Origin of the sequence: Streptomyces sp. NPDC089915 (genome assembly GCF_040684675.1) — a bacterium.
GTDB lineage: Bacteria > Actinomycetota > Actinomycetes > Streptomycetales > Streptomycetaceae > Streptomyces.
Window position 1 is genome coordinate 1 of record NZ_JBFBGN010000012.1, and the last position, 90603, is coordinate 90603.

Here is a 90603-nt window from a genome sequence, read left to right on the forward strand (position 1 = left end):
CCGGGGCGCTCAGCCGGCGATGCCCGCCCGCTTGTACGTCCGCATCAGCAGCGCCGTCTCCGCCGACGTGACCCCGTCGAGCCCGGCGAACACCCGGGTGGTGAAGGCGTGCAGGTCCGCGATGCCGCGGTGGCTGGAGTAGCCGAGCAGCGCCGCCCCGCCCGTGGTGACCACCAGGTGCCGTACGGCCGGCTCCCGGGCGAGGCGCCGGACCGCCGCGTCCAGCCGGCTGTGCGCCACCCCGAGCCGGAACCGGGCCTCCACCGGATAGCCCAGCACCGCCGGATCCGCGTGCAGCCGCAGGTGCAGGACGTGCGAGGTCATCAGCCGGGCCAGGCGCCGCCGCGCCGTGCTCTCGCCGACCCGCAGCTCCCGGGCCAGCCGGGTCGTCGACATCCGGGCGTCCCGGTGCAGCAGCGCCACCAGGTCGCGGTCCAGCGAGTCCACGGCCAGCGGCTCCGGCAGCGGGACGCCCGCCATCGCCAGCCGCCGCACCTCCGTCGGCTCCTCGTCGTACGGGGCCCAGTCCGCGGCGGTGAGCAGCAGCCGCAGCACCACGCTGGAGTGGATGTCCACCACCCCCTCCATCCGGCCGACCACCGTGTCCACCAGGGCCAGCAGCGCCTCGTGGTCGGGCGCGTGCAGCTCCGCGTACACCTCCAGGGCGCCGGTGGCCACCTCCACCGACCGGGTCTCGGGCCGCCGGGCCAGCGCCAGCGCCGTCTCGTGGACCCGGCCGGGGGCGCAGCGCACCGCCAGCTCGGCGGTGAGCCCCTCGCCCTGGTACTCCGGGACCAGCGCGGCGCTGAACCGGACGTGCCCGCCGGCCGTCATCCGCTCCAGGCGGCGCGCCACCGTCCGCTCGTGCACCCCGATGGCGGCCGCGACCTCGGCGAACCCGGCGCGCGGGTCACGGTGCAGGGCGCGCAGCACCTGGTGGTCCACCTCGTCCAGGAGCGGGAGGGCCTCTGCGGTCACGGCTGCCTCCGGAAGGTCGTGGGACGTGGTCGTGGGACGTGGTTGTGGGACGTGGTCGTGGGACGGGGCGTCGGACGGGTCGTGGGACGCGGGCCGGGCGACCGTACGGCATGCCGGAACCGGACCCCGCGGGCATGTCCGAACCACGCCCGGGGCCGGCCATCGGTGCCCGAATCCACCGCCGGGCCCCGCCTGAATGCCTCGTTCACCCGATTATGGGGGCCACTCTTGCCCGGGGCGCGGCACGCACCGGACATTGTGGTGCGGATTCCGCCGCACCCCCGGCCGACGACGGGGGGCGGCGGACCTCCCGGGCGGACCCACACCCCCTCCGCCCCCTCCGCCCCTCCCTGCCCCGGCCGCCCCCCCCAGGCCGCTCCCCGAACAGGTGGTACGTATGACGCACACGGACGCCGCCCAGGACGCCCCCACCCGCAGACCCGCCGCCGTGCGCGCCACCCCCGCCACCGCCGTGATCGCCTCCGTCGCGCTCGTCGAGCTCTCCAGCGGCATCACCCAGGGCTTCCTCTCCCCGCTGCTGCGCGGCCTCACCGAGACCCTCAAGGTCTCCGCCGCCGACCTCAACTGGATCAGCATCGCCAACCTGCTGGCCAGCGTCGCCTTCACCCCCGTGCTCTCGCGCATGGGCGACCTGTACGGCCACCGGCGCGTGCTCCGCTGGAACCTGGCGATCGTCCTCCTCGGCTCGCTCCTCGTCGGCCTCAGCCGCTCCTTCGGCACCCTCCTGGCCGGCCAGATCCTCCAGGGCGCCTTCGCGGGCTTCTTCCCCCTCCTCGTCGGCATCCTCCGCAACCGGACCCGGGCCGCGGACGACGGCGACGGCGACGGCGGGGGCGAGAGCCGCCGGGGCATCAGCCTCATGGTCGCCGCCCTCGTCGGCGGCATCGCCCTCGGCCTGGTCGCCAGCGGCTTCGTGGCCAAGGCCGTGGACAGCCCCACCGCCGCCCTGTGGGTGCCCGCCGTCGCCACCGGCATCGCCCTGGCCGTCACCTGGCCGCTGCTGCCCGAGTCCGCGCACCGGCCCGGCGGCCGCATCGACTGGGCCGGCGGCGTCCTCCTCTGCCTCGGCCTGGTCGCCCTGATGCTCGGCCTCGGCCTCGGCGGCACCCCCGGCTGGGAGTGGACCTCCGCCCGCACCCTGGCCGTCCTCACCGGCGGCGTCCTCGTCACCGCCCTGTGGGTGGCGGTCGAACTGCGCACCGCCGAGCCGATGATCGACGTCCGGATGTTCCGGCACCGGGGCGTCGTGATCGTCTCCCTGGTGACGCTCACCTTCACCTTCGGCATGATCGGCCTCCAGGTCGCCAACCCCGTGTTCATGGGCACCAGCCCCGCCGAGCACGGCTACGGACTCGGCCTGGACCCCTTCGCCACCGGCCTGGCGATGCTCCCCAACATGCTCGCCCTCGCCCTCGGGGCCCTCCTGGCGCCCGCCGTCGCCGCCGCGATCACCGACCGGCTCACGCTCGTCTCCGGCTCGCTGCTGATGGCCGCCGGCTACCTGATCTCCCTGACCTGCCACGCCCACGAGGCCCCGTTCCTGGCCGGCACGGCCGTCGCGGGCCTCGGCACCGGCTTCCTCCAGCACTCCACGCGCACCCTCGCGGTGGAATCCGTACCGCACGAGCGGACCTCGGTCGGCTCCGGCATCAACGAACTGCTGATCAACGTCGGCGGCTCCATCGGCGCCGCCGCCGTCCTCACCGTCTTCGCCGCCCGCACCCCCGCCGGGCAGGCCCTCCCCGAGCTGAGCGCCTACACCGTCTCCTGGACCCTGTGCACCGCCGTCGCCCTGGCGGGCGCCGCCCTCGGCCTCCTCTACCGCTCCCCGCGCCCCACCGGAAGGGCCGCCGCCCGATGAACGCCGCCACCGCCCTGCGCGAGCACGCCCGCGCCCGCCTCACCGCCCGGCAGGACGAGGTCCTCGGCCTCAGCCACGCCCTGCACGCCGACCCCGAACTCGCCTACGAGGAACACCGCTCCGCCCGCCGGATCGCCGAGCTCCTCGAACGCGCGGGCTTCGCCGTCACCCGCGGGGCGTACGGACTGCCCACCGCGCTCGACGCCACCGCCGGCGGCGGGGAGCTCGTCATCGGGATCTGCGCCGAGTACGACGCCCTCCCCGGCATCGGGCACGCCTGCGGCCACAACGTCAACGGCGCCGCCTCGGTCGCCGCCGCCCTGGCCCTGGCCCCGCTCGCCGGTGAACTCGGCATCACCGTCAAGCTCCTCGGCACCCCGGCCGAGGAGTCCGGCGGCGGCAAGGTGGACATGGTCCGCGCGGGCGCCTTCGACGACGTGGCCGCCGCCATGATGGTCCACGCCGCGCCCTCCGACTCGGTCGGCATGAGCTCGCTCGCCATCAGCAGCTGGAAGGTCGGCTACACCGGCCGCGCCGCCCACGCCGCCGCGATGCCCGAACGCGGGGTCAACGCCGCCGACGCCATGATGATCGCCCAGGTGGCCATCGCCGCGTACCGCCAGCAGATGCGGCCCGGCGCGGTGGTGTCGGGCGTGGTGACCGGCGGCGGCGAGGCCGCGAACGTCATCCCCGCCCGTACGACCGCCGACTACGACTGCCGGGCCGTCACGAGCGCCGAGCTCGCCGAACTCCAGGCCCGCGTACGGGCCTGCTTCGAGGCGGGCGCGCTGGCCACCGGCGCCGAACTCGCCCTGGAGACCGTCGGCAACGACTACGCCGACCTGCGCCAGGACTTCGACATCGGCCGCCGCTACCTGGCCGCCGCCCGCGACCTCGGCCGCCGCGTCCAGGACTGCGACCCGACCCTGAGGGGCGGCTCCACCGACATGGGCAACGTCTCCCACGTCGTGCCCACCATCCACCCGATGATCGGCTACGACTGCGGCGACGCGATCATGCACAACCCGGAGTTCACCCGCTACGGCATCGGCGCCGGCGCCGACCGGGCCGTCCTGGACGGCGGCCTGGCCATGGCCTGGACCGCCATCGACCTGGCCACGGACCCCCTCCACCGCCAGGGCCTGCTGACCCGCCTGGCGGCGAGGACGTAGACGGGGCGGCCAGGCGCCGGGTCCCGCTATCTCCCCCTCGAGGGGCCGGGGGCGGGGCGGGGTTTGCCCACCCGCCTCCCCGACCGGCCGGGGTCGGGGGAGGGCGGGGTCCAAGCAGAGCGTTCTCAGGGAGGGTTGGGGGGTTCCCGCCAGTCTCATCGTCCTTCCGCGTCGGGCCGGCCTGTCAAGGGCGCTCCTTCGTCGCGTCGCTTCGCGATCGCCTGCGGCGACCCTTGACAGACCGTCCCGCCACGGAAAAACGAAGACTGCCGGGAACCCCCCAAAGGAACGGGACGGATGTAAAGCGGGCATGCGGCGGGATCAGCGCCGAGCCGGGGAGGTCGGGACACGGCAGACCGGACATCCGGCCCCCAAGAGCCGCAAGCGGCAGCCAGTGCCGACCCACGCATCAGATCGCTACGCGCTCCTCATTTCTCAGCGTCCGGCGGCCGTCTGGGGCCGCTACCCGCACGAAATGCCAATCAGAGCGGTATCCGGGACGGATGGGCGCGTCAGATCGCTACGCGCTTCGCTGGTCTCGGCGTCCGGCGGCCGTCTGGGGCTGGTCATAGGCGGGGACGATGTTCTCGACGGTGGTGGTGAATTCCCGGCTGGAGGCGCCTCGGATGTAGGCGAGTTCCTTCCAGCGTTCGTAGGTGTCGCCGTCGGAGACGTTCTCGCTGGACGAGAAGGGCATGTACCTGTTCGCCCGTTCGACTGCCTTGCTCGGCGACCTCAAGCGCTACCAGGGAACGCTCGGCGGACTACTGTCCGCCCAGCAGTCCTATGTCAGTGCACGCACCGTGCTTACGCAGCTCGGCATCCCCCGCAGGGTGGCCCAGCCCGACTTCTCCCTCGCGATCGTCATGGAGATGTCCGGCTAGCTGGAGTCCGCTGCTCGCGCCTACGAAACCCTTGCGGTAGACGGTCGACTGGCTCCCTGTGACCGCGCGAGGGCCCGCTTGTGGGTGGGAACCGCGCTGAGCAAGGACGGCTGGCACGACTACGCGACGCGTGTCATGACGGCCGCGACCCGTGACTTCGAGGACCTCGCCGAACCCGACGACTGGTCGGTCGCTCACCAGAAACTCGCCCTCGCCCGTCGGGGCGCGGCGCGGTCCCCGATGCAACGGGTGCAGCTCACCACCGCTCAAGCCCACATCTTGAGCACCGATCCCGCCACCCGTGACGACGGGTTTCGCCTTCTCGACGAAGCCGCACGGATCGCCGCACAGTCCGACCTCGGGCATCAACTCCGTAGCATCGAGGCCATCAGACGGACGTGTGAGGGAGCCTTCAAGCCTCAGCAGCACCAGCGAAGGAGCAGGAAGTGGCAGACGGACGATCGCAGGGGATCACCGAGGATCAGCGGCATGCCGCCCAGCTGATCTGGGACTACCACCAGATGCGTCACGAACCCCGCCCATGCGATGCGGCCATCGCCTTGGGCTGCAACGACCTCGGCGTCAGCACCTACGCTGCCCATCTGTACGAGACCGGGCTGTTCCCCACTCTCGTCTTCACCGGCGGCAACAGCGCTGCCACCATCGGCGTGTTCCCCCGTGGTGAAGCCGTGCACTTCCAGGAACACGCCCTCGCACTCGGTGTGCCCGCCCACGCGATGCTGTTGGAACCGAAGGCCACCAACACCGGGCAGAACGTCTCGTACGCGCGGGAGGTGCTCACTGCTGCCGGGGTCCGACCCAGTTCAGTCCTGCTGATCACCATGCCGTACATGGAGCGACGGGCCTTCGCCACGTGCCGAGCGCAATGGCCCGAGGTCGAAGTGGTCTGCTCCTCGGCCCCGTTGTCCCTCGACGATTACCTCAAGGGCATGGGTGACGGGGAGTCCGTGATCAGCATGATGGTCGGCGATCTCCAGCGGGTGATCGAGTACCCCCGGCAGGGCTTCGCCATTGCCCAGAACGTCCCGGATGACGTGTGTGCCGCGTATGAATCCCTGGTCCGCGAGGGCTTCACCAGTCATCTCATTCAGACGGAACAGCCTCAGCCGGACGCCGGACGCTGAGCTGCGCCGGGCCCTCACGGCGCTGATCGCCTAAGCGGACAGGAACAGACTCACCCTCTCGATGACCTGCGCCTGCCAGATCTGAGTCTGCGGATCGGCGTAGCCAGGATCCTCGTGAACGGCGAAACCGTGCTGGGCGCCGTCCAGCTCCAGCAACTCGGCGGGACCTGCGAAGGCCGGAAGGTACCGACGCGAGGACTCCACCGGCACGAACGTGTCCTTCGTCCCGTGCACGACCAGGACCGGTGCCCGAACCGCCCCCAGATAGACCGCCGGATCCAGGTAGAACACCTCGTTGTGCAGTGCCCGCCCCAGTTCGAAGGGCGACTTCTCACTGAAGCCGACCTCGTCGAGATCCCGTGCGGCAGTACTGGAGATGTAGTCGCCCTCGAAATACGGACGGCTGTCCACGTAACGGTCCCGATAGTCCAGCCGCGGGTTCAAGAGCACGAGCCGCCCCACGTCCTGCGGCCGGTACGCGGCGTGCAGCGCGGCGGCACCACCGGAGAACGACGCCGCGATCACATGAGGTGCCCCGTCCACCCCCCTTTCACGCCGCACCTGATCCACGGCGGCCCGCACGTCATTGGCGACTCCCGCGATGGTGATGTCCTGCGCCCGGCCCCCACTCGCTCCGTGCGCCGGCAGATCGAACCGCAGCGACAGCAAGCCGGCCTCAGCGAGCCCTCCGGCCAGCCGGTTGAAGAAGCCCCCTTCTTCCCTCGTGACACCGGCACCGTGCACGAGCACGACACACCCCGTAGTCGCCACCCCGACCGGCGCCGTCACCGTCCCCGCCAGCTCCGTACCGTCAAGCGACCGGAACCGGACTTCCCACTCAGAGGCCATGCCCCCGATGGTAGGGAGGAGCCGCCGAATCCGGCCGCCGGACGCCGAGACCAGCGAAGCGCGTAGCGATCTGATGCGCCCACCGGCCCCGGATGCCGGTCCAGTTGGCATTTCATGCGGGTAGCGGCCCCAGACGGCCGTCGGACGCCGAGAAATGAGGAGCGCGTAGCGATCTGGTGCGTGGGCTGGCACCGATTGCCGCTTGCGGCTGTTGGGGGCCGGATGTCCGGTCTGCCGTGTCCCGACGACCCCGACTCGGCGCTGATTCGGCCGCATGCCCGCTTTACATCCGTCCCGTTCCTTTGGGGGGTTCCCGGCAGTCTTCGGCATTTCGCGGCGGGTCGGTCTGTCAAGGGTGGCCGAAGGCCATCGCGTAGCGACGCGACGAAGGAGCGCCCTTGACAGGCCGGCCCGACGCGGAAGGACGATGAGACTGGCGGGAAGCCCCCAACCCTCCCTGAGACCGCCCAGGCCAGACCCCGCCCTCCCCCGACCCCGGCCGGTCGGGGAGGCGGGTGGGCAGACACCGCCCCGCCCCCGGCCCCTCGCGGGGGAGATGGCGGGCCCCCGCCTCACCCCGCCGGGGCCGCCTCCACCGCTCGTACCCGCAGCCAGCCCGCCGCCGCCTTCGTCGCCGAGCCCAGGGCGAGGCCCCAGGCGGCGCCGGCCACGCCCCAGGCCGCGTATCCGGCCAGCAGCAGGGCCACCGACAGCAGGGAGAAGACCACCTGCAGCGACAGCGTCGCCTTCGGGTTCAGTACCCGCAGCGTCAGCAGCGCGCAGGTGCCCAGACCCATCACCGCGTACTGGGCGCCCGTCGCCGGGAGGAGGGCCGAGGCCGCCGTCCAGGTGTCGCCGAGGAGGTGCCGGCCCAGCCCGTCCGGCAGGGCGTACAGGACCGCCGCCCACCCGGCGCCGACGGCCGCGAGGGCGGCGCCCATCACCGCCGTCAGCCGGACCACGCCCCGCCTGCCGGACGCCCGGCCCACGATCGGCGGCCCGAAGGCGTTCGCCGAGTTGAACAGCACGTTCAGCGGGCCGAACAGGGTCGTCGCCCCGCGCAGCGCGCCCACCGCCAGCGGGGTCGCGAAGGCGCCCAGCCCGAGCACCGCGAGCTGGCTGGAGCCGTTGCCCACCGCGAACTCGACCACGAACCGCTGCCCGAGGTGCCCCCGGCGCAGGTACGGCCGGACATCGGCGCGGGCGTCGCGCACGTACGGCCGCAGCAGCCACAGGCCCAGCCCCAGCGCGGGCAGCGCGGACAGCCCCCACACCAGGACCAGCCGCCCCGGCGACGCCCCGTGCGGCTGGACGGCCAGCGCCGCGACCACGCACACCAGCCGCAGCGTGTCCGCGGCCAGCGCCCGCTCGGGCGCCCGCAGGGCGGAGAAGCAGTACCGCAGCCCGTCCTGGACGAGGACGAACGGCAGGACGGCCCCCAGCGCGAGGAAGGCCCACCCGGCGTCCCCGGGTACGACCAGGCCCGTCCCCGCCAGTACCAGCCCGGCGGCCCCCGCCGCCCCGGCGGTGAACAGCACCGACGACCGGCACACCGCCCCCAGCCGCCCGTCCGCCTCCTTCTCCAGCACCACGGTCTGGCCGACGTAGGACATGTTCAGCCCGAGGAGCACGCTGAACGTCACGTACACCATCGAGAAGTCGGCGAACCCGGACGCCGAGGACAGCCGGGCCGCCAGGACCAGCACCAGGATGTTGGTGGCGCTGGAGGCGGCCTGGTCCAGGACCGAGGAGACCGCGGCGAGGCCCCGCCGGCTCACCGCCGGCCCGAACGGACCGTGCGCAGGGCGACGGTGTCGCCGCCCTCGCCCGGCAGCGGCAGGCCGGCCGCGTCGGCGTCCTGCGCCTGCGCCGAGCGCGCTGCCCCCGCCCCGGAGGTGTCCCGCTTCGACTTCTGGCCGGGCAGCGGGGAGTGGAGCACCGCGCCCAGCACCGTTCCGCCGGCCCCGCTGATCAGCTCGCGGATCCGGGACAGGTCGCTGCGGTGGACGGCGCGCGGGTCGCAGACCACGAGGACCCCGTCGACGCGGTCGACGAGCGCGAGCGCGTCGGCGTACGAGAGCACCGGCGGCGCGAGCACGACCACGGTGGAGTTCGGGGAGTCGGCCTCGGAGATCAGCCGGGTCGCGCGCGGGGAGGTCAGCGCGCGGGCCACGTTGCGCACCCGGTCGCCCGGGATGAGGTCGAAGGCGCCCGACTCGCCGGCGTCCACCACCAGCTGGCGCCCGTCCGGCCACTCGGACTCCCCGCTCCCGCCGCCGAACTCGCTCCCGAGACCGGACGACAGCTGGCTCCAGCGCGGCCGGCCGCCCGCGTCCGTGGGCAGCTGGCTGGCCAGCACCGGAGTGCGCAGGTCGGCCTCGATGAGCAGGACGTCCTTGCCGGTCTCGGCGAAGGACGCGGCCAGGTTCACGGCCACCGCGGCGGCCGTCTCGCTGCTGCCGCGCGGGGCGACGACCAGCAGCCGGCGCCGGTCGGCGAACCGGGAGTCGTAGGCCAGCCGGAAGGCCACCGAGCGGTACTCCTCGGAGAGCCGCGGGTCGGCCTCGCCGGCGGCGAGCAGCGGGCCGCCGCCCGTCTTGTCCCGGGGCAGGTAGCCGAGTACGGGTGCGCGCAGGGACCGGGCCACGTCGCCCTCGGAGCGCGGCGCCGGGTCGAAGACCAGCCGCACCCAGGCGGCGAGCAGCCCGAGCGCCAGGCCGGTGGCGGCGCCGAGCGCGAGCGACATGGGGATGCCGGGGCCGTCGGGCGCGGAGGGCGGCAGCGCGGGGCTGGTGACCCGGCCCGGGGTCATGTCCAGGGCCTGGAGCTTGGTGATGTTGTTGTTGAGGGTGTTGACCTTGCTCTGGAGGTCGGTCTTGGAGCCCAGGGCCGCGTCGCGGGCCGCGCCCGCCGGCATCGCGTTGATCTGCTTGGCCAGGTCGTCGAGCTGCTTGGCGACCGGGTCGCGCTGGTCCTCGTACCCCTTGACCATCTTGGTGCGGGTGACGTCGAGGGCCTCCTGCCGCTTGAACAGGTAGGCGTCGGCCATCCCGTTCGCGCGCTTGGCGGCCTCCTTGGGGGAGGCGGAGGTGTAGGTGAAGCGGAGCACCATCGTCTGCGGCGGGTTGGTCACCTGGAGGCCGCGGCGCAGCGCGGCGACGTCCTTGTCGGCGACCCCGAGCTTCTTCGCCGCCTGCTCGGCTATGGAACTGGAGAGGGCGACCTGCCGCTCGGAGCCGATGTTGATCGCCTTGTCGGGCGCCAGGCTCGGGTTGAACGGGTCGTCGGTGGGGGCGCGCAGCACCACGTCCGCGACGGACACGTAGGTGTCCGCCGTGGAGATGCCGAGGTAGACGCCGCCCAGCAGGCCGACGGCCAGGCCGGCGCCGAGCAGCCGGCGGTAGCGCAGCAGCTGCTTGAACTGGTCCCTGAGGAGGTCCGGTTCGTCCTCCGTCGGGGCCGCCGCCGGGCGGTTCGTCTCGGTCACGACTGGGGACCCCCAAGTGCTTCGTCGATCAGTGCGTCGATGCGGGCCAGGCCCGCCTCACGGCTCAGGTGGGCCGCCACGTGGACGGGTCCGGCCGCGCCCAGCGCGTCCGCGCCCGCGGGGTCCTCCGCCAGGGCCCGGACGGCTCCCAGCAGGGCCGCGGGGTCTTCCGGCGGTACGAGCACCCCGGCGCCCGAACGCTCCACCTCCTGGGCGGTCCCGCCCAGCGCCGCGACGGAGGCGACGACGGGCCGGCCGGCCTGGAAGTAGGAGGTGAGCTTGGACGGAACGCTCATGTCCATGACGGCCGCGTGCTGCGTCACCGCGAGCACGTCCGCAGCGGCGAGGATATCCGGGAACTCTCCGTCGGCGGCAGGGGGGATGATGTCCAGGTTGGGCACGTCGGCGGCGAGGGTGGCGAGGGCCGCGCGCTGGCTGCCGTCGCCCATCAGGACGAAGCGGACGGCGGGGTCCATCCGGGCCGCGCCGACGAGGACTTCGAGGCCCTGCTTGAGGCCCATGTTCCCGGAGTGCAGCACGACGGTCTGGCCCGGTGCCCAGCCCAGGTGGCGGCGGGTCTCCCCGCGCGGCTTGGTGGGGCCCGGCACGTGCGACCAGTTGGGGACGACGCGGATCCGCTTCGGGTCCACGCCCATGCCGACGACCCGGTCCACGAAGGTCTCGTGGATGACGCCGACGAGGGCGGCCCGCTTGAGGGCGTAGGCCTCCGCCCGTCCGGCCAGCGCGGCCGCCTTGTCCCCGCCGCTGATCCCGCTCTGCGCGGCGGCGGCCCCCATCAGGTCCTGGACCACGGGGACGAACGGGACCCTCCAGCGGGCGGCGAGGCGTGCGGCCAGCACCCCGCCGGCCAGGCTGGGCATCTGGGCCATCACCGCGTGCGGGCGCGGCATCCGCGGCGGGGCCACGGCACCGTGCAGCAGAATCGATCCTTCGAACAGGGCCCGCTTCACGGCGGTCTGGTGCGCCGGCACGGTGTGCGCACGCCGGTGCACGGTGACCCCCGCGCGCCGCTCCGTACGCCGCAGCGCCCCCTTGTACTCGGGTTCGAGGGACCAGGCCGGGTAGTGCGGCATTCCCGCCAGGACGTGGGTGTCATGGCCGGAAGCCGCCCAGTGCTCCGCGATCTGGGTGGCGTACGGACCGATGCCCGCGTGCTCCGGCGCGTAGTTGGTGGAAACCAGCAGCAGCCGCCGGTGGCCGGATGTGGACACTGAACGTCCCCTTCTCCCCTGGATGATGCGCACGTCACCCTATGCGTTCACCGACGGGGTGTGGAACGTGCGCGCTATTGTCTGCTAATCCGCCGCGCCGGGGGGCGCGGCCTTGGGGGGTAACTGATGACGGAGCACCAGATGTCCGACACCGCACCGGTGGCGCGCCGGCCGTACCGGGTCGGCTACGCGCCCGGTGCCTACGACCTGTTCCACATAGGCCACCTCAACATCCTGCGCCACGCCCGCAGCCAGTGCGACTACCTGGTGGCCGGAGTGGTCTCGGACGAGATGGCCGAACTGGCCAAGGGGCGCCGCCCGATGATCCCGCTGGTCGAGCGGCTGGAGATCGTCCGCAGCGTCAAGTACGTTGACGCCGCCTTCGTCGAGACGGTCCCGGACAAGGTGGAGACCTGGAAGCAGGTCCGCTTCGACGTCATCTTCAAGGGCGACGACTGGCGGGGGACCCCCAAGGGCGACCGGCTGGAACGCGACTTCGCCGCCCACGGGGTCGACGTCGTCTACTTCCCCTACACCGTGCACACCTCCAGCACCCAGCTGCGCCGGGCCCTGGACGCGCTCGCCCAGCCGCACACCGTCCCCCTGCACCAGCCGCTGACCGAGCCCCTCACCGCCGAACGGCGCTGAGCTCCCGGAACCACTTCGCGAGGAACGCCAGCAGGAACAGCACGGCGACCGCGCCCAGCCCCGTGTACGCCCAGCGGAACAGCTCCCCGCCGCCCAGCAGCAGGAACACCAGGCAGAACACCCCGTAGTCCACGGGCAGCAGCGCCACCGCGCGCAGGGTCGACGGGGCCGCGGCGGGGCTCCCCGGCGCGGCCTTGGGCTTGAGCTTCTCGGTGAGCAGACCGCCGAAGAAGGTCACCACCGCGGCGAACTGGAAGCCCAGCGGCACCAGCAGCCAGCCGTCCGAGCCCGTGCCGTACGCGTCCGGGAAGCGGAAGAAGGCGATGAGCACGCAGGCGTGCAGCGCGGTCAGCTTGGCGGCGTCCACGACGTGGTCCAGCCATTCGCCCGCCGCGCTCCCGCCCCCGCGCAGCCGGGCCAGCTGGCCGTCGGCGGAGTCGAAGGCGAAGCCGGCCGCGAGCGCGGCCCACACGGCGAGGCCCAGCCCCCACGAGGGCGCGGCCAGGGCGACCGCCGCGACGGCGGCGAAGCTGAACGCCGCGCTGACCAGGGTGACCTGGTTGGGCGTCAGTCCCAGACCGTACGAGACGGCGGCCAGGTACCGGCCGGCGGGCCGGTTCACGAACCGGGAGTACAGCGATACGCCCTTCGCCGACTTCTGCGCCCCGCGCAGCTCCCGCAGCGCCGTCCCCACCCTCGCCATGCGTACTCCCGTTCGTGTGCCCATGTGTTCGATGTTCACGGAAAGGGCACATCATCGCAGGGCCGACGGGGGCAGGGATCCCGTCAGCCCCCTCAGCCCCCTCAGCCCGCCACCCGCAGCAGCAGCACCGACCGGGCCGGCACGGTCACCGTCGCCCCGCCCCGGTACCGGGTCCCGGGCGCGGTCTCCTGCTCCTCCCGCGAGGTGTCCAGGACGAGGTCGTACTCCCCGGCCCACGGCGGACCCGGGAGCACCCACTCCACCGGCCGGTCCCCGGCGTGCAGCAGCGCCAGGAAGCTGTCGTCCGTCACCTGCCGGCCCCGCTCGTCGCGCCCCGGGATGTCCCGCCCCGACAGGTACAGCCCCACCGCCGCCGCCGGCGCGTACCAGTCCCGCTCCGTCATCTCCGCCCCCGCCGGGGTGAACCAGGCCAGGTCACGCAGCCCGTCCGCCCCCTGGGCCCGCCCGGAGAAGAAGGCCCGGCGGCGCAGCACCGGATGGGCCCGGCGCAGCGCGACCAGCCGCCGGGCGAGGGCGAACAGCCCGCTCCACGCCGGGTCGGACAGCAGCGACCAGTCCACCCAGCCCGTCTCGTTGTCCTGGCAGTACGCGTTGTTGTTGCCGCCCTGGGTCCGCCCGAACTCGTCCCCCGCCACCAGCATCGGCACGCCCGTCGACAGCAGCAGCGTGGTCAGCAGGTTGCGCAGCTGCCGCCGGCGCAGCGCGGCGATCCGCGGATCGTCCGTCTCGCCCTCGGCCCCGCCGTTCCACGACCGGTTGTCGTCCGTGCCGTCCCGGTTGGCCTCGCCGTTGGCCTCGTTGTGCTTGCGCTCGTACGAGACCAGGTCGCGCAGGGTGAAGCCGTCGTGCGCCGTCACGAAGTTCACCGAGGCGTACGGCCGCCGCCCGCCCCAGGCGTACAGGTCGCTCGACCCCGACAGCCGGTACCCGAGGTCCCGTACGTCGGGCAGCGCGCCCCGCCAGAAGTCCCGCACCGCGTCCCGGTAGCGGTCGTTCCACTCCGTCCACAGGGGAGGGAACGCCCCCACCTGGTAGCCGCCCGAGCCCACGTCCCACGGCTCCGCGATCAGCTTGACCCGCCGCAGCACCGGGTCCTGGGCGATCACCGCGAGGAACGGGGAGAGCATGTCCACGTCGTGCATCGACCGGGCCAGGGCCGCCGCCAGATCGAAGCGGAACCCGTCCACCCCCATCTCCGTGACCCAGTAGCGCAGCGAGTCGGTGATCAGGCGCAGCACGTGCGGCCGCCCGGCGTGCAGGGTGTTCCCGCAGCCCGTGTAGTCGGCGTAGCGGCGCTGGTCGGACTGGAGCCGGTAGTAGCCCCGGTTGTCGACCCCGCGCAGGGACAGGGTCGGGCCGAGCTCCCCGGCCTCCGCCGTGTGGTTGTAGACCACGTCGAGGATCACCTCGATGCCGGCGGCGTGCAGGGCCTTCACCATCCGTTTGAACTCGCCGACCTGCTGCCCGGCCGTCCCGCTGGCGGAGTACCCGGCGTGCGGGGCGAAGTAGCCGACCGAGTTGTAGCCCCAGTAGTTGCGCAGCCCCCGCCGCAGCAGGTGGTCCTCGTGCGCGAACTGGTGCACCGGCAGCAGCTCCACCGCCGTCACCCCGAGCCCGGTCAGGTGCTCCACCGCCGCCGGGTGCGCCAGCCCCGCGTAGGTGCCGCGCAGCTCCGGGGGAACACCCGGATGGCGCATCGTGAACCCGCGCACGTGCAGCTCGTAGATCACCGAATCGGCCCAGGGCGTCTTCGGCCGGACGTCGTCCGCCCAGTCGTCGTCATCGTGGACGACGACCCCCTTCGGGACGAACGGCGCCGAGTCCCGGTCGTCGCGCACGGTGTCCGCGATGTACTGCTGGGGCCAGTCCCGGACGTGCCCGTACACCTCCGGGGGCAGCGAGAAGTCCCCGTCCACGGCCCGCGCGTACGGGTCCAGCAGCAGCTTCGCCGGGTTGTAGCGGGCCCCCGTCCAGGGGTCCCAGCGGCCGTGCACCCGGAACCCGTACCGCTGCCCGGGGCGTACGCCGGGCACGAACCCGTGCCAGATCTCGTGCGTCAGCTCGGCCAGGGTGCAGCGGGTCTCCGTGCCCAGGGCGTCGAACAGGCACAGCTCCACCGCCTCCGCGCCCGGCGCCCACAGCGCGAAGTTGGTGCCCTCGACCCCGCCCGGGCCCGCGTGGAAGCGGGCCCCCAGCGGATGCGAGGAGCCGGGCCACACCGGCGGCCCCGGGTGCGCGGCCGCCCGTAACACCCGCTGCTGGACCCGCTCCCGTACGGAGTCCATGTCGGGGCCGCCCCGGGGGGCGGCCTCGGTGGTATCGCTGGCGGCGGTATCCACCGCCTCTTGCTCGGCTGCGCTCGACACTGCCCGCCTCCACGGCTCCTCGGTACCGGCGGGGGAGTGCGGCCCGGCGTCCCGGCCGGGGCCCGCCCCCGTCTGGTCCTTCACACTGTTCTGCCCGGACTGCCGTACCCGGAACGTGTCCGGCCCTCACGTTTCCCCCGGAGGGCCCCCGTCGTTGGACGGGGCGTGACACTTCTGACGAGGCGGGCAGGGGCGGGCTTGGCCGCCGTGGCGGTGTGGGCGGGCCTGCTGGGCGGGCTCACCGGCTGCACCGGGGACGGCAGGTCCCCGGTCGAGGTGCAGCTGCCCGGCAAACCCCGCTCGCCCGACGAGGCCATCCGCATCACCCCCGACGACAACGCCAAGGGGGTCCCGGCCGACGGTCCGCTGCGGGTCAACGTCCCCGAGGGCCGGCTGGAGCGGGTCACGGTCACCAAGGTCGAGGACGCCCAGCAGGAGCAGGTCCCCGGGTCGATCGCCGCCGACGGGCTCAGCTGGAGCCCCGACCCGGCGGCCGGGCGGCTCGCGCTCGCCGCGAAGTACACCGTCGACGCGGTCGCCGTCGACGGGCACGACCGGCGCCAGGCCCGCCACACCACCTTCACCACCTACGTCCCCGAGGAGCGGTTCATCGGGTACTTCAAGCCCGAGAACCGCTCCACCGTGGGCACCGGCATGATCGTCTCCTTCGGCTTCAGCCGGGCCGTCAAGAACCGCGCCGACGTCGAGCGGGCCATCACCGTCACCTCCGAACCGGCCGTGCCCGTCGTCGGCCACTGGTTCGGGTCCGAGCGGCTGGACTTCCGGCCGAAGGAGTACTGGAAGCCCGGCACCCAGGTCACCGTGCGGATGAAGCTCCGCGACGTCCAGGGCGCGCCGGGGGCGTACGGCATCCAGGACAAGACCGTGAAGTTCACCGTCGGCCGCTCCCAGGTCTCCACGGTCGACGCGGCGGCGCACACCATGGAGGTGCGGCGCGGCGGCGAGCTGCTGTCCACCATCCCCATCAGCGCGGGGGCGCCGAAGAACACCACCTACAACGGCAAGATGGTGGTGATGGAGATGTTCGACGTCACCCGGATGAACGGCGCCACCGTCGGCTTCACCAGCGAGGACGGCAAGGGCGAGTACGACATCCCCGACGTCCCGCACGCCATCCGGCTCACCGCCTCCGGGACCTTCCTGCACGGGAACTACTGGTCCAGCCCCGACACCTTCGGCACCACCAACACCAGCCACGGCTGCGTGGGCCTGCGCGACGACAAGGGCGGCGGCTCCGACACCCCGGCGGGCTGGTTCTTCGACCGGACCCTGATCGGGGACGTGGTGGAGGTGGTGAACTCCCAGGACAAGACCGTCGCCCCCAACAACGGACTGGGCGGCTGGAACATGTCCTGGGCCGACTGGGTCGCGGGCTCCGCCGTCAGCTGACCCGCGCCGCAATCGAGTGATCGTCACACCGGAATGACGTAGCCGGGGAGTGTCTTCCGTCCGCCACGCCGGGCCCCGCCCGCAGCCTGGCAGGGCCATCAGCGCAGGCGATGGCCCGATCTCCTGGACGGAGCGTCATGTCAGCAAGGAACTGGACCCTCGGGCTGGCCGTGGGAGCCGTACTCGCGGCCACCGCCGGGGCCCCCTCGGCCCTCGCGGCCGGCCCCGGCACCGCCCCGCCGGCGCCCCGCGCCCTGCGGGCCCCGCTGCCCGGCGGCCTCGGTCCGTGCATCCCCGGCGGCACCGGCCCGGGCCAGGGCTGCCCGCCCACCTGGCCCGACCCGAACAACCTGCCCTTCACCGGCCGGGACAACGGCATCAACCTCTTCGTCGGCGGCGACATGCAGGTCCGCCGGGGAGCCGCCGAGGCCGAGGGCAAGGTCGTGGTCCTCGGGGACTTCGACATGAACAAGTCCGCCGGCGGCAACGTCTACAACGTGGGCATCGCCGGCGTCGGCTCCCGGGTCCCCCCGGCCGACGGCTCGGACTTCCTGACCACCGGCGACGACGTCACCGTCGCCGCCGGCCAGCGCCTCCTCGCCGACGGCGGGGTCGTCCGCTACGCGGGCACCCTCACCGGCACGGTCACCGGCACCCCCGTCCACGACGCGAACGCCGCCGCCCCCTACACCGCCCTGCGCGGCCAGCTGACGGCGGCGAGCACCTGCTACGCCTACCCGCAGGGCGCCCCGCGCCCCGCGACCGGCCGGGCCGTGTGGAGCGCGCAGGAGACCGTCTTCACCGGTGACGGCTCCTCCATGCTCCAGGTCTTCAACGTGGACTTCGACCTCGCCGGCACCGGCACCGGCCAGCAGAGCATCCGCTTCGCGGGCATCCCGGCCGGCGCCACCGTCCTGGTCAACCTCACCGGCGCGGCCCGCACCCTGCGCGTCAACAACGTGATGCTTCCGGCCGGGCTGCGCGAGCGGCTGCTGTGGAACTTCCCCGACGCCTCGGCCGTCGGCCTGGAGGGCTCGGCCCAGCTCGGCGGCAGCGTCCTGATCGGCCGGGACGCCTCCGTCGCGACGGTCTCCGTCATCGGGATGAACGGCCGCTTCTTCACCGCCGGCAGCGTCACCCACACCAGCCCCACCGAGACCACCGGCCTGGGCGCCGAGTTCCACGCCTACCCCTTCGACGGGGACCTGCCCGACTGCGCCCCCAACCCGCCGGTCACCGGACGCGTCGCCGTACTGAAGACCGACGAGGAGGGCCGGCCGCTGGCCGGGGCCCGCTTCGAGCTGTGGCGCGAGTCGAACGGCGTCCCGGGCCTCCAGGCCGACGGCGCGACCCCCGACACGAAGGTCGGCGACTGCACCACCCCCGCCGACGGCACCTGCACCCGCGAGGAGGAGCTCGGCACCTACTACTGGCGGGAGACGGCCGCGCCCGGCGGGTACGAGCTGCCGGTCAACCCGGTCTCCCAGCTGGTCCTGACGCGGGAGAACGCCGAGCAGGGCGTGAGCGTCACCGCGCAGAACCGGCGCACCACGCCCCCCGAGCCCAGCGCCCGCGTGGTGCTGCGCAAGGTCGACCTGGAGAGCGGCGACCCGGTGCCGGGCGGCCGCTTCGAGCTGTGGCGCGAGACCAACGGCGTCCCCGACCTCCAGACGGGCGGCCAGGATCCCGACACCCGCCTCGGCGGCGTCTGCGTCACCGACACCCAGGGCACCTGCACGGTGGAACTGCCCGTCGGCGAGCGCTACTACTGGCGTGAGGTGGGCGTCCCCGACGGCTACGAGCGCCCCGCCGACCCCGTGACCGCCTTCGACCTCGACGAGGGCGACGTCGCCCAGGGCGCCGTCGTCACCATCCGCAACCAGCGCAAGGACGTGGAGCACCCCGGCTCCGTCAAGGTGCTGAAGAAGGACGCCAAGACCCGCAAGCCGCTGGGCGGAGCGGTGTTCCAGCTGTGGAAGGAGACCAACAACACCGAGGGCCTGCAGACCGGGGGCCAGTACCCCGACGAGCGCGTCGGTGAGCCCTGCACCACGGGCGGGAACGGGGCCTGCGAGTTCGACGGGCTCGCCCCGGGCTCGTACTACGTCCTGGAGACGGCGGCCCCCGACGGCTACGCCCTGCCCGCCGACCGGGTCACCGGCCCGCTGCGGCTGGACGGCGGCGCCATGGGACGGGAGATCGTCGTCCCGGTCCTCAACAAGCGGGACAAGCACGGCAAGCCGGACCACCACGGCCACGACAAGCCGGGCCACGAGAAGCCGGGTCATGAGAAGCCGGGCCACGAGGAGCACGGCGAGCACGACGGTCCGCACGGACCGGGCCACGACAAGCCGGGCCACGGCGGGCACGACGGCCCCGGCCTCCCGGGCCTCGGCGGCGACTGGACCGCCACCCGCGCCCGGAACTGACGCACCGGCCGGACGGGCCCCGACCTGCCCGTCCGGCCCTGCGGCCGGGCCGTCAGTTGGGACGGAACGGTGACATGAACGTTTCTATTCGTAATCTCCCCGTGTGATTTCCTGTCGGCAAGCGCGCGACTGTCCGTGCGCGGGGGACATGGGGAGATCACGAGTGAACGTGCAGCCGATACGCGGCCGCATCCGCAGCGGCCTGCCGGCCCTGATGCTGGGCGCGGCCCTTCTGCTCACCACGGCGTGCGGCGGTGGCGGCGGCGCCGGGAGCGGCGGCGGTGGCGACAACGGCAAGCCGGCGGGCGGCGGCAACGCCGCGAAGGCGAACACCGAGGCCTCGAAGGCCGCGGTCAGCGTCAAGCCGGACGACGGTGCCAAGGAGGTCGCCACCAGCGGCGTCCTGAAGGTCACCAGCACCGGCGGCAAGCTGACCACGGTCACGGTCGCCGACACCAAGGGCAACGCGGTCGAGGGCAAGCTGACCCCCGACGGCGCCGCCTGGGAGCCGGCCCGCAACCTGGCCGCCGCCACCGAGTACAAGGTGCACGCGGTCGCGAAGGACGAGGCCGGCCGGGAGTCCGCCAAGGACACCACCTTCACCACCCTCACCCCGCAGAACACCTTCGTCGGCCACTACACCCCCGAGGACGGCTCGACCGTCGGCGTGGGCATGCCGGTGTCGATCAACTTCACCCGCGGCATCACCAACACCGAGGCCGTGGAGAAGGCCATCACGGTCACCGCCGAGCCCTCCGTGCCGGTCGAGGGCCACTGGTTCGGCAACGACCGCCTCGACTTCCGCCCGGAGAAGTACTGGGCCGCCGGCACCAAGGTCACCGTGAAGCTCGCCCTCGACGGCGTCGAGGGCCGCCCGGGGGTCTACGGCAAGCAGACCCGTACGGTCACCTTCACCATCGGCCGCTCCCAGGTCTCCACCGTGGACGCGACGGCGAAGACGATGGAGGTCGTCCGCGACGGCCAGGTCATCAAGAACCTCCCGATCACGGCCGGCGCCCCCTCGACGACGACCTACAACGGGCAGATGGTCATCAGCGAGAAGTACAAGGTGACCCGGATGAACGGCGCCACCGTCGGCTTCGGCGGCGAGTACGACATCTCGGACGTCCCGCACGCGATGCGCCTGTCGAACTCCGGCACCTTCGTCCACGGCAACTACTGGGCCCCCTCCAGCACCTTCGGCTCGGAGAACGTCAGCCACGGCTGCGTCGGCCTGGAGGACGAGCGCGGCGCCGGGGACCCGAACACCCCCGCCGCCTGGTTCTTCAACGAGTCCCTCATCGGCGACGTGGTGGTCGTGAAGAACTCCAAGGACAAGCAGATCGCCCCGGACAACGGCCTCAACGGCTGGAACATGGACTGGGCGGAGTGGAAGAAGTAGGCGGATCGCCCCGCTGATCCGGTGGCCCGGTGCTGTGACCCACAGCACCGGGCCACTCCTCGTTAACCGCCGCTAACCTTCCTCGTATGACCATCTCTCTCGAAGTCTCCGAAGGCGTCGGCACCATCCGCCTGGACCGTCCGCCCATGAACGCCCTGGACATCGCCACCCAGGACCGGCTGCGCGAGCTCGCCGTCGAGGCGACCGACCGCGCCGACGTGCGCGCCGTCATCATCTACGGCGGGGAGAAGGTGTTCGCGGCCGGCGCGGACATCAAGGAGATGCAGACCATGGACCACGCGGGCATGATCGCCCGGTCCCGCGCCCTCCAGGACGCCTTCACGGCCGTCGCCCGGATCCCCAAGCCCGTCGTCGCCGCCGTCACCGGCTACGCGCTCGGCGGCGGCTGCGAGCTCGCGCTGTGCGCCGACTACCGGATCGCCGCCGACAACGCCAAGCTGGGCCAGCCCGAGATCCTGCTGGGCCTGATCCCCGGCGCCGGCGGCACCCAGCGGCTGTCCCGGCTGATCGGCCCCTCCAAGGCGAAGGACCTCATCTTCACGGGCCGGATGGTCAAGGCCGACGAGGCCCTCGCCCTCGGCCTCGTGGACCGGGTCGTGCCCGCCGCCGAGGTGTACGAGCAGGCGCACGCCTGGGCGGCCAAGCTCGCCCAGGGGCCGGCGATCGCCCTGCGCGCGGCGAAGGAGTGCGTGGACGCCGGCCTGGAGGCCGACATCGACACCGGCCTGACCATCGAACGCAACTGGTTCGCGGGCCTGTTCGCCACCGAGGACCGCGAGCGCGGTATGCGCAGCTTCGTCGAAGAGGGGCCGGGCAAGGCCAAGTTCGTCTGAGCTCCGCTCTGCGGGTGAATCCCTGCGGGTGGTTTAGCCAGGCCTTAAGGGAGCCTTAAGGCGAAACGGTTGATCAACCCATAGTGATCACTGTTCAGCTGATCGTCACCGCAGGTCAACGTGGCCCGGCGGGTGACCGGTTGCCCGTCGCATATGCCGGTACGCCCTCTCGGAATTCTGGATTCCGGGGGGCGTATTCCCGCGGAACGGCCCGTGCGGACGAGACGGCCGTCCATGATGGGTGCATGGCGGGCCTGGAGGGTATGGATCAGCCGCGGCAGCGCGGCAGCGCTATGGCCGTTCGGCTCACGGCGGCGGTCGAGGAGGAACAGGGCCTCAAGGCGCTGGAGTTGTACGGCAACCCGGCGGAGGTGGAGGTGACCCTGCCGTCCATGCCGGAGTCCGCGAGCACGGCCCGCCGTCTCACCCAGAGCGTGGTGATCCGCTACTGGGGCCTGTCGCCGCAGATCGCCGAGCACGCCGTCCTGCTGGTCTCCGAGCTCGTCGGCAACGCCGTGCGCCACACCGGGGCGCGTTCCTTCGGCTTACGGATGCTGCGCCGCCGCGGCTGGATCCGCGTGGAGGTGCGCGACCCCTCGCGCGGGCTGCCCTGCCTGATGCCGGTGCACGAGCTGGACACCACCGGCCGGGGGCTCTTCCTCGTCGACAAGCTGTCCGACCGCTGGGGCGCCGACCTGCTGCCGCGCGGCAAGATCACCTGGTTCGAGATGCGGGTCGCGGACCGCTGACCTTCCCCTCAAACGCCAGAAACCCCCTGTCGCCGAGGTGGGGCGCTGCGGGGGTTTCATGGGCGCCGAGGACCGGTGGGGTGTGTGGTCCTCGGCGGTTGGGCTTCGCTCGGGTCAATGGGAAGCCGTGGTTCCGACTATGGCAGACGAGGGCCCAAACGCCAAAAGTCCCTACTCGGACATAAGTGTGCATATCCTAAGAGTTTTCATCTAAATCTTAGGTGAGGTGAGCCACTCGCCTCGCAATCCATGAATGACTATCCACCGCTCTGCGTAATTCGTTGATCAGATAGCGGACAGTCGGGCCCTGATCCGCCACTTCCGAACGTCCCAAAATGGGTCAATCATTACCTTCGGGGACGTTCACCACTTAAATGGGCAGGTGCTCTGTTATCCAGACCGCCGTACCGCCCTGCGCGCCACGGTGGCGGTCGCCGCCGGTGCCCTCACCGCGGCCTGCGGCACGGGCGGCGGCCCCTCGGCGCCCCGGCCCGTCCAGGCCGCCCCGGCCAAGCCCGCCCCCGCCAAGCCCGCCCCGGCGGCCGCCCCCGCGCCCCGCCGCTTCCCCGGGCAGCCCGTGGAGATCGCGCACGGCCCCCGCGAGCGCCCCGCGGTCGCGCTCACCTTCCACGGCAACGGGGACCCCGCCACCGGCCGCGCCGTACTCGCCGAGGCCGAGAGGGCGGGCGCGCGGATCACCGTCCTGGCCATCGGCACCTGGCTCGACGACCACCCCGAGATGGCCCGCCGGATCCTCGACGGCGGCCACGAGCTCGGCAACCACACCCAGCGCCACCTCGCGATCGACTCCCTGCCCGAAGAGGAGGCCTACGCCGAGATCACCGGCTGCGCCCAGCGGCTCAAGCGCCTCACCGGCTCGATCGGCACCTGGTTCCGCCCCTCGCAGACCCAGTACGCCAGCCCGCTCGTCCAGAAGCTCGCCCAGCGGGCCGGCTACCCGCACGTCCTCTCGTACGACGTGGACTCCCTCGACTTCACCTCGCCCGGCGCCGCGGCCGTCCTCCGCAACGTCACCGGGACGATCCACGGCGGATCGGTGGTGAGCCTGCACTTCGGCTACGCGGACACGGTCGACGCGATGCCGCCCCTCCTCGAAGAACTCGCGCGCCGCAAGCTGCGCGCGGTGACCACCACGGAGCTGCTGACCCCATGACGACCACCCGCCTTCCCCGGAAGGCCACCGTGCTGCTGGCCGGTCTGGTCCTCGCCGCCCTGGCCGGCTGCGGATCGGCCGACAAGGCGCCCGCCGAGGCGCTCGGCTCCAAGGGGCCGGCCGACCCCGTCAAAGCCGTGCCGGCCGCACCGCCCGGGCTGGCCGGGATGCCCCCGGTGCTCGATCCGACCGACGTGTACGCGGCGGACCGGCCGAACAAGCTCTCCCCGGTGGTCAAGGACTTCCCGTCGCGCGTCTACGTGCCGAACACCAACTCCAACACGGTGTCCGTCATCGACCCGGCCACCTACAAGGTCATCGACACCATCCCCGTCGGCGTCCAGCCCCAGCACGTGGTGCCGTCGTGGGACATGAAGACCCTGTGGGTCAACAACAACCGCGGCCACACCCTCACCCCCATCAACCCGGCCACCGGCGAGGCGGGGGAGCCCGTCGAGGTCCACGACCCCTACAACCTCTACTTCACCCCCAACGGCAAGTACGCCGTCGTGATGGCCTCCATGGACCGCGAGCTGGTCTTCCGCGACCCGCACACCATGAACCGGGTCAAGACCGTCCCCGTGACCTGCTTCGGCGTCAACCACGCCGACTTCTCCCTCGACGGCCGCTACTTCATCGTCAGCTGCGAGTTCTCCGGGGAGCTGCTCAAGGTCGACACGGAGAAGATGGAGGTCATCGGCCAGCAGAAGCTCCCCTTCGAGGGCGCGATGCCGCAGGACGTGAAGGTCTCGCCGGACGGGAAGACCTTCTACGTCGCCGACATGATGGCCCACGGCATGTGGGTGCTCAGCGGCGACAAGTTCGACGTCCCCAAGCTGCTGCCCACCGGCAAGGGCTGCCACGGCCTCTACGTCAGCCGCGACTCCCGCGAGATGTACGTCTCCAACCGCGGCGAGGGCAGCGTCTCGGTCTTCGACTTCAAGAAGAACGCCCTCACCAAGAAGTGGGAGCTGCCCGAGGGCGGCAGCCCCGACATGGGCGGGGTCTCGGCCGACGGCAAGGTGCTGTGGCTGTCCGGGCGCTACAACTCCGAGGTCTACGCCATCGACACCACCACCGGCAAGGAACTGGCGAAGATCCCCGTCGGCAGCGGCCCCCACGGCCTGGCCGTGTACCCGCAGCCCGGCCGTTACTCCCTCGGCCACACCGGCATCTTCCGCTAGGCGGGCCCCGCCCACCGCACCGGAACGCGGCGGTTCCCGGGAGCCCGCACGGCTCCCGGGACCCGTGGGCGGGACCCGCCCCCGGTACGGCTACCCTGAGCCGGTCAACAAGCACCAGGAAGGGGTGGCCCCAGTGGCGGACATCGACAAGGCACGTGAGACGTTCGACCGGTTCGACGCGAACGGCGACGGCGTCATCACGGCCGACGAGTACAGCGCGGCCATGAAGGCCATGGGGGACGCTTTCGTCACCCCCGCGGTCGCCGACGCGATCGTCGCGTCGAAGGACCTCAACGGCGACAAGCTGCTGAGCTTCGACGAGTTCTGGGCCGACCTGAACAAGTAGGGGCCCCGCCGAACGGGCGCCGCGCCCGCCTCCGTCCCGCCCGCCGGGACGGGGGCGCGTCAGGCCCCCGGGCCCGCCATGTCCTCGACCTCGGCGAGGGCCTCCTCCAGCCAGCTCAGCCAGAAGCCCTCCAGGGCGATCCCCCCGTGCAGGACCAGCCGGCGCAGCCGGTCCGGGTCCGCGTCCCGCCCCGGCGGGAAGTCCTTCGCCTCGATGGCCTCGTACTCCGCGAGCTGGGCCCGGTGCAGCTCCAGGTGCCGCCGCAGCTCCGCGCCGAGCCCCTGCGGCCCCACCACCGCCGCCGCCCGGATCCGCAGCAGCAGCGCGTCCCGCATCGGCTTGGGGTCCTGCCGCTCGTCCACCCAGCGCGCCAGCTCCGCGCCGCCGTCGGGCAGCACCTCGTACTGCTTGCGCTGCCCCCGCACGGGCACCTCGCTGGGCAGCGCCCGGATCAGCCCGGCCTCCTCCAGCCGCCCCAGCTCCCGGTAGATCTGCTGGTGCGTCGCCGACCAGAAGTAGCCGATCGACTTGTCGAACCGCCGGGTCAGCTCCAGCCCGGAAGAGGGCCTCTCCAACAGCGCGGTGAGAATGGCATGCGGCAACGACATGCGGCCATCCTAGGTGTGGGCAATCGTCCCGCAGGGCGGGACGGGTGGGCACACCGGGACAACGCCGCCCCGCGGCTCCGACCCCGCCCCGCCCCCGGCACGGCTTCCGCTCAGGCCAGCGCGCCCAGCTCCTCCGGCGTGCGCGGCCCGGGGGCGTCCGCGTCCAGGAGACCGCGGGCCCGCAGGTACGCCCCCACCACCGGCGCCCACGCCACCCGCAGCCCGGCCGACGCCAACAGCTCCGGATCCGACAGCAGCACGGCGGCCGCCCCCACCCGCACCCCGGAGGGCGTGAGCACCGCCGCGTCGTCCGCCCACCGGACCGCCAGGTCCACGTCGTGGGTGGCCATCACCACCGTGGTGCCCGCCGCCCGCAGCCCCGCCAGGACGTCCAGCAGCCGCTCCTGCCCGTCCGGGTCGAGGCCCGCCGTCGGCTCGTCCAGGATCAGCACCCGGGGCGCCATCGCCACCGCCCCCGCGATCGCCGCCCGCTTGCGCTGCCCGTACGACAGCAGGTGCGTCGGGCGGTCGCGCAGCGCCGTGATGTCGAGTGCGGCCAGCGCGGAGTCCACCCGCTCCCGGACCTCCGCCTCCGGGAGCCCCAGGTTCATCGGGCCGAAGGAGACGTCCTGCTCCACCGAGGCGGCGAAGAGCTGGTCGTCGGGGTCCTGCACCACCAGCTGCACGGTGGTCCGCAGCCGGGTCAGCCCCCGCCGGTCGTACGCGACCTCGGTCCCCTCCAGCCTCAGCGCCCCCGATGCGGGCCGCAGGCCCCCGCTCAGCAGCCGCATCAGCGTGGTCTTGCCGCTGCCGTTGCGGCCCAGCAGCACCAGCGCCCGCCCCTCGGCGATGGCGAAGTCCACCCCCGACAGCACGGCCGGCCCGTCCTCGTACGCGTACCCCGCGCCGACCAGCTCCACCAACGGGGTCACAGCCCCAGCTCCTTCAGTACGAGGGTTCCCGCGACCAGGCCGGCCGGCAGGGCGACGGCGGCCGCCAGGAACCGCCGGGACAGCTTCGCCGGCGGGACCAGGACCCGCAGCGCGCCGTCGTAACCGCGCCCCGCGAGCCCCTCCTGGAGCCGGGCGGCGCGGTCGAAGGCCCGGACGAACGAGGTCGCCGCGAGCCCCGCCACCGAGCGCCACGCGGCCGCCCGCCCGGACTGCCCGAGCCGGGCCGCCTGGGCCCGGCGGACCTGCGCCAGGGAGTCCAGCAGCAGGAAGCCGATCCGGTACATGACCAGGGCCACGTCCACCACGGGCGCCGGCACCCCGGCCCTTACCAGCCGGGGCAGCACGTCCGAGACGGGCGTGGTGAAGGCGAACAGCAGCACCCCCAGCGAGGCGGCCGAGGTGCGCAGCAGCAGGTCCAGCGCGTGCCGGGGCCCGTCCGGGGCCGGCGCGAGGAAACCGTCCGGGCCGCCCACCGACACCAGCAGGGGCAGCGCCCCCGTGACGCAGAACCCCAGCGGGACCCGGAAGGCCCGCCACAACTGCCGCCCGGACACCCCGGCGGGCCCCAGCAGCACGGCCAGGGTGGCCGCGGCCACCAGCGGTCCGCCGGGCCACGGCGGCAGGCACACCGCGGTGAGGGTCAGCCCGAACCCCAGGACGGCCTTCTCCAGCGGATGGCGGCCGCGCCAGCGGCTGGAGTGCGCCGCCACGTCGATGGGCAGCACCGGCTACGGCTCCCGCGCGGGCTCGGCGGGTGCCTGCGCCTGCGCGAGGGCCTGCGCCGCACCCTGGCGGCGGCCCTTGCGGACCCCGAAGTAGTACGCGAGGACGCCCGCGCCCAGGGCCGCCTGGAGGGCGAACAGCGCCGACTCGATCTCGCCCGACGGGGGCTCGTACAGCGGGGAGAACCAGGGCTTGTAGTCCGGCTTCAGCTCGGTGATGGCCGACTCCGCCTGGGCGTCGGCGCCCGCGAAGGGCTCCTCCTTGCCCTCGCCGAGCCCCAGCGCGAGCGGGAGCACGGCCAGCGCCGCCACCAGGAGCAGCAGCAGGGTGTTGATCTTGGCGTTCCTGGTCATCGGGCCGTCGCCTCCTCGGTCCGCGGCGTACCGGTCAGCTTGGCGATCCCCAGCCGGACCAGGTCCGACTTGCTCGACTGCATCAGCAGCCGCATCACGAGCACCGTCAGCAGCCCCTCGCTGACGGCGAGCGGGATCTGGGTGAGCGCGAAGATGCCGGCGAACTTCTCCAGGGAGCCGAGGAAGCCGCTGGCCGGGTCGGGGAAGGCCAGCGCCAGCTGGACCGAGGTCACGCAGTAGGTGACCAGGTCGGCGAAGAAGGCCCCGAAGAACACGGTGACCATCAGCGGGGCGCCGGACCGGCGCAGCAGCCGGTAGACCGCGTACCCGGCCCAGGGCCCGGCGATGGCCATCGAGAAGACGTTGGCGCCCAGGGTGGTGAGCCCGCCGTGCGCCAGCAGCAGGGCCTGGAACAGCAGGGTGATGGTGCCGAGCACCGCCATGATGGGCGGCCGGAACAGGATGGCGCCGAGTCCGGTCCCGGTGGGGTGCGAGCAACTGCCCGTGACCGAGGGGATCTTCAGGGCGGACAGGACGAAAGTGAACGCTCCGGACGCCCCCAGGAGCAGCGTGCTCTCCGGGTGGGACTTCACCTCGCGGGTCAGGGCGCGGACCCCGTGGACGACGAACGGGGCGGACGCGGCGCCCCAGGCGGCCGCGTGCAGCGGGGGCAGGAACCCCTCGGCTATGTGCATGAGTCGGGAGACCTCTCCAGCACCTCGTGGATGGACGTAAGCGCCCCGGCCGGTCTCCTGGCTGACGGGTACTGCCGCCCCGGCTCCGCCTTCCCGGGTCCGTACGGTCTCCCGTGCGGTCCCAGTGGCTCCCGCGAGGGGTGGAGCTGGACTTCCCGATCACAGTGGCGAGGGCCGCACCGGTTTCACACCGGTTTCCCGAACACCAAGGCCCGCTGACCCTAGTCGCCCGCACGGACCGGTATCAACCCGGACCGATCCGGCCGATCGGACGGCCGAATTCCGTTTGCCCCCCGGACGGGCCCCGAGCGCTGGCGGGGGCGGCGGCCGGCCCGCAGGGTGGGGGTGTGGCCGACTACGACTACTCCGACCTGTCCGCAGTCTTCGTCAACTGCACCCTCAAACGCTCTCCCGAGACCAGCAACACCGAGGGGCTGATCTCCAAGAGCCGCGCCGTCATGGAGTCGGCCGGGGCCCGCACCGAGCTGATCCGCGCCGTCGACCACGACATCGCGACCGGCGTCTGGCCGGACATGACCGACCACGGCTGGGAGAGCGACCAGTGGCCGGTGCTCTACAGCCGGATCATGGACGCCGACATCCTCGTCCTGTGCGGCCCGATCTGGCTCGGCGACAACAGCTCCGTCATGAAGAAGGTCGTCGAGCGGCTGTACTCCTGCTCCTCGCTGCTGAACGACGCGGGCCAGTACGCCTACTACGGGCGCGTCGGCGGGGCGCTGATCACCGGGAACGAGGACGGCGTCAAACACTGCGCCATGAACCTCCTCTACAGCCTCCAGCACCTGGGCTACGCGATCCCGCCGCAGGCCGACGCGGGCTGGATCGGGGAGGCCGGGCCCGGGCCCTCGTACCTGGACCCGGGCTCCGGCGGCCCCGAGAACGACTTCACCAACCGCAATACGGCGTTCATGTCCTGGAACCTGATGCACCTCGCGGCGCTCCTCAAGCGCGCCGGCGGCTTCCCCGCCCACGGCAACCAGCGGTCCCTGTGGGACGCCGGCTGCCGTTTCGACTTCCCGAACCCGGAACACCGCTGAGGGCGGCCCGGTGTCAGCAGGTGTTCGGGTGGGCGACGTCCACCACGAGCCGCTCGGGCGCGTGCAGGACGGAGGTGCTGTAGACGGGCTGGGTGTCGAAGGCGGCTCCGAAGGTCACGTACCCCTCGTAGTCGCCGGTCAGGGCGAGGCCCTTGAGCTTGCTGAGGCCGATCTGCTGGAGCCGGGGCCCCCGGTAGACGTTGTTGCCCGCGTCGTCGTGGCCGGCGGCGGGGTGCAGGCGGATCTCCAGGAAGTACTTCCCCGGCAGCGGGACGGGCTTGCCCGACCCGTCGTAGACCAGCTGGGAGACGGGAGTGACGGTGAAGGGCGGAACGGAGCCCTGGAGGTCGACGACGATCCGGTCGTACGTGCAGTGACCGCCCCAGCGGGCGTTGACGACGAGCGGGGTCGTGGAGCGGACGGCGGCCGGTGCGGCTGCCGAGGCCGGTGCGGCGAGCGCGAGCCCTGCGGTCAGCAGGGCGCCCGTGGCCAGGGCCACGATCCGGCGGCGGTGCGGGTGGTGACGCATGGCGTCCCCCCGATCCTCTGAGACGGGAACCGACTGTCACCCGGTAGGACACCCGAGGGGCCCCCGCGGTTGCGCGGGGGGCCCGGCCCGGCCTCAGAAGGTCAGCAGGGCGCTCAGCTCGGCGTCCAGGTCGTAGTGCCGGTCCTCCTGCCCGCGCGGGACCAGCTCGGTCATCCGCCGGCACAGCTCGCGCACGTCCTTGGCCCGCGCGGAGACCACGCAGCCGCGCTCGCCGTTGCTGAGGGCCAGCAGGACGCGCGGCTCGGTGCCCGTCCAGCGCGGCCACACCTGTATGTCGCCCTCTCCGGTGGGGCAGGTCTGCCCGTCGATCAGCAGCTCCCGCGAGAAGACCCAGCGGGCGATCCGCGTCCCGCCGCCCCGGAACTCCACGGCGACCTCGTAGGGCCGGTCCGTGCGGTAGACGAAGGCGCCCTCCAGGGGGACCGGCAGCGGCGCGGCCTCCAGCCGCAGCGGCAGGACACGGTGTTCGGTGATGGCCATGGCGGCCGCCTCTCTTCGCGGGCTAGCAGCGCCCCCCGCAGCACGCTAGTGCACCGGCCGCCCGCCGCCGGGGGCCGAAGGTCCCGACCCGGGCGGGCCGTGGGACCCCTCTTCGCCCACGCGCGGAGGGGCCCGGCGCACCCGCGCCGGGCCCCTCGTCACGCTGCGCCGATCAGGTCAGCACTCGATGACGTTGACCGCGAGACCGCCGCGCGCGGTCTCCTTGTACTTGACCTTCATGTCGGCCCCGGTCTCCTTCATGGTCTTGATGACCTTGTCCAGGGAGACCTTGTGGCTGCCGTCGCCGCGCATCGCCATCCGCGCCGCCGTGACGGCCTTGACGGCCGCCATGCCGTTGCGCTCGATGCACGGGATCTGCACCAGGCCGCCGACGGGGTCGCAGGTCAGGCCCAGGTTGTGCTCCATGCCGATCTCGGCCGCGTTCTCCACCTGCTCCGGGGAGCCGCCCAGCACCTCGGCCAGGGCGCCCGCCGCCATCGAGCAGGCGGAGCCGACCTCGCCCTGGCAGCCGACCTCGGCGCCCGAGATGGAGGCGTTCTCCTTGAAGAGCATGCCGATGGCGCCGGCGGCCAGCAGGAAGCGCACCACGCCGTCCTCGTCCGCGCCGGGCACGAAGTTCACGTAGTAGTGCAGGACGGCCGGCAGGACGCCCGCGGCACCGTTGGTGGGCGCGGTGACGACGCGGCCGCCGGCCGCGTTCTCCTCGTTCACGGCCATCGCGTAGATCGTCGTCCACTCGCTGCGGTGCAGCAGCGGGTCGCCCTCGGTGCGCAGCTGGCGCGCCGTGGAGGCGGCCCGGCGCTTGACGCGCAGCCCGCCCGGGAGGATGCCCTCGCGGGACATGCCGCGCGAGACGCAGGACTGCATGACGCGCCAGATCTCCAGGAGGCCCTCGCGGATCTCCTCCTCCGTGCGCCAGGCCTTCTCGTTCTCCATCATCAGGGAGGAGATCGACAGGCCGGTCTCGTTCGCGAGGCGGAGCATCTCGTCGCCGGAGCGGAAGGGGTACTTCAGGACGGTGTCGTCCAGCTTGATCCGGTCCTGGCCGACCGCGTCCTCGTCCACGACGAAGCCGCCGCCGACCGAGTAGTAGGTCTTCTCCAGCAGCGGGGCGCCCGAGGCGTCGTACGCGAAGAGGGTCATGCCGTTCGCGTGGTAGGGCAGCGAGCGGCGGCGGTGCAGGATCAGCTGGTTCGGCTCGTCGAAGTCGATCTCGTGGACGTCCCCTATCTCCGTGCCCAGCAGCCGCAGCTTCCCGGTCTTGCGGATGCGCTCGACCTCGTCGTCCGCGGTCTCCACGTCGACGGTGCGCGGGGAGTGGCCCTCCAGGCCCAGCAGGACCGCCTTGGGCGTGCCGTGGCCGTGGCCGGTGGCGCCGAGGGAGCCGAAGAGCTCCGCCCGGACGGAGGCGGTCTGGGCGAGGACGCCGTCCTTCTTCAGGCGGGACACGAACATGCGCGCCGCGCGCATCGGGCCGACCGTGTGGGAGGAGGAGGGGCCGATACCGATGGAGAAGAGGTCGAAGACGGAGATGGCCACTGGCGGACTCCCTTGTCGGCTCGTGGGGTGGAGAGAGGGCAGGGGTGTGGTGGAGCGGGGTGGTGCGCGGGGGATCTGCGGATTTTGTCCGGCAGACGAGCGTAACGCGTGGAGATGAACGTTTCTGCTCGCGGAAGGGTCCGGTGGACGTGAGTCAGCTCGCGTTCCGGTGCCCGGCGGGGGAGGGGGCCGGGGGAGAAGACAGAAAGGGGCCCGGCCCTGTGCGGAACAAGGCCGGGCCCCTCCTGGCCCGTGACTACAGCGACGGGTAGAGCGGGAACTTCGCGGCGAGCGCGGAGACGCGCGCCTTGAGGTCGTCCGCGTCGAACGCCGGCTTCAGGGCCTGCGCGATGATCTCGGCGACCTCGCGGAAGTCCTCGGCGCCGAAGCCGCGGGTGGCGAGCGCCGGCGTACCGATGCGCAGACCCGAGGTGACCATCGGCGGGCGGGGGTCGTTCGGGATCGCGTTCCGGTTGACCGTGATGCCGATCTCGTGGAGCCGGTCCTCGGCCTGCTGGCCGTCCAGCTCGGAGTTGCGCAGGTCGACCAGGACCAGGTGCACGTCGGTGCCGCCGGAGAGGACGGAGACGCCCACCTCGGTGACGTCCGGCTGGACCAGGCGCTCGGCGATGATCTTCGCGCCCTCCAGGGTGCGCTCCTGGCGCTCCTTGAACTCGGGCGAGGCCGCGACCTTGAAGGAGACCGCCTTGGCCGCGATCACGTGCTCCAGCGGACCGCCCTGCTGGCCCGGGAAGACCGCGGAGTTGATCTTCTTGGCCAGCTCCTGCGTCGACAGGATGACACCGCCGCGCGGACCGCCGAGGGTCTTGTGCGTGGTGGTGGTGACCACGTGGGCGTGCGGCACCGGGTTCGGGTGCAGGCCCGCGGCGACCAGGCCCGCGAAGTGGGCCATGTCGACCATCAGGTACGCGCCGACCTCGTCCGCGATCCGGCGGAAGGCGGCGAAGTCCAGCTGGCGCGGGTAGGCGGACCAGCCGGCGACGATCAGCTGCGGCTTGGACTCCTTGGCGAGGCGCTCGACCTCGGCCATGTCGACCTGGCCGGACTCGTCGACGTGGTACGGGACCACGTTGTAGAGCTTGCCGGAGAAGTTGATCTTCATGCCGTGGGTCAGGTGACCGCCGTGGGCCAGGTTCAGGCCCATGATCGTGTCGCCCGGCTTCAGCAGCGCGAACATCGCGGCGGCGTTGGCCTGCGCACCGGAGTGCGGCTGGACGTTCGCGGCCTCGGCGCCGAAGAGCGCCTTGATGCGGTCGATCGCGATCTGCTCGACCACGTCGACGTGCTCGCAGCCGCCGTAGTAGCGGCGGCCCGGGTAGCCCTCGGCGTACTTGTTGGTCAGGACCGAGCCCTGGGCCTCCATGACGGCGACCGGAGCGAAGTTCTCCGACGCGATCATTTCCAGGGTCGACTGCTGGCGTACGAGCTCGGCGTCGACGGCGGCGGCGACGTCGGGGTCGAGCTCGTGGAGGGGGGTGTTCAGAACGGACATCAGGATCCCCTGGGGTGTCAGTTACCGGCGGTGAGGGCGGTGTACTCGTCGAAGGAGAGCGCGTCCTTGGGCTCCTCCGAGAGCTTCACCTTGAACAGCCAGCCACCCTCGAACGGGGCGGAGTTCACCAGCGCCGGGTCGTCCACGACGTCCTGGTTGAACTCGACGATCTCACCGGAGACGGGGGAGTACAGGTCGCTGACCGACTTGGTCGACTCCAGCTCGCCACAGGTCTCGCCCTCGGTGACGGTGTCGCCGACCTCGGGGAGCTGGGCGTAGACGACGTCACCGAGTGCGTCGGCGGCGAAGGCCGTGATGCCGACCGTCGAGACGCCGTCGACGGCGTCCGACAGCCACTCGTGCTCCTTGGTGTAACGCAGCTGCTGGGGGTTGCTCATGACCTGATTCTCCTGGATGCGGTGCGGTGGATACGAACGGTGGTCTTGCGTGCCGACGGCGGGGCCGGCGGCGCCGGGTCCCGGGGACCCGAGGGTCACTTCTGCCGCTTGTAGAACGGCAGGGCCACGACCTCGTACGGCTCATGCGTACCGCGAATGTCCACGCCGACGCCGGAGGCGCCGGGCGCGGCGTGCTCCGCGTCGACGTACGCCATGGCGATCGGCTTGCCCAGCGTCGGGGACGGGGCGCCGGAGGTGACCTCGCCGATCACCTTGCCGTCGGCGACCACGGAGAAACCGGCGCGCGGGACGCGGCGGCCCTCGGCGATCAGGCCGACCAGCTTGCGCGGGGCCTGCGTGGCGGCGCGCTCGGCGGCGGCCTCCAGGGCGGCGCGGCCGACGAAGTCACCCTCCTTCTCGAACTTCACGACCCGGCCCAGCCCGGCGTCGAAGGGGGTGAGGGAGGTGGTGAGCTCGTGCCCGTACAGCGGCATGCCCGCCTCCAGGCGCAGGGTGTCGCGGCAGGACAGGCCGGCCGGGACCAGGCCGACGCCCTCGCCCGCCTTGGTCAGCGCCTGCCACAGCTCCACGGCGTGCTCGGGGGAGACGAACAGCTCGAAGCCGTCCTCGCCCGTGTAGCCGGTGCGGGCGATCAGCGCGGGCACGCCCGCGACGGTGCCCGGCAGGCCGGCGTAGTACTTCAGGCCGTCCAGGTCGGCGTCGGTCAGCGACGCGAGGATGCCGGGGGACTCGGGGCCCTGGACGGCGATCAGCGCGTACGCGTCACGGTCGTCGCGGACCTCGGTGTCGAAGCCGGCGGCGCGCTCGGTCAGCGCGTCCAGCACCACCTGGGCGTTGGAGGCGTTGGCGACGACCATGTACTCGGTCTCGCCGAGGCGGTAGACGATCAGGTCGTCCAGGATCCCGCCGTCCTCCTGACAGATGTGCGTGTAGCGGGCGCGGCCGACGCCGACGGTGGAGATGTTGCCGACGAGGGCGTAGTCCAGCGCCTTCACGGCCTCCGGGCCGGTGAGGGTGATCTCGCCCATGTGGGAGAGGTCGAAGAGGCCGGCCGTGGTGCGCACGGCGTTGTGCTCGTCGCGCTCGCTGGCGTAGCGCAGCGGCATGTCCCAGCCCGCGAAGTCGGTCATGGTCGCACCGAGCGACCGGTGCAGCGCGTCGAGCGCGGTCAGGCGGGGGGCAGTGCTCATGGGTGTGGCTCCCGGGTCCCAGGGCATGACATGACGAGGACGATCCTCCCCATCTGTCATCGGAACCTGAGAGGTTCGCCGGGAGTTCCCGCGCGGGGAACGCCGACTTGCACCTTGGGTGGAGCTGCGGACAGCTCGCTTTTCAGATCTGCCTCATCCACGCGGTACGGGGCCTGAGAGATTCAAGGGAGGAACTTGCTCCTTCGGCGCCCGGGCACGGCCTCGCGGCCAGCCGGGACTCTCCCGCGCGGATTCAAGCGGCCGGTATGCAGTTGGTGTCCAGATGGCGCACATCATTGCACGGGTCGGGCGGAAGCGGGCAGTGGGGCCCGGAAGAACGTGCGGAACGCCTGCGGCCCCCGGGCCCCCGTGGTTCCGGGTGGCGGACGGGCCGCCCGGAACCGGGCCGCCCGGATTACCGTCTCTTTACATTCAGCGGGCATGGGGCCCTCGCGGCCCGACTCGGGGGGAGACGATCACGTTGCGGAGATTCGGAGTGGTGACCAGTACGGGGACGGTGGACGAGGTCCGGGGGCGGCCCCTCGCGTCCCGGACCGCCCCCGCCGCCGGCACGGTCCGCGACCTGCGCGGACGGGTGGCGCGCGGCCCCCGGCGGCTGAGCTTCCGCGCGGGGGACATCGTGGTGGTGTCCGGTCTGCCGGGCGGCGGCAAGACCACCCTGATCAAGCGGGCCGCGCCGGGCGGGGGCATCGACTCCCAGGACGTCCGCGAGCGCTGGGAGGGCCGGATGCCGCGAGCCCTGCCGTACGGGGCGTACCGCCCGCTGGTCCGGGTGTCCCATTACTGGACCCTCTGGCGCGAGCTGCGCTCCGGCGCCTCTCTGGTCGTCCACGACTGCGGCACCCAGACCTGGGTCCGGGCCCTCCTGGCGGCCTCCGCCCGGCGCCGGGGGCGCCGTCTCCACCTGCTCCTGCTGGACGCCACCCCGCAGGAGGCCCTCGCCGGCCAGACCGCCCGCGGCCGAGGTGTCTCGCCCTACGCCTTCGCCCGCCACCGCACGGCGGTGACCCGCCTGCTCGCGGCGGCCGAGTCGGGCCGCTCCCCGCGCGGCTGCGCCTCGACCACCCTCCTGGACCGCCCGTCCGCCGCGAACCTGGCGGAGATCACCTTCACGCCCTGACGTCTACGGCCCGGGTACGCCGCTGCGCGGGGCGGAGGTCCCCCACCCGCCCTTCGCCCGTCCCCCGGGGCTATCTGTAGCCCCGCCAGGGGGCACCTCCCAGCGGTAGCTGGGGGAGATTGAGGCGCGGGGGTCCGGGGGCGGAGCCCCCGGGGAGACGGCTCCGGGCAGCGGCAGCGGCATCGGCACCGGATAGCCTCGGGGCGGTATTCGCCACGGAAACCCAAACGGAGAGCAGGGGCACATGCACGGCAACGGCTGGCCGGCGAACGAGTTGGAGCAGGTGCTCGGAACGGCCCTGGGACAGCCGGACGCCGGCCCCCGCATCCTGGAGGCCCTCGGCCGCGGCCAGGTCTGGATCCCGCTCCCCCAGGGCGGCGGCCCCGACAGCACCTCCCTCGACCTCCCCACCATGCTGATCGCCGGCCAGGCGTACGTCCCCGTCTACAGCTCCGAGGCCCAGTTCCGCTTCGCCGCCGGCCCCGCCATGGACTTCGCGATCGCCCCCGCCGTGGAGTTCGCCCGCGGCCTGCCCCCGCAGCTCGGCATCGCCGTGAACCCCGAGGGCGCCGTCGGCGTCCCCCTGCCGCCCGCCGCCGTCGCCGAGCTCTGCCGCGCCGGCCGCACCGAGCTCGACGGCCCGGCCAGCGGCGCCCGCGTCCGGCTCTTCGAGCCCGACTGGCAGGACGACCCCGTCGACTTCCTCACCGCCGCCGCCGAGGAGTTCCGCGCCACCGGCGTCGTCTCCGCCGCGCACCGCTGCCTGGCCAGCGTCGAGGGCAAGGGTCCCGAGCTCTACATCGGCGTCCAGCTGGTGGGATGGGACGCCGGATCCCGGGCCGCCCCGCTGGAGGCGCTCGGCCGCGCCCTGGCCCGCGTACCCGCGCCCTGGCCGGTGCAGTTGATCCTGCTGGAGGCCGCCGAGGACCCGGTCACGGACTGGATTCGTGAGCGCGTGCGCCCCTTCTACCTCGCGTAGCGACGCTTAAGCTGTTCGGGACGTGGAGACGACGGGCGGACGAAGACGAAGAGGGGTACCCGGGTGAGTGCGTCAGGCACGGCCGCGGCCGGGCAGGTCGAGCACATGCTGCGCCAGGTGACTCCCGGGCGCTATGAGAACTACGAGTCATTCCTGCACGCCCTCGCCGAGGGCAGGCTGTGGATGCTGCTCTGGCAGGGGCAGCCCGGCTCCCCGGACGCCCAGTACGGCGGCATGGAGGTCGACGGCCTCGGCTACGCGCCCTGCGTGACCTCCCCGCAGGAGCTGGCCGCCAGCGGCTGGAACCGCGGCTACGAGGTGGTGACCGGCCGGGACATCGCCCGCGCCCTCTACCCCGACCGCTGGGGCCTGTGGGTCAACCCGCACGCCCAGGGCGGCGGCCTCGGCATCCCCTGGGCGGACCTGCGCCGGGTCGCGACCGGCCTGGACCGGATGCCGGCGGGACCGCTGCGCCTCTCCGAGCCCGCCCTGGAGCTCCCGCAGTTCTACGGCCTGCTGACCCAGCACGCCCACCGCACGCCCGCCGTCCGCTCGCTGCGCCGCGCCTGGGTGCAGCCGGCGCTGGGGTCGGCGTACCTCGCGGTGGGGCTCGACCTCTACGACGCCTCCGCGCCCGCGCTGGAATCCGTCCGGGAGATGATGCGCCAGTCGGTCGGCGCGGTGCCGGACGGGGTTCCGGTGTGCACGGTCGCGCTGGCGGACGAGCACGACCCGGTGGCCATGTGGCTGCGCGCGCAGACCCGGCCCTTCTACGACCGCGAGGGGCAGGCGGCCGCCTACTGAGCCGCCGTCCGCCGCCGGACGGGGACCTCCGGGCCGAACGCCGACCTCGTTACAGGGACATTTCAGGGTATGCCCGCACCGTGAGACGGGCCGTCCAAGGCGACCTCGGGCCGTCGGGAACCACCGTTCCCGGCGGCCTTCCGCTTGTCCGGATTCAGCCCGTCCTGGGCGACCAATTGGCGTACTCCTCCACCGAGTTGTGCGCCATGTCCGTTTGCGTACCGAACGGACGGTCTTGCTCCGCTGAGCCGAGAGCGGAGTCCGGATAACGGGAACTCAAGCCTCAGATCACGGTTGCGCATCCTTTCATCTGCGGGTCTGGCGGCTGGTCGAGCGCCCGATGAAGACTCCCCACCCAAGAGCCGGTCAGTCCTCCGGGAACCGGTTCGGTACGCGCACTCCGCTTGTCGCTCCGCACAGCACTGCCCGCAGTTCCGCATGGCCGCAGTCCTCGCATTCCCCGCGCGTCACCCGGCACTTCCCGTACCTCCCGCAGTTCTCGCAGTACTCACGCACCTCCCGGCGCATTCCGTCCGCGTTCCACCGTGTCCAGAGCACTCCGAGCGCCACTCCGCACCAACGCCGCCACAGCGGCGGGCATGGGCCGACCACCCGTCGGCCGAGAGGGGTCCCCACCACGATGACGGCACCACTGCACGACACGAACGCGGAAACGCCCGCGCCCGTGTCCGTAGCCGACGTCCCTGCCAAGGCCATCGAAGGCCGCTCGCCCGGACGCATCGCCTGGATGCGGCTCAAGCGCGACAAGGTCGCGCTGACCGGCGGCGTGGTCGTGATCTTCCTGATCCTGGTGGCGATCTTCGCGCCGCTGATCGTGAACCTGCTGGGCCACGACCCCAACGAGTTCCACGAGGACCTGATCGACCCCGACCTGGGCACGCCGCTGGGCTCCTGGGGCGGCATGAGCCCCGACCACCTGCTGGGCGTCGAGCCGACCAACGGCCGCGACGTCTTCAGCCGGATCGTCTACGGCGCCCGGATCTCCCTGATCGTCGCCTTCCTGGCGGCCTTCGTCTCGGTGGTCCTCGGCAGCTTCCTGGGCGCCCTCGCCGGCTTCCTCGGCGGCTGGGTCGACGGGGTCATCAGCCGCCTCATGGACCTGCTGCTGGCCTTCCCGCAGCTGCTGTTCACCATCGCCCTGGTCTCCGTCGTCCCCAACTCCGTCTGGGGCTTCGAGGGTTCGGGTGTGCGGATGGGCGTGCTCATCCTCGTCATCGGCTTCTTCGGCTGGCCCTACATCGGACGCATCGTCCGCGGCCAGACGATCTCCCTGCGGGAGCGCGAGTACGTCGAGGCGGCGCGCAGCCTCGGCGCCGGCCGCGGCTACATCCTCGTCAAGGAGCTGATGCCGAACCTGGTCGCGCCGATCCTCGTCTACACCACGCTGATCATCCCGACCAACATCCTGACGGAAGCGGCCCTCAGCTTCCTGGGCGCCGGCGTCAAGCCCCCCACCTCGTCCTGGGGAAAGATGCTCTCCGACGCCGTCCCCATCTACCAGGACGACCCCATGTACATGGTGGTCCCCGGTATGACGATCTTCATCACCGTCCTGGCGTTCAACCTCTTCGGGGACGGGCTGCGCGACGCGCTCGACCCCAAGGGCAGCTGAACCGCTTCTTCGATTCACCACCTATGGAGGTTGGACAACCGTGATCCGCAGAAAGCAGGCCCTCGCGATCGCCGCCGTGATCGCCGCCCTGTCGATGACCGCCGCGTGCGGTGGCGGCGGGGACAAGAAGGACGACAAGGCGGACTCCGCCGACAGCGGCAAGGGCTACAGCGGCGCCGCCGACGGCGTGATCAACGCCTCCGACGCCAAGGGCGGCGAGCTCAAGCTCTGGTCCCCGCAGGACGTCGACTACCTCGACCCGGCCCGCGCCTACTACGGCTTCGTCTGGGACATGCAGCGCCTGTACGTCCGCAGCCTGCTCGCCTACGACGCGAAGCCCGGCAAGGACGGCACCAAGGCGGTCCCGGACCTCGCCGAGGCCCTCCCGGTCGTGACCAACGACGGCAAGACCTACACCCTGAAGCTCAAGGACGGGGTGAAGTTCGAGGACGGCACGCCGATCACCTCGAAGGACGTCAAGTACGGCATCGAGCGCGTCTTCGCGCAGGACGTGCTGTCCGGCGGCCCGACCTACCTGATCGACGTCCTCGACCAGGGCCAGAAGTACCCCGGCCCGTACAAGGACACCGACCCGGACAAGATGGGCCTGAAGTCCGTCCAGACGCCGGACGACAAGACCATCGTCTTCAACCTGGCGAGCGCCAACGCCGACTTCAGCTACCTGCTGGCGATGCCGACCTCCTCGCCGGTCCCGGTGGGCAAGGACACGGGCGCCACCTACACCAACAAGCCGGTCTCCACCGGTCCTTACAAGGTGGAGAGCTTCACCGCCGGCAAGGGCGCGACCTTCGTCCGCAACGAGAACTGGGACCCGAAGACGGACCCGATCCGCAAGGGTCTGCCGGACAAGGTCTCCTTCACGGTGACCACCAACCCGGACGACATGGACCAGCGCCTGCTCTCCGGCGACATCGACCTCGCCATCGACGGCACCGGTGTCCAGCAGGCCGCCAAGAACAAGATCCTCAAGGACGCGAACCTCAAGAAGAACGCGGACAACCCGTTCACGGGCTACATCCGCTACTTCGCCTTCCCGACCACGGTCGCGCCGTTCGACAACATCGACTGCCGCAAGGCCGTCATCTACGCGGCCGACCCGAAGTCCCTGCAGACCGCCCGCGGCGGCCCGACCAGCGGTGACCTCGGCGCGAACATGCTGCCGCCCGGCGTCCCCGGCTCGGACAAGGCCTACGACCCGTTCGGTCTGACGAAGGGCAAGCCGCAGGAGGCCAAGGCCAAGGAGGCCCTCAAGGCCTGTGGCAAGCCGGACGGCTTCGAGACCACCATCGCCGTGCGCAACAACAAGGCGCCCGAGGTGAAGACGGCCGAGTCCCTCCAGGCCTCGCTCGCCAAGGTCGGCATCAAGGCGACGATCGACCAGTACGACGGCAAGCTCAACTCCTCCGTGATCGGTTCGCCCGAGAACGTGAAGAAGAAGAACTACGGCATCATCGTGATGGGCTGGGGCGCCGACTACAACTCCGGCTCGGGCTTCCTCCAGCCGCTGGTCGACGGATCGTTCATCCTGCCGAACGGCAACAACAACTACACGATGATCAACGACCCGGAGATCAACGGCCTGTTCAAGACGGCCGCCACCAAGACTCCGGAAGAGGCCGCGCCCTTCTACACCCAGATCAACCAGAAGGTCATGGAGAAGGCGCTCTACCTCCCGATCAACTTCGACAAGGCGCTCGTGTACCACAACCCGCGCCTGACGAACGTCTACTTCAACGAGTCCTTCGGCAAGATCGACCTCGCCACCGTGGGCATCAAGCAGTAACACCGGCCGGCCCCCGGCCCGAGTCGTCACGTACCACGTAACACCACAGGCAAGTGCCTTCACCGCACATGCGCTAGTCCGAAGGGCAGGTGAAGGCCGCAGGCGGTGGCCGCCGACCCCCACGAGGGGCGGCGGCCACCCGCGCCGGGCGGCCGACTGCAGTGCTCGTCTACCTCATACGGCGGCTGTTCAACGTCGCCGCCACGCTGCTGGTGGTCTCCGTGGTCACCTTCGGCATCTTCTTCGCGGTCCCGAAGCTGACCGGCAGCGATCCCGCGCTCATGTACGCCGGACGCGAGACCAACGAGACCGCCCTGGCGGGCATCCGCGTGAAGATGGGCTTCGACAAGCCGATCTCCGAGCAGTACCTGCTCTTCGTCAAGGGAATCTTCGCCGGCCGCGACTACGACGGCGGCACGGGCGTCACGCACTGCGCGGCACCGTGCTTCGGCTACTCCTTCAAGACCGAGGCGCCCGTCTGGCAGACCATGATGGACCGCATCCCCGTCACCCTCTCGCTCGCCCTCGGCGCGGCGGTCATCTGGGTGCTCGCGGGCGTGGCCACCGGCGTCGTCTCGGCACTCAAACGCAGGACCGCCATCGACCGGACGGTGATGGTCGGCGCCCTCGCCGGCGTCTCCCTGCCGATCTTCTTCACCGGCATGGTCGCCCCCGCGATCTTCGTCTACAGCCTCGGCTGGCTGGACGTCTCCAACTACAAACCCCTGACCGAGGATCCGCTGGCCTGGCTCAACAGCCTGATCCTGCCCTGGGTCACCCTCGCCTTCCTCTTCGCCGCGACCTACGCCCGCATCACCCGGGCGACGATGCTGGAGGTCCTCGGCGAGGACTACATCCGCACCGCCCGCGCCAAGGGCCTCAAGGAGGGCGTGGTCATCCGCAAGCACGCCCTGCGCTCCACCCTCACGCCGATCGTCACCATGTTCGGCCTGGACCTCGGCGGCCTCCTCGGCGGCGCGGTGCTCACCGAGACCACGTTCAACTTCCAGGGCCTGGGGACGGCGGCCGTGGCCGCCATCAGCCAGGGCGACCTGCCCGTGATCATGGGCGTCACCCTCCTCGCCGCGCTCTTCGTGGTGCTGGCCAATCTGATCGTGGACCTGCTGTACGCCGTCATCGACCCGCGCGTGAGGCTGACGTGACCGAGAACCAGAACAACGGCGCGCCCGCCTTCGTGCCCGAGCAGGGGACCCCGCGCGACGGCGCCCCCTTCCTGTCCGTGCGCGACCTGAAGGTGCACTTCCCCACCGACGACGGGCTCGTGAAGTCCGTCGACGGCCTCTCCTTCGACCTCGAACGCGGCAAGACCCTGGGCATCGTGGGCGAGTCCGGCTCCGGCAAGTCCGTCACCTCGCTGGCCATCATGGGCCTGCACCGCACCGGCAACGCCCGCAGCCGCCCGCACATCTCGGGCGAGGTCGTCCTCGACGGCGAGGAGCTCGTCGGCGCCTCCGCCGACCACGTGCGCCGGCTGCGCGGCCGGAAGATGGCGATGGTCTTCCAGGACCCGCTGTCCGCGATGCACCCGTACTACTCGGTCGGCAAGCAGATCATCGAGGCGTACCGGACCCACCACGACGTCGACAAGAAGACGGCCCGCACCCGCGCCGTCGAGATGCTCGACCGCGTCGGCATCCCCGAGCCCCACCAGCGCGTGGACGCCTACCCGCACGAGTTCTCGGGCGGCATGCGCCAGCGCGCCATGATCGCGATGGCCCTGGTCAACAACCCCGAACTGCTCATCGCGGACGAGCCGACCACCGCCCTGGACGTCACCGTCCAGGCGCAGATCCTCGACCTGATCCGCGACCTGCAGAAGGAGTTCGGCTCCGCGGTCATCATGATCACGCACGACCTCGGCGTGGTCGCCGAGATGGCCGACGAGCTCCTCGTGATGTACGGCGGCCGCTGCGTCGAGCGGGGTTCCGCCGAGAAGGTCTTCTACGAACCCCGGCACCCCTACACCTGGGGGCTGCTCGGCTCCATGCCGCGCATCGACCGCGACCAGACCGACCGGCTGATCCCGGTCAAGGGCTCGCCGCCCAGCCTCATCAACATCCCGAGCGGCTGCGCCTTCAACCCCCGGTGCCCCTACGCCGACGTGCCCAAGGGCGGCATCACCCGCACCCAGCGCCCCGAGCTGACCGAGGACGGCAGCCGGCACTGGTCCGCCTGCCACATGTCGCAGGAGGAGCGGACCCGGATCTGGACCGAAGAGATTGCGCCGAAGCTGTGACCGACATGAAGAAGGCACCCGCCTCCTCCGCCGCCCCCGCGGACACCGCCGAGCCGGAGACCCTCCTGAAGGTGTCCGGCCTGGTCAAGCACTTCCCCATCAACAAGGGGCTGCTGCGCCGCCAGGCCGGGGCCGTCAAGGCCGTCGACGGGATCGACTTCGAGGTCCGGCGCGGTGAGACCCTCGGCGTCGTCGGCGAGTCCGGCTGCGGCAAGTCGACGATGGGCCGCCTCATCACCCGCCTGCTGGAGCCCACCGGCGGCCGCATCGAGTTCGAGGGCCGGGACATCACGCACCTGGGCGTCTCCCAGATGCGCCCGCTGCGCCGCGACGTGCAGATGATCTTCCAGGACCCGTACGGCTCGCTGAACCCCCGCCACACGGTCGGCGCGATCGTCTCGGCCCCCTTCAACCTCCAGGGGGTCACCCCGGAGGGCGGGGTCAAGGCGGAGGTCCAGCGGCTGCTGTCCCTGGTCGGCCTGAACCCGGAGCACTACAACCGCTACCCGCACGAGTTCTCCGGCGGCCAGCGCCAGCGCATCGGCATCGCCCGCGCCCTGGCCCTCAAGCCGAAGCTCGTCGTCGCGGACGAGCCGGTCTCCGCGCTGGACGTGTCGATCCAGGCCCAGGTGGTCAACCTGCTGGACGACCTCCAGCAGGAGCTGGGGCTCACGTACGTGATCATCGCGCACGACCTGTCGGTCATCCGGCACGTCTCGGACCGCATCGCGGTGATGTACCTCGGCAAGATCGTGGAGCTGGCCGACCGCAAGTCGCTGTACGAGTCCCCGATGCACCCGTACACGAACGCCCTGCTCTCCGCCGTCCCCGTCCCGGACCCGCGCCGGCGCGGGGCGAAGAGCGGCCGCATCCTGCTCAAGGGCGACGTCCCCTCCCCGATCTCCCCGCCGGCCGGCTGCCGCTTCCACACCCGCTGCTGGAAGGCGACGGAGATCTGCAAGACCCAGGACCCGCCCCTGATCCCCCTCAAAACGGGCCACCAGGTCGCCTGCCACCACCCGGAGAACGCCGCGGACCAGACCCCGGCCGAATCCAGCCCCGCCGGCGTTTGAGGCGGTCTTTTCCAGCCCCGCCGGCGATTGAGGCGGAAACGGTGAAAGGGCGGGGCGGGGAGAAGGCTCCGCGCAGCGGAACCCCCGACCCCGCCCCACCCGCCACCGGCGCAACCGCTGGCCGCAGGCCCCGCCGCCCCAGGTGACAATGAGACGTGCTCCACGATCTCTTCCCGCCCGGCGTCCAGCACGCCCTGGACCTCGCCGGCATCTTCGTCTTCGCCCTCGCCGGCGCCCTCCTCGCGGTCCGCAAGAACTTCGACGTCTTCGGCATCGCCGTACTCGCCCTGGTCACCGCCCTCGGCGGCGGCCTCTTCCGCGACCTCTGCATCGGCGCCGTCCCGCCCGCCGCCTTCAGCGAGCTCAGCTTCTTCGTGACGCCCCTGCTCGCCGCCGCGCTCGTCTTCTTCCTCCACCCCGAGGTGCAGCGCATCAACCGGGCCATCAACGTCTGTGACGCCGCCGGCCTCGGCCTGTTCTGCGTGTCCGGCACCACCAAGGCCTACGAGTTCGGCCTCGGCCTGACCTCCTCCGCCGCCCTGGGCGTGGCCACCGCCGTCGGCGGCGGCGTCCTGCGCGACGTCCTCGCCAACGAGGTCCCCTCGCTGCTCCGCGACCGCGAGATGTACGCCGTCCCCGCCGTCGTCGGCGCCTCGATGGTCGCCCTGTTCATCAGCTTCGAGGTGCTGAACGCCCTGACGACCGCCCTCGCGATCGTCACCACGTTCGTCCTGCGCATCCTGGCGATGCAGTACCACTGGCGCGCCCCGCTGGCCTGGAACCGCCGCTCCTCGGTGGCCGAAGAACCCTAGGTCCTCCACCCCGAAAACAAAAGCTACCGCTTAGTAGCTTCCGCGTGTACCGTCGAAGACATGTCACACGCAGCGGCCCAGGCATCCATCGGCGACAGCGAATTCGACCGCGACACCACCATCACGCCCCGCGCGGGCGAGCCCGGGGTGTACGACGCGGAGCTCTCCGCCGGCTGGACGATCATCACCGCCGTCAACGGCGGCTACCTGCTGGCCCTGGTCGGCCGGGCCCTGTCGGCGGCCCTGCCGCACCCGGACCCCTTCACCGTCTCCGCCCACTACCTGACCTCCTCCGTGCCCGGCCCCGCCGTGATCCGCACCGAGGTCGTCAGGGTCGGCCGAACCCTCTCCACCGGCCAGGCCTCCCTCTTCCAGTTCGACGAGAACGGCGCCGAGGTCGAGCGCATCCGCGTCCTCGCCTCGTACGGAGAGCTCGCGGCGCTCCCCGACAGCGTCCACACCGTGGCCCGGCCGCCCGTCATGCCGGCCTACGAGGACTGCCTCGGCGCCGAGGCGGGCCCCGCCCCGATCCCGGGCAGCAGCGCCATCGTGGACCGCCTCCGGCTGCGGCTGGACCCGGCGACGGCCGGCTGGGCCGTCGGGGCGCCCTCGGGCAAGGGCGAGATGCGGGCCTGGTTCGAGCTGGCCGACGGCCGCGACGCCGACCCCCTGTCCCTGCTCCTCGCCGTGGACGCCCTGCCCCCGACCGCCTTCGACCTCGGCCTGCTGGGCTGGGCCCCGACGGTCGAACTCACCACCCACATCCGCCACCGCCCGGCCCCGGGCCCCCTCCGCGTGGGCATCGTCACCCGCAACCTGGCGGGCGGCTTCCTGGAGGAGGACGCGGAGGTCTGGGACTCGGCCGACCGCCTCGTCGCCCAGTCCCGCCAGCTGGCCAGGGCCCCGCGCTAGACCGGGCCCGCCGTCCCCGGGGGGAGACGGCGGGCCCGCGCCACACCCCGCGGCCCGGCCTCGGTCCGCTGGAACCGGCCGGGACCCGACCCGGCCGGGACCCGGCGGGGCGGGCGGCTCGTAGAATCAAAAAATCATGGCCTACCTCGACCACGCCGCGACCACACCGATGCTCCCGGAAGCCGCCGCGGCGATGACCGCGCAGTTCGCCGCCACCGGTAACGCCTCCTCCCTGCACGCCGCCGGCCGCCGCGCCCGCCGCACCGTCGAGGAGGCCCGCGAGGCCCTCGCCGAAGCGCTCGGAGCCCGCCCCAGCGAGGTGGTCTTCACCGCCGGCGGCACCGAGGCCGACAACCTCGCCGTCAAGGGCCTCTACTGGGCCCGCAGGGACGCCGACCCGGTCCGCACCCGGATCCTCGCCAGCCCCGTGGAGCACCACGCCGTCCTCGACGCGGTCCACTGGCTCGCCGAGCACGAAGGGGCCGACGTCGAGTACCTCCCCGTCGACCACCACGGCCGCGTCCGCCCCGAGGTCTTCCGGGCGGCCGTCGAGCGCAACCCCGACGACATCGCCCTGGCCACCGTCATGTGGGCCAACAACGAGATCGGCACCGTCATGCCGGTCCACGAGCTCGCCGCCGTCGCCCGGGAGCACGGCGTCCCGCTGCACTCCGACGCCGTCCAGGCGGTCGGACAGCTCGACGTCCGCTTCGGGGACAGCGGCCTCGCCGCCCTGACCCTCAGCGGCCACAAGATCGGCGGCCCCTACGGCATCGGCGCCCTGCTCCTGGGCCGCGACCAGACCCCCGTCCCCGTCCTGCACGGCGGCGGCCAGGAGCGGCACGTCCGCTCCGGGACCCTCGACGTGCCCGCCATCGCCGCCTTCTCCGTGGCCGCCGTACTCGCCGCCGAGCGGCGCGAGCGGTTCGCCGCCGACATCGGCGCCCTGCGCGACGAGCTGATCGCCGCCGTCCTGGCCGCCGTCCCCGACGCCGTCCTCGGAGGCGACCCCGAGGACCGGCTCCCGGCCAACGCCCACTTCAGCTTCCCCGGCTGCGAGGGCGACTCCCTGCTGCTGCTCCTGGACGCCCAGGGCATCGAGTGCTCGACCGGCTCCGCCTGCACCGCGGGCGTCGCCCAGCCCAGCCACGTCCTGCTCGCGACGGGGACCGACCCCCAGCTGGCCCGCGGCACCCTGCGCTTCTCCCTCGGGCACACCTCCACCAAGGAGGACGTCGCGGCGGTGGCGGCGGCCATCGGCCCGGCCGTGGACCGGGCCCGCACGGCCGGCCTGAGCTAGCCGGTCCCCGCCGGAGCGGTCCGGGAGAGCTCCTCCCGGACCGTCCGCAGGTAGCGGTCCCAGTCCCAGTGCGGTCCCGGGTCGGTGTGGTCGGCCCCCGGGACCTCCGAGTGCCCCAGGAAGTGCGTGCGGTCCACCGGTATGTGATACCTCCGGCAGACGTCCGCCGCCAGCCGCGCCGACGCCGCGTACATCGCGTCCGTGAAGTCCTGCGGCCGGTCCACGAACCCCTCGTGCTCGATGCCGACGCTGCGCTCGTTCATCGACCGGTTCCCCGCGTGGAAGGCCACGTCCAGCTCGCGCACCATCTGCTCCACATGCCCGTCCCGGCGGACTATGTAGTGCGCCGACGCCTTGTGGAAGGGGTTCTTGAACGCGTCCACCGACGAGGCGAAGTCCCCCTGTGTGACATGGACGACGATCCGGTCCACCCGGTAGTCGTCCGGCCGGTCCGCCATCCGCCAGTTCGCCGGCGAGGCCGCCGTCCAGCCCACCCCGGGGGAGTCCACCTCCCCCTCCTTGCGCGGCCTGCTCACTCCCGGCAGCAGCCACCAGGCCCGCCGGAGCTCCTCCTGCGCCGCCAGCGCCCCCACCGCGAGCACTCCCAGCCCGCCGAACAGCACCGCACGCCGGGTCCGGCCGCCGCCCTTCTGCCTCTCGGTCATGTGATCCACCCCCCACCGCCGATAACGCGCGGTGACCCGGCGCGGTTCCCCGTACCCTGGAAGGCGCTATGACTGAGAACCTGCCGCGCACCGCCCGCCCCCTCCGCGTCCTCGCCGCCATGTCAGGCGGCGTCGACTCCGCCGTCGCCGCCGCGCGCGCGGTCGAGGCCGGGCACGACGTCACCGGCGTCCACCTGGCGCTCTCCGCGAACCCGCAGTCCTTCCGGACCGGCGCCCGCGGCTGCTGCACCATCGAGGACTCCCGCGACGCCCGCCGCGCCGCCGACGTCATCGGGATCCCCTTCTACTGCTGGGACCTCGCCGAGCGCTTCCGCGAGGACGTCGTCGAGGACTTCGTCGCCGAGTACGAGGCCGGGCGCACCCCGAACCCCTGCCTGCGCTGCAACGAGAAGATCAAGTTCGCGGCGCTGCTCGACAAGGCCCTCGCCCTCGGCTTCGACGCCGTCTGCACGGGCCACTACGCGACCATCGTCGAGAAGGAGGACGGCACCCGCGAGATGCACCGCGCCTCCGACATGGCCAAGGACCAGTCCTACGTCCTCGGCGTCCTCGACGAGAAGCAGCTGGCCCACGCCCTCTTCCCGCTCGGCGACACCGTCACCACCAAGGACGAGATCCGCGCCGAGGCCGAGCGCCGGGGCCTGGCCGTGGCGAAGAAGCCCGACAGCCACGACATCTGCTTCATCGCCGACGGCGACACCCAGGGCTTCCTCGCCCAGCGCCTCGGCAAGGCCGAGGGCGACATCGTCGACGAGGCGACCGGCGAGAAGGTCGGCACCCACGACGGGGCCTACGGCTTCACCATCGGCCAGCGCAAGGGCCTGCGCATCGGCCACCCCGCCCCCGACGGCAAGCCCCGCTACGTCCTCGACATCTCCCCGGTCGACAACACCGTCACCGTCGGCCCCGCCGAGGCCCTCGACGTCACCGCCCTCACCGCGATCCGCCCCCGCTGGTGCGGCTCCACCGCGGCCGCGGCCGGCACCTACACCGCCCAGCTGCGCGCCCACGGCGGTGAGACGGAGGTCTTCGCCGAGGTCGTGGACGGCGAGCTGCGCGTCCGCTTCACCGAGCCGGTCCGCGGCGTGGCCCCCGGCCAGGCGATCGTGCTCTACGACGGCACCCGCGTGGTCGGCTCCGCCACCATCGCCACGACCACCCGGACGGCCACCGCGGGCGCCTCCGCCTGAGGCCCGGCTAGACCACCGACAGGACGATCTTGCCGGTGGTCCGGCCCCGCTCGCCGAGCTCGTGGGCCTCGGCGGCCCGCTCCAGCGGCAGCACCGCCTCCACCAGCGGCTTCAGCGCGCCGCCGTCGGCCAGCGCCGCGATCTCGCGCAGCCCCAGCCGGTCCGGCTCGACCAGCACCCAGTCCGCGCGGAAGCCGCGGGTGTCGGCCGGGACGTCGTCCGGGCCGGGCAGGGTGACCAGCCGGCCGCCCTCGCGCAGCACCGAGAGGGAGCGCTCGGCGATCTCGCCGCCCAGGCCGTCCAGGACCACGTCCACGTCCGAGACGACGTCCTCGAAGGCCACCGCGCGGTAGTCCACGACCTCGTCCGCGCCCAGCGAGCGCAGCAGCTCGTGCTTGCCCGCGCTGGCCGTGCCGATCACGTACGCCCCGCGCGCCTTGGCGATCTGCACCGCCAGGTGCCCGACGCCGCCGGCGGCCGCGTGCACCAGCACCCGCTCGCCCGGACGCACGTCGGCGGTGTCCACCAGCGCCTGCCAGGCGGTCAGCGCGGCCAGCGGCAGGGCCGCCGCCTCGACGTGGCTCAGCGAGGCGGGCTTCGCCGCCAGCTGCCGGGCCGGGGCGACCGCGTACTCGGCGTAGCCGCCCGCCTGGCGCGGGAAGAGCGGCATCCCGTACACCTCGTCACCCGGGGCGAAGAGGGTCACGCCGGGGCCGACCGCCTCGACGGTGCCGGACACGTCCCAGCCCACGATCGGGGTCTCGCCCCAGGTGATCAGGCCTCCGCTGGCCCGGGTCTTCCAGTCGACCGGGTTCACGCCGGCCGCGTGGACCCGGACGAGGACCTCGCCCAGACCGGGCTCGGGCCGGTCGATCTCCCGCTCGACCAGGTTCTCCGGGCCGCCCCACTCGTTCACGACGATCGCACGCATGTCGTTCTGCCTCATTCCATCTTTTTCCGTCTGATTCCGGGCCGTTTCCCGGCGACGTGTCTCAGACTGGGGCACCGCGCACCCCCGCGGTGTTGGCCGTTTGGCCACTATGTGACAGGATCTGGCCATGGACGAGATGCGGGAAGACACCCCGGAGACGACCCGCGCCGGGAGCGGCGCCGGCGGCAGGCACCTGGTCGCGGTGCTGGCCCTGCCGGGCTTCCCCCCGTTCGAGCTGGGCATCCCCTCCCGGGTCTTCGGCAGCGCCGTGGACGACGACGGCGAAGCCCTCTACGAGGTCGTCGTCTGCACCGCCGACGGCCTTCCCGTCCCCAGCGACTCCGGCTTCACCCTCCAGCCCGCCGCCGGGCCCGAAGCCCTCGCCGCCGCCGACACCGTGATCGTCCCGCCCACCCACGCCATGCCCGAGCTGGGCCTCGGCGGGCCGCTGCCGCCCGTCGTCGCCGCGGCCATCGCGGGCATCCGCCCCGGCACCCGCCTGGTGTCCATCTGCACCGGCTCCTACGTCCTCGCCGCCGCCGGGCTCCTCGACGGCCGGCCCGCCACCACCCACTGGAACCTCGCCCGCGAGTTCCGCCTGGCCTACCCGAGGGTCCGCCTCGACGAGGACGTGCTCTTCGTCGACGACGGGGACGTCCTGACCTCGGCCGGGGTGTCCGCCGGCGTAGACCTGTGCCTGCACCTGATCCGCCGCGACCACGGCGCCGCCGTCACCAACCGGGCCGCCCGCGTGTGCGTCGTCCCGCCCTGGCGCGACGGCGGGCAGGCCCAGTACATCGACCGCCCCGTCCCCGAACCCACCGTCGCCAGCACCACCGCCACCCGCGCCTGGGCCCTGGAACGCCTCGCCGAACCGGTCAGCCTCGCCGAGCTCGCCGCCCACGCCCGGATGAGCCTGCGCACCTTCACCCGCCGCTTCCGCGACGAGGTCGGCATGACCCCGGTCCAGTGGCTCACCGCCCAGCGGCTCGAAGTCGCCCGCGACCTGCTGGAGTCCAGCGACCTGCCCGTCGACCTGGTCGCCCACCGCGCGGGCTTCGGCACGGCCAACTCCCTGCGCCAGCACATGCGCGCGTCCCTCGGGGTCTCCCCGATCGCCTACCGCCGCACCTTCCGGCCCGCCGAGGCCGGCCGGCCCGTGTGACGTACGGCCCGTGTGACACATGACCCCGGAGGTAATCGACCGGCCCGCACCGCCCTGCCAGGATGAGATCAACAAGCCGTCCGGACAAGGGAATCGGAGCCAGACATGACCGCGTACGCCATCGGCCACATACGCCCCGAGACGATGAACGAGGACATCCTCCGGTACATCGAGGAGATCCAGTCGACCATGGACCCCTTCGGAGGCCGCTTCCTCGTCCACGGCAACCCGGTCGAGGTACTGGAGGGCTCCTTCCCCGGCGACCTGGTGCTCATCGCCTTCCCGGACATCGAGCGCGCCCGCGCCTGGTACGCCTCCCCGGCCTACCAGGAGATCCTGCCCCTGCGCACCCGGCACATCCCCGGCGACATCCTCCTCGTCGAAGGGGTCCCGGCGGGCTACGACGCCACGAGGACGGCCACCGCCCTCCGCGAGTCCGCGGGGCTCTGACACCCGCGCCCCGGCCCGCCCCGGGTGGGCGGGGCCGGTACCCGCCCCGGGGTGCGAGCATGGGCCGTATGCCTACTCACCTGATCACCGGCGCCGGCTCCGGCATCGGCGCCGCCGTCGCCACCCGCCTGCACGCCCGCGGCGACGACCTGGTCCTGCTCGCCCGCGACGCCGCCCGCGCCCGGCAGCTCGTCGAGCGCTACCCCGGCGCGCGGACCCTCGTCGGCGACCTCGCGGACCCCGAACGGCTCTCGTGGGCCTTCTCCAAGCAGCCCGTGCCCGAGCGGATCGACTCCCTGCTGCACATCGCCGGGATCGTCGACCTCGGCCCCGTCGGCGAGCTGCGCCCCAAGACCTGGCAGCAGCAGCTCAACGTCAACCTGATCTCCCCCGCCGAGGTCACCCGCCTCCTGCTGCCCACCCTGCGGGCCTCCAGGGCGACCGTCGTCTTCGTGAACTCCGGCGCCGGCCTCACCGCCCACGCCGAGTGGAGCGCCTACGCCGCCTCCAAGCACGGCCTCAAGGCCCTCGCCGACTCCCTGCGCGGGGAGGAGAAGGCCAACGGCATCCGGGTCACCTCCGTCTACCCCGGCCGCACCGCCAGCCCCATGCAGGCCAAGGTCCACTCCCAGGAGGGCAAGGAGTACGACCCCGCCGACTGGATCGACCCCGAGTCCGTGGCCACCACCATCGTCATGGCCGTCGACCTGCCGCGCGACGCCGAGGTCAACGACCTGAGCGTCAGGCCCGGCCGATGACCGCGGGCGCCACCGGCGTCGGCTCCCTGCCGGGCGGCGACGCCCGCGAGGCCGCCAAGACCGCGACGGGCTCCTTCGAGGACTTCCCGTACCTGCCCGAACTCCCCGCCCGCGGCCCCGGCGCCGACATGATCGGCCGCTCCCTCGGGCTGCTCGTCGACCTGTACGCCCACGTCGAGCCCAGCGGCTGGCGGATCAGCGACCGGCCCGGCCGCGACACCCGGCGGGCCCGCTCCTGGCTCGGCGAGGACCTCGACGCGCTGGAGGAGTTCACCCAGGGCTACACCGGCAGGCTCAAGGTGCAGGCCGTCGGCCCCTGGACCCTGGCCGCCGCCCTCGAACTGCACGGCGGCGAGGCCGTCCTCCAGGACGCCGGCGCCTGCCGCGACCTGGCCGCCTCCCTCGCCGAGGGCCTGCGCGAGCACCTCGCGGACGTCCGCAAACGCGTCCCCGGCGCCGAGATCGTGCTCCAGTACGACGAGCCCTCGCTCACCGCAGTCCTGAGCGGCCGGGTGCGCTCCGCCAGCGGCTACCGCACCTACCGGGCCGTCGACCGGCAGGTCGTCGAGAGCGCCCTGCGCGACCTCTTCTCCGTCCACGACGGGGAGGTCCTCGTGCACTCCTGCGCCCCCGACGTCCCCTTCGCGCTGCTGCGCCGGGCCGGTGCCGCGGCCGTCTCGTTCGATTTCTCCCTGCTCACCGAGCGCGAGGACGACGCCATCGGCGAGGCCGTCGAAGGCGGCATGAAACTCTTCGCCGGAGTGGTGCCCGGCACCGACGGCCCGTTGTCGGACCCGGGCGGTAGCGTCATGGGTGTCAGGAAGCTTTGGCGCAGGCTGGGGCTGGCGCCGGGGACTCTCGCCGAGTCCGTCGTCGTCACCCCGTCGTGCGGTCTGGCGGGCGCTTCGCCCGCGTACGCCCGCGCGGTGCAGGCCCACTGCGTCAGGGCGGCGAGGTCCCTCGCGGACAACCCTGAGTGACGGTCGAGCACGGGCCACGGGAGGAAACGGCATGGCAGCCGAACAGCAGGACACGGCAGTACCGACGGCGGCGCGCGAGCAGCACCAGCTGCTCGCCGAGCAGGTCGAGGAGCACCGCTTCCGGTACTACGTGAACGACCAGCCGGTCGTCAGCGACGCCGAGTTCGACCAGCTGCTGCGCTCGCTGGAGGCCCTGGAGGAGCAGTACCCGGAGCTGCGCACCCCCGACTCGCCCACCCAGAAGGTGGCCGGGGCGTACGAGACGGACTTCGCCTCGGTCGAGCACCGCGAACGGATGCTCTCCCTCGACAACGCCTTCGACGACGAGGAGCTCGCCGCCTGGGCCGAGCGGGTCGCCCGGGACGTGAACACCCCGGACTACCACTACCTGTGCGAGCTCAAGGTGGACGGCCTCGCCGTCAACCTGACGTACGAGAACGGCCGTCTGACCCGCGCCGCCACCCGCGGCGACGGCCGCACCGGTGAGGACATCACGCCCAACGTCCGCACCATCGCCGAGATCCCGGACCGCCTCAAGGGGGACCGGGTCCCGGCCCTCGTCGAGATCCGCGGCGAGGTGTACTTCCCGATGGAGAAGTTCGAGGAGCTCAACGCCCGCCTCGTCGAGGCCGAGGGCAAGCCCTTCGCCAACCCGCGCAACGCGGCGGCCGGCTCGCTGCGGCAGAAGGACCCCAAGGTCACCGCCTCCCGGCCGCTGCACATGGTGGTGCACGGCATCGGCGCCCGCGAGGGCTTCGACATCGAGCGCCAGTCCCAGGCGTACGAGCTGCTGCGCGAATGGGGCCTGCCCACCGCCCGGCACAACGCGGTGGTCTCCACCCTCGACGAGGTGCGCGCGTTCATCACCCGCTTCGGCGAGGACCGGCACTCCGTGGAGCACGAGATCGACGGCGTCGTCGTCAAGCTCGACGAGATCGCCCTCCAGGGCCGGCTCGGCTCCACCGCCCGCGCCCCGCGCTGGGCGATCGCCTGGAAGTACGCCCCCGAAGAGGTCAACACCAAGCTGATCAACATCAGGGTCGGCGTCGGCCGCACCGGGCGCGTCACCCCGTACGCGCAGGTCGAGCCGGTGACGGTGGCGGGCTCCGAGGTCGAGTTCGCGACCCTGCACAACCAGGAGGTCGTCAAGGCCAAGGGCGTGCTCATCGGGGACACGGTGGTGCTGCGCAAGGCGGGCGACGTCATCCCGGAGATCCTGGGCCCGGTGGTGGACCTGCGGGACGGCAGCGAGCGGGAGTTCGTGATGCCGGCGGAGTGCCCCGAGTGCGGGACGGCCCTGCGGCCCATGAAGGAGGGCGACATCGACGTCCGCTGCCCCAACGGGCAGAGCTGCCCCGCCCAGTTGCGCGAGCGCCTCTTCTACCTGGGCGGCCGGCAGTCCCTGGACATCGAGAACTTCGGCATGGTGGCCGCCGCCGCCCTGACCGGCCCGCTGGAGCCGGCGCGGCCGCCGCTGCTCGACGAGGGCGACCTCTTCGACCTCACCATCGAGCAGCTGCTGCCCATCAAGGCGTACGTCCTCGACGCGGACAGCGGCCTGCCCAAGCGGGACCCGAAGACGGGCGAGGAGAAGATCGTCACGGTCTTCGCCAACCAGAAGGGCGAGCCGAAGAAGAACGCCCTGGCCATGCTGGAGAACATCGCCGCCGCCAAGCAGCGCCCGCTGGCCCGCATCATCAACGGCCTGTCCATCCGGCACGTCGGACCCGTCGCCGCCGAGGCCCTCGCCCGCGAGTTCCGGTCCATCGACCGGATCGAACAGGCCACCGAGGAGGAGCTGACCGCGACCGAGGGGGTCGGCGCGATCATCGCCGCCTCCCTCAAGGAGTGGTTCGCCGTCGACTGGCACCAGGAGATCCTGCGCAAGTGGCGGGCGGCCGGGGTGCGCATGGAGGAGGAGGGTTCCGGCGAGGAGGAGGGCCCGCGCCCCCTGGAGGGCCTGACCGTCGTCGTCACCGGCACCCTGCAGAGCCACACCCGCGACGGCGCCAAGGAGGCCCTGCAGAGCCGGGGCGCCAAGGTGACCGGCTCGGTGTCGAAGAAGACCTCCTTCGTCGTGGTCGGCGACAACCCCGGCTCGAAGTACGACAAGGCCGTCCAGCTGAAGCTCTCGATCCTCGACGACGCGGGCTTCGCCGTCCTTCTCGAACAGGGTCCCGACGCGGCCCGGGAAGCGGCGCTTCCGCTGGACGGCGCGGCCGAAGGCGAGTAGTACCGCGAACGGATGCGCGGCGTGCGGCCGTACGGGCGGGCGCACGCCCGGCGCGGCCGCCGGTGGTAAACGGCCGGTACATGCCTGGTCGAAGGCCGGTGAGCTGTCGGATCATCGGAAGGGTGACGGGGGGGTCCTGGTCCAAACTCACCCGTTCGGCGGATACCGTACTGATGAGGATGGCTGGGTCGCATTCGGGCAACCACCGCCGACTGCTGCCCCTGGGAGCCTCTCCCGTCCTACTGTTGTGGGGTGCGCCTGTCGTGTGCGGCTGCCTGATGTGCCGTCCAGCCGTGATGGCATGACATCGGGGCCATCGCGCGACATCGGCATCGCCGGCTGTGAGAGGGACGGGCATGAAACCCACCGAAAGCGCCGACCCGTCACCTGAATTCGGCGGGGAACTCCCGCCCTTGCGGGCGGGCCGGCTGGGTGTCCTGGGTGCCAGGACACCGGAGACCCGTCCCCTGGACACCGGAGCGGGACAGCAGCGCCGCACCGTGCTGCCCGCGGCCGTCGTGGCCCTCGCCGCCGTGGTGCTCGCGGCCGGGGTGGCCGCGGCACTGACCGACCGTCAGGCGCTCTTCCCGGGCGGCGCGGTCGGCTGGGCCCTGGCCCTGCTCACCGGCATCATCGTCGGCCACCTCGTCGCCCTCGGCCGGGACCGCTGGTGGGGCGGTACGGGCTCGGGCGCCGCCCTCACCCTGGGCGTGCTCATCCTCTACGGCTGGGTCCCCGCCGGACTCGTCTCGCTCGCCGTGGTCTCCCTGGTCGGGGCCGCCCGGCGGCACCGCTGGCGGCAGGGGCTGCTGCACGGCTCCGTCGACATCCTCGGCATCGCCGCCGGGGCTCTCGTCCTCGCCGCCTTCGGCGACGCGCCGAGCGTGGAGTCCCCCTGGCTGCCCACCACCTGGAACCTGGCCGCCGCGCCCGAGGTGGCCCTGGTGGCCGTCTCCTACCTCCTCGTCACCCGCGTCCTGCTGTGGTTCGCGCTCACCCCGCCCGGCGGCGGCCTGCCGACGGTGGCCCGCACCGCCCTCCTGCGCCAGGCCCTGGTGGCGGCCGCCCTGCTCGGCATCGCCCCCCTGATCTGCGTGGTCGCCAGCACCCAGCCGGTGCTGCTGCCGCTGTTCGCCGTACCGCTCATCGCCCTCGACTCCACCCTGTGGATCGCCCGGGCCCGCGCCGAGGAGCAGCTCCGCGACCCGCTCACCGGGCTGCCGAACCGGCAGTGGCTGCTGGAGCGCACCTGGTCCGCGCTCGACGAGGCTGAACGTTTGGGCACCCGCTCGGCCCTCGTGCTGATCGACCTCGACCGCTTCCGCGCCGTCAACGACACCCTGGGCCACCTCGCCGGCGACCGCCTGCTGCTCCAGATCGCCGCCCGGCTGCGGCAGGCCCTGCCCGAGGAGGCGGAGGCGGCGCGCCTGGGCGGCGACGAGTTCGCGGTCCTGCTGCCCACCACCGACTCCACCACCAGCGCCCAGCGGGTCGCCCGCCACCTGGTCGCCGCGCTCAGCTCCCCGCTGGACCTGGACGGCCTCACCCTCGTCCTGGAGGCCAGCGCCGGCCTCGCCGTCTTCCCGGACCACGCCCTGGACGCCGAGGGCCTGCTGCGGCGGGCCGACGTGGCCATGTACCAGGCCAAGCGGGACCGCACGGGCGTCGAGGTCTACGAGTCGAAGCGCGACAGCAACACCCCCGACCGCCTCGGCCTCCTCGGCGACCTCCGCCGGGCCCTGGACGCCGGCGAAGTGGAACTCCACTACCAGCCCAAGGTCCGCTTCGACGGCCAGGTGGCCGGCCTGGAGGCCCTGGTCCGCTGGGTCCACCCGGAACGCGGCCGGGTCCCTCCCGACGAGTTCATCGCCATCGCCGAGACCTCCGGCCTGATGCCGCACCTGACCGAGTACGTCCTGGAGACCGCCCTGGCCCAGGTCGCCCGCTGGCGCGCCCAGGGCCTGAAGGTCCCGGTCGCGGTCAACGTCTCCCCGCGCGACGTCCACACCCCCGGCTTCGCGGGCGCCGTCGCGGCCCGCCTGGCCCGTCACGGGGTACCGGCGAGCGGCCTCCAGCTGGAGATAACGGAACACGTCCTGCTTGAGGACCCGCAGCGCGCGGCGGACACCATGGCGGGCCTGACGGGCCACGGCGTGAAGATGTCCCTGGACGACTTCGGCACGGGCTACTCCTCCCTGGTCCACCTGCGCCGCCTCCCGGTGAGCGAGCTCAAGATCGACCGCTCGTTCGTCGCCCGCCTCGCGGTGGACGCCCAGGACGCGGAGATCGTCCGCTGCACGGTCGACCTGGCCCACTCCCTGGGCCTCCTGGTCGTCGCCGAGGGAGTCGAGGACGACGAGACGTGGGAACGCCTGCGGGACCTGGGCTGCGACGCCGTCCAGGGCTGGCTCGTCGCCGCCGCCATGCCCCCGCAGGAGGCCACGGCCTGGCTCCTGGCCCGGGGCGAACGCGGCTGGCGCCGCCCGGCGGACATCACGGCGGAACTGGCCGCCGCGGCCGACACCCCGGCCCCGTAGCGGAACCCCGGCGCGGGGTCCGGGGCAGAGCCCCGGGGAGCCCCGCGCCGCAGGCCGGCGGCAAACCGTTTACCAGCTCGGGGGCCGGGCCCCATAGGATTGGGCCCGAAACTACACACTCACCACCCCCAGAGGATCGCTGCATGCCTGGCATCACGCGCGAGGAGGTCGCCCACCTCGCTCGGCTGGCACGTCTGGAACTGAAGAGCGAAGAGCTCGACCACTTCGCCGGACAGCTCGACGACATCATCGGCGCGGTCGCCCGCGTTTCCGAGGTCGCCGACCAAGACGTCCCGCCGACCTCCCACCCGCTCCCGCTGACGAACGTCATGCGCGCGGACGAGGTCCGTCCCTCGCTCACCCCCGAGCAGGCGCTTTCCGGCGCTCCCGCCCAGGAGCAGCAGCGTTTCAAGGTGCCGCAGATCCTGGGGGAGGACTAATCACCATGGCTGACACCAACATCATCAAGCTGACGGCCGCCCAGACCGCCGAGAAGATCGCCTCCGGCGAGCTCACGGCCGTCGAGGTCACCGAGGCCCACCTGGCCCGCATCGACGCGACCGACGAGAAGGTCCACGCCTTCCTCCACGTCGACCGCGAGGGCGCCCTCGCGCAGGCCCGCGCCGTCGACGCCAAGCGCGCCGCGGGCGAGGAGCTCGGCCCGCTGGCCGGCGTCCCGCTCGCCCTCAAGGACATCTTCACCACGGTCGGCGTTCCGACCACCGTCGGTTCGAAGATCCTCGAAGGCTGGATCCCCCCGTACGACGCCACCCTGACGCGCAAGCTCAAGGAAGCCGACGTCGTCATCCTCGGCAAGACCAACATGGACGAGTTCGCCATGGGGTCCTCCACCGAGAACAGCGCCTACGGCCCCACCGGCAACCCCTGGGACCTCACCAAGATCCCCGGTGGCTCCGGCGGCGGCTCCGCGGCCGCCCTGGCCGCCTTCCAGGCCCCGCTCGCCATCGGCACGGACACCGGCGGCTCCATCCGCCAGCCCGCCGCCGTCACCGGCACCGTCGGCGTGAAGCCCACCTACGGCGGCGTGTCCCGCTACGGCATGGTGGCCTTCTCCTCCTCCCTCGACCAGGGCGGCCCCTGCGCCCGCACGGTCCTGGACGCGGCCCTCCTCCACGAGGTCATCGCCGGCCACGACCCGCTCGACTCCACCTCCATCGACGCCCCGGTCCCGCCGGTCGTCGAGGCCGCGCGCAACGGCTCCGTCGCCGGCATGCGCGTCGGTGTGGTCAAGCAGTTCCGCGGCGAGGGCTTCCAGGCCGGCGTCACCCAGCGCTTCGACGAGTCGGTGGAGCTCCTCAAGGAGCTCGGCGCCGAGATCGTCGAGCTGGACTGCCCGTCCTTCGACCTCGCGATGGCCGCGTACTACCTGATCGCGCCGTCCGAGTGCTCCTCGAACCTGGCCCGCTTCGACGCCATGCGCTACGGCCTGCGCGTCGGCGACGACGGCACGCGGTCCGCCGAGGACGTCACCGCCCTGACCCGCGAGGCCGGCTTCGGCGACGAGGTCAAGCGCCGCATCATCCTCGGCACGTACGCGCTCAGCTCCGGCTACTACGACGCGTACTACGGCTCCGCCCAGAAGGTCCGCACGCTCATCACCAAGGACTTCGAGAAGTCCTTCGAGCAGGTCGACGTGATCGTCTCCCCGACGACCCCGACCACCGCCTTCGCCATCGGTGAGCGCACCGACGACCCGCTGGCGATGTACCTCGCGGACATTTGCACCATCCCGACCAACCTGGCCGGCAACTCCGCCATGTCGCTGCCCTGCGGCCTGGCCCCGGAGGACGGCCTGCCGGTCGGTCTGCAGATCATCGCCCCGGCGATGAAGGACGACCGTCTGTACAAGGTCGGTGCGGCCGTCGAGGCCGCCTTCGTCGAGCGCTGGGGCCACCCGCTGCTTGAGGAGGCTCCGTCGCTGTGAGTTCTAGTGCGCTGTCCAAGGCCAAGGGCTTCAAGAAGTCGAAGACCGGGACCTACCTGTCGATGGGCACCACCGCCTTCGGTGCCTTCAGCGTGCTCAAGCAGGTCCGCAAGGCCCGCACCGAGCACGACACGCTGCAGCTCGTCGACGCCGTCGTGTCCGCCGCCGCCATCGTCACCGGCCTCGCGATCCTGTACCGCGAGCTGAAGCGCCTGGGCGACGACGACGTCCTGCTGGGCTGAGAGGGAAAGTTTCACCGTGACCACCTTCACCGAACTGCTGTCGTACGAGGACGCTCTCGCCTCGTACGACCCCGTCATGGGCCTTGAGGTCCATGTCGAGCTCGGCACCAAGACCAAGATGTTCTGCGGCTGCTCCACCGAGCTGGGCGCCGAGCCCAACTCGCAGACCTGCCCGACCTGCCTCGGTCTGCCCGGCTCGCTGCCGGTCGTCAACGCGATCGGCGTCGAGTCCGCCGTCAAGATCGGCCTCGCGCTGAACTGCGAGATCGCCGAGTGGTGCCGCTTCGCCCGGAAGAACTACTTCTATCCGGACATGCCGAAGAACTTCCAGACCTCCCAGTACGACGAGCCCATCGCCTTCAACGGCTACCTGGACGTCCAGCTGGAGGACGGCGAGATCTTCCGCGTGGAGATCGAGCGCGCCCACATGGAGGAGGACACCGGCAAGTCGCTGCACGTCGGCGGCGCCACCGGCCGTATCCACGGCGCGTCCCACTCCCTGCTCGACTACAACCGAGCCGGCATCCCCCTCATCGAGATCGTCACCAAGCCGATCGAGGGCGCCGGCGAGCGGGCCCCCGAGGTCGCCAAGGCGTACGTGGCCGAGCTGCGCGAGGTCATCAAGGCGCTCGGCGTCTCCGAGGCCCGCATGGACAAGGGCCAGATGCGCTGCGACGTCAACCTGTCGCTGCGCCCGAACGGGACGAAGGAATTCGGCACCCGCTCGGAGACGAAGAACGTCAACTCGCTGCGCTCCGTCGAGCGCGCGGCCCGCTTCGAGATCCAGCGCCACGCGGCGGTGCTCTCGTCGGGCGGCTCCATCGTGCAGGAGACCCGGCACTTCCACGAGGAGGACGGCTCCACCACGGCCGGCCGCATCAAGGACAACGCCGAGGACTACCGGTACTTCCCGGAGCCCGACCTGGTCCCCGTCGCCCCGGCCCGCGCCTGGGTCGAGGAGCTGCGCGGCGGCCTCCCGGAGATGCCGCGCGTGCGCCGCAACCGCCTCCGCGAGGAGTGGGGCGTTAGCGAGCACGACATGCAGTCCATCCTCAACGCGGGCGCGGTGGACTCCATCGTCGCCACGATCGAGGAGGGCGCCGACTCGGCGGCCGCCCGCAAGTGGTGGATGGGCGAGCTCGCCCGCAACGCCAACGAGCAGGGCGTCTCGGTCGACGAGCTGCCGATCACCCCGGCCCAGGTGGCCCGGATCGCGGCCCTGGTCGCGGCCGGCGACCTGAACGACAAGCTCGCCCGCCAGGTCATCGAGGGCGTCCTCGCCGGCGAGGGCACCCCGGACGAGGTCGTCGAGAAGCGCGGCCTGAAGGTCGTCTCGGACGAGGGCGCGCTGGGCGCGGCCGTGGACGAGGCCATCGCGGGCAACGCGGCCATCGCCGACAAGATCCGCGGCGGCAAGGTCGCCGCCGTCGGCGCCCTGGTCGGCGCGGTCATGAAGACCACCCGCGGCCAGGCCGACGCGGCCCGCGTCAAGGAGCTCATCCTGGAGAAGCTCGGCGTCTCCGAGTAGTTCCGTTCGGCTGTGAGCACGGCGGCCCGTACCGATCGACCCGATCGGTACGGGCCGTCTCTTCTGTATGCGGAGGGGGATCAGGGGTGGAGATCGGGGCGATGGTCATCGCCGTCGTGGGCGTGGTGGGGACGCTGGGCGCGTCGCTGCTCACGCAGCGGGGCGCGGAGCGGGCGAAGCGGCGGGAGATAGAGCTCGTACGGGGGCACGAGGACGAGCGGGAGAACCTGGCCCTGCGGCGGGGCTGCTACGCGGCCCTCAACCGGGACTCCCGGCAGTACACGACCGCCCTCAACCGTCACCTGCACGTCATGCGGGAGGGCGGGATCGGGGACGCGGACCGGGAGGCGCTCGACGCGGCGAAGTCCGCGCACCGGGACACGTACTCGGAGGCGCAGATGATCGCCCCCGACGCGGTGCTCGGCCCGGCGACCGTCGTCAACCACGCCTTGACCCTGGTCTACGGCCAGGTCAAGCGCCTGGAGCGGGACGCCCCCGAGGACGGTGAGACGATGGCGACCGTTTCCCGTGCCCAGCAGGAGGTCTGGGACCTGCTCCGGGAGATGCGGGCTGCCATGCGGGCGGACCTCGGGGTGTCTTCGTCCGACTGAACGCGGGGCGGGCTCAGCGGGTGGTGCCGCCGACGAAGGCGGCCCAGGTGGTGGGGGAGACGGTGAGGACGGGGCCGTCGGTGACCTTGGAGTCCCGGACGTGGACGGCGGCGGGGTGGGCGGCGACCTCGACGCAGTCGCCGCCGGCGTCGCCGCTGTAGCTCGACTTGCGCCAGACGTAGGCGACTTCCAGGCAGTCACCGCCCTGACTGCCGCTGTAGCTCGCCTTGAACCAAGCCAGTTGCTGCGTCATGACTCTCCTAGCAGGTCGTCCAGCAGGCTCTTGCTGTGCTCGATGGAGAGCGCCTGCGAACGCAGCATCCCATACTTGAGATGGAGGAGATGGACCTCGTCCGGGTCGTCCTGGAGGAAGCCCACGTGCTGGCCTTCCAGGTAGCCGAGTTGGTCGTGGTCCGGGGTTTCCAGGAGGATCATCGGGCCATTCAGGCCCGCGTGTGTCTCGCGGTCGGTTCGGATGATCTGGATTCCCACGAAGGGGAGTTCGGCCATCGTGCGGAGATGCCGTAGTTGCCCGCGCAGGACGTCCCGGCCGCCGATGGGGCGCTCTAGCAGGGACTGCTCGATGATGAAGTGCATCACCGGAGGCTGAGGCTTCCGATGGAAGAGGGCCTGGCGTGCGGTTCGATCCTCAGTCTGCTGAGTGATCTGGTCGGCGGGCATGGGCGGGTAGAAGTTCGAGAACACTGCTTCCGTGTACTCCGGGGTCTGGAGCAGGCCAGGGATGGCCGCGTTCTGGTACGAGAGCAGGCTGAGCGCCTCCTCCTCGTGGTCCATGTACTCCCGCGCGAACGCCGGGTATCGCTCTCGCCGCGGAATCGCGGTTGCCGCGTTGAGTACGGCCCCCTTCGCGTCGAGGTGGGGCTCCAGGACCTGGGCCATCTTCACCGACAGGGGCCGGCGGCCCTGTTCCACGGAGGCGATGGACTCCACGTCGCAGTGGGCCAGTTCGGCCAGTTTGGCCTGGGTGAGTCCGGAGAGATTGCGCTGATGGGCCAGCAGGACGCCGACGACCTTCCAAGAGCCGTTGCGCTGGGGCCTGTTGCGTTGGGGCATGCCGGACACTTTCCCCCCTCCCGGCCCCGCTGACTCCTGAACCGCCCGTACGCCACCCGTACAAAACCCTTGTACGGGGCGACTTCTGTAGCGCTCGTTACTGAATCTGTGTATCGTTCAATCCGTAACGACCGCTATAGAAATGCCGAGGGGACTCCCATGTCCGTCATCACCACGACCCCCTACGCCCGCACCGTCCGCAAGGAGAGCGGCGGCCCCGGGCTGCTGCTGGCCCACGGTGGGGGCGGGGCCGTCGAGAGCAACTTCGGGGCGATCCTCGACGAACTGGCCGCCGGGCACAGCGTCGTCGGCGTCGACTACCCCGGGACCGGGGGGACCCCGAAGGCGGACGAGCCGCTCCGGCTCGACGAACTGGCCGATCAGCTGGTGGCCGCCGCCGATGCCGAGGGGCTGGAGACCTTCGCCGTGCTCGGGTACTCGCTCGGCGGGAACGTCGCGCTGCGGATCGCCGCCCGGTATCCGGAGCGGGTGACCGCGCTCGTGCTCACCGCCACCTTCCTCCGCGCCGGGAACCGGCTGAAGCTGGTCGGTGACCTGTGGTCGGAGCTGGCGGCGCGCGGGGAGAACGAGCTGCTGGCGCGGCTGATGGTGCCGCTGGCGCTCAACCCGGCGGTGCTGGAGGGGCTGAGCGCGGAGGAGACCGAGGAGGTGGTGCGGGCGACCGCCGCGTCCGTGTCGGCGGGCACGGTCGGGCAGGTCGACCTGATCAAGGGGGCCGACCTGAGCGCGGAGGCCGCCGGGGTCTCCGTGCCGGCCCTGGTGATCGCGACCACCGAGGACCGGCTCGTGCCCCTGGAGCTCCAGAAGGAGCTGGCCGCGGCCGTGCCGGGCGCCCGGTACGCGGAACTGCCCACCGGGCACCTCCCCTTCGCCGAGCGCCCGGCCGAATGGACCGCGCTGATCACGGAGTTCCTCAGCGAGCAGCGTCCGGCCGGCTGAGGAAGGCCAGGCGGGCGGGCTTGGCCGGGAGGTAGACCTCGGGGAGGTCGATCTCCGGGAGTTCCACCTCCGGGCCCAGTTCGAAGCCGGTGCGTTCCAGCAGGGCGATGGCCTTGGCGTTGCGGGCGTCGGGCTCGCCGACCACCCGCAGCGCGCCCGCTTCGGTGAACAGGTAGGCCAGGAAGGCCTCCATCAGGGCCCCCGTGAACCCGTGCCGGGCCGCGCCCCGGCTGGGGCCGATCAGCAGGTGCACGCCGACGTCCCCCGGCCGCACCTCGTAGCACTCGCTGACCCGGTCTTCGGCGCAGTCGTACGTCTGGAACAGCGCGAGCTGCTCCCCGTCCAGGCCGACCATGAACGCGTGGTGGGTGGTGCGGCGGTCCACGTCCTCGTAGATCTCCCGCACCAGCTCGCGGCTGGCCTCGCCCATGCCCCAGAAGCGCGCCCGCTCCTCGGTGACCCAGCTGTGGATCAGCGCGGAGTCGGCGGCGGGGTCGACGGGGGTGAAGGAGACCGTGCCGAAGCCCTCGACGGGGCGGCTGTAGACGGCGGTGCGGGTCATGAGGGTTCCTTGGTGAGGCGGGTCCAGTCGGTGACGACGGGGACGAGTTCGCAGCGGGCCCAGAGCGGGAGCTGGTCGCGGTGGTGGGCGGAGCCCGTGACCCCGTCCGCGCCGAGGGGGACCGCCCAGAGGCTGTTGTCCCGGTCGGCCAGGTCCCAGACGTAGCGGGCGGCCGAGGCGCGGGCGACCGTGTCGGTGACGCCGGGGACGGAGGAGGTGGCGTTCACGCAGTCGTGGTCGCCGCCGAGGCCCGGCCACTCGGCCTCCGGGTCCGGGACGGCCTGCCAGGGGGTCAGGCGGTGGCCGTCCGACCAGGTGGTCTCGGGGGCGTCGTCCGCCGCCGTGGCCTCCAGGGCGGCGCGGACGTGCGCGGCGCGGTCCAGGCCCGGGAGGAGGGGTGTGGTGAGGAGGCCCTCCAGGGCGTAGCCGACCCGGGGGACCAGGTAGAGCCAGGGGTGGAAGACCTCCGGGCCGCCGGGGGCGCCGGCCAGGTCCGCGAAGACGGGGTCGGCCGCGAGGCGGCGTACGACGGCCGTGCGGAAGGCCGCGAAGACGGCGGCGTCGGTGCTGTCGGCCTCCATGTGCCGGTCCCAGGCCAGCAGCCGGTCGCGGAGCGCGGCCGCGGCGGGGGAGAGGGTGTCGAGGCCCGGCAGCAGGGCGAGGAGGGGTTCGGCGGAGGCCAGGTAGGTGTCGCGGTGGACCTCGGCCATGGCCTTCGGGGACCAGTCGGCCGCGCCGCTGAGCAGGGCGCGGATCCGGTCGGCGCGGTGCGGGGGCGCGAACTCCACGCCCAGCGGGGACGCGATCCCGCGCGCGTTCGCCATCACGGCGAAGCCCTGCACCGGCTCGGCGGGGATCTCGGCCCAGCCCCGCCAGGCGTGGCGGGCGTCCCAGGCGGGCACCGGGCGCAGCCGGTTCGCGGCCTCGCGCAGCGGGACGGCCCCCGCGACGCGGTGCAGCAGGCCGCCCCCGGAGTCGGCGGCGTGCACGACGTTGACGGGCTCGGCCCAGCCGTCGAGGGCGCGGTCGACGTCGGCGACGGTGCGGGCGCGCAGCAGCGCGGGCAGGGCGGCGAAGCCGAGGTCGGCGCGGACGCGGGGCGGGTAGCGCAGGGAGAGGACGGCGGAGTCGTCGTTGACGATCACCGGGCCGCGGGCGGTCTCCAGGACCTCGACCTCGACGTCCTCGCCGCCGGCGACCCTGACGGTCTCGGTGTGGCGGGCGACCGGCTCCCAGTCGCCGTCGGGGCCCAGGGCCTCGACCCCGTAGGCCGCGGGGCGCAGCCGCTCGGTGTAGAGGTCCTGGTAGTCGGCCATGGCGTTGGTGATGGCCCAGGCGACGGAGCCGGCGTGGCCGAAGTGGGCGAGGCCCGGGACGCCGGGGACGGCCAGGCCGAGGACGTCGTACTCCGGGCAGGCCAGGCGGATCTGCTGGTAGACGCCCGGGTCCTCGATGAACCGGTGCGGGTCGCCGGCGATGATCGCGGCGCCGGCGGCGGTGCGGTCGCCCGGGACCAGCCAGCCGTTGCTGCCGGCGGTGCCGGGGCCGTCGGTCGCGAAGAGGGTGGTGGCGGCGTCGCCCAGGGCGCGGGCGACGCGGTCGCGCCACAGCTTGGTGGCGAAGCCCGCGAAGAGGATGTGGGTGCCGATCCAGATGGAGAGCGGGACCCACGGCTCCCACGGGGCGGGGGTGTGGCCGGCCGCCGCGAAGCGGCCGTCGCGGGCCGCGCCCTCGGCCAGGCCGGCGTTGACCCCGTCGACGTAGGCGCCGACCCAGGCCGCCGTGTCCGGGTCCAGGGCCTCGAAGCAGCGGCGGGCGGTGTCGTCGAGGCGGGCCTGGCGGGCGAAGCGGTCCCAGGGGACGCAGTCGGCGCCGAGGAAGGAGGCGCTGGAGCCCTGCGCGCGGTGCCGCTCCACCTCCAGCTGCCAGGCCCGGTCCAGGGCGGTGGTCCGGCCCTGCGCGTAGGAGAGGCGGAGCGGGTCGGACGCGCGCAGGTGCGGGATGCCCCAGCTGTCGCGGTAGACCTCGTAGGCCTCGGTGGTCACAGCGCTCACGCTCTTCCCCCAGTGTCTTAGGTTAGGCTGGCCTAACTATAAGGGGGTTTGGGGGAGGGCCTGACGCCAGGGCCTGACGCCAGGGCCGGTCAGGCGCCGACGGTGCCGTCGATCCCCTCCCGGATGAGGTCCGCGTGACCGTTGTGGCGGGCGTACTCGTGGATCATGTGCAGCATCACCAGGCGCAGCGAGGCGTCCTCCTCCCACTTCGGCACGTACGCCGTCACGTCCAGCGACTCGGCGGCCGCCTCCACCTCGCGGGAGTGCGCCACCTCCGCCTCCCAGGCGGCGAAGGCCTCGGCGCGGGTCGCGCCGGAGGCGTCGTAGGCGGCCTGGAAGTCGCGGCTGTCCGACCACACGTGGGGGACCTCGGTGTCCCCGCCGATCGTGCGGCGGAACCACTGGCGCTCCACCTCGGCCATGTGCCGGACCAGGCCCAGCAGGGAGAGGGTGGAGGGCGGGGAGGCCGGGCGGCGCAGTTCCTCGTCGGTGAGCCCGTCGCACTTCCAGGCGAGGGTGGCCCGGTGGTAGTCGAGGAAGGCCCGGAGGGTCTCGCGCTCGTCCCCGGTCAGGGGCGGGCCGATGCGTTCGGTGGTGTCCATGGGCGTGATCCTGCCGCCTCTTCGGCGGCCCGGAAAGCGATTTCGGGGCAACCCCGGCGGCCCGCCGCGCACCTCGGTCCGCCCCGGCGGCCTGGCGTGTGCCCCGGCTGTCCCGGCGGTCCGCAGTGTGCCCGGCTTGCCCCGGCGGCCCGCCGCGTGCCCGGCTTGCCCCGGCGGCCCGCCGTGTGCCTCGTCCGTCCCGGCGGGCCGCCGTGTGCCGTCTTCGCTCCGGCGGGCCGCCGTGGGCCGTGCGTCAGCCCTGCCAGATGTAGGGGACGGTCACGCCCAGCACGCCGAAGCCCAGCCGTTCCAGGATCGGCCGGCTGTCGTCGGAGGCGTCGACCTGGAGGTACGGGATGCCCCGCTCGGCCGCGATCCGGGCGCGGTGCGCCACCAGCAGGCGGTAGATGCCCCGGCCCCGCCACTCGGGGTCCGTGCCGCCGCCCCACAGGCCGGCGAAGTCGCTGCCCGCCCGCATCTCCATCCGCGCCGAGCTGACCGGGACCTCCCCGGCCATCGCCACCACGACCTCGATGGACTCGGGGTCCTCGCGCAGCTGGGCGAGCACCTCCTCCTTGATCCGGGGCCGCTCGACGCCGAAGGCCCGGTCGTGCGCGGCCATCATCAGGTCCACGCCCGCCTCGTCCGTCACCCGCAGCAGGGTGATCCCCGCCGGCGGCTCCACCGGCAGGGCGGCCAGGTCGGAAGTCCGGCCCACCATCAGCGTCTCGGCCGGCTCCGGCGCGAACCCTGCCGCGCGCAGCCGGTCGGCGAGGTCGGCCGGGCGGTCGTGGGTGTACAGCTTCCACTCGAACACCGGCCCCGTCCCGCCCGGTTCCCGCCCGCCCGCGCCGAAGTGCGCCACCTGCGCCGCGATCTCCGCGTCCGCCGTGTCCTCGTCGAGGTCCGACCAGACCACGCCGTTCCAGCCGGGCAGGCTGATCCGCACGACCCGCCCCGCCCGCTCCACGTGCGGGCCCTCCGAGCCGCGCCGCACCTCGGTGTCGTAGCGGTCGCGCACCTTCAGCAGTTCATCAGGATCCATCGTCATGCGCGCACCCCATCAGCTGATCCACGGCCGCCACAAGTCGATTAGCCTCACCCCTGTGAGCGACGACCACACCATCTACACCGGCAAGGCCACCCCCGACGCCGCCGCCGACCGGGGCTGGCTCCTGGGGCACTTCAAGGAGCCGGGCGACCCCCGGCACAGTGCGGACGTCGAGATCAAGTGGGGCGTCCACCCCAAGGGCGAGGCACGCGAGCGCTGGGTCACGGGGGAGCGGCGCACCGCCCTCCAGGTGCTGATCAGCGGCCGCTTCCGGCTGGAGTTCCCCGGACGCACCGTCGTCCTCGCCGAACAGGGCGACTACGTCGTCTGGGGCCGCGGCGTCGACCACTCCTGGTACGCCGAGGAGGACACCGTCGTCCTCACCGTCCGATGGCCCTCCGTCCCGGGCTACCGGGCCGAAGGGCCCGCCGAAGGTCACACGGCCTGTGACGGTGCACACGAAAGCGGCCAACGATCACGAAACGCTGCGATCGTGTCGACCGAGGTGTAAACCCACGCACCCTGGCCGCCCGCGGCCGCACCTTTCACAAGTCCACGACCCACCCGTCACGACTTCACGAGTTCAAGCGTTCTTTGCGTCGGGCCCACTCCCGCTGAAGATCCGAACCACCAGGGAGCACGTCCGTTGGCAGCAATCGCACGGTGGTGCATGCGACACCGGCTGGTCACCGTCCTGATCTGGCTGCTCGCCCTCGGCGGGACCGCCGCCGCGGCCGCCTCCGCCGGAACGGCGTTCTCCAACGACTACGAGGTCCCCGGCACCGAGACCAGCAAGGCCAACGTCCTGCTGCGCGAGGGCTTCCACGGCCAGGGCGGCGACACCGACACCATCGTGTGGCGGACCCCGGACCACCAGACCGTGCGGACACCCGACGTCGAACGGCGGATGAGCCGCGCCCTGGACGCCGTCGCCGCCCTCCCCGGCATCGGCTCGGTCAGCGGCCCCTACGGACCGGGCCCCGGCGGCGCCGCCCAGATCAGCCCCGACGGCCGTACCGCCTACGCCGTCGTCACCTTCGACCGGCAGGCCGACTCCGTACCCAAGGCCCAGGCCAGAGCCGTCGTCGACGCGGCGAAGAACCCCGCCACCGAGACCGACGGCCTCCGGGTCGAACTCGGCGGCCGCGCCATCGGCCTGACCGAAGCCCCCAGCCCGCACCTCGCCGAGGTCATCGGCGTGGCCATCGCCGCCGTCGTCCTCTTCCTCGCCTTCGGCTCCCTCGCCGCGAGCCTGCTGCCCATCGCCACCGCCCTCGTCAGCGTCGGCAGCGCCTACTTCGGCATCACCCTGCTCGGGCACACCATGGCCGTCGCCGACTTCGCCCCGATGCTCGGCACCCTCGTCGGCCTCGGGGTCGGCATCGACTACGCCCTCTTCATCGTCACCCGGCACCGCAAGGGCCTGGCCCGCGGCCTCACCGTCGAGGAGGCCGGCGAGAACGCCGTCGCCACCACCGGCCGGGCCGTCGTCTTCGCGGGGGCCACCGTCTGCATCGCCCTGCTCGGCATGCTCGTACTGCGCCTGGGCTTCCTCAACGGCGTCGCGATAGCCGCCTCGCTCACCGTGGTGCTGACCGTGGCGGCCTCCGTCACCCTGCTCCCCGCCCTCCTCTCGTACATCGGCATACGCGCCCTGTCCCGCCGCGAGCGCCGCAGGCTCGCCGCCGAGGGCCCCCGCACCGAGTCGCCCACCGGGTTCGCGGCCCGCTGGTCGGCCTTCGTCGAACGCCACCCCAAGCTCCTCGGCCTGGTCGCCGCCCTCGTCATGGCGGTCCTCGCACTGCCCACCCTCTCGCTCCACCTCGGCACCTCCGACCAGGGCAACAACCCGGCCACCGCCACCACCCGCAAGGCCTACGACCTGCTCGCCGACGGCTTCGGCCCGGGCGTGAACGGCCCGCTCACCGTCGTCGCCCGACTCGACGGCGCCGCCGACCGCGTCGCCGTCCAGCGGCTGGCCGACGCCCTGCGCACCACCGACGGAGTCGCCTCCGCGGGCCCGGCCGTCTTCAACCGCAGCGGCGACACCGCCCTCCTGACGGTCGTCCCGGACTCCGCCCCGCAGTCCCGGGCCACGAGCGAGCTGGTCGACCGCCTCCGCCAGGACGTCATCCCGCGCGCCGGCCACGGCAGCTCCATGAAGGCCCACGTCGGCGGGGTCACCGCCGGCTACGACGACTTCGCCGACGTGATCGTCGGCAAGCTGCCGCTCTTCGTCGGCGTGGTCATCGCCCTCGGCTGCCTGCTCCTGCTGCTGGCCTTCCGCTCGATCGGCATCCCGCTCAAGGCGGCCGCCATGAACGTCGCCGCCGTGGCCTCCTCCTTCGGCGTGGTCGTCGCGATCTTCCAATGGGGCTGGGGCAGCGAACTGCTGGGCCTGGGCAGCGCCGGCCCCATCGAGCCCTTCCTGCCGGTGATCATGGTGTCCGTGCTCTTCGGGCTCTCCATGGACTACCAGGTCTTCCTCGTCAGCCGGATGTACGAGGAGTGGCTGGAGACCGGCGACAACCGGCGGGCCGTGCGCGTGGGCCTCGCCGAGACCAGCCGGGTGATCAACTCGGCGGCCGTCATCATGATCTCGGTCTTCCTGGCCTTCGTCCTCAGCGGAGACCGGATCATCGCCATGTTCGGCATCGCGCTCGCGGCCGCCGTCGCCCTCGACGCCTTCGTCCTGCGCACCCTGCTCGTCCCCGCGCTCATGCACCTGCTCGGCGGGGCCAACTGGTGGATCCCCGCCTGGCTCGACCGGCGGCTGCCCAGGATCAGCATCGAACCCCCGGAGTGCCGCCCCCGCGCGGTGCTCCCGGCCCAGAGGCCGGGCGCGGACCACGCGCAGCCGGCCGACTCCTCCCGCTGACCGGCCACGAGCCGTAAGGAAACACGCATGTTCGCGATAGACCTGTCCGAGGACGCCCAGCTCTTCCCGCTGGAGGTCTGGCACGCCGAGGAGTTCCTCGCGCACATCGACCGGGGCCGGGAGTTCATCGGGCGGTTCATCGGCTTCCCCGACCGCACCACCGACCTGGAATCGGCCCGGCGGCTCCTGCGCTCCAACGCCGAGCAGGCCGCCGCCGACGGCCGCCGCCTCTACGGCATCCGGGTCGGCGGCACCCTCGTCGGCGGGGTCCTCTTCGCCAACTTCGACGCCGCCGCAGGCAACTGCGAGATCGGCTGCTGGATGGAACCCGCGGGCACCGGCCGGGGCCTGGTCACCCAGGCCTGCCGGCTGCTCATGGACTGGGCCTTCGACGTCCGCGGAATGCACCGCGTCGAGTGGCACGTCGCCGGCGGCAACGAGAAGAGCATCGCCGTCGTCCGGCGCCTCGGCCTCACCCTCGAGGGCGTCATGCGCGAGAGCCACCTGCACCGCGGTGTCCGCCAGGACATCGAGGTCTGGTCGCTCCTCGCCCACGAACGGGCCGCAGCCCCCACCGCGTAGCCGCCCCGCCCGCGGGCCCCGCCCGGGGCCGGCGGGCCGGCGGGACCGGCGGGCCGCGAACCCTCTCAGGAGCCTCTCAGAAACGCCGCCTACGGTGCCCGCCATGGACACCACCAAGACCGCCGCCCCGACCGCCCCCGAGGCGGACGCCGCCGAGGACAAGCCGGACACCGCCGCCCCGGCCGGGCCCGAGGACACCGCCGCCCCCGCCGCCGAGACCGACGCCGCCGAGACCGACGCCTCGGCCGAGCCGGCCGGGGCTGCCGCCGAGGAGACCGGCGAGGACCTCGACGCGGACGAGGCCGACGCCCTCCCCGAGCGCCCCACCGGCGTCGGCTCCGCGGCCGCCGCGGTCACCGCCGCCGGCCTCGGGCTCGTCGCCCTCAGCGGCAGCTGGGTGGCCCGCGTGATCGGCGAACGCCAGACCCTCATCGGCCAGATCGAGTCGGCCAACGCCACCACCGCCAAGGAGAAGATCGCCGCCCTGTACGGCGACGCCTGGCACATGACCGCCCTGGTCAACGGCCTCCTCGCCGCCCTCGCCCTGCTCCTCGCCGCCCTCGTCCTCGCGGCCCCCGCCTTCGGCGCCCCCGGCCGGGTCCACCCCACCTGGGTCCGCTCCGTCTCCTGGGCCGCCGTCGCCCTCGGCGTCCTCGGCGTCCTGCTCTTCGGACTCATGTACTTCGACCTCCTCGTCCCGCTCCCGACGGCCGCCGAATAGGCACCGCCTTACCCCCCGTCTTAGGCCGCCCCCGGGCGGCTCCAGGCCCCCTCAGGCCCTAGGGGCCCCGGCCTAAGGACCCCGGGGTCCCACAGATGCGGCATGAGCCCCATGTGCCGCACCCCTCTGGGACGCGAATCTTGGATCACACCGAACGAGGTGCCGAGAAGAGCAACCGGGGAGAACGAGATGTTCGAGTACGAGATCGCCACCGCCCGCCGCGCCGACCTCATCCGCGAGGCCGACCTGTACCGGATGGCCCAGGAGGCCAAGAAGGCCCCCCGCGGCTCTCTCGGCCAGAATCGCGAGAGGACGGTGAGCCGCCACCGCAGCCTCTTCACCCGCGCCGCGTGACCCGCGCCGCGCACCCCGTGGACTGACGCGAGATGACGAGCCCACCGATATCGACTGCCGCCCGACCGGACCTGTGTGCGATGCTCGGCGGCGTGGAAACCAGATCTGTCAGCCCGGTGTTCGTCGGCCGAGCCGACGAACTGGCCGTACTCGTGGACGCCCTGGCCCGCGCCGCGGACCAGGAGCCCCAGGCCCTCCTCATCGGAGGTGAGGCCGGAGTCGGCAAGACCCGGCTGACCGAGGAGTTCCTCGGCGAGGTCGCCCGCCGCGGAGCCGTGGTGGCCGTCGGAGGATGTGTGGAGATCGGGGCGGAGGGCCTTCCCTTCGCCCCCTTCTCCACGGCCCTGCGCACCCTGCTCCGCCTGCTCCCCGGCGAACTCGCCGCCGCGGCCGCCGGCCAGGAGGACGAGCTCGCCCGCATCCTCCCCGAACTCGGCGAGACCCCCCGCGGCCCGCACGACGAGGAGAGCACCGCCCGCCTCTTCGAGCTGACGGCCCGGATGCTGGAGCGCCTCGCCGCCGACCGCACCGTCGTCCTCGTCCTGGAGGACCTGCACTGGGCGGACACCTCCACCCGCCACCTGCTCGCCTACCTCTTCCGCAGCCTCGGCCGGGGCCGGCTCGTCCTCGTCGCCACCTACCGGGCCGACGACATCCACCGCCGCCACCCGCTGCGCCCCCTGCTCGCCGAACTCGACCGGCTCCGCACCGTCCAGCGCATCGAACTGCCCCGCTTCAACCGGGGCGAAGTGCGCCGCCAGCTCGCCGGGATCCTCGCCTCGCGGCCCGACGAGGCCTTCGTCGACTCCGTCTTCGACCGCTCCGACGGCAACGCCTTCTTCGTCGAGGAACTCGTCGCCTCCCACGAGACCGGCTGCCGCACCGGACTCACCGAATCCCTGCGCGACCTCCTCCTCGTCCGCGTCGAGGTCCTGCCCGACGCCGCCCAGCGCGTCGTCCGCATCGTCGCCGAGGGCGGATCCACCGTCGAGTACCCGCTGCTGCTCGCCGTCTCCCGGCTCGGCGAGGACGAGCTGATCGAGGCCCTGCGCGCCGCCGTCGGCGCCAACATCCTCCTCGCCACCCCCGACGGCGACGGCTACCGCTTCCGCCACTCCCTGGTCCGCGAGGCCGTCAGCGACGACCTGCTGCCCGGCGAGCGCGCCCGCGTCAACCGGCGCTACGCAGAGGCCGTGGAGGCCGACGAGACCCTCATCCGCGCCGAGGAGCGGGTCATCCGGCTCGCCAACTACTGGTACGCCGCCAACGACCCCGCCAACGCCCTGCCCGCGATCCTCGCCGCCTCCGTCACCGCCCGCCGCCGGCACGCCTACTCCGAGCAGCTCGCCCTGCTCGAACGGGCCATGGACCTGTGGGACAGCGTCCCCGACGAGATCCGGGACGAACTGCGCCCCGCCGACTACACCGAGGTCTACCCGCCCTGCGGCTGCGACCCGGCCACCACCCCCCTCCGGCGCATCGACCTCCTCGCCGAGGCCACCGTCGCCGCCCGCTACGGCGGCGAGCGCGACCGGGCCCTCAAGCTCACCAAGCTGGCCCTGCGCATCCTCGACGAGGACGGCGGCGACCCGCTGCGCGCCGCCTGGTTCTGGACCGAGCGCTCCCGCCTCATCGCCAACCTCGGCCGGGGCGACGGCTGGCAGGAGATCGCCACCGCGCAGGAACTGGTCAAGGGGCTGCCCCCGTCCCAGGTGCACGCCGACGTCCTCGTCCGGGTCGCGGGCTGGGGCATGCTCCACAACCCCGGCCCCGGCAACCTCGAAGCCGCCGAACGCGCCGTCGAGTACGCCCGCATGATCGGCGCCGAGGAGACCGAGCTCAACGCCCGGATCACCTACGGATGCCTGCTCATGGACTCCGGTGCCACGGACACCGGCCTCGCCGAACTCCACACGGTCAAGGACCGCGCCACCGAACTCGGACACACCGTCGTAGCCGGCCGCGCCCATATCAACATCACCTCCCAGCTCGAATCGATGGGCCGGTCCCGCGAAGCCGTGGAACTGGCCGAACAAGGGGTCGAACTCGTCAGCAGGGCCCGGCTCCTGGACACCGAGGCCTGGGTCCGCGGGAACATGGCCGAGAGCCTGTACAGCCTCGGCCGCTGGGACGAGGCCGCCGAAGCAGCCCGGCGCACCCTGCACGTCGGCCACGGCGCCGCCCCGCGCGGCTCCGCCTCCGCACGCCTGGCCTACCTGGCCCTGGCCCGCGGCGAACTCGCCGAGGCCACCGCCCAGCTCGCCGCCGCCCACGCCCACTTCGGCACCCACGACAGCCAGCCCCAGCACCGGATCCCGCTCTTCCGGCTGGCCGTCGGCGTGGCCCAGGGAGAGGGCCGCATCGCCGACGTCCGGACCGAGACGGCCCAGGCCATCGCCGCCGGCTTCCCGCTCGGCCAGCACCGCTACGCCTGGCCCCTCCTGCTGGCCTCCGCCACCGCCGAGGCCGACGCCCGAGGCCTGCCCGGCACCGAGGAGGGCCGGGCCGCCGCCCTGGAGGCTCTGCGCACCGCCGCCCGCTCCCTGGCCACCCCGGCACCCCTGTGGAGCGCCCACGCCGAGTACCTCAGGGCCGAGCTGCTGCGCGCCGAGGGCCGCGACACCGTCGCCGACTGGACGGCCGTCGAGGCGGCCGCCGGCCCCCTGGAGCGCCCCTTCCTGCTGGCCCGCGCCCGCCACCGGCTGGCCGAGGCGCTCCTCGGTTCCGGCGGCGACCGCGAGACGGCCGCCGGCCTGCTCCGCGACGCCCACGCCACCGCCGACCGGCTCGGCTCCCGCCGGCTCCGCGAGGACCTGGCCCTGCTCGCCCAGCGCGCCAGACTGCCGCTGACCCCCGACGAGGCCCGCCCGGCCGCACCGGTCCCCGACACGGACCCGATCGAGGCCCTGGGACTCACCAGCCGCGAACGGGACGTCCTGCGCCTGGTCGCGACGGGCAGCACCAACCGTCAGATCGCGGAGGAGCTGTTCATCTCCCCGAAGACGGCCAGCGTGCACGTCTCCAACATCCTGGCCAAGCTGGGCGTCGCGAGCCGCGGAGAGGCCGCCGCGCTCGCCCACCGGCTGCGCCTGTTCACCCCCCTGGAGCCGCAGCCCTAAGGAGCCCGCCCGGCCCCGTCCGCCCCGTCCGCCGCGCCCTCCTCATCCGGCGCGGCCGGCGCATCCGCCCCGACCGCCGTCCCGTCCGCCTCCGGCGGCCGGCCGGCGGCCGGGCGTATGAGCACCGAGCCGGAGTCGAGGTCTATCGGCCCCCGTCCCGGATCGCCGTCGCCGACGTCGGTCCGGGACAGTTCGAGGCGCTTCTTCTCCTCGTCCGTGTGCCGCCGCCCCGGGTTGAACAACTCCTCGATCATGTTGAACACCGTGCCCACCGCGCCTTCCGCCCCCCACCGGGGCTCCGTCGGTCACCGCACCGTCAGTCCCAGGATCCTGTCGTCGCCCGCCTGAGGCGACCCGCGCCCGTCCGTCTCGCTCGTGACCAGCAGCAACCGGTCCCCGCCGAGCGGCACCACCGTCCGCAGCCGGCCGTACCTCCCGGTCAGGAAGGCCTCGGGCGCCGCGGCCTCCGCGGTCCCCTTCAGAGGGATCCGCCACAGCCGCTCGCCCTTCAGCGCGGCCATCCAGATCGAGCCCTCCGCCCAGGCGATCCCGCTCGGCGAGGCCTCGTCCGTCTTCCAGACGGCCACCGGATCCCGGAAGCCCGCCCCGCCCCCCTTCCCCTCCACGGCCGGCCACCCGTAGTCGCCGCCCGGCACGATGAGGTTCAGCTCGTCCCAGGTGTGCTGCCCGAACTCGGAGGCCCACAGCCGCTTGTCCGGGTCCCAGGCGAGACCCTGCACATTGCGGTGCCCCCAGGAGTAGACGACCGAGTCCGGCTCGGGATTCCCGTGCACCGGCTTCCCGTCCGGGGTCATCCGCAGGATCTTGCCGCCCAGCGACCTCCGGTCCTGCGCCAGCGCCGTGTTCCCGGTCTCGCCCGTCCCCGCGTAGAGCATCCCGTCCGGCCCGAAGGCGATCCGCCCGCCGTTGTGGATCAGCCCCTTGGGGATGCCCCGCAGCACCGTGTCCGGCGCGCCCAGCTGCTGCCCGGGCGGTCTCTGCTCGTCGTAGCGCATCCGGGCGATCCGGTTGTCGGACTCCGTCGTGAAGTACGCGTACACCAGCCGGTCGGAGGCGAAGGCCGGGGACAGCGCGAGCCCCAGCAGTCCGCCCTCCCCGCCCGGCGCGACCCCGGGCACCCTGCCGATCGGCGTCACCTCGCCCGTGTCCGTCCGGACCCGGCTGATCGTGCCCTTGTCCCGGGAACCCACGAGCAGGTCCCCGCCGGGCAGCGGGGCCACGCCCCAGGGGGAGTCCAGCCCCTTGGCCACCTCGCCCGTGACCGTCACGGAGCCCTTGGCGGGCGCCGCCGAAGCCCCCGCCCCCGCCGACGCCCCAGCGGAGGCCGCCGGCGCGGACCCCGGCGCGGAGCCCCCGCCCCCGGGCGGGGCCCCGCCCGGCGGGGAGCACCCCGCCGCCAGCAGCGCCCCGCAGCCCGCCAGGGCGAGCCCCGCCAGCATCCGCCGCCGCGCGCCCCAGGCTCCGTAGCGCCCGGACCCGTACCGCCCCGCCCCGATAACCCCGCCCCGCACCTCGTACCGCATGGTCCCGCTCCCCTCCGGTCGTCCTCCGGTCCTGCCCTTCACAAGACTCAACAGATCCGGCGGGTGCCCGGGTTCCACCACTCGTACACCCGATCGAGTGGTTGTGGCGGAGATCCGGGGAAGGTCAGTCCCAGGCCCCCACCGCCGCCGGCAGCGCCGCGAACCCCGCCAGCTCCCCGGCCGTCAGCCGCACCTCCGCCGCCCGCGCGTTCTCCGCCGCCCAGTGCGCCCGGTCCGCCCCGGGCACCGGCACCACGTGCGGCCCCTGCGCCAGCACCCACGCCAGCGCCACCTGCGCCGCCGTCACCTCCGGCCCGTGCCGCCGGGCCACCCGCCGCAGCTCCGCGACCAGCACCTGGTTCGAGGCCATCGCGTGCGCCGTGAACCGCGGATGGCGGGCCCGCACGTCCGCCTCCTCGAACCCCTGCCCCGGCGTCAGCGTCCCGGTCAGGAACCCGCTGCCCAGCGGCATCGCCGCCAGCACCCCCACCCCCCGCGCCGCACACCACGGCAGCAGCTGCCACGCCGCCTCCGGCGACCACACCGACAGCTCCGCCTGCACCGCGGTCACCGGGAACACCTGCTGCGCCCGCTCCAGGTGCCGCAGCGTCGACCGGTACCCCCGGTCCCCGCGCCGCCCCGCACCCGGCCCGGCCCCCGCGCCCAGCGAGCAGAACCCCAGCGCCCGCACCTTGCCCGCCTGCACCAGCTCCGCCATGGCCCCCCAGGTCTCCTCCACCGGCACCTCGGGGTCCACCCGGTGCAGCTGGTACAGGTCTATGACCTCGGTCCGCAGCCGCCGCAGCGAGGCGTCGCACGCCCGCCGCACGTACTCCGGCCGCCCGTCGGCCACCACATGCCCCTCGCCGGCCCGCAGCCCCACCTTGGCCGACACGAAGGCCTCGGCCCGCCGTTCGCGCAGCACCCGCCCCACCGCCAGCTCATTGGTGAACGGCCCGTACAGATCGGCCGTGTCCAGCAGGTTCGCCCCGAGGTCAAGCGCCGTGTGCAGGGTGCGCAGCGACTCCTCGCCCCGGCGGCGCGACGGCGCGTAGGCCCAGCTCATCGGCATGCAGCCGAGCCCGATGGCCCCCACCGTCAGCGGTCCCGACCCGATCGACCTGCGCTCCACCCCTGCCTCCCCCCGCCCGGCCCTGTCCCGGTCCGGCCCTCAAACTAACGGCTTGATCACTTGGGCTTCGCATAGCCTCGGGATCATGACTGCAACGACCGCGGACGTCTGGCTCCCGTTCCCGCCCGGGGAGATCGACGGCCTCCCCGACTCCTTCCGCTACCGACGGTGGGACGGTGAGGACGAGTTCCCGGCCGACCCCGCCGCCTGCGTCTTCTACGTCACCCCGTACATGAAGTCCCAGGCCGTGACCCTGCGTCCGCTCCCGGCCATGCCCGCCCTGCGCGTCGTGCAGACCCTCACCGCCGGCATCGACCACGTCCTGCCCGGCCTCGGCCTGCTGGGCCCCGGCGTCCGGCTGTGCAACGCCCGCGGCGTCCACGAGGCCAGTACCGCCGAGCTCGCCCTGACTCTCACCCTCGCCTCCCTGCGCGGCATCCCCGGCATGGTGCGCGGCCAGGACCGCGAGGAGTGGCGCGGCGGGTTCTACGAGGCCCTCGCCGACAGGTCCGTGCTGATCGTCGGCTACGGGTCCATCGGCGCGGCCGTCGAGGACCGGCTCCTGCCCTTCGAGTGCGGCCGGATCACCCGCGTCGCCCGATCGGCCCGCACCGCCCCGCACGGGCCGGTGCACGCCCTCGGCGACCTCCCCGGCCTGCTCCCGGACGCGGACGTGGTCATCCTCTGCACGCCGCTGACCGAGGACACCCGGGGCCTGGCCGGGGCCTCCTTCCTCGGCCGGATGAAGGACGGCGCCCTCCTGGTGAACGTCTCGCGCGGCCCCGTGGCCGACACCGAGGCGCTCCTGGCCGAACTGGAGTCCGGCCGGCTGCGCGCCGCCCTCGACGTCACCGACCCGGAGCCGCTGCCCCCGGGCCACCCGCTCTGGCACGCCCCGAACGTCCTGATCACGCCTCACGTCGGCGGCAGCAGCTCGGCGTTCGAGCCCCGGGCGAAGCGCCTCGTGGCCCGCCAGCTCGCCCGGTTCGCCGCCGGGGAGCCGGTCGAGAACACCGTTCTGATCACGGACTGAACCACCGCGCACACTCTCCGCGTCCATACGTATGCGAGCAGTTGCCACACGCCTCCCGGTGGTGACGGAGAGTAGAGAAGCTATGTCACTGAGTGACGAAAGTGGTGTATCGTCCGGAACAAGGGGCTGCGCCACGTACGTCTGGCGCTGGGGTGAACGGACACTTTGGGGGGCGACGGGCGATGCACGGCCAATGGACGAAGGATCCGATGCGGCAGGGCCGCCGGAGGCGGCGCCGCCGCGACGGGGCCCGGCCGGAACCAGCCGGCGAGGGGCTCCGGTGAGCGCCCCGGGGGCGGCGCTCCTGACCCGGCCACCGGTCACCGGCGGCGGGCGCAGGGGACCGGGAGGGCAACTCCTCCTGGCGGTGGTCTGCGGCGGATACGCCGTCGGCGCCGCCCTCGGCTGGGGATCGGAGGAACTCGCCCTCGTCATGGGCGACTTCGGCCTCAGCTCCGCCGGGTTACTGGCCGCCCTCTCCTGCTTCCACTACGCCCGCACGGTCGACCGGCGCGAACGCCCCACCTGGCTGATGTTCGCGTTCTCCTCGCTCATGGGGGCCCTGGGCAACGGGGTCTGGGGCTGGTACGAGGTGGTCCTCCACCAGAAACTGCCCTTCCCCTCCCTCGCGGACTTCGCCTTCCTCTGCTTCGCCCCGTCGGCCATCGTCGGCCTGCTCGTCCTCGCCAAGCGCCCCGTCACCCGGGCCGGCTGGGTCTGCCTCGCGCTCGACTCCTGGCTCATCGCCGGATCCCTGCTGACCTTCGCCTGGAGCCTGGCCCTCGCGGGCCACGCCCGCCCCACGCCGTCCGGAGCCGAGGTCAGCGTCGCGCGCACCGCGCTCTCCCTCGCGTATCCGCTCCTCGACATCGCGCTCGTCTCGATGGTCCTGGTCCTGCACTTCCGGCGCTCGGCCGCCAACCGCTCGGCCATCAACGGGGCCATCGCGGCCCTCGCCCTGACCGTCCTGTGCGACGCCCTGTTCACCTCGCCGCTGCTCAACACCACCTACCGCTCCGGGGACATCCTCGACGCCGGCTGGTTCGCGGGCTCCCTGCTGTTCGCCTACGCCCCCTGGAGCGCCCGCCGGCCGGAAACCGCGCCGCGGCCCGCGCCCCCGCGCGCCGGCCGGCCCCACAGCCGGCCCATCACGGGCTCCCTGCCCGCCCTCGCCCCGTACCTGGCGGCCGCGGTCTGCACGATCGGGCTGCTCTACAACGTGCCGGACGGAGGGAAGCTCAACCGAGTGGTGATCTTCATGGGCTGCAGCGTCGTGCTCGCCCTCGTCGTCCGGCAGGGCATCATGCTCCTCGACAACATCGCGCTGACCCAGGAACTGGCCCAGAAGGAGAACCACTTCCGCTCCCTGGTCCAGGGCTCCAGCGACGTCATCATGATCGCCGCACCCACCGGGACCCTGCGCTACGTCAGCCCCGCCGCCGCGGGCGTCTACGGCCGCGAGGCGGAGGAGCTGGTCGGCACCGAACTCGCCGCGCTCATCCACCCCGAGGACCTCGGCCGCGTGGTCCACGAAGTGCGCCGCTTCCTGGCCGCCCCGCCCGCCGAGGAGCCCACCACCCGCATCGAATGCCGGTTCAAATCGGGCGGCGGGGAATGGCTCAACGTGGAGTCCACCGTCAACCGGCACCAGGGCGGACTCATCCTCAACAGCCGGGACGTCACCGAGCGGGTCCGTCTCCAGGCCCAGCTCCAGCACAGCGCCGAGCACGACCCGCTCACCGACCTGCCCAACCGGGCCCTGTTCACCCGCCGCGTCCGCCAGGCCCTCACCGGCCGCCGCGCCGGTGACCACAGCACCGCCGTGCTCTTCATCGACCTCGACGGCTTCAAGGCCGTCAACGACACCATCGGCCACCAGGCGGGCGACGAACTGCTCATCGAGGCCGCCCGCCGCCTCCAGGACGCCGTCCGGGCCGGGGACACCGCCGCCCGCCTCGGCGGCGACGAGTTCGCGGCGCTCATCCTCGGCGACGGCAGCCGCGACCGCAGCGCCCGCGAGTACCAGGTCCACGACATCGCCGACCGGCTGCGGGCCACCCTCTCCCAGCCCTACCGCATCGCCGGCAGCGACGTCCGGGTCGCCGCCAGCATCGGCGTGGCCTTCGCCGACCCCGGCATCACCCCTTCGGACCTGATGCGCAACGCGGACCTCGCGATGTACCGGGCCAAGGCCGGCGGCAAGGACCGCGTCGAGCTGTACGCCCCGCAGATGCAGGCCGAGGTCGTCCGCAAGGCCGAACTGGCCGGGAAGCTGCGCACCGCGCTGCACGAGGGCGAGTTCGCCCTGCTGCACCAGCCCGTGGTCTGCCTGGCCGACGGCGAGGTCTCCGCGGTGGCCGCGCAGGCCCGCTGGCGCTCCGCCCAGGGGATCCTGTTCACCCCTTCGGAGTTCCTCCGGGTGGCCGAACACAGCGAGGGCGGCCCGGGCGGCGGGCCGGACCCCTCCCGCGCCGCCGAGCTGGGCCGATGGCTCCTGGAGGAGGCCGTGGCCGAGGCCGCCGAGCGCCATCTGGCGGGGCACGACGTACCAGTGGTCGTCCGGATGACCGCGCAGCGGCTGCTCGACCGCTCGATGCCCGGCGGCTCCGTGGAGGCCCTGCTCGGGCGGCACGGGCTGCCCTCCGGGGCCCTCGTCCTCGAACTGGCCGCCTCCGACCCCAGAGTGCCCTTCGACGAGCTGGAGCGCCGCCTGACGGCCTTGCACCGGCTCGGCGTACGGATCGCCCTCGACGGGTTCGGCAGCGGCTACGCGGCCATCAGTGCCCTCCGCCGCCTCCCCGTGGACCTGCTCAAGCTGGACCGGGGCCTGGTCGAGGGCGTCGTCGAGTCCGCCCGCCTGCACAAGATCACCGCCGGATTGTTGCGCATTGCAAATGATCTGGGCATGCAGTCCGTGGCCGACGGGGTGGACCTCCCCGAGCAGGTGGCGGCCCTGCGCGCCATGGGCTGCAGCCACGGCCAGGGAATGGCGTTTTCCGGACCGCTCGACGAATACAGGCTGCGCCGCGCGCTCGTGAGAGGTACGTTCCCAGTACCGGGCGGTACGGCCCAGCCCGCCTTGGCCGGGGGCTCGTCCGGTGGCTCGATGGTCATCCGTAGAGGCTCAAATAATGAGACGCCCGTCCCACCCGCTTGACATCGACCTCCCGCCGGAGGGAGGGTCAATGCCATGCGCACCCGAATTCTCGTACTTGGAAAGCGCGTCGGCTGAAGCTGGGACCTGCATGTCCCCGCTCCACACCGCCGACGCGCTCCCCTCGCTTGCCACCTGGCACGAGGGGTTTTTTGTTGCACTGGCACACGCACCCGGACGAGAACCGGGGCACCCCCGCTCCTCGTAAAACCCTCAGCTTCGAGAAGAGAATGCCGATGACCGAGCAGGCCTCCGGGGCCCACCATCCGCAGCCGCGGCCCCGTACGGGTGGGCACCAGCCCACCGCAGTTGAGCACGTCACGGGCGCGCAGTCCCTCATCCGCTCTCTCGAAGAGGTGGGGTGCGACACCGTCTTCGGCATCCCGGGCGGCTGCATCCTCCCGGCGTACGACCCGATGATGGACAGCAAGAAGGTCCGTCACATCCTGGTCCGCCACGAGCAGGGTGCCGGCCACGCCGCCACCGGCTACGCCCAGGCCACCGGCAAGGTGGGCGTGTGCATGGCCACCTCCGGCCCGGGCGCGACCAACCTCGTCACCCCGATCGCCGACGCCCACATGGACTCCGTCCCGCTGGTCGCGATCACCGGCCAGGTCTCCTCCAAGGCGATCGGCACCGACGCCTTCCAGGAGGCGGACATCGTCGGCATCACGATGCCGATCACCAAGCACAACTTCCTGGTCACCAAGGCCGAGGACATCGCGAAGACCATCGCCGAGGCCTTCCACATCGCCGCCAGCGGCCGCCCCGGCCCGGTCCTGGTCGACATCGCCAAGGACGCCCTCCAGGCGAAGACGACCTTCTCCTGGCCGCCGGCCCTGGACCTGCCCGGCTACCGGCCGGTCACCAAGCCGCACGCCAAGCAGATCCGCGAGGCCGCCAAGCTCATCGTCCAGGCCAAGCGCCCGGTCCTGTACGTCGGCGGCGGCGTCATGAAGTCCGGCGCCACCGCCGAGCTGAAGGTCCTCGCCGAGCTGACCGGCGTCCCGGTCTGCACCACCCTGATGGCCCTGGGCTCCTTCCCCGACAGCCACCCGCTGCACGTCGGCATGCCCGGCATGCACGGCTCCGTCACCGGCGTCACCGCGCTCCAGAAGTCGGACCTGCTGATCGCCCTCGGCACCCGCTTCGACGACCGCGTCACCGGCAAGCTGGACAGCTTCGCCCCCTTCGCCAAGGTCATCCACGCGGACATCGACCCGGCCGAGATCGGCAAGAACCGCGAGGTCGACGTCCCGATCGTGGGCGACGCCCGCGAGGTCATCGCCGACCTCATCCAGGCCGTCCAGGCCGAGCACAACGAGGGCCACGCCGGCGACTACACCGCCTGGTGGAAGGACCTCAACCGCTGGCGCGAGACCTACCCCCTGGGCTACGACCTGCCCGAGGACGGCTCGCTCTCGCCGCAGCAGGTCATCGAGCGGATCGGTGCGCTCGCGCCGCAGGGCACGATCTTCACGGCGGGCGTCGGCCAGCACCAGATGTGGGCCTCCCACTTCGTCAAGTACGAGGAGCCCCGCACCTGGCTGAACTCCGGCGGCGCCGGAACCATGGGCTACGCGGTCCCCGCCGCGATGGGCGCCAAGGTCGGCATGCCGGACCGCGCGGTCTGGGCGATCGACGGCGACGGCTGCTTCCAGATGACCAATCAGGAACTGGCCACCTGCGCGCTGAACAACATCCCGATCAAGGTCGCCATCATCAACAACGGCGCCCTCGGCATGGTCCGCCAGTGGCAGACGCTGTTCTACAACCAGCGCTACTCCAACACCGTCCTGCACGGCGACGAGACCGGCCACGACACCGTCGGCTCCCAGCTCGGCGAGTCCTCCGCCCCCCGCCAGGGCACCCGCGTCCCGGACTTCGTCAAGCTGTCCGAGGCCATGGGCTGCGTCGCGCTGCGCTGCGAGGACCCGGCGGACCTGGACAAGGTCATCGCCGAGGCCAACGCGATCAACGACCGCACGGTCGTGGTCGACTTCATCGTCCACGAGGACGCCATGGTGTGGCCGATGGTCGCCGCCGGCACCTCCAACGACGAGGTCATGGCAGCCCGGGGCGTCCGCCCCGACTTCGGCGACAACGAAGACGACTGAGCCGAGAGAGCCTGAGAGAGAGAACGACTCACATGTCCAAGCACACGCTCTCGGTCCTGGTCGAGAACACCCCCGGCATCCTCGCCCGGATCGCCGCCCTGTTCTCCCGCCGCGGGTTCAACATCGACTCCCTCGCGGTCGGTGTCACCGAGCACCCCGACATCTCCCGCATCACCATCGTCGTGAACGTGGAGGACCTCCCGCTCGAGCAGGTGACCAAGCAGCTCAACAAGCTGGTCAACGTGCTCAAGATCGTCGAGCTGGAGCCGTCGAACGCCATCGAACGCGAACTCGTTCTGGTGAAGGTCCGCGCCGACAACGAGACGCGCTCGCAGGTCGTCGAGATCGTCCAGCTGTTCCGCGCCAAGACCGTCGACGTCTCCCCGGAGGCCGTCACCATCGAGGCCACCGGCGGCAGCGACAAGCTCAGCGCCATGCTCAAGATGCTGGAGCCCTTCGGCATCAAGGAACTGGTGCAGTCCGGCACCATCGCCATAGGGCGTGGCGGCCGGTCCATCACGGACCGCAGCCTGCGCTCCCTCGAGCGCAGCGCCTGACGGGCGCCCCGCGCGCCCGACCCCACGCCCGGACCGGGCGGGACACGCCCGGTTCGCATGGCGAGACCGACAAACTCTTTATCCGTTCCCCGCCGTACGGTGGGAGCAACACCAGCGCACCAAGGAGATATCCCAGTGGCCGAGCTGTTCTACGAGAACGACGCCGACCTGTCCATCATCCAGGGCCGCAAGGTCGCGGTCATCGGCTACGGCAGCCAGGGCCACGCCCACGCGCTGTCGCTCCGTGACTCCGGCGTCGACGTCGTCGTCGGCCTCAAGGAGGGCTCCGGCTCGAAGGCCAAGGCCGAGGAGCAGGGCCTGAAGGTCGTCTCCGTGGCCGAGGCCGCCGAGTGGGCGAACGTCATCATGATCCTGACCCCGGACCCGCTCCAGGCCGAGATCTACGAGGCGTCCATCAAGGACCACCTGAAGGAGGGCGACGCGCTCTTCTTCGGCCACGGCTTCAACGTCCGCTACGGCTTCATCAAGCCCCCCACCAACGTGGACGTCGCCCTGGTCGCCCCGAAGGGCCCGGGCCACCTGGTCCGCCGCCAGTACGAGGAGGGCCGCGGCGTTCCGTGCATCGCCGCCGTCGAGCAGGACGCCACCGGCAAGGCCTTCGACCTGGCGCTCTCGTACGCGGCCGGCATCGGCGGCACCCGCGCCGGCGTCATCAAGACCACCTTCACCGAGGAGACCGAGACCGACCTGTTCGGTGAGCAGGCCGTCCTCTGCGGTGGCGCCTCCGCCCTGGTCAAGGCCGGTTTCGAGACCCTGACCGAGGCCGGCTACCAGCCGGAGATCGCCTACTTCGAGTGCCTGCACGAGCTGAAGCTCATCGTCGACCTCATGTACGAGGGCGGCCTGGAGAAGATGCGCTGGTCGGTCTCCGAGACCGCCGAGTGGGGCGACTACATCACCGGCCCCCGCGTCATCACCGACGCCACCAAGGCCGAGATGAAGCAGGTCCTCGCCGAGATCCAGAGCGGCAAGTTCGCCGAGGAGTGGATGGCCGAGTACAAGGCCGGTCTGCCGAAGTACAACGAGTACAAGAAGGCCGACTCGGAGCACCTGCTGGAGACCACCGGCAAGAAGCTGCGCAAGCTCATGAGCTGGGTCGACAGCGACGAGAGCTGATCTCGTACGCGGCGGGGCCGGGACGCGCGTCCCGGCCCCGCCGCGCATCGGCCGCCGGCCGGCCCCTCCGCCGCGGACCGGCCGAGAATCGACGGAATGTTGACCTCGGATCGTGCGGATTGTCCACCCCGGCCAATCACGGACGGGTGATCCTTCCGTACAGGCGGAATTCCGCGCCGGAACCGCCACTACACTGCTCAACACAACGCGTCAGGCCCACAGTGTCGTGCGTCTTCCACGCGGCTACCCCCTCCACCGCCTGCGGCCGTCGGGACGGCCGTCCGCACTGGACTTGTGAGGACCCACGTGAGCTCGAAACCTGTCGTACTCATCGCCGAAGAGCTGTCGCCCGCCACGGTGGACGCGCTCGGTCCGGACTTCGAGATCCGGCACGTCAACGGTGCCGACCGCGCGGAGCTGCTGCCCGCCATCGTCGACGTCGACGCCATCCTCGTCCGCTCCGCCACCAAGGTGGACGCCGAGGCGATCGCCGCCGCCAAGAAGCTGAAGGTCGTCGCCCGCGCCGGTGTGGGCCTCGACAACGTGGACGTCTCCGCCGCCACCAAGGCCGGCGTGATGGTCGTGAACGCCCCGACCTCCAACATCGTCACCGCCGCCGAGCTCGCCTGCGGCCTGCTCGTCGCCACCGCCCGCAACATCGCGCAGGCCAACACCGCGCTGAAGAACGGCGAGTGGAAGCGCAACAAGTACACGGGCGTCGAGCTCAGCGAGAAGACCCTCGGCGTCGTCGGCCTCGGCCGCATCGGCGTCCTGGTCGCCCAGCGCATGTCGGCCTTCGGCATGAAGATCGTCGCCTACGACCCCTACGTGCAGCCCGCGCGCGCCGCCCAGATGGGCGTCAAGATGCTGACGCTCGACGAGCTGCTCGAGGTCGCCGACTTCATCACCGTGCACCTGCCCAAGACCCCCGAGACCGTCGGTCTCATCGGGGACGAGGCCCTGCACAAGGTGAAGCCGTCCGTCCGCATCGTCAACGCCGCCCGCGGCGGGATCGTCGACGAGGCCGCGCTGTACTCGGCCATCAAGGAGGGCCGCGTCGCCGGCGCCGGCCTCGACGTGTACGCGAAGGAGCCCTGCACGGACTCCCCGCTGTTCGAGCTCGACCAGGTCGTCTGCACCCCGCACCTCGGCGCGTCCACGGACGAGGCCCAGGAGAAGGCCGGCATCGCCGTCGCCAAGTCGGTCCGCCTGGCCCTCGCCGGCGAGCTCGTACCGGACGCGGTCAACGTCCAGGGCGGTGTCATCGCCGAGGACGTGCGCCCCGGTCTTCCGCTCGCCGAGAAGCTCGGCCGCATCTTCACCGCCCTCGCGGGCGAGGTGGCGGTCCGTCTCGACGTCGAGGTCTGCGGCGAGATCACCCAGCACGACGTCAAGGTGCTCGAACTCTCGGCCCTCAAGGGTGTCTTCGAGGACGTCGTCGACGAGACGGTCTCCTACGTCAACGCCCCGCTGTTCGCGCAGGAGCGCGGTGTCGAGGTGCGCCTGACGACGAGCTCGGAGTCCCCGGACCACCGCAACGTGGTGACCGTCCGCGGCACCCTGTCGGACGGCCAGGAGGTGGCGGTCTCCGGCACGCTCGTCGGCCCGAAGAACCTTCAGAAGGTCGTGGGCGTCGGCGAGTACGACGTGGACCTGGCCCTGGCCGACCACATGATCGTGCTCCGCTACACCGACCGCCCGGGCGTCGTCGGCAAGGTCGGCCTGCTGCTCGGCGAGGCCGGCCTGAACATCGCGGGCATGCAGGTGGCCCGTGCCTCGGAGGGCGGCGAGGCGCTCGTCGTCCTCACCGTCGACGCGGAGGTCCCGGCGGACGTCCTCGCGGCCATCTCGGAGGAGATCGGCGCCGCGTCGGCCCGTACGGTCAACCTCGTCTGACCGTCGCGCACGCTGTGGGAAGGGCCCGGGGGTGACCCCGGGCCCTTCCCCGTATGCGCGGGCCCGCCGTCCCATACATCCGTATGGGACGGCTGTATGGGGCTTGCTAACGTGTCGGCATGGGACACCGTGAAGATCTGCTCGAAGGCGCCAAGAAGTGCCTGGCCGAGAAGGGGTTCGTGCGCACCACCGCGCGCGACATCGTCAGCGCCTCCGGGACCAACCTGGCGTCCATCGGCTACCACTACGGCTCCAAGGACGCGCTGCTCACCAAGGCGTTCATCGCCCTGATCGAGGAGTGGGGCGAGGGCCGGCAGGCCGGGCTGGAGGGGGCCGCGGGCTCCCTGGAGCGGCTGCGGGCGCTGTGGGACGGGGTCGTCGCGGAGCACGAGGCGGCCGGCCCGGTGTGGGCGGCCAGCCTGGAGGTCGCGCTGAGCCGGGACCAGAAGCCGGAGCTGAAGTCCATGCTCGCCGCCTCGCAGCTGGAGGGCCGCCGGGGGCTGGTCTCGATGATGACCGGAGCCCCGGAGGAGGGGCTGACCGAGCGGGACGAGCGCACGCTCGGGGCCGTGTACCAGGCACTGCTCAACGGCCTGATGATCCAGTGGCTGTTCGACCCCGCCAGCGCCCCGTCAGGCGAGGAGTTCGCGGAGGGGCTGCGGCGGCTGGCACAGGGCTTCTCGGACGCGGAACGGGCCGCGGGGTAGCCGTTCGGCGGATCGGTCGGTCAGTCGTTCAGGCGGGCTGCCTTGAGGGCCATGTGGAGGAGGAGCCTGTCCTCGCCCGTGTCCAGGTCCAGCCCGGTCAGCTGCTCCACCCGGCCCAGCCGGTAGTAGAGGGTCTGGCGGTGGACGCCGAGGGCCGCCGCCGCGCGGCCGGCCTGCCCCGCGCAGTCGAGGAACACCTCGGCGGTGCGGGCCAGTTCCCGGTGGGCCGGGCTGAGCAGGGCCCGGGTCGCGGGGTCGTCCACGGGCCCGGCGGCCAGGGCGCCCATCCCGGACGTGCCGGACGCCGAGAGCGCGAAGGGCGAGCACGCCGTGCAGACGGCCGGCATGAAGGAGTTCGTCCTCCCCGACGGCACGAAGCTC

The 90603-nt window shown here is 72.5% G+C and carries 81 protein-coding genes, 1 pseudogene and 2 riboswitches; of the genes and pseudogenes, 51 read left to right on the top strand and 31 right to left on the bottom strand.

Going from position 1 to position 90603, the window contains the following annotated elements:
- Positions 1-9: 9 nt before the first annotated feature.
- On the bottom strand, positions 10-978 hold the full coding sequence (locus tag AB0O29_RS06000; RefSeq protein WP_365146760.1) for an Lrp/AsnC family transcriptional regulator: 969 nt from the start codon (positions 976-978) through the stop codon (positions 10-12).
- 397 nt (positions 979-1375) lie between these two features.
- On the opposite strand from AB0O29_RS06000, the gene AB0O29_RS06005 reads away from it, so the two are divergent.
- Positions 1376-2860: an MFS transporter gene (locus tag AB0O29_RS06005; RefSeq protein ID WP_365146763.1), complete on the top strand. Its 1485-nt coding sequence runs from the start codon at positions 1376-1378 to the stop codon at positions 2858-2860.
- Complete coding sequence (locus tag AB0O29_RS06010; protein WP_365146766.1) at positions 2857-4032, top strand: amidohydrolase; 1176 nt, start codon at positions 2857-2859, stop codon at positions 4030-4032. The genes AB0O29_RS06005 and AB0O29_RS06010 overlap by 4 nt, the downstream gene beginning before the upstream one ends.
- Before the next feature lie 520 nt (positions 4033-4552).
- Here AB0O29_RS06010 and AB0O29_RS06015 read toward each other — a convergent pair.
- Positions 4553-4729 (bottom strand): hypothetical protein, encoded by a 177-nt coding sequence (locus AB0O29_RS06015; RefSeq protein ID WP_365146988.1) that lies wholly within the window; start codon positions 4727-4729, stop codon positions 4553-4555.
- Between AB0O29_RS06015 and AB0O29_RS06020 the strand changes: the two are divergent.
- Both AB0O29_RS06020 and AB0O29_RS06025 read left to right on the top strand, forming a co-directional pair.
- Positions 4713-5420: pseudogene (locus AB0O29_RS06020) on the top strand (hypothetical protein); the annotation flags it as partial. The gene AB0O29_RS06015 and the pseudogene AB0O29_RS06020 overlap by 17 nt on opposite strands.
- A complete protein-coding gene (locus tag AB0O29_RS06025; RefSeq protein ID WP_365146769.1) occupies positions 5363-6061 on the top strand; it encodes a YdcF family protein in 699 nt (232 codons plus the stop codon). The pseudogene AB0O29_RS06020 and the gene AB0O29_RS06025, both read left to right, overlap by 58 nt.
- Before the next feature lie 30 nt (positions 6062-6091).
- Here the strand turns inward: AB0O29_RS06025 and AB0O29_RS06030 are convergent, their stop codons facing one another.
- The 4 genes from AB0O29_RS06030 to AB0O29_RS06045 all read right to left on the bottom strand — a co-directional run bounded on the left by AB0O29_RS06030 (position 6092) and on the right by AB0O29_RS06045 (position 11599).
- Positions 6092-6910, bottom strand: a complete 819-nt coding sequence (locus AB0O29_RS06030) for an alpha/beta fold hydrolase (protein WP_365146772.1) — start codon at positions 6908-6910, stop codon at positions 6092-6094.
- A gap of 572 nt (positions 6911-7482) precedes the next feature.
- Entirely contained in the window at positions 7483-8688 is a 1206-nt protein-coding gene (locus AB0O29_RS06035) for a hypothetical protein (RefSeq protein ID WP_365146775.1), read from the bottom strand.
- Positions 8685-10397 (bottom strand): lipopolysaccharide biosynthesis protein, encoded by a 1713-nt coding sequence (locus AB0O29_RS06040; RefSeq protein WP_365146778.1) that lies wholly within the window; start codon positions 10395-10397, stop codon positions 8685-8687. The genes AB0O29_RS06035 and AB0O29_RS06040 overlap by 4 nt, the downstream gene beginning before the upstream one ends.
- A complete protein-coding gene (locus tag AB0O29_RS06045) occupies positions 10394-11599 on the bottom strand; it encodes a glycosyltransferase family 4 protein (protein WP_365146946.1) in 1206 nt (401 codons plus the stop codon). The genes AB0O29_RS06040 and AB0O29_RS06045 overlap by 4 nt, the downstream gene beginning before the upstream one ends.
- Before the next feature lie 171 nt (positions 11600-11770).
- Here AB0O29_RS06045 and AB0O29_RS06050 point away from each other — a divergent pair, with 171 nt between their 5' ends.
- A complete protein-coding gene (locus tag AB0O29_RS06050; RefSeq protein ID WP_365146781.1) occupies positions 11771-12277 on the top strand; it encodes an adenylyltransferase/cytidyltransferase family protein in 507 nt (168 codons plus the stop codon).
- On the opposite strand, the gene AB0O29_RS06055 is transcribed toward AB0O29_RS06050, so the two are convergent.
- A complete protein-coding gene (locus tag AB0O29_RS06055; protein WP_365146784.1) occupies positions 12258-12980 on the bottom strand; it encodes a CDP-alcohol phosphatidyltransferase family protein in 723 nt (240 codons plus the stop codon). The genes AB0O29_RS06050 and AB0O29_RS06055 overlap by 20 nt on opposite strands.
- 101 nt (positions 12981-13081) lie before the next feature.
- On the bottom strand, positions 13082-15286 hold the full coding sequence (glgX, locus tag AB0O29_RS06060; protein ID WP_365146949.1) for a glycogen debranching protein GlgX: 2205 nt from the start codon (positions 15284-15286) through the stop codon (positions 13082-13084).
- Positions 15287-15565: 279 nt separating this feature from the next.
- On the opposite strand from glgX, the gene AB0O29_RS06065 reads away from it, so the two are divergent.
- The 8 genes from AB0O29_RS06065 (at position 15566) to AB0O29_RS06100 (ending at position 24915) form a co-directional block, all read left to right on the top strand.
- Positions 15566-16777 (top strand): Ig-like domain-containing protein, encoded by a 1212-nt coding sequence (locus tag AB0O29_RS06065; protein ID WP_365146787.1) that lies wholly within the window; start codon positions 15566-15568, stop codon positions 16775-16777.
- 137 nt (positions 16778-16914) lie between these two features.
- Positions 16915-19206: a choice-of-anchor A family protein gene (locus tag AB0O29_RS06070; protein WP_365146790.1), complete on the top strand. Its 2292-nt coding sequence runs from the start codon at positions 16915-16917 to the stop codon at positions 19204-19206.
- A gap of 214 nt (positions 19207-19420) precedes the next feature.
- Positions 19421-20608, top strand: coding sequence for an Ig-like domain-containing protein (locus tag AB0O29_RS06075; protein WP_365146952.1), 1188 nt, complete (start codon positions 19421-19423; stop codon positions 20606-20608).
- A gap of 86 nt (positions 20609-20694) precedes the next feature.
- Positions 20695-21462, top strand: coding sequence for an enoyl-CoA hydratase-related protein (locus AB0O29_RS06080; RefSeq protein WP_365146793.1), 768 nt, complete (start codon positions 20695-20697; stop codon positions 21460-21462).
- Between the two features lie 140 nt (positions 21463-21602).
- A complete protein-coding gene (locus tag AB0O29_RS06085) occupies positions 21603-22211 on the top strand; it encodes an ATP-binding protein (protein ID WP_365146955.1) in 609 nt (202 codons plus the stop codon).
- 382 nt (positions 22212-22593) lie between these two features.
- A complete protein-coding gene (locus AB0O29_RS06090) occupies positions 22594-23385 on the top strand; it encodes a polysaccharide deacetylase family protein (RefSeq protein WP_365146796.1) in 792 nt (263 codons plus the stop codon).
- Positions 23382-24569, top strand: coding sequence for a hypothetical protein (locus tag AB0O29_RS06095; protein ID WP_365146799.1), 1188 nt, complete (start codon positions 23382-23384; stop codon positions 24567-24569). Before AB0O29_RS06090 ends, AB0O29_RS06095 begins: the two co-directional genes overlap by 4 nt.
- 133 nt (positions 24570-24702) lie before the next feature.
- On the top strand, positions 24703-24915 hold the full coding sequence (locus AB0O29_RS06100; RefSeq protein WP_365146802.1) for an EF-hand domain-containing protein: 213 nt from the start codon (positions 24703-24705) through the stop codon (positions 24913-24915).
- A gap of 59 nt (positions 24916-24974) precedes the next feature.
- Here the strand turns inward: AB0O29_RS06100 and AB0O29_RS06105 are convergent, their stop codons facing one another.
- The 5 genes from AB0O29_RS06105 to AB0O29_RS06125 all read right to left on the bottom strand — a co-directional run bounded on the left by AB0O29_RS06105 (position 24975) and on the right by AB0O29_RS06125 (position 28247).
- Positions 24975-25523, bottom strand: coding sequence for a PadR family transcriptional regulator (locus AB0O29_RS06105; RefSeq protein WP_365146805.1), 549 nt, complete (start codon positions 25521-25523; stop codon positions 24975-24977).
- Between the two features lie 110 nt (positions 25524-25633).
- The gene (locus tag AB0O29_RS06110; RefSeq protein WP_365146808.1) at positions 25634-26455 is read right to left on the bottom strand and encodes an ATP-binding cassette domain-containing protein; all 822 of its coding nucleotides are present in this window, start codon (positions 26453-26455) and stop codon (positions 25634-25636) included.
- Positions 26452-27201, bottom strand: a complete 750-nt coding sequence (gene cbiQ / locus AB0O29_RS06115) for a cobalt ECF transporter T component CbiQ (RefSeq protein WP_365146811.1) — start codon at positions 27199-27201, stop codon at positions 26452-26454. Before cbiQ ends, AB0O29_RS06110 begins: the two co-directional genes overlap by 4 nt.
- A gap of 3 nt (positions 27202-27204) precedes the next feature.
- Complete coding sequence (locus tag AB0O29_RS06120) at positions 27205-27552, bottom strand: energy-coupling factor ABC transporter substrate-binding protein (protein ID WP_365146814.1); 348 nt, start codon at positions 27550-27552, stop codon at positions 27205-27207.
- Complete coding sequence (locus AB0O29_RS06125) at positions 27549-28247, bottom strand: energy-coupling factor ABC transporter permease (RefSeq protein WP_365146817.1); 699 nt, start codon at positions 28245-28247, stop codon at positions 27549-27551. The genes AB0O29_RS06120 and AB0O29_RS06125 overlap by 4 nt, the downstream gene beginning before the upstream one ends.
- A gap of 29 nt (positions 28248-28276) precedes the next feature.
- Positions 28277-28472: riboswitch (cobalamin riboswitch) on the bottom strand.
- Between the two features lie 122 nt (positions 28473-28594).
- On the opposite strand from AB0O29_RS06125, the gene AB0O29_RS06130 reads away from it, so the two are divergent.
- Entirely contained in the window at positions 28595-29305 is a 711-nt protein-coding gene (locus AB0O29_RS06130; protein WP_365146820.1) for a flavodoxin family protein, read from the top strand.
- Between the two features lie 13 nt (positions 29306-29318).
- Here AB0O29_RS06130 and AB0O29_RS06135 read toward each other — a convergent pair whose 3' ends face one another.
- From AB0O29_RS06135 to gcvT, 6 genes are all read right to left on the bottom strand, one after another.
- Positions 29319-29834: a hypothetical protein gene (locus AB0O29_RS06135; protein WP_365146823.1), complete on the bottom strand. Its 516-nt coding sequence runs from the start codon at positions 29832-29834 to the stop codon at positions 29319-29321.
- A 93-nt stretch (positions 29835-29927) separates the two neighbouring features.
- Complete coding sequence (locus AB0O29_RS06140; protein ID WP_365146826.1) at positions 29928-30335, bottom strand: SsgA family sporulation/cell division regulator; 408 nt, start codon at positions 30333-30335, stop codon at positions 29928-29930.
- A 177-nt stretch (positions 30336-30512) separates the two neighbouring features.
- Positions 30513-31895, bottom strand: coding sequence for an L-serine ammonia-lyase (locus tag AB0O29_RS06145; protein WP_365146829.1), 1383 nt, complete (start codon positions 31893-31895; stop codon positions 30513-30515).
- Between the two features lie 256 nt (positions 31896-32151).
- Positions 32152-33408 carry a serine hydroxymethyltransferase gene (glyA, locus tag AB0O29_RS06150; protein ID WP_042811644.1) on the bottom strand — a complete coding sequence of 419 codons (1257 nt, stop codon included), beginning with the start codon at positions 33406-33408 and terminating at the stop codon, positions 32152-32154.
- Between the two features lie 17 nt (positions 33409-33425).
- On the bottom strand, positions 33426-33806 hold the full coding sequence (gene gcvH / locus AB0O29_RS06155; protein ID WP_365146833.1) for a glycine cleavage system protein GcvH: 381 nt from the start codon (positions 33804-33806) through the stop codon (positions 33426-33428).
- A gap of 95 nt (positions 33807-33901) precedes the next feature.
- Complete coding sequence (gene gcvT, locus AB0O29_RS06160; RefSeq protein WP_365146836.1) at positions 33902-35017, bottom strand: glycine cleavage system aminomethyltransferase GcvT; 1116 nt, start codon at positions 35015-35017, stop codon at positions 33902-33904.
- Between the two features lie 152 nt (positions 35018-35169).
- Positions 35170-35273, bottom strand: a riboswitch (glycine riboswitch).
- A gap of 261 nt (positions 35274-35534) precedes the next feature.
- Here gcvT and AB0O29_RS06165 point away from each other — a divergent pair.
- The 11 genes from AB0O29_RS06165 to AB0O29_RS06215 all read left to right on the top strand — a co-directional run bounded on the left by AB0O29_RS06165 (position 35535) and on the right by AB0O29_RS06215 (position 47732).
- A complete protein-coding gene (locus AB0O29_RS06165) occupies positions 35535-36158 on the top strand; it encodes an AAA family ATPase (protein WP_365146958.1) in 624 nt (207 codons plus the stop codon).
- A 244-nt stretch (positions 36159-36402) separates the two neighbouring features.
- Entirely contained in the window at positions 36403-37137 is a 735-nt protein-coding gene (locus AB0O29_RS06170; protein ID WP_365146839.1) for an enhanced serine sensitivity protein SseB, read from the top strand.
- A 63-nt stretch (positions 37138-37200) separates the two neighbouring features.
- A complete protein-coding gene (locus AB0O29_RS06175; protein ID WP_365146842.1) occupies positions 37201-37941 on the top strand; it encodes an enhanced serine sensitivity protein SseB C-terminal domain-containing protein in 741 nt (246 codons plus the stop codon).
- 640 nt (positions 37942-38581) lie between these two features.
- On the top strand, positions 38582-39574 hold the full coding sequence (locus AB0O29_RS06180; protein WP_365146845.1) for an ABC transporter permease: 993 nt from the start codon (positions 38582-38584) through the stop codon (positions 39572-39574).
- 94 nt (positions 39575-39668) lie between these two features.
- Positions 39669-41378, top strand: a complete 1710-nt coding sequence (locus AB0O29_RS06185; protein WP_365146961.1) for an ABC transporter substrate-binding protein — start codon at positions 39669-39671, stop codon at positions 41376-41378.
- A 161-nt stretch (positions 41379-41539) separates the two neighbouring features.
- On the top strand, positions 41540-42541 hold the full coding sequence (locus AB0O29_RS06190; RefSeq protein ID WP_045949763.1) for an ABC transporter permease: 1002 nt from the start codon (positions 41540-41542) through the stop codon (positions 42539-42541).
- Between the two features lie 32 nt (positions 42542-42573).
- Positions 42574-43635: an ABC transporter ATP-binding protein gene (locus AB0O29_RS06195; RefSeq protein ID WP_365146964.1), complete on the top strand. Its 1062-nt coding sequence runs from the start codon at positions 42574-42576 to the stop codon at positions 43633-43635.
- A 5-nt stretch (positions 43636-43640) separates the two neighbouring features.
- Entirely contained in the window at positions 43641-44708 is a 1068-nt protein-coding gene (locus tag AB0O29_RS06200) for a dipeptide ABC transporter ATP-binding protein (protein ID WP_365146848.1), read from the top strand.
- A 155-nt stretch (positions 44709-44863) separates the two neighbouring features.
- On the top strand, positions 44864-45520 hold the full coding sequence (locus AB0O29_RS06205) for a trimeric intracellular cation channel family protein (protein ID WP_365146851.1): 657 nt from the start codon (positions 44864-44866) through the stop codon (positions 45518-45520).
- A gap of 60 nt (positions 45521-45580) precedes the next feature.
- Complete coding sequence (locus AB0O29_RS06210) at positions 45581-46432, top strand: thioesterase family protein (protein ID WP_365146854.1); 852 nt, start codon at positions 45581-45583, stop codon at positions 46430-46432.
- Positions 46433-46568: 136 nt separating this feature from the next.
- Positions 46569-47732 (top strand): cysteine desulfurase family protein, encoded by a 1164-nt coding sequence (locus tag AB0O29_RS06215; protein ID WP_365146857.1) that lies wholly within the window; start codon positions 46569-46571, stop codon positions 47730-47732.
- On the opposite strand, the gene AB0O29_RS06220 is transcribed toward AB0O29_RS06215, so the two are convergent.
- Positions 47729-48397: an N-acetylmuramoyl-L-alanine amidase gene (locus tag AB0O29_RS06220; protein WP_365146860.1), complete on the bottom strand. Its 669-nt coding sequence runs from the start codon at positions 48395-48397 to the stop codon at positions 47729-47731. The genes AB0O29_RS06215 and AB0O29_RS06220 overlap by 4 nt on opposite strands.
- Positions 48398-48465: 68 nt before the next feature.
- Between AB0O29_RS06220 and mnmA the strand changes: the two genes are divergently transcribed.
- The gene (gene mnmA, locus AB0O29_RS06225) at positions 48466-49608 is read left to right on the top strand and encodes a tRNA 2-thiouridine(34) synthase MnmA (protein ID WP_365146863.1); all 1143 of its coding nucleotides are present in this window, start codon (positions 48466-48468) and stop codon (positions 49606-49608) included.
- A 7-nt stretch (positions 49609-49615) separates the two neighbouring features.
- Here mnmA and AB0O29_RS06230 read toward each other — a convergent pair whose 3' ends face one another.
- Complete coding sequence (locus tag AB0O29_RS06230; protein WP_365146967.1) at positions 49616-50539, bottom strand: NADP-dependent oxidoreductase; 924 nt, start codon at positions 50537-50539, stop codon at positions 49616-49618.
- Between the two features lie 136 nt (positions 50540-50675).
- Here AB0O29_RS06230 and AB0O29_RS06235 point away from each other — a divergent pair, with 136 nt between their 5' ends.
- The 11 genes from AB0O29_RS06235 (at position 50676) to AB0O29_RS06285 (ending at position 62988) form a co-directional block, all read left to right on the top strand.
- Positions 50676-51704 (top strand): helix-turn-helix domain-containing protein, encoded by a 1029-nt coding sequence (locus tag AB0O29_RS06235; protein WP_365146970.1) that lies wholly within the window; start codon positions 50676-50678, stop codon positions 51702-51704.
- Between the two features lie 105 nt (positions 51705-51809).
- The gene (locus tag AB0O29_RS06240) at positions 51810-52154 is read left to right on the top strand and encodes a DUF1330 domain-containing protein (RefSeq protein WP_365146866.1); all 345 of its coding nucleotides are present in this window, start codon (positions 51810-51812) and stop codon (positions 52152-52154) included.
- Between the two features lie 68 nt (positions 52155-52222).
- On the top strand, positions 52223-52912 hold the full coding sequence (locus tag AB0O29_RS06245; RefSeq protein ID WP_365146869.1) for an SDR family oxidoreductase: 690 nt from the start codon (positions 52223-52225) through the stop codon (positions 52910-52912).
- Positions 52909-53892, top strand: coding sequence for a methionine synthase (locus AB0O29_RS06250; RefSeq protein WP_365146872.1), 984 nt, complete (start codon positions 52909-52911; stop codon positions 53890-53892). The genes AB0O29_RS06245 and AB0O29_RS06250 overlap by 4 nt, the downstream gene beginning before the upstream one ends.
- A 31-nt stretch (positions 53893-53923) precedes the next feature.
- On the top strand, positions 53924-56125 hold the full coding sequence (ligA, locus tag AB0O29_RS06255) for an NAD-dependent DNA ligase LigA (protein WP_365146875.1): 2202 nt from the start codon (positions 53924-53926) through the stop codon (positions 56123-56125).
- 356 nt (positions 56126-56481) lie between these two features.
- Positions 56482-58662 (top strand): bifunctional diguanylate cyclase/phosphodiesterase, encoded by a 2181-nt coding sequence (locus tag AB0O29_RS06260; RefSeq protein WP_365146878.1) that lies wholly within the window; start codon positions 56482-56484, stop codon positions 58660-58662.
- A 143-nt stretch (positions 58663-58805) separates the two neighbouring features.
- Positions 58806-59102 carry an Asp-tRNA(Asn)/Glu-tRNA(Gln) amidotransferase subunit GatC gene (gene gatC, locus AB0O29_RS06265; RefSeq protein ID WP_007266718.1) on the top strand — a complete coding sequence of 99 codons (297 nt, stop codon included), beginning with the start codon at positions 58806-58808 and terminating at the stop codon, positions 59100-59102.
- Entirely contained in the window at positions 59102-60607 is a 1506-nt protein-coding gene (gene gatA, locus AB0O29_RS06270; RefSeq protein ID WP_365146973.1) for an Asp-tRNA(Asn)/Glu-tRNA(Gln) amidotransferase subunit GatA, read from the top strand. The genes gatC and gatA overlap by 1 nt, the downstream gene beginning before the upstream one ends.
- 62 nt (positions 60608-60669) lie before the next feature.
- Positions 60670-60849, top strand: a complete 180-nt coding sequence (locus AB0O29_RS06275; protein ID WP_356209976.1) for a hypothetical protein — start codon at positions 60670-60672, stop codon at positions 60847-60849.
- A 16-nt stretch (positions 60850-60865) separates the two neighbouring features.
- The gene (gene gatB / locus AB0O29_RS06280; RefSeq protein ID WP_365146881.1) at positions 60866-62377 is read left to right on the top strand and encodes an Asp-tRNA(Asn)/Glu-tRNA(Gln) amidotransferase subunit GatB; all 1512 of its coding nucleotides are present in this window, start codon (positions 60866-60868) and stop codon (positions 62375-62377) included.
- Between the two features lie 86 nt (positions 62378-62463).
- Complete coding sequence (locus AB0O29_RS06285; protein WP_365146884.1) at positions 62464-62988, top strand: hypothetical protein; 525 nt, start codon at positions 62464-62466, stop codon at positions 62986-62988.
- 13 nt (positions 62989-63001) lie between these two features.
- Here the strand turns inward: AB0O29_RS06285 and AB0O29_RS06290 are convergent, their stop codons facing one another.
- The gene (locus AB0O29_RS06290) at positions 63002-63241 is read right to left on the bottom strand and encodes a DUF397 domain-containing protein (RefSeq protein WP_365146887.1); all 240 of its coding nucleotides are present in this window, start codon (positions 63239-63241) and stop codon (positions 63002-63004) included.
- The gene (locus AB0O29_RS06295) at positions 63238-64062 is read right to left on the bottom strand and encodes a helix-turn-helix transcriptional regulator (protein WP_365146890.1); all 825 of its coding nucleotides are present in this window, start codon (positions 64060-64062) and stop codon (positions 63238-63240) included. Before AB0O29_RS06295 ends, AB0O29_RS06290 begins: the two co-directional genes overlap by 4 nt.
- A gap of 159 nt (positions 64063-64221) precedes the next feature.
- Here AB0O29_RS06295 and AB0O29_RS06300 point away from each other — a divergent pair, with 159 nt between their 5' ends.
- Positions 64222-65022, top strand: a complete 801-nt coding sequence (locus AB0O29_RS06300) for an alpha/beta hydrolase (protein WP_365146893.1) — start codon at positions 64222-64224, stop codon at positions 65020-65022.
- Here the strand turns inward: AB0O29_RS06300 and AB0O29_RS06305 are convergent.
- The 4 genes from AB0O29_RS06305 to AB0O29_RS06320 form a co-directional block, all read right to left on the bottom strand.
- Entirely contained in the window at positions 64997-65584 is a 588-nt protein-coding gene (locus AB0O29_RS06305; RefSeq protein ID WP_365146896.1) for a GNAT family N-acetyltransferase, read from the bottom strand. The two genes, AB0O29_RS06300 and AB0O29_RS06305, sit on opposite strands and share 26 nt — an antisense overlap.
- Entirely contained in the window at positions 65581-67629 is a 2049-nt protein-coding gene (locus AB0O29_RS06310) for a penicillin acylase family protein (protein WP_365146976.1), read from the bottom strand. The genes AB0O29_RS06305 and AB0O29_RS06310 overlap by 4 nt, the downstream gene beginning before the upstream one ends.
- A 98-nt stretch (positions 67630-67727) precedes the next feature.
- Positions 67728-68240: a DinB family protein gene (locus AB0O29_RS06315; RefSeq protein ID WP_365146899.1), complete on the bottom strand. Its 513-nt coding sequence runs from the start codon at positions 68238-68240 to the stop codon at positions 67728-67730.
- 253 nt (positions 68241-68493) lie between these two features.
- The gene (locus AB0O29_RS06320) at positions 68494-69285 is read right to left on the bottom strand and encodes a GNAT family N-acetyltransferase (protein ID WP_365146979.1); all 792 of its coding nucleotides are present in this window, start codon (positions 69283-69285) and stop codon (positions 68494-68496) included.
- Positions 69286-69346: 61 nt separating this feature from the next.
- Here AB0O29_RS06320 and AB0O29_RS06325 point away from each other — a divergent pair, with 61 nt between their 5' ends.
- From AB0O29_RS06325 to AB0O29_RS06350, 6 genes are all read left to right on the top strand, one after another.
- A complete protein-coding gene (locus AB0O29_RS06325; protein WP_365146982.1) occupies positions 69347-69802 on the top strand; it encodes a signal peptidase I in 456 nt (151 codons plus the stop codon).
- A gap of 135 nt (positions 69803-69937) precedes the next feature.
- Positions 69938-72169: an MMPL family transporter gene (locus AB0O29_RS06330; protein WP_365146902.1), complete on the top strand. Its 2232-nt coding sequence runs from the start codon at positions 69938-69940 to the stop codon at positions 72167-72169.
- Positions 72170-72196: 27 nt separating this feature from the next.
- Complete coding sequence (locus tag AB0O29_RS06335; RefSeq protein ID WP_365146905.1) at positions 72197-72751, top strand: GNAT family protein; 555 nt, start codon at positions 72197-72199, stop codon at positions 72749-72751.
- Between the two features lie 103 nt (positions 72752-72854).
- A complete protein-coding gene (locus AB0O29_RS06340) occupies positions 72855-73472 on the top strand; it encodes a hypothetical protein (protein WP_365146908.1) in 618 nt (205 codons plus the stop codon).
- A 159-nt stretch (positions 73473-73631) separates the two neighbouring features.
- Positions 73632-73826, top strand: coding sequence for a hypothetical protein (locus tag AB0O29_RS06345; RefSeq protein ID WP_365146911.1), 195 nt, complete (start codon positions 73632-73634; stop codon positions 73824-73826).
- 80 nt (positions 73827-73906) lie between these two features.
- Positions 73907-76945, top strand: coding sequence for an AAA family ATPase (locus AB0O29_RS06350; protein WP_365146914.1), 3039 nt, complete (start codon positions 73907-73909; stop codon positions 76943-76945).
- Here AB0O29_RS06350 and AB0O29_RS06355 read toward each other — a convergent pair.
- The 3 genes from AB0O29_RS06355 to AB0O29_RS06365 all read right to left on the bottom strand — a co-directional run bounded on the left by AB0O29_RS06355 (position 76942) and on the right by AB0O29_RS06365 (position 79621).
- Positions 76942-77199 (bottom strand): DUF6191 domain-containing protein, encoded by a 258-nt coding sequence (locus tag AB0O29_RS06355; protein WP_365146917.1) that lies wholly within the window; start codon positions 77197-77199, stop codon positions 76942-76944. The genes AB0O29_RS06350 and AB0O29_RS06355 overlap by 4 nt on opposite strands.
- A gap of 51 nt (positions 77200-77250) precedes the next feature.
- Positions 77251-78489, bottom strand: coding sequence for a PQQ-dependent sugar dehydrogenase (locus AB0O29_RS06360; protein WP_365146920.1), 1239 nt, complete (start codon positions 78487-78489; stop codon positions 77251-77253).
- A gap of 124 nt (positions 78490-78613) precedes the next feature.
- Complete coding sequence (locus AB0O29_RS06365; RefSeq protein WP_365146923.1) at positions 78614-79621, bottom strand: aldo/keto reductase; 1008 nt, start codon at positions 79619-79621, stop codon at positions 78614-78616.
- 85 nt (positions 79622-79706) lie between these two features.
- On the opposite strand from AB0O29_RS06365, the gene AB0O29_RS06370 reads away from it, so the two are divergent.
- The 7 genes from AB0O29_RS06370 to AB0O29_RS06400 all read left to right on the top strand — a co-directional run bounded on the left by AB0O29_RS06370 (position 79707) and on the right by AB0O29_RS06400 (position 90222).
- Positions 79707-80654, top strand: coding sequence for a 2-hydroxyacid dehydrogenase (locus AB0O29_RS06370; RefSeq protein ID WP_365146926.1), 948 nt, complete (start codon positions 79707-79709; stop codon positions 80652-80654).
- Positions 80655-80958: 304 nt separating this feature from the next.
- Positions 80959-83811 carry an EAL domain-containing protein gene (locus tag AB0O29_RS06375; protein WP_365146985.1) on the top strand — a complete coding sequence of 951 codons (2853 nt, stop codon included), beginning with the start codon at positions 80959-80961 and terminating at the stop codon, positions 83809-83811.
- Positions 83812-84038: 227 nt separating this feature from the next.
- Positions 84039-85925: an acetolactate synthase large subunit gene (locus tag AB0O29_RS06380; protein WP_365146929.1), complete on the top strand. Its 1887-nt coding sequence runs from the start codon at positions 84039-84041 to the stop codon at positions 85923-85925.
- A gap of 32 nt (positions 85926-85957) precedes the next feature.
- Positions 85958-86482: an acetolactate synthase small subunit gene (ilvN, locus tag AB0O29_RS06385; protein WP_365146932.1), complete on the top strand. Its 525-nt coding sequence runs from the start codon at positions 85958-85960 to the stop codon at positions 86480-86482.
- 135 nt (positions 86483-86617) lie between these two features.
- Complete coding sequence (gene ilvC / locus AB0O29_RS06390; RefSeq protein ID WP_365146935.1) at positions 86618-87619, top strand: ketol-acid reductoisomerase; 1002 nt, start codon at positions 86618-86620, stop codon at positions 87617-87619.
- A gap of 306 nt (positions 87620-87925) precedes the next feature.
- On the top strand, positions 87926-89515 hold the full coding sequence (gene serA, locus AB0O29_RS06395) for a phosphoglycerate dehydrogenase (RefSeq protein ID WP_365146938.1): 1590 nt from the start codon (positions 87926-87928) through the stop codon (positions 89513-89515).
- A gap of 119 nt (positions 89516-89634) precedes the next feature.
- Complete coding sequence (locus AB0O29_RS06400) at positions 89635-90222, top strand: TetR/AcrR family transcriptional regulator (protein ID WP_365146941.1); 588 nt, start codon at positions 89635-89637, stop codon at positions 90220-90222.
- Positions 90223-90242: 20 nt separating this feature from the next.
- Here the strand turns inward: AB0O29_RS06400 and AB0O29_RS06405 are convergent.
- Positions 90243-90603 (bottom strand): helix-turn-helix domain-containing protein (locus AB0O29_RS06405; protein WP_365146943.1); only part of this gene is annotated, 361 nt, incomplete at its 5' end.

Excerpts from the sequence above, each read along its gene's own strand:
- AB0O29_RS06005 (WP_365146763.1), top strand. The coding sequence starts at position 1,376 with ATGACGCACACGGACGCCGCCCAGGACGCCCCCACCCGCAGACCCGCC.
- AB0O29_RS06010 (WP_365146766.1), top strand. The coding sequence starts at position 2,857 with ATGAACGCCGCCACCGCCCTGCGCGAGCACGCCCGCGCCCGCCTCACC.
- AB0O29_RS06015 (WP_365146988.1), bottom strand. The coding sequence starts at position 4,729 with ATGCCCTTCTCGTCCAGCGAGAACGTCTCCGACGGCGACACCTACGAA.
- AB0O29_RS06030 (WP_365146772.1), bottom strand. The coding sequence starts at position 6,910 with ATGGCCTCTGAGTGGGAAGTCCGGTTCCGGTCGCTTGACGGTACGGAG.
- AB0O29_RS06050 (WP_365146781.1), top strand. The coding sequence starts at position 11,771 with ATGTCCGACACCGCACCGGTGGCGCGCCGGCCGTACCGGGTCGGCTAC.
- AB0O29_RS06055 (WP_365146784.1), bottom strand. The coding sequence starts at position 12,980 with ATGGCGAGGGTGGGGACGGCGCTGCGGGAGCTGCGCGGGGCGCAGAAG.
- glgX (WP_365146949.1), bottom strand. The coding sequence starts at position 15,286 with ATGGACTCCGTACGGGAGCGGGTCCAGCAGCGGGTGTTACGGGCGGCC.
- AB0O29_RS06070 (WP_365146790.1), top strand. The coding sequence starts at position 16,915 with ATGTCAGCAAGGAACTGGACCCTCGGGCTGGCCGTGGGAGCCGTACTC.
- AB0O29_RS06075 (WP_365146952.1), top strand. The coding sequence starts at position 19,421 with ATGCTGGGCGCGGCCCTTCTGCTCACCACGGCGTGCGGCGGTGGCGGC.
- AB0O29_RS06080 (WP_365146793.1), top strand. The coding sequence starts at position 20,695 with ATGACCATCTCTCTCGAAGTCTCCGAAGGCGTCGGCACCATCCGCCTG.
- AB0O29_RS06095 (WP_365146799.1), top strand. The coding sequence starts at position 23,382 with ATGACGACCACCCGCCTTCCCCGGAAGGCCACCGTGCTGCTGGCCGGT.
- AB0O29_RS06105 (WP_365146805.1), bottom strand. The coding sequence starts at position 25,523 with ATGTCGTTGCCGCATGCCATTCTCACCGCGCTGTTGGAGAGGCCCTCT.
- AB0O29_RS06120 (WP_365146814.1), bottom strand. The coding sequence starts at position 27,552 with ATGACCAGGAACGCCAAGATCAACACCCTGCTGCTGCTCCTGGTGGCG.
- AB0O29_RS06125 (WP_365146817.1), bottom strand. The coding sequence starts at position 28,247 with ATGCACATAGCCGAGGGGTTCCTGCCCCCGCTGCACGCGGCCGCCTGG.
- AB0O29_RS06135 (WP_365146823.1), bottom strand. The coding sequence starts at position 29,834 with ATGCGTCACCACCCGCACCGCCGCCGGATCGTGGCCCTGGCCACGGGC.
- AB0O29_RS06140 (WP_365146826.1), bottom strand. The coding sequence starts at position 30,335 with ATGGCCATCACCGAACACCGTGTCCTGCCGCTGCGGCTGGAGGCCGCG.
- glyA (WP_042811644.1), bottom strand. The coding sequence starts at position 33,408 with ATGTCCGTTCTGAACACCCCCCTCCACGAGCTCGACCCCGACGTCGCC.
- gcvH (WP_365146833.1), bottom strand. The coding sequence starts at position 33,806 with ATGAGCAACCCCCAGCAGCTGCGTTACACCAAGGAGCACGAGTGGCTG.
- gcvT (WP_365146836.1), bottom strand. The coding sequence starts at position 35,017 with ATGAGCACTGCCCCCCGCCTGACCGCGCTCGACGCGCTGCACCGGTCG.
- AB0O29_RS06170 (WP_365146839.1), top strand. The coding sequence starts at position 36,403 with ATGCACGGCAACGGCTGGCCGGCGAACGAGTTGGAGCAGGTGCTCGGA.
- AB0O29_RS06180 (WP_365146845.1), top strand. The coding sequence starts at position 38,582 with ATGACGGCACCACTGCACGACACGAACGCGGAAACGCCCGCGCCCGTG.
- AB0O29_RS06185 (WP_365146961.1), top strand. The coding sequence starts at position 39,669 with ATGACCGCCGCGTGCGGTGGCGGCGGGGACAAGAAGGACGACAAGGCG.
- AB0O29_RS06200 (WP_365146848.1), top strand. The coding sequence starts at position 43,641 with ATGAAGAAGGCACCCGCCTCCTCCGCCGCCCCCGCGGACACCGCCGAG.
- AB0O29_RS06210 (WP_365146854.1), top strand. The coding sequence starts at position 45,581 with ATGTCACACGCAGCGGCCCAGGCATCCATCGGCGACAGCGAATTCGAC.
- AB0O29_RS06215 (WP_365146857.1), top strand. The coding sequence starts at position 46,569 with ATGGCCTACCTCGACCACGCCGCGACCACACCGATGCTCCCGGAAGCC.
- AB0O29_RS06220 (WP_365146860.1), bottom strand. The coding sequence starts at position 48,397 with ATGACCGAGAGGCAGAAGGGCGGCGGCCGGACCCGGCGTGCGGTGCTG.
- mnmA (WP_365146863.1), top strand. The coding sequence starts at position 48,466 with ATGACTGAGAACCTGCCGCGCACCGCCCGCCCCCTCCGCGTCCTCGCC.
- AB0O29_RS06230 (WP_365146967.1), bottom strand. The coding sequence starts at position 50,539 with ATGCGTGCGATCGTCGTGAACGAGTGGGGCGGCCCGGAGAACCTGGTC.
- AB0O29_RS06235 (WP_365146970.1), top strand. The coding sequence starts at position 50,676 with ATGCGGGAAGACACCCCGGAGACGACCCGCGCCGGGAGCGGCGCCGGC.
- AB0O29_RS06240 (WP_365146866.1), top strand. The coding sequence starts at position 51,810 with ATGACCGCGTACGCCATCGGCCACATACGCCCCGAGACGATGAACGAG.
- AB0O29_RS06245 (WP_365146869.1), top strand. The coding sequence starts at position 52,223 with ATGCCTACTCACCTGATCACCGGCGCCGGCTCCGGCATCGGCGCCGCC.
- AB0O29_RS06250 (WP_365146872.1), top strand. The coding sequence starts at position 52,909 with ATGACCGCGGGCGCCACCGGCGTCGGCTCCCTGCCGGGCGGCGACGCC.
- ligA (WP_365146875.1), top strand. The coding sequence starts at position 53,924 with ATGGCAGCCGAACAGCAGGACACGGCAGTACCGACGGCGGCGCGCGAG.
- AB0O29_RS06260 (WP_365146878.1), top strand. The coding sequence starts at position 56,482 with ATGAAACCCACCGAAAGCGCCGACCCGTCACCTGAATTCGGCGGGGAA.
- gatC (WP_007266718.1), top strand. The coding sequence starts at position 58,806 with ATGCCTGGCATCACGCGCGAGGAGGTCGCCCACCTCGCTCGGCTGGCA.
- AB0O29_RS06275 (WP_356209976.1), top strand. The coding sequence starts at position 60,670 with ATGGGCACCACCGCCTTCGGTGCCTTCAGCGTGCTCAAGCAGGTCCGC.
- AB0O29_RS06290 (WP_365146887.1), bottom strand. The coding sequence starts at position 63,241 with ATGACGCAGCAACTGGCTTGGTTCAAGGCGAGCTACAGCGGCAGTCAG.
- AB0O29_RS06295 (WP_365146890.1), bottom strand. The coding sequence starts at position 64,062 with ATGCCCCAACGCAACAGGCCCCAGCGCAACGGCTCTTGGAAGGTCGTC.
- AB0O29_RS06300 (WP_365146893.1), top strand. The coding sequence starts at position 64,222 with ATGTCCGTCATCACCACGACCCCCTACGCCCGCACCGTCCGCAAGGAG.
- AB0O29_RS06305 (WP_365146896.1), bottom strand. The coding sequence starts at position 65,584 with ATGACCCGCACCGCCGTCTACAGCCGCCCCGTCGAGGGCTTCGGCACG.
- AB0O29_RS06315 (WP_365146899.1), bottom strand. The coding sequence starts at position 68,240 with ATGGACACCACCGAACGCATCGGCCCGCCCCTGACCGGGGACGAGCGC.
- AB0O29_RS06320 (WP_365146979.1), bottom strand. The coding sequence starts at position 69,285 with ATGGATCCTGATGAACTGCTGAAGGTGCGCGACCGCTACGACACCGAG.
- AB0O29_RS06335 (WP_365146905.1), top strand. The coding sequence starts at position 72,197 with ATGTTCGCGATAGACCTGTCCGAGGACGCCCAGCTCTTCCCGCTGGAG.
- AB0O29_RS06340 (WP_365146908.1), top strand. The coding sequence starts at position 72,855 with ATGGACACCACCAAGACCGCCGCCCCGACCGCCCCCGAGGCGGACGCC.
- AB0O29_RS06350 (WP_365146914.1), top strand. The coding sequence starts at position 73,907 with ATGCTCGGCGGCGTGGAAACCAGATCTGTCAGCCCGGTGTTCGTCGGC.
- AB0O29_RS06355 (WP_365146917.1), bottom strand. The coding sequence starts at position 77,199 with ATGATCGAGGAGTTGTTCAACCCGGGGCGGCGGCACACGGACGAGGAG.
- AB0O29_RS06360 (WP_365146920.1), bottom strand. The coding sequence starts at position 78,489 with ATGCGGTACGAGGTGCGGGGCGGGGTTATCGGGGCGGGGCGGTACGGG.
- AB0O29_RS06370 (WP_365146926.1), top strand. The coding sequence starts at position 79,707 with ATGACTGCAACGACCGCGGACGTCTGGCTCCCGTTCCCGCCCGGGGAG.
- AB0O29_RS06380 (WP_365146929.1), top strand. The coding sequence starts at position 84,039 with ATGCCGATGACCGAGCAGGCCTCCGGGGCCCACCATCCGCAGCCGCGG.
- ilvN (WP_365146932.1), top strand. The coding sequence starts at position 85,958 with ATGTCCAAGCACACGCTCTCGGTCCTGGTCGAGAACACCCCCGGCATC.
- AB0O29_RS06400 (WP_365146941.1), top strand. The coding sequence starts at position 89,635 with ATGGGACACCGTGAAGATCTGCTCGAAGGCGCCAAGAAGTGCCTGGCC.